Origin of the sequence: Nocardioides caldifontis (genome assembly GCF_008087345.1) — a bacterium.
In the GTDB taxonomy this organism is placed as follows: Bacteria; Actinomycetota; Actinomycetes; order Propionibacteriales; family Nocardioidaceae; genus Marmoricola_A; species Marmoricola_A caldifontis.
The window spans coordinates 1,135,645-1,247,039 of record NZ_VHIB01000001.1 but is presented as its reverse complement, the minus strand read 5'-3'; the positions used below and the strand labels follow the sequence as shown (position 1 = coordinate 1,247,039).

The following is a 111,395-nucleotide window of genomic DNA, read 5'->3' as shown; positions in this document are numbered from 1 at the left end:
GTACTGCGAGATGTAGCCCTTGTCGAAGCGCATCCCCTCGGTGAGCTCGAGGTCGAGCCCGAAGGTGTTGCTCTCCTCGACGGTGATGACGCCTTCCTTGCCGACCTTGTCCATGGCCTCGGCGATGATCTCGCCGACCTGGGTGTCAGCGGCGGAGATCGAGGCGGTCGAAGCGATCTGCTCCTTGGTCTCGACGTCCTTGGCCATGTTGAGCAGCTGCTCGGAGACGGCCTCGACGGCGCGCTCGATGCCGCGCTTGAGGGCCATCGGGTTCGCGCCGGCGGCGACGTTGCGCAACCCCTCGCGGACCATGGCCTGGGCCAGGACGGTCGCCGTCGTCGTGCCGTCACCGGCGACGTCGTCGGTCTTCTTCGCGACCTCCTTGACCAGCTCGGCGCCGATCTTCTCGTAGGGGTCCTCGAGCTCGATCTCCTTGGCGATGGAGACACCGTCGTTGGTGATCGTGGGGGCGCCCCACTTCTTCTCCAGGACGACGTTGCGCCCCTTGGGGCCGAGGGTCACCTTGACCGCGTCGGCGAGCGTGTTCATGCCACGCTCGAGGCCGCGACGGGCCTCTTCGTTGAAACTGATGAGCTTGGGCATAACTCTGGCGGTTCCTCACGCGTAGAGTTCGGTGGTGGCCCGGAGGGACGCCCGCGACGGACGATCCGGCTGCCCGGCGGACCCTTCCCGCCGGCGCTGAGGACCTCGTCTCCCCGGCCCGTGCTGTCACTCTCAGAGTGAGAGTGCTAACCCATGTTTAGCACTCGCCCCTGACGAGTGCAAGGCAGTCGGGAGGGCTCCGCCGCCGTCGCCCGACCCGGGCAGACCGCCGGATCGGACGATGCGCGAGGTGGCCCACTTTCGTCATTGACCCCTCGGGCGCACCCTCCCTACTGTGAGTGCACCTCGTGGGTGCGACGGGGTCTTGGCCGGAGGAGCGCGACGCGCTTCTCCGGCCAGCTATTTTTCGCCCTTTCCGCAAGGCCGCGAGGGGCCCGGGACCTCCGACCCGCGCCGGCCCCGCGCTCCGGCCCTCCGGAAGGGCCGTCCGCCTCATGTCCGGTCCGGATCCGCCGATCATCCTCGAAAGAACGGGACGAACGGGGACACACCATGGCAGAGAACTTCCGCCGCATCGAGGAGCACGACAACCACGCCGAGGCCCAGCACCGCACCGAGTGCGGTTGCGGCCAAGAGCTTGACCTCTGCAGCACCGGCTACTGCCCGCGCTGCGGCCACCGCGTCGACACCCAGCGGCTCGCCACCATCAGCTGAGCCACCATCAGCTGAGCCACCATCAGCTTCCCCGCCTTCAGCTGCTCTCGCGCACCACGAGCCGGGTCTCCAGCACCTCCGAGCGCGGCGGGGCGTCCGGGTCCGCGAGCCGCTCCAGCAGGAGCGCCACCATCGCCGCCCCCATGTGCTCGGGCGACTGGTGCACCGACGTCAGCGGCGGGTGGGTCGTGGTCGCCAGCGGCGAGTCGTCGAACCCCACGACCGCGACGTCCTCGGGCACCCGCCTGCCGGCGTCCCGCAGCTGTTGCAGCGCACCGGCGGCCATCGGGTCGTTGGCGCAGAACACCGCGTCCACGTCGGGCCGGCGCTCGAGGAGCTCGGCGACGGCGCGGGCCCCACTCACCTGGCTGAAGTCGCCCTCGACGACCAGCTCCTCGTCGACCTCCAGTCCTGCGCCCTCCAGCGCGGCGACGTAGCCGGCGTACCGGTCCCGGCCGGCGACCATGTCCCGCGGTCCGGTGACCGCGGCCACGGCCGAACAGCCCCGGTCCAGCAGGTGCTGGACGGCCAGCCGGGCGCCGTGCACGTTGTCGACGTCGACGTACGACGCCAGCTCGCCGTTGGCCGGGCGGCCGCCGAACACCATCGGCAGCGACCGCGAGCGGATCACCCGGGGCAGCGCGTCGTCGTCGTGGAGGGAGAGCAGGAGGACGCCGTCGACGTGCTGGCGGCTGAGGTACCCCTCGAGGTTGGCGCTGCGCTGGCCGGCCTGCGACAGCAGCAGCACCAGCTGCCGTCCGCGCCCCACCCGGCGTGAGAAACGTTCCCACAGACTGGGACGGCCGCCACACTGCCGTGTCAAGGGGGGATGGGAGCGTTCCCACAACCGGGCTGGACCTGCGGCCACCCCTCTCGTGGGCGGGCCGCGGACCAGGCTGGGTTCAGCTTGGGCTCAGCCCCCGGCGACCGCCGGGATGACCGAGATCTTGGTGCCGTCGGGGGTGGCGGTGCCGAGCCCCTCGAGGAACCGGACGTCGTCGTTGCCGACGTAGACGTTCACGAACCGGCGCAGCTCGCCGGTCTCGTCGACGATCCGCGCCTTGATCCCGGCGTACCTCGCCTCGAGGTCGTCGAGCACCGCGGCGAGGTCGGCGCCGTCGGCGCTGACCTCGGACTCACCGCCGGTGTAGGTGCGGAGGATGGTGGGGATCCGGACCTGCACGCTCATGGGGCTCCTCCCTCAGACCAGGCCGAGCTGGACGAACTGCGGGTACGACGGGTCGATCGTCGCCGTCGGGGCCACCCGTCCGGCCACCGCGTCGAGGGTCTTCAGCCCGTCGCCGGTGTTGAGCACGACCGTCTCCTTGTCGGGGTCGAGCCGCCCCTCGCGGACCAGCTTCGTCAGCACGCCGACGGTCACTCCCCCGGCGGTCTCGGCGAAGATCCCCTCGGTCCGGGCGAGCCGCAGGATCCCCTCGCGCACCTCGTCGTCCGTGACGTCCTCGACGCAGCCACCCGTCCGCCGGGTGACGTCGAGGACGTAGGGGCCGTCGGCCGGGTTGCCGATCGCCAGCGACTTGGCGATGGTGTCGGGCTTGACCGGGCGTACGACGTCGTGGCCGGCCTTGAAGGCGGCGCTGACCGGGGAGCACCCGGTGGCCTGCGCCCCGAAGACGGTGTAGGGGGTGTCCTCGACGAGCCCGAGCTTGATGAGCTCCTGGAACCCCTTGTCGATCTTGGTCAGCTGCGAGCCGCTCGCGACCGGGACCACGACCTGCTCGGGGAGCCGCCAGCCGAGCTGCTCGGCGATCTCGAAGGCCAGCGTTTTGGACCCCTCGGCGTAGTAGGGGCGGACGTTGACGTTGACGAACGCCCAGCCCTCCTCCTCGCCGGCGATCTCGGAGGCCAGCCGGTTCACGTCGTCGTAGGAGCCGCGGACGGCGACCAGCGAGCCGCCGTACACCGCGGTCATCTGCACCTTGGCGGGCTCGAGGTCGTGCGGGACGAAGACGACCGTGCGGATGCCGGCTCGGGCACCGGCCGCGGCGACCGCGTTCGCCAGGTTGCCGGTCGAGGGACAGGCGAAGACCTTGGAGCCGAGCTCGCGCGCGGCGGACAGGGCGATCGCGACGACGCGGTCCTTGAAGGAGTGCGTGGGGTTGCCGGAGTCGTCCTTGACGTGCAGCTTGCGGAGGCCGAGCTCGCGGGCGAGGTTGCCGGCCTCGACGAGCCGCGTGAAGCCCGGCTCCATGTTCGGGCTGCTCGTGATGTCGTCGGGCACCGGCAGCAGCGGCTGGTAGCGCCAGATGTTCTTGGGGCCGGCCTCGATCTGCTCCCGGGTGACCCGCGGGAACTCGTAGCCGATCTCGAGGGGGCCGAAGCACTCCGAACAGGCGTAGAAGGGGCCCAGCGGCTGGGTCGCACCGCACTCGCGACAGACGAGTCCGGTGGCGTTCCCGAAGGCGCCGGGTCGGCCGGCGACCTGGGTGGGGGCCGGGCTGAAGACTGGTGCGCTCAAGGAGTCCTCCTTCTCATCTTCCCCGGCCGAGACCTTCACGCCGGGACGGACTTAGCACCGTGACCGCAGCGCGTCGGAGGTGATCTGCTGTGGCGGGTTGCCGGGGCTTCAGCGGGCCGTGTCCCTCTGCCCCTCTCGATGAGCGAGGACAACACTAGGCGGGTGTCTCAAGATGTGCACATCGGTCCCGGGATCTGAGATCGGTGTCCACCGTCACGAGGACCGTCACGAGGAGGAGCGATGACCCGCTGGCCCCTGAGCCCCTGGCAGCCGCGCAGCGTGCTCAACGCGGTCAACCTGTCGACGCCGCTCGGCCTGCTGGTCGGGGTCGCCGGCCGGGTCAGGTTCCGCCGCGGGCCGCGCGGGCTGGTGCTCGGCACCGGCTACCGGCTCCCCGTCCCCGTGGCGTCTGCGTTCACCGTCGGCGACGTCGTGCTCACCAAGCACGGCCCCGAGCTCTTCGAGGAGCGGCCCCGGCTGCTCGCCCACGAGGAGCGTCACGCCTGGCAGTACGCCGCCTCGCTGGGGCTCCCGTTCCTGGTGCTGTACCTGCTGGCCGCCGGCTGGTCGTGGCTGCGCGGCGGTGACCCGGTGGTGCACAACCCGTTCGAGAGGCTGGCCGGGCTGGCCGACGGCGGTTACCCGGCCCTCAGCGCCCGGGAGCGTCGGCGTCGGGCGGCGGCAGGTCGGCCACGATCTGCTTGAGGAGCTGCATCACGCCGTCGGGGCCGTCGACCAGCAGGTCGGCCAGCTCGACGAGCGCCCGCTGCTCCTGGGAGCCCGAGCAGACCAGGAACCCGACCATCCCGCGGCGGCGTAGGTCGATGATCGCCTCGAACGCGTCGACGTCGCCGAGGTCGTCGCCGACGAACATCATCGCGTCGGCGTGCAGCTCCTTCTGGAGGGTGCGCACCGCGTTGCCCTTGTTCATCCCCGGGGCGCGGACCTCGACGACCATCCGCCCGGGCTCGAGGGCGAGGTCGTACCTGGCCGCCGCCTTGCGCAGCACCGGCGTGAGCCGCTCGAGCGCCCCGACCGGGTCGGCCATCCGCCGGGTGTGCACCGCGACCGCGAGGCTCTTCTGCTCCAGGTGGGCGTCCTCCAGCCCCTCCCGGCGGAGCAGGTCCGGGAGCTCGGCGACGAAGGAGGCCAGGCCGCGCGGCGGGCGGGGGCTGACCACCCGGCCCGAGCTCGCCGACCAGCGCTCGTTGCCGTACTGCCCCAGCACCTGCAGGTCCTGGCCGGCCTCGAGGATCCGGCGTCCGACCGCGTCGAGGTCGCCGAGGGTGACCGCCTGACGGCACGGCCGCCCGGTCACCACTGCCACGCCGCGGAACCGCGCGGCGAGGTCGACGAGGACGTCAGCCGCGTCGGGGTGGATGTGGGCCTGGCTGGGGTCGTCGACGATCGGCGCGAGCACCCCGTCGAAGTCGAGGCACACCACGCCCTGGGCGGCGTCGGCCACGAGCTCGTCGTACCGCTGCCGACCGGCGCGCGTCAGGAACTCCATGGCCCCCAGCCAACCAGACCGCGGCGGTGGGCGGGTCGACCGCTCAGGCGAAGTCGGCGGTGAGGATCAGCGTCAGCCGGTCCCTGTTCATCGGGTCGACGGCAGGGAGGACCCGCTCGATCCCGAGGTCGCGCGAGAGCAGCTGCGCGGCGGCCTTGAGCCGCTCGGGGTAGTAGATCGTGGTCGCGGGGATCGTGCCGTACCAGTTGTCGGAACCGACGACCTGCCACCCCGCGCTCTGGATGCGGGCGGCGGTGCTGCCGGCCAGCCCGGTGACGTTGGAGTTGTTGTAGACGTCGATGTAGACCGTGCTGCGCTTCACCGCCGGCTTGCGCTTGGTCGCCTCGATCGTGACCGTCGGCTCGACCGGCGCCGGGGCGGAGGCGAGCACCGCGGTGTCCGGCCCCTCGTCGGTGTCGGTGAGCAGGAACCCGACCCCGGCCAGCGCCACTGCCGCGGCGGCCATCAGCGCCACCGGCGAGGACATCGCGAACCCCTGGTCGGGGCGCGGCGGGCGCGCGGCCTCCACGCGGGCGCGGTAGGCGGCGCGCGCGGCGGCCACCTGGGTGGAGCGGCGGCGCGGGCGGGGCGCGGGAGCCATGGGGAACCCTCCGTCAGACGTCGAAGCCCAGGCGGCGCGCCGAGCGGGCACGCTGGCGGGCAGCACGCAGCCGGCGGAGCCGGCGGACCAGCAGCGGGTCGTGGGCCAGCGCCTCCGGCCGGTCGATCAGGGCGTTGAGCACCTGGTAGTAGCGCGTCGAGGACATGTCGAACTTCTCGCGGACCGCCTGCTCCTTGGCGCCGGCGTACTTCCACCACTGGCGCTCGAAGTCGAGGACGTCCTTGTCGCGCGCGGAGAGCTCGCCGACGACGGCCGGGGCGTTGTGCGGGGAGGCGTTCGCGGCATCCATGCGCCCGATCCTACGGGTGAACCACACCGGTGTCATTCAGCCCACGCCGCGATCGGGGTCCGGTCGGGACCACTCACCCGCCGGCCGGAGGCCCTCGGGCAGGTCCGTAAGGTAAAGCCGTGGGCGGAGACTCGGGCAGCGACGCGACGTTCGACCTGGTGGTCGTGGCCAACCGCCTGCCCGTGGACCGGGTGGTCAACGAGGACGGCAGCTGCACGTGGCGCCGCTCCCCCGGTGGTCTGGTCACCGCCGTGGAGCCGGTCATGCAGAGCTACGACGGCGCCTGGGTCGGGTGGGACGGCGGGCCGGACGGCCCCGAGGAGCCCTTCGACGAGAACGGCATGCGGCTGGTCCCGGTCTCGCTGAGCGCCCCCGAGATCGAGGAGTTCTACGAGGGGTTCTCCAACGGCACGCTGTGGCCGCTCTACCACGACGTGGTGGCCAAGCCGAGCTTCCACCGCGAGTGGTGGGAGAGCTACGTCCGGGTCAACCGGCGGTTCGCCGAGAAGGCGGCCGCGCTCGCCGCGGAGGACGGGCTGGTCTGGGTCCACGACTACCAGCTGCAGCTGGTGCCGGCGATGCTCCGCGACCTCCGTCCCGACCTGCGCATCGGCTTCTTCCTGCACATCCCGTTCCCGCCGCTCGAGCTCTTCGTCCAGCTGCCGTGGCGGCGCCAGATCCTCGAGGGGCTGCTCGGAGCGGACCTGGTCGGCTTCCAGCGCCCGGGCGGCGCGCAGAACTTCGTGCGGCTGGTCCGGCAGCGGGTCGGTCACAAGACGCACCGCGACCTCGTCTACCTCCCCGACGGCCGCACCGTGGAGGCCGCGGCGTTCCCGATCTCGATCGACTTCGCGGGGCTCGCCGAGCTCTCGCGCACCCCTGCCGTCGCCGAGCGGGCCCGGGAGATCCGCGACCAGCTCGGCAACCCCCGCCACGTGCTGCTCGGCGTCGACCGGCTCGACTACACCAAGGGGATCTACGACCGGCTGCGCGCCTTCGGCGAGCTCCTCGCCGACGAGACGCTGAGCGTCGAGGACGCGGTGTTCCTCCAGGTGGCCACCCCGTCCCGCGAGCGGGTCGACGAGTACCGCCGGCTCCGCGACGAGATCGACCGACTGGTGGGCCGCATCAACGGCGACTACGGCCGGATCGGCCGCCCGGCGATCAGCTACCTCCACTCGTCGTACCCCCGCGAGGAGATGGCGGCGATGTTCAAGGCCGCCGACATCATGGTGGTCACCCCGCTGCGCGACGGCATGAACCTGGTCGCCAAGGAGTACGTCGCCTGCCGCGAGGACGAGAGCGGCGCCCTGGTGCTCTCGGAGTTCGCCGGCGCGGCCGACGAGCTCAAGCAGGCGTTCCTGATCAACCCCTACGACATCAACGGCATGAAGGCCGCGATCATGGAGGCCCGCTCCGCCAAGCCTCGCGAGCTGGCCCGCCGGATGAAGGCGATGCGCAAGACCGTGCAGTCCCACGACGTGACCGCGTGGGCGCAGCAGTTCATGGGCCGGCTCGCCGAGGTCCGCCCCGAGCACCGCAAGCGGCTGCGGCCCTCCGAGGGCGACGGCTGAGCGGCCGCCCCCGGGCGGCCCCGAGAAGTACGCTGCGCGCATGGATCTGATCCCCAAGCCGGACCAGATAGTCGCCGCCTCCGCCAACGTCGCCCAGAAGGTGCTGTACGGCGGCGTCGCCGACCTCCGCCCGATGCCCCGGACCCTCGTCGAGGACGGACCGATGCGCGAGCTCTACCACTACCGGCCGGCGGGACGGGTCCGGGAGACCGGTGACCCGGTCCTGCTGGTGACGCCGCTCGCCGCACCGGCGCTCTGCTACGACCTCCGGCGCGGCTGCTCACTCGTCGAGCACCTCGTGACGCAGGGGCGTCCGACGTACCTCGTGGAGTACGGCCAGGTCGCCTTCAAGGACCGCGCCCTCGGGTTGGAGCACTGGGTCAGCGAGGTGCTCCCCGAGGCCGTCCGGCGGACCAGCGAGCACGCCGGCGGCCGGCCGGTGCACGTCGTCGGCTGGAGCATCGGCGGGATCATCTCGCTGCTGACCGCGGCCGCCTGGCCGGAGCTGCCGATCGCGACGGTGACGGTGGTCGGCTCGCCGGTCGACGTCACGCAGGTGCCGCTGATCGCGCCCGTCCGTCCCCTGCTCGGCGTCGCCGGCGGCAGCAAGGCGTCCCCGATCTCGCTGGCCTACCGGCTCATGGGCGGGATGCCCGAGCCGTTGGTGCGCAGCGCCTTCCAGCTGACGTCGTTCAACAAGCTGGTCACCAAGCCGTTCGTCACCCTGGCGAAGCTCGACGACACCGATTTCCTGGCGCAGCTCGAGGCCGTCGACCGGTTCACCGCGAACATGATCGCCTACCCCGGCCGCAGCTTCGGGCAGCTCTACCACCGGATGATCCGCCACAACGAGGTCGCCACCGGCACCGTCGAGCTCGACGGGCGGGAGCTGAGGTTCGCCGACGTCACGGTGCCCGTGCTCGCGTTCGGCGGCGCGGACGACGTGATCGCGCCGGTCAGCTGCGTGGAGCCCGTGGTCGGGCTGCTCACCGGCTCCCCCGAGGTGCGGTTCGAGGTCGTCCCCGGCGGCCACCTCGGGATGCTCACCGGCCGGCGGGCGCGCGGCACGACCTGGCGGCTGCTCGACGAGTGGCTGACCGCGCACGCCGAGCCGATGATCGGGTCCAACCCGCGGCGTCGCTTCTCCTCCGCCGGCTCGCGGAGCCTCTCGACCGCGGGCAAGGGCCGGGGGCGCAGTGCCGGCTGACCGCCCGCGGGGGCTCGGGCGTGCCGCCGTCGCGCTCGCCGCGCTGCTCGTCGTCACGGGGTGCGACGTGGCGTCGGGCTCCGGCTCCTCCGACGACCCTGGCTCCACGACGGCCCCGTCGGGGAGCCCGTCGGAGAGCCCGCCCCCCTTCGCGTCGTACGTCGCGCTGGGCGACTCCTTCACCGCCGCACCGCTGGTGCCGGACACCGACCTGGCCGAGGGGTGCTTCCGCTCCTCGGCGAACTATCCGGCGCTGGTCGCCGCCGAGCTCGGCCTCGAGCTCCGCGACGTGAGCTGCAGCGGCGCGGACACCGGCGACGTCACCGGCCCGCAGGTCGTCGCGGGTGGGCGGGGCGAGGTGCCGCCGCAGCTGCGCGCCGTCCGGCCGTCCACCGACCTGGTCACGGTGGGGATCGGCGGCAACGACCAGGACGTGTTCGCCTCGCTCGTCGGCGGCTGCGCCCGCACCTCCGGCGGCGAGCTCTCCTGCCGCGAGGCCCTCGAGGAGCGGTACGGCGACCCGCGTGCCGTCCTCGAGGAGACCGGGCGGCGGGTGGCCGACGTCGTCCGCCGGATCCGGGACAAGGCGCCCGGGGCGACCGTGGTGGTCGTCGGCTACCCGCGGCTGACCTCGACCGAGGAGGGGTGCGACCTCCTGCCGCTGACCGACTCCGACCGCGCCATGGTCGCCGAGCTGGAGGTCGAGCTCGACGACGCGCTGCGGGAGGCGGCCGAGGTCGCCGGGGCGGAGTTCCTCGACATGCGCGAGCGCTCCGAGGGTCACGAGATCTGCTCCGACGACCCGTGGGTCAACGGCATCGAGACCGACCAGACCCGGGCACTGGCCTTCCACCCCTTCGCCGAGGGGCAGGCGGCCGTGGCGGAGGCGCTGGTCGAGAAGCTGGAGGAGCTGGGATGACGACCGCACGCACCGGGTCCACGCTGGCCTCGCTGGTCGAGCGCGGGTTGATGGCCGCCGACTGGGCCGAGGGGCTGGCGCCCGTGGAGGCGACGATCGAGGCGATGGGGCGGTTCCTGCGCGCCGAGCTCGAGGCCGGGCACGGCTACCTCCCGCGCGGCGAGCACGTGCTGCGGGCGTTCCAGCGGCCGCTGGCCGACGTCCGCGTGCTGGTCGTGGGACAGGACCCCTACCCCACGCCGGGGCACCCCGTGGGGCTGAGCTTCTCGGTCGCGCCGGACGTGCGGCCCCTGCCGAAGAGCCTGGTCAACATCTTCAAGGAGCTGGTCGACGACCTCGGTGTGCCGCCGCCGACCAGCGGCGACCTGACCCCGTGGGCGGACGCCGGGGTGCTGCTGCTCAACCGCTGCCTCACGGTGCGCCCCGGCCAGTCCGCCGCGCACCGCGGACGCGGCTGGGAGGCGGTCACGGACCGGGCGATCGAGGTGCTCGCCGCGCGGCCCGGCCCGAAGGCGGCGATCCTGTGGGGGCGCGACGCCCAGCAGCTCAAGCCGCTGCTCGGCGGGATCCCCTGGGTCGAGTCGCCGCACCCGAGCCCGTTGTCGGCCTCGCGCGGCTTCTTCGGCTCGCGGCCCTTCAGCCGCGTCGACGACCTGCTGGTCCGCCAGGGCGGTCAGCCGGTGGACTGGCGGCTCCCTTGAGGGGACCCGTTCAGCACTGGGCCTTGAGGCCGGAGCTCTCGATGCGGTCGAGGATGTGCGCCATCAGCCGGTGGAGGTCGGCGACGTCCTCGTCGCTCAGCCCCTCGTAGACCAGCGAGCGGACGGTCTCGACGTGGCCGGGCGCCGCGGCGACGAGCGTCTTGTACCCCTCGTCGGTCATCCGGACCATCGTCACCCGTCGGCTGACCTCGGAGCGGGACCGGCAGACCCAGCCGCGCTTCTCCAGCTTGGTGATCACGTGGGACAGTCGCGACAAGGAGGCGTTCGTGCGTCCGGCGAGCGCGCTCATCGTCGTGGTCCAGTCGTCCTCCTCCGAGAGCATCGCCAGGCAGAGGTAGTCGAAGTGCGTCATGTCAGAGTCCCGCTGCAGCTGGCTGTCGAGCGCAGGGTTCAGCTTGAGCATGACGCCGGCAAGGGGGAACCAGGAGGCCAGCTCGTCCTCGGTGAGCCATCGCGTCATGCCTTCACCCTACCTCAGTCACTTGATACTTCAACTTTTCCGGCTTAGCCTGAGAGGGACCACACAGGGAGAGAACCATGACCGAACGCCCCTCCACCACGGACAGAATGCCCGCTCTCTACATCGGGCACGGCGCTCCGCCGCTTCTCGACGACCCGGTGTGGAGCGGCCAGCTCAAGGCGTGGGCCGCCGACCTCCCCCGCCCGAAGGCGATCCTCATCGTCTCGGCCCACTGGGAGTCGGCCCCGCTGATGCTGAGCGCCACCGCGCCGGGCACGCCGCTGATCTACGACTTCGGTGGCTTCGCACCGCGCTACTACGACGAGCGCTACGAGACGCCCGACGCCTCCGCCCTCGCCGCCCGGGTCGCGGCGATGATGCCGGACACCGAGCCGGTCCACCAGCACGCGACCCGCGGGCTCGACCACGGCGCATGGGTGCCGCTGAAGATCATGTACCCGGAGGGCGACATCCCGGTGCTGCAGATGTCGATGCCCACCCACGACCCGGGCCGGCTCCTCGAGATCGGTCGCCGGCTGCGGCCGCTCCGCGACGAGGGCGTGCTGGTGATCGGGTCGGGGTTCCTCACCCACGGGCTGCCGTTCCTGAAGGAGTTCCGCATCGAGGCCACGGCGCCGGGCTGGTCGAAGGACTTCGACGCGTGGGCGGGCGAGGCCCTGGCCCGCGGTGACGTCGACACGCTCGCGTCGTACCGCGACCTCGCTCCGGGGATGCCCTACGCGCACCCGACCGTCGAGCACTACACGCCGCTGTTCGTGACGCTCGGCGCCGCGACCGACCCGACGGTGCCCGGCGAGCAGCGGATCGAGGGCTACTGGATGGGGCTCTCCAAGCGGAGCCTCCAGGTCGCCTGACGAACCACCAGCGTGTCGAGCCGCCCCTCGTGGCGCGTTGAGCCGCCCCTCGTGGCGCGTGAGCCGCCCGGTTCGGTGCTGCGCGGCACCGCGTTACCGTCGACCTCATGAGCCCGTTGCTCGTCGCCTGGGGGGCTTCCCTGATCGTGACCCTGTGGGCACTGCCGGTGGGCATCGTGCGCATGCTCGCCTACCGCTCGGGCGAGACCGACCACACGCCGACGATGCGGACCGCAGCGCAGGTCGCCCTGGCCCTGGGGCTGCTCGGACTGGTGAGCCTGGCCGTCCTCAGCGTCCTGCTGCTCGCGTAGGCCGACGACTCACCGGAGCCGGAGCCGGCGCATCGCCCTGAGCGAGGCGACGGTCTGCTTGACCTGCTTCTCGAACGGCTCGACGCCCGGGGTGGTCAGCACCTGCTTCTTCAGCACGGCGACGTGCACGGGGTCGGTGTACCCGAGCATCCCGGCGTCGCCGTGCCGGGCACCCACCCCGGAGCTCTTCAGCCCGCCGGACGGCGTCGCCTTCGAGGCGTAGGAGCAGGCGAGCCCGTCGTTGACGTTGACGTTCGCCGCCTCGATCCGGCGGCCGACCCGCTCGGCCGCCGCCAGGTCGCGCCCCCAGACGCTGGCGTTGAGCCCGTAGTCGGTGTCGTTCGCCAGCGCGACCGCCTCGTCGACGTCGGCTAGGTGTGGATCGTGGTCACCGGTCCGAAGGTTTCCTCGACGCCGTGCTTCATCTCCTTGGTGACACCGCGGAGCACCGTCGGCTCGTAGAAGGTCGGCCCCAGGTCCGGCCGCGCCCGACCGCCGGCGAGCACCTCGGCGCCCTTCGCACGCGCGTCCTCGACGTGGTCGACCGCCCGCTCGAGCTGCTGCGGAGAGACGAGCCCGCCCATCTGCGGCCACCAGTCGTACGTCGCGCCGAGGCGCAGCTTCTCCGCCGCCACGCAGAACCGTTGCAGGGTGGCGGGCAGGCTCATGCGGGCGGCTCCTCGTAGGGGGCGCCCAAAATGTAACGCGTTCTAGTTGCTGCGTACAGGCGGTGGCACCCCGCTCAGTCGGGCGCGCCCACCGTCGGCAGCTGCACCGGCACCCCCGGCTCGACCGCCCTGGCGAGCTCGACCGCGAGGTCGAGCCGCTGGTAGAGGTGCGCGCGCGCCGGGCCGGCGACCTCCTCGGCGAACCGCAGCTCCAACGGCACCCCGAGCCGGGCCGCGCGGCGGGCAGCGTCGAGGACGGTGTCGAGCGAGCTGAGCGAGTGGTCCACGAATGCCGTCACCGGCGCGCCCGGGGTGACCTCGAGGTGGATCTCCGGGCACTCCTTGCGCAGCTGCTCCTCCAGCCACCGGGCCAGCTCGCGGTCGGTGGGGGCGTCGACGCCGCGGCAGATGTCGTGGATCAGCACGTAGGCGACCCGGGTCAGCTCGGTCTCGCGCTGGTCGGCCCACAGCTCGAGCACCGCGAGGGCGGTGTCGGCGTCGGTGCCGTAGCGGAACACGAGCGCACCCTTGGCCTGCTCCACGAGTGCGGTCGACGACATCGGCCGCGTCTCGTGGGCGATGGACCTGGCGGTCTGGACGGGGATCGGCGGGACGTCCGGGAGCGCCCGCTCGTTGGTGTCGGTCATCTTCACCCTTCCGGGACAAGCACCGCGCGCCCGAGTCTGGAGCGGCGTGTCGGACGTCACAGTACGCCGAATTCGTCCCGGCCGCCCCTCTGGTCCGCATGCCGCGACGGCCCCGGGGTACCCCGCGCCATGCACCGGCTGACGTTCGTGGGCACCGCGACCACCCTGCTCGAGCTCGGCGCGTTCACCGTCCTGACCGACCCCAACTTCATCCGCCGCGGCCAGCGTGCCTACCTCGGCAAGGGGCTGTGGTCGCGGCGGCTCACGGACCCCGCGCTCACCCCCGAGGAGCTCCCCCGGCTCGACGCGGTCGTCCTCTCGCACCTGCACGGCGACCACTTCGACCGCGTCGCCCGCCGCCGGCTCGCGCGGGAGCAGCCGGTCCTCACGACCCCCGCCGCCGCCCGCCGGCTCGGCTCCTGGGGGTTCGACGCCCACGGGCTCGACACCTGGGCCAGCGAGACGCTGACCCGCGACGAGGAGACGCTGCGCGTCGAGTCGCTCCCGGGGATCCACGGCCGCGGCGTCATGCGAGGGCTGCTGCCGCCTGTGATGGGCACGCTGCTCGAGCACCGGGCTGCCGACGGCCGCACCCGCCGCGTCTACCTCAGCGGCGACACCCTCACCGGCGACCACCTCGACGCGATCGCGGAGCGGTACCCGGAGCTCGACGCCGCCGTGGTCCACCTCGGTGGCACCCGGGTGCTGCTGCACACCGTCACCATGGACGCGGTCCAGGGCGTCGACTTCCTCCGGCGGATCCGCCCCCGCGTGACGGTCCCGGTCCACCACGACGACTACCGCGTCTTCCGCTCGCCGCTCTCCGACTTCGAGGCGCTGGCCGCGCGGGAGGGCGTCGCCGAGGGGCTCCGCACCGTGGCCCGTGGCGCGTCGGTGTCCCTCGACCCCGGTGACCCGGACCACGGGGAGGGTTGGCGGAGCGGTTCCGGGGCACCTTCCGGTCCGTGACCCCACCCCCACCCCCGAGCGCCGCCCACGACCAGTACGGCGACCACGTCCGGCGCACCGCCGAGGAGCTCTTCGGCCACTCCTCGCTCCTCCCCGGCCAGGAGGAGGCGATGTCCGCCCTGCTCGCCGGCCAGGACGTGCTGCTCGTGTCCCCGACCGGCTCGGGCAAGTCGCTGAGCTACCAGGTCGCCGGCGTGCTGATGGAAGGGTGCACGGTCGTCGTCTCCCCGCTCCTCGCGTTGCAGCGCGACCAGATCCTCGGCCTGGGCACCGAGCACCGCGAGCTGCGGGCCGACCGGATCAGCTCCGCCGAGAGCGAGGCGCACCGCGACGAGGTGCTGACCCGCGCCGCGGAAGGCAAGCTCGAGTTCTTGTTCATGTCACCAGAACAACTGGCGAACGAGGAGGTCAGCGACCGGCTGGCCGAGATCGCACCCACCCTGGTGGCGGTCGACGAGGCCCACTGCGTGTCCGCCTGGGGCCACGACTTCCGTCCCGACTACCTCCGCCTCGGCGAGCTGCTCGAGCGGATCGGGAGCCCACGCGTCATCGCCATGACGGCCACCGCCGCGCTGCCCGTGCGCGAGGACATCGTCGAACGGCTGAGGCTGCGCAACCACGAGCTGGTCGTCACCGGCTTCGAGCGGCCGAACATCTCGCTCGTCGTCGACCGGGTCGCCGACGAGAACCAGCAGGAGGACGCCGTACTCGACCTGGTCCGCGACACCGAGGGGGCCGGGATCGTCTACTGCCGCACCCGGCGGTCCGCCGAGGAGTACGCCGAGGCGGTGACCGGGCTCGGCCGGCGCGCGGCGGTCTACCACGCCGGGCTGTCCCAGAAGGCACGCCGCAAGGCGCACGAGGCGTTCCTCGACGGCGACCTCGACGTCATCGTCGCCACGTCGGCCTTCGGGATGGGCATCGACAAGCCCGACATCCGATGGGTGGTCCACGCCCAGGTGCCGGAGTCCCCCGACACCTACTACCAGGAGGTGGGGCGCGCCGGCCGGGACGGCGAGCCGGCCACGGCCACGCTCGTCTACCGCTCCGAGGACCTCTCCCTCGGCAAGTTCTTCTCCGGCGGGATCCCCGACATCGACGTCGTGGCCGCGGTGGCCAAGGCGGCCGCCGGCTGCGAGCGCGACCGCGACCGGGTCGCCCACGTCCGGGACCGCACCGGGTTGGGGCCGCGCAAGGTGGGCCGGATCCTCAACCTGCTCGACGAGGTCGCCGACACCGGCGGGCCGGTCGGCACCGGCAAGAAGGTCGTCGACGCCGTCGTCGAGCGCGCGGAGGCCTACCGCAAGCTCCAGCACTCCCGCGTCGAGATGATGCGCACCTACGCGGAGACGGACCGGTGCCGCGCCGACTTCCTCGTCGGCTACTTCGGCGAGGAGGCGACGGCGCTCTGCGGTGTCTGCGACAACTGCCGGGCCGGCCACGCGGACGCGCCGGTCACCGACCACGCGGTCTTCCCGCTCCAGAGCCACGTGCACCACGAGGAGTTCGGCCCCGGGATCGTCACCGACCTCGAGGAGGACCGGCTCACGGTGCTCTTCGAGGACGTCGGGTACCGCACGCTCTCGCTCCGGCTCGTCGAGGAGCAGCGGCTGCTGGCGCCGGCGCAGCCGGCTGCGGGCTGACCGGTCAGTCCCGGCCCACCTGGTCCGTGGCGTCGCGGAGCGTGGCGCTCATCCGGAGCACCTCGGTCAGCCCTGCGACCTCGATCAGCCGGCGCGCCTGGCGGGGCGGCCCCGCGTAGACGACCTGCCGGTTGCTCGCGGTGGCCGAGCGCTCGCAGACCAGGAGCGAGCGCAGGGAGGAGATCGACAGGAACTCCAGGTGCGACAGGTCGATCACCACCGAGCCCTCCGCCAGGCGGCGGGTGACCTCCGCCTCGAAACCGTCCTGGTTGTGCAGGTCGAGCTCGCCGGTGACCTCGAAGACCACGAAGGGCTGCTCGGGGGGCGCGGGATCCATCGTCGGCGACTGCATCACGGGTCCGTCCTGCTGGTGCGAACGTCGACCTGTGGCTCTCAACCCGACCTCTCCACCATAACCGCGGAATGCGGAAAGTCCATCCGTCCGCGGGAATGAGGGGTTTGCCGGCTCCGGGGCGGGGAACCGGAAGCGGCTCAGGCCGGCTCAGGGGTGGTGAGCTCGTCGGCCGGTGGCGTGAAGTCGTCCGGGTCCGCGACCGCGGCGTCGCTCTCCTCGAAGGCGGGATGGGCGCTGCTCACCTTGCGCGCCTCGGTCAGGTGGCCGCCCAGGAACCCGCCGAAGCCCGCCGCCAGGTGCGCGGTCGCGGCCAGCGCCGCGCCGCGTCGGTGGTTCCCGCGGCGACGGCTGACCCAGGAGGCGACGAAGAGGCCGAGCGCCACCTGGTTCGACACCGCGTGCAGCGAGGCGGTGCGGCGGTCACGCTGCCCCAGGTTCCCGAACTCCGCGAGCCCGGTCAGCGCAGTCGGCGCCGCGGCGATGATCCCGGTGCCGACCAGCCTCTGGGCCGCCGCCCGCGACTCCTCACCACCGGCCACGTCGAGCACGGTCGCCGAGGTCCAGGCCCCGAGCGGGACGATGCTCAGCAGCGGGTGCAGCGCGTGGCCCAGCCAGGTGCCGTGCAGGGCGTCGGCGCGGGTGCGGTCCGACAGCAGCTGCTCGGAGAGCGGCCGGAGGACCCCGGCCAGCCCGTCGAGCGCGGTGGTCTCCTCCAGCCGCCGGGTGAGGGTGACGATCGGGGACTGGGGCGGCGCGTCGCCGTACGACATGGCGGCTCCTGAGGTGGGTCAACCGGTCGTGGCCGACCTACCCGGGGTCGTCGTCGTGAAACCCGCCGTTCAGCCGCGGGCGGCGTACCAGCTGGTCGCCGCGCGCCCGCCGGCCTTGCTCAGCGAGATGTGCACGTGGTTCCGGTGACGCAGGGTGGCCGAGCACTTCGCAAGCTTCTTGCACGAGGAGCTGCGGTAGCGCTCACCCTCGAAGCGGTCGTACGACGCCCACATCCGGTCGTTCCAGATGACGTACATGATCCCCATGCGGCGGGCCTGGGCGTGCTCGTTGCCCTGCTTGTCGGAGGCGAACACCTTGCCCAGGAAGCGGGCGACCTCCTTGCGGTGCGCCTTCTTGCGTGCGTCCATCATCCAGTCGATCGCGCGGCCGTCCTTGTGCTCGGACGTACCGCCGGAGCGGCAGGAGCGGACCCCGATCACCGGCTTGCCGCCGCCGTACCGCTTGTCGATCCAGGTGGCCAGCGCCCGCGTCCCGGGCTGCACCGCTCGGCGGCACTTCTCCTGTGGCTCGTAGGAGGCGTACTCCTCGGGCGGTGCGTCGTACGGCGCCGCAGAGGCCACCAGCGGCGTCAGCCCCACGACGAGCAGGGCAAGGACGAGCGCGCGAAGTCTGGTCAAGAAGTCCCCCGTCGGGTCGGCTCAGGCCGACCGCATCAGCACCGGCTCGCTGTGGCCGTCAGGAGCCAGGAAGAAGCCGTCGTCGAAGAGGATCACGCCGTTGCAGAGCCGGCTCCAGCCCTGCTCCTGGTGATCGGCGACCACGTGCGCGGTCCAGGCCCACTGGTCGTCCGCGCTCGGACAGCTCGGCGTGTGTGCACACATCGTCGTGTACCTCCCAATGTCGTCGAGGCCCTCTCCCAGTGACCTCGTTGTTCACTATCGGCCGGAAGTCAGCCCGGCATGACGGAAACGTGTGAAAAACACGACGACGGACGGCGGGCGCCGTCCGTCGTCGGATGCATCGCGGGGCTCACCCCTCGCTGCCGGTCATCGCGGCGAGCCAGGAGTCGACGTCGACCTCCTCCTCGCCCCGCGCGACGACGGCCTGGCTGAGCCGGACGAACTCCCGGGTGTTCCACCACGGCAACCGGAGCACGGTCGTGGTCCCGGCGTCGTCGGTGCGCGAGATCTCGGTCAGCACCGACGTGGCCTGCACGCGGACCTGGCCCTCGCCCAGGGGCACCATCGACCGGAGTCCGTCCGCGAGGAGGTCGCGCGCGAACGTCCAGGTGGTGGTGCCGGTGTCGGCGTGCACACGGACGGTGACGGCGTACGGGTCGGTCGGTTCGTAGGTCAGCGAGACCTCGACCGCGTCGGCTCCTACGTGGGTGCGGATCCAGCCGGCGGTCTCGACGACGACTCGTTGCATGGCGGCGACCTCCTCGGGTTGCCAGGTCAACGACCAGACATCACGACAGTTACCCGTCCGAGGTGTGACGGAACCCAACCAGGCCGGAGGTTTGGACCCGTGGAGCCTCGAGGTTTGAGGATGGTGGAGGCCGCTCGCGAGGCGGCGTTTCGGATCGCCGCCGGGTGGCACATAACAGGGGAACGCGACGAGAGAGGTGAGCGATGACCACCGGCAGCCCCGAGGGCATGAACGAGATCGACGAGACGAGCATCGATCCTGAGGAGCAGGGCAGCCAGATGCAGCCCTACGACACCTTGGACGACCGGGGCGTCGAGGACGTGCTCGACGAGGGCATCGTCCCGAACCAGAAGTGGTCCCCCGGGCAGGGGTTCGGCAACACCGCGGCCGAGCAACGCGAGGGCGAGACCCTCGACATGCGGATCGCCCAGGAGGAGCCGGACGTCTTCGACGACGCGGGTGACGAGGAGAACCTCGAGGACTCCGAGGTCGGCGGCGAGCGTGCCGGCCGCCTGGTCGCCCCCGACGAGGGGGCCCACGAGGACGCCGAGTCCGACGCGGTCGCCATGGACGTGGGGATCGACGGTGCCGGTGCGACGGCCGAGGAGGCCGCGCTGCAGGTGGTCGTGGTGGTGGCCGGGGTGTAGCTCTCCGACCCCCGCCGGCCGGCCACCTGGGGTGGCCGGCCGTCGTGCGTCCTGGGTCGTTCCTGCGGCCGGCTCAGCCGCCGATGAGGCGGGCGATGCAGGTGGGCAGCTGGAGGAGCGAGACGCCCTGCGCGAGGCACTGGGTCCGAGCCTGGGCCTCCGTGAGCACCGTCTCCACGACGCCGCCGACCGAGCCACCGGTGCTGCCACCGTTGCTCCCACCGGTGTCGCCGCCGGAGCTGCTGCCACCGGTCCGGCTCCCGCCGAGAAGCCCGCCACCGCCCTCACCACCGAGGAGGCCGCCACCGCCGGAACCACCTCCGAGGAGCCCACCGCCGCCGGAGCCACCGCCGGAGTCGCCCGAACCACCGCCGCCGAGGAGACCACCGCCTCCGAGCAGGCCGCCACCGCCACCGTCTCCAGAGCCGCCCGAACCACCGGACCCACCGGTGCCCCCACCGGAACCGCCACCAGTGCCGCCGCCTGAGCCGCCGCCTGAGCCGCCGCCTCCGAGGAGCCCGCCACCACCGAGCAGCCCGCCACCCGAACCGCCGCCGTCGCCACCCGAACCGCCGCCGTCGCCGCCCGTCCCGCCATCGGAACCACCGGAACCACCCGTGCCACCAGAACCGCCCGAGCCGCCGCCCCCGAGGAGGCCGCCGCCACCACCGAGCAGCCCGCCACCGGAACCGCCACCACCCGTGCCACCACCAGTGCCACCACCAGTGCTGCCGCCCGTGCTGCCGCCGTCAGCGCTGCCGGAGCCGCCGGTGCTGCCGCCGGTGCTGCCGCTGCCGGACTGGCCACCCGTGCCGGTCTCGCCGTCGGCGCCGCCCACCGGGCTCGAGCCACCGCGGTCCCCGACGAGGCCGCCGAAACCACCGCCCATGCCGCCGCCGTCCCGGCCACCGCGCGGCCCGCCGTCACGCCGCCCGCCCGAGCCGCCGGCACGTGAGCCGCCGGTGCCGCCGGTGCTGCCCGCGACGAAGCCTCCGAACGACGAGCTGGACCCGGCCGAGCTCGACGTGCCGTTGGGGACGGCGTTGTAGTCGCCGTCGGCGTAGGCGGCCATGATGGAGAGGACGAGCCGGACGTAGTCGTCGCTGTGGTTGTAGCGGTAGACCGCGGCTTCCTGGCCGGGGCGGGTGGCGAGGTCCTCGTCGCCGGAGCAGAGGTAGACCGCGGTGGCCAGGGCGGCGTCGTCGATGTCCTGGGGGTTGCGTTGGCCGTCGCCGTCGCCGTCGACGCCGACCACGGCCCAGGTGGAGGGGATGAACTGCATGGGGCCGACGGCGCGGTCGTAGCTCTGGTCGTTGTCGTAGCGGCCGGCGTCGGTGTCGGTGATCTTCGCGGTGCCGTTGGTGCCGTCCAGGGCGATGCCGTAGATGCCGGGCTCGGTGAGGCCTTCGGCGGTCAGGGTGTTGCCGCCGTAGCGGCCGTGGTCGGACTCGACGCGGCCGATGGCCGCGATCAGGGGCCACTCGATGTTGCAGGAGGGGTCGGCGGAGTCGATGACCTGCGCGGCGCGCTGGTAGGCCGCCAGCGCCGCGGACGGGATGCCGTTCGTCGAGGCGTTCCGGATCACCTCCTCGGCGTCGCCCTCCGGCACTCCGGGGGCGATCTCGCCCGCAGGCAGGAGGTTGGCCGGCTCCTCCACGGCCTCGCTCGGCATGGCGGTGCCGTCGGGCAGGACGCCCGGCTCCGGGTCCGCCGCCGTCGCGCTGGTCACCGCCAGGCTGGCGGTCCAGGCCCCGGACAGGACGGCGACCGGCACGAGCGCCGTCGCCTTCTGCTGCATCGTCAAGCGTCGTGTCTTCACGCCCGCGCTCACTCCCACGTGAAACGGCCCGACGCCCCTGCTCCCACTCGGGTGCGTCGGCTCTCCCAAACCGTCGGCAGCCACCTACCCACGTGGCGGTGGCCTGCATCACAGGGGTGGCTGCGGCCTAGTCCGGCGGAGGGCCCGTGTCACCTCTCAGCCGGAGCAGCTGTCACCCATCAGCCGAAGCAGCGCAGGGCTCGGAGCCGGTGACAGGAGTCGAACCCGCGACATCCTCATTACAAGTGAGGCGCTCTACCAACTGAGCTACACCGGCATGTGTCCGTCGCATGGTAGACGGGCGACCGGGGGGCCTTGTGTGGTGGCTCTGACGCCGATGGCACGACACCGCCACCACACAGACAGCGGGTTCAGCGACGACGTACCCGGCGGGCGGCTCGCTCGGCGGCAGCGACCTCCTTGGGCGGCTCGGCCCCCTCGCCGGCCGCCGGCGGAGCGGGCACCGACGCGACCCACTCCTGCAGCCGGTCCTGCTCCTGGACGAGGTCGACGAGGTCCCCTTCGGCGTAGGCGTACTCCGGCGACCAGAAGAGCGCGTCGAAGGGGCAGACGTCGACGCAGATCGAGCAGTACATGCAGACGGAGTAGTCGAGCGCGAACCGGTCCAGCACGTTGCGCGACCGGTCGCGGCCGCCGGCGCCGGAGGCAGGCGTGACCTCCTTGTGGGAGTCGATGTGGATGCACCACACCGGGCACTCGCGGGCACACAGCATGCACACCGTGCAGTTGCTCTCGATCAACGCGATGACCCCGCGCGACCGGGCCGGGAGCTCCTCGGGCGACCTCACGACGGCTCCTTCTCCCCCGGCCACGGCGTCTCGACCCTGGCCTGCAGGGCGTAGTCCTTGCGCAGCGGGTGGTGCGGGAAGCCGGGCGGGAGCAGCAACGGGGCGAGGCGGAGCGGCTCGCCCGAGCCGTCCAGGAACGTCACACCGAACATCTCCGCGGTCTCCCGCTCGTGCCACGCGGCACCCTCGAACACCGACGCGACGGAGGCGACCGTGGCCGCGGTGTCGAGCACCGTCCGCAGCACGAGGTGCTCGAACGGGACGGGTCGAACCAGGTGGCAGACCACACGGATGCCGTCCGGCTCGTCGACGGCGCTGAGGAAGTCGAAGTACGTCGCCCCGAGCCCCTTCGCCGCGGCGACCGCACCGGCCCAGCCGTCGAGAGGGACGTCGAGGGTCGCCGGCGCGAAACCGTCGTCGACCGTCGCACCCTCCACCCGCGGCAGGAGCTCCTCGAGCAGGGTCACGACGCCGCCACCGTGTCGAGCTGCTCCAGCGCCGCGAGCAGCGCCTCGGGACGCGGCGGGCAGCCGGGGACGTAGAGGTCGACCGGCACGAGCGAGTCGACCCCCTTCACCACGCAGTAGGAGTCCCAGTAGGGCCCCCCGGAGTTGGCGCAGGACCCGAACGAGATGACGCGGCGCGGCTCGGGCATCCGCTCGTAGAGGCTGACCACGGCGGGGGCGAGCTTGTCGGTCACGGTGCCGGAGACGACCAGCACGTCCGCACGCTCGGGCGCTCCGGCGTACGGCTGCACCCCGCGATCGTCGAGGACCGGGTCGAGCGTCGCCGCGACGAACTCGACCGCGCAGCACGCGAGCCCGACGTCGAGCACCCACAGCCGGTAGCGCCCGGCCTCGAACTGTCGCCCCTCCACGTGCCCCACTGTAGGAGTGAGGACGAGCCGTCCGACTAGACGGGCGTCGACGGGGGTATGCCCGCACCGGAGACGGCGACGGTCGAGGAGGACCCCCATGCCCAGTGCACTCCTGCGCACCAAGTCGGTCGAGCAGTCGATCGCCGACACCGACGAGCCGGAGCACCGGCTGAAGAAGAACCTCGGCGCGCTCGACCTCATGGTCTTCGGCGTCGGCGTCACCATCGGCGGCGGGCTCTTCGTGCTGACCGGCAGCGCCGCCAAGGAGTACGCCGGCCCCGCGCTCGCGATCTCCTTCGTGATCGCCGCGATCGGCTGCGGGCTGGCCGCCCTCTGCTACGCCGAGTTCGCCTCCACCGTCCCGGTGGCCGGCAGCGCCTACACGTTCTCCTACGCGACCCTGGGCGAGCTGGTCGCCTGGATCATCGGCTGGGACCTGATCCTCGAGTTCGTCGTCGGGGCCGCGGCGGTCGCCGGCGGCTGGTCGGGCTACCTGCAGAACGTCCTCGAGGGCACGGCGCTGGAGATCCCGGCGTCTGTCGCGAACACCAGCGACGGGTTCATGAACCTGCCGGCGGGGCTGCTGGTGCTCGCCCTCACCGGCGTCCTCATCGCGGGGATCAAGCTGTCCAGCATCGTCAACCAGGTCGCGGTCGTGGTGAAGGTCGGCGTCGCGCTGCTCTTCGTCGTGGTCGGCCTCTTCTACGTCAAGGCGTCGAACCTGGCGCCGTTCGTCCCCGAGAGCGAGCCGTCCACGGGATCGTCGGGGTGGCACGCCCCGTTGATCGAGGTGCTGTTCGGTCTCGAGCCGCTGACCTACGGCTGGGGCGGCATCGTGACCGGTGCCGCGATCGTGTTCTTCGCGTTCATCGGGTTCGACGTCGTCGCCACCACCGCGGAGGAGACGAAGGACCCGTCGCGCGACGTGCCGATCGGCATCTTCGGGTCGCTGGCGATCTGCACCCTGCTCTACTGCGCGGTGACCGTGGTCCTCACCGGGATGCAGGACTTCCGCGACATCGACGCCGCCGACCCCGCACCGCTGGCCACCGCGTTCACGAACATCGGCCACGACACGATCGCGGACGTGATCGCGATCGGCGCGGCGGTCGGGATCATCGTCGTGGTCATGATCCTGCTGCTCGGGCAGGCCCGGGTGGCGTTCGCGATGGCCCGTGACGGGCTGCTCCCCAAGGTGTTCGCCAAGGTGCACCCGACCTACCGCACGCCGTACGTCGTGACCGCGACGGTGGGCGTCCTGGTGGCGCTGCTGGCCACCTTCACCTCGATCGACGTGCTCGCCGAGCTCGTGAACGTCGGCACGCTGTTCGCGTTCATCCTGGTCAGCCTCGGCGTGATCGTGCTGCGCCGCCGGCGCCCCGACCTGCAGCGCGCGTTCACCGTGCCGCTGGTGCCGGTGCTGCCGATCGCCGCGGCGCTGGTCTGCTTCTACCTGATGCTCAACCTGTCGGTGGAGACGTGGGTGCGGTTCCTGGTGTGGATGGCGCTCGGGCTCGTCATCTACTTCGTCTACGGCCGCCACCACAGCCGCGTCGGGATCGCGGAGGAAGCAGCTCGGAGGTGACCCGGCTCAGCCTGCGGTCACGCGGTCGACGAAGGCGGTGACCTCGCGCGCCACCAGGTCGGGCCGGGACAGCGCGACCCAGTGGCCGTAGGGCAGCTCGCGCCGCTCGAGATGCTCGACCCACCGGCCGCTCTCCTCGAGGTTGTCCGGGCGGATCGCCGGGTCGCGGGTCTGGACGAGGAGCAGCACCGGGACCGTCGTACGGCGTTCGCGGGGGCGCGAGCGCAGGTGGATGTTCGCGCGGTAGTACGCCAGGCCGTTGACCGCGTCGTCGGGCAGCGTCGGCGCGTGGTGGCGCTCCTCCGGCCGGACCCGCTCGATCCGCTCGAGCAGCCCCGCCCAACGCTCCCGGCTGCTGACCACCCGGCGCAGCGCCGGCGGGCCCAGGGGCGAGGCGAACAGCGGGACGTACGCCGACGCGACCCCCTGCCGCAGCACCCGCAGCAGGCCGCCCGGGGTCGGCGGCGCGACCGAGCGACGCACCCAGTGGCCCAGGTGGTCGACGTTCGGACCGCTCATCGAGGTGAACGAGGCGATCCGGTCGGCCGCCCACGGCTCGCAGACCGCCTCCCAGACCTGCACCGAGCCCCAGTCGTGGCCCACGACGTGCACGGGCCGGTCGGGGCTGACGGCGTCGGCGACGGCGCGGAGGTCGGCGGCGAGGTGCGGGAGGGCGAACCCCTCGTCGGAGCCTGGGTGGCCGGACTCGCCCATGCCGCGGGTGTCGTAGGCGACGACTCGGAAGCGGCGCGCGAGCAGCGCGGCCACGTCGGTCCAGAGGTGGTGGGTGTCGGGCCAGCCGTGCACCAGCACCACGACCGGTCCGTCGGGCACCCCGCCCTCGAAGACCGCGAGCTCGACGCCCCCGGAGCCGACCGTCGCCCGGGCCCACGTGAATTCCATCGCCCCATCATGCCGACGGGGTGGAGGGAGACGTGGGCGGGAGGGCCGGTCGACGGCCGGCACGGGCCCCGGTCAGCCGGCGGCGGCCGGCTCCGGGCTGTCGAGGGCGGGAACCGTCAGGGCGCCCTTGGTCGGCACCAGCCACACCTTCGCACCGGTCTCGAGCCCTCGCGCGTGGGTGCGCGTCATGGTCACGTGCACGTCGGGATCGGTGTCGGTCCGCACGTGCAGCCGCACCTCGAAGCCGATCCGCACCATCCGCGTGATGACGCCGGGCACCGAACCCGCGACCTTGTCGTCGTCGCTCAGGTCGATGTCGTGCGGCCGCACCAGCTGCCCGCCGAGCGTCGTCACCGGGCCGAGGAACGACATCACGAAGTCGTTGGCCGGCCTGTCGTAGAGCTCGTCGGGGGTGCCGATCTGCTCGACCCGTCCGTCGTTGATCACCACGATCTGGTCGGCGACCTCGAGGGCCTCCTCCTGGTCGTGGGTGACGAGGACCGTCGTCACGTGCACCTCGTCGTGGAGCCGGCGCAGCCAGTCGCGCAGCTCCTTGCGCACCTTGGCGTCGAGCGCGCCGAACGGCTCGTCGAGCAGCAGCACGTTGGGCTCCACCGCGAGCGCCCGGGCCAGCGCCATCCGCTGCCGCTGGCCGCCGGAGAGCTGCGAGGGCAGCCGGTGGGCGAACTGCGAGAGGTGGACCAGCTCGAGGAGCTCCTCCACGCGCTTCCTGACCTCGGCCTTGGGCCGCTTGCGGATCTCCAGCCCGAACGCGACGTTCTTCGCCACCGTCATGTGCTTGAACGCGGCGTAGTGCTGGAACACGAACCCGACGTTGCGCTTGCGGGCCGGGAGGTGGGTCGCCTCGACACCCTCGATGGTCACCGTCCCGGTGTCGGCGGTCTCCAGCCCGGCGATGATCCGGAGCAGCGTCGACTTCCCACCACCGCTGGGCCCCAGGAGCGCCGTCAGCCGGCCCGTGGGGATGTGGAGGTCGATGTCCTCGAGCGCCACGAAGTCGCCGAAGTTCTTGTTGACTCCCTTCACTTCGATGCTCATGGGATCAGGACCTTTCGTTCTTCGGACGGATGACGGAGACGATGACGATGCAGGCGACGGAGACCATCGCGAGGAGGAACGCGGTCGCGTAGGCGCCCTGCTGGTCGAAGTTGAGGTACTTCTCCTCGACGACGAGCGTGGCGGTGCGGGTCTGCCCCAGCACGTTGCCGGAGACGACCTTCACCGCGCCGAACTCGCCGAGCGAGCGGGCCAGGCTGAGCACGACGCCGTAGACGATCGCCCACTTGATCGCCGGGAGTGTGACGCGCCAGAAGGTCTGCCACCCGTTGGCGCCGAGCGTCTGCGCGGCCACCTCCTGGTCGGTGCCGATCTCCTCGAGCACCGGCACGACCTCCCGGATCACCAGCGGCAGCGCGACGAACGCGGTGGCCATGACGATCCCGGGGGTAGCGAAGACGACCTGCAGCCCTGCGCCTTCCAGAGTGGGGCCGAACCAGCCGTTGCGACCGCCGTACACCAGGACGAGGGCGAGACCGACCACGATCGGTGAGACCGACAGCGGCAGGTCGACGAGCGCACTGAGCGCCCGCTTGCCCGGGAACTCGCTGCGCACGAGCAGCAGCGAGATGCCGACCCCGAAGAGGGTGTTGACCACGACCGCGGAGATGGCCACCGTCACGGTGAGCTTCAGCGCCGTCACGGTGTCGGGGTCCTCGAGGATCCCCTGGATGCCGGAGAACCCGTCCTCGAAGGTCCGGATCGCGACGAGCGAGACCGGCCATGCCACGAGCAGGACGAGGTACGCCGTCACGAACAGCCGGAGCAGGTAGGCCACCGGCCCCTTCCGGGGGCGGCTGCGTCGACGCACGGGAGCGGCCTTCGGCGGCTGCTCCCGCGTCAGGAGGTCAGTCACGGACGGCCACCCTTCTCTGGAGCACGTCGAGGAGGACGATCACGAGCAGCGAGATCACGAGCAGCACGGTGGCCACCGCGGCCGCGCCGGCGAGGTTGTTGTTCTCGACGGAGCTGAGGATCCGCACGGAGGTGACCTCGGTCTTGAACGGCAGGTTGCCGGAGAGCAGGACGAGGGAGCCGTACTCGCTCACGCCCCGCGCGAAGGAGAGCGCCGCGCCCGCGGCGATCGCCGGGGTGAGGCTCGGCAGGATGATCCGGCGGAACGTCGTGAACCGGCTGGCCCCGAGCGACGCGGCGGCCTCCTCGACGTCGAGCTCGAGCTGCTCGAGCACGGGCTGGACCATCCGGACCACGAACGGCAACGTGACGAACAGGTACGCCAGGTAGACCGAGGACGGCATGTTCGCGACGTCGATGCCCAGCGGGGAGTCGTGGCCGTAGAGCGAGAGCAGCACGAGCCCCGCGACGATCGTCGGCAGCGCGAACGGGATGTCGATGAGGAGCTCGAGGGCGCCCTTGCCCCAGAACCGGTCGCGCACGAGCACCCAGGCGATCATCGGCCCGACCACGACGTTGACGACCGTGACGACCGCCGCGGCCGTCACCGTCAGCCGGATCGCTGCCGCGGTCTGCCCGTTGGTGATCGTCGTCCAGAACGTGTCCCACCCGCCCTCGGCGGCCGTGACCACCACGGCGCAGAGCGGGATCAGCACCAGCAGGCTGAACCACAGCATCGCCACGCCGAGGCCGAGGGCCGAGCCTCGGGTCAGGTTCGTGCGTCCACCCGGCCGGCGGTTTCCCGCCGACCGGGTGGACGCGACAGCAGCAGTCGTCACTGCGCCTTGCCCGACGCTTCGATCGCCTCGGTGACCAGGCCGTTCTCCTCGTCGAAGAACTTGTCCGAGACCTCGCTCCAGGAGCCGAAGTCCTTCTCGACCGTGAGCAGGTTCGGGACCTCGGGGAACGGGTTGGACGGGTCCGCAGCGCCCTCGACGGTGCCGCCGAAGTCGATGTCGTCGCGGATCGGGCGGAACCCCTTGAGGGCGAACTGCTTCTGGCCCTCGTCGCTGAGCACGAACTCGAGCCAGTCCTCGGCCACCGGGGTGGCGTCCTCCAGGATCGCGCCCGGGTTCTCGATCAGCAGCGTGGTCTCGGGGATGACGTACTCGAAGCCCTCACCGTTCTGGGCGGCGAGGATCGCCTCGTTCTCGTAGGCCATCAGCACGTCGCCGGTGCCACCGAGGAAGCTCGTGGTGGCGTCCCGGCCGCTGCCGGGGAGGGAGACGACGTTCGCGAAGAACTTGTCGATGTACTCCGCGGCGTCCTCCTCGCTGCCGCCGGACTGGATGACCTGGCCCCACGCGGCGAGCGCGTTCCACCGGGCGGCGCCCGAGGAGGCCGGGTTCGGGGTGACGATCTCGACGCCGGGCTCCACCAGGTCGTCCCAGGTCCGGATGTTCTTCGGGTTGCCCTCGCGGACGCCGAAGACCACGATCGAGTTGGACACGACGCCCTTGTTCTCGCCGGCGTCCCAGTCCTCGGCGACGAGGCCGGCGTCGACGAGCCGGGTGACGTCGCTGGCGACCGAGAAGTGCACGTAGTCGGCCTCGAGACCGCTCTCGACCGCCCGGCTCTGGTCGCCGGACGCGCCGTAGGAGGTCGAGAACTTCACCCCCTTGCCCGCGTCGGTCTTCACGAACTCGTCGGCGATCGCCTTGTTGGCCGCCTCCGGCACGGCGAAGCCGACGATCGAGATCGTCTCGGAGCCGCCGTCACCCTCGCTCCCGCTGCTGCTCCCGCCGCACGCGGAGAGGGCGAGGAGCCCGGCCACCACGCCCGCGAGGCCGGCCGTGATCTTTCGCTTCTGCATCGTCTCTGGTGTCCCCTCAGGATCCCTGCGGCCGACGATCTCGGCCCGCTTAGACAAGTAAGTTACTTGACTTTACTGATGCTGGCGACAAACGGCTCGGTCGGCGTGTCCACCGGGACTTTCGCCCCGGTGGAAGGACCTGCCCGTGATCCGGACCACGCCCGCTCGGCGAGGGGCGGCACGTAGACTCGACGGCTGGGAGCGAGGACGAGAGAAACGTGTTCCGGCCCGGTCGGTCCGCGTCCGGCCGGGGGCTCCACGAGAGAGAAGGGCGGTCGCGGTGGCCAAGCAGGTCAAGCAGCTGGACCGGGTGATCATCCGGTTCGCCGGCGACTCCGGTGACGGGATGCAGCTCACCGGTGATCGGTTCACGCAGGAGACCGCGTCGTTCGGCAACGACCTCTCGACCCTCCCCAACTTCCCGGCCGAGATCCGGGCGCCGCAGGGCACCCTGCCGGGCGTCTCGTCGTTCCAGGTGCACTTCGCCGACCACGACATCCTCACCCCCGGTGACCGCCCCGACGTGCTGGTGGCGATGAACCCGGCGGCGCTGAAGGCGAACATCGGCGACCTGCCCAAGGGCGCGACGGTGATCGTCGACACCCACGACTTCAACAAGCGCAACCTGGCCAAGGCCGGCTACGCGGAGGACCCGCTGGAGACCGACCAGCTCGACGAGTACCAGCTCCACGCGGTCGACCTGACCGGGATGACCGTCGAGGCGGTCAAGGAGTTCGGCCTGTCGCGGAAGAACGCCGCGCGCGCCAAGAACATGTTCGCGCTCGGCCTCGTCTCGTGGATGTACGGGCGGCCCACCGAGACCACCATCAGCTTCCTCGAGAAGCGGTTCGCGAAGGTCGCCGACATCCGTGACGCCAACATCGCGGCGTTCAAGGCGGGGTGGAACTTCGGCGAGACCACCGAGGCGTTCGTCGTCCAGTACGAGATCAAGCCGGCTCCGATGTCGAGCGGCACCTACCGCAACATCACCGGCAACCTGGCGCTGGCCTACGGGCTGGTCGCCGGCGCGGTCCAGGCCGACCTGCCGCTGTTCCTCGGCTCCTACCCGATCACGCCCGCCTCGGACATCCTCCACGAGCTGAGCAAGCACAAGCGGTTCGGCGTGATCACCTTCCAGGCCGAGGACGAGATCGCCGGCATCGGCGCCGCGCTCGGCGCCTCCTTCGGCGGCGCGCTGGGCGTGACCACCACCTCGGGCCCGGGGATCGCGCTGAAGTCGGAGACCATCGGGCTCGCGGTGATGACCGAGCTGCCGTTGGTCGTCGTCGACGTCCAGCGGGGCGGCCCGTCGACCGGCCTGCCGACCAAGACCGAGCAGGCCGACCTGCTGCAGGCGATGTTCGGCCGCAACGGCGAGTCGCCGCTGCCGATCGTCGCGCCGCAGTCGCCCGGCGACTGCTTCGACGCCGCGGTCGAGGCGATCCGGATCGCGGTCACCTACCGCACCCCGGTGATGCTGCTCTCCGACGGGATGCTCGCCAACGGCTCCGAGCCGTGGCGGATCCCCGAGCTCTCCGAGCTGCCCACGATCGACCCGGCGTTCGCCACCGAGCCCAACCACCAGACCGGTGAGGGCAAGGACGAGTTCTGGCCCTACGTGCGCGACGAGGCCACCCTCGCCCGCCCCTGGGCGGTGCCGGGCACCGCGGGGCTGGAGCACCGGATCGGCGGCCTGGAGAAGGGCGACGGCCACGGCAACATCTCCTACGACCCCGCCAACCACGACCTGATGGTCCGGACCCGCCAGGCCAAGGTCGACCGGATCGCCGACGCCCTCCCGCCGCTGCAGGTCGACGACCCGTCCGGCCGGGCCCGCGTGCTGGTCCTCGGCTGGGGCTCGACGTACGGCCCGATCGGCGCCGCCGTACGACGGGTCCGCAACGCCGGCATGGAGGTCGCCCAGGCCCACCTCCGCCACCTCAACCCGTTCCCCAAGGACCTCGGCGAGGTCCTCAAGCGGTACGACGCGGTGATGGTCCCGGAGATGAACCTCGGCCAGCTCAGCTTGTTGCTCCGTGCCAAGTTCTTGGTCGACGTCGTCGGCTACAACCAGGTCAACGGCATGCCCATCAAGGCCGCCGACCTCGCCGAGGCCGTCACCGGTCTCGTCGAGTCCACCGTCGGCACCGACCCCGGCGCAGCCTCCGGCACCGCCGACCGCACCCACCAGGAGGTGTCCTCGTGACCACCACCGAGCTCCCCTTCCCCGGACTGGCCGGGGTCCCGACCACCGACGCCCCGCAGAACCGCAAGGAGTACACCTCCGACCAGGAGGTCCGCTGGTGCCCCGGCTGCGGTGACTACGCCGTGCTCGCCGCCGTCCAGGGGTTCCTCCCCGAGCTCGGGCTGCGCCGGGAGAACATCGTGTTCGTCTCCGGCATCGGCTGCTCCTCGCGGTTCCCGTACTACCTCGACACCTACGGGATGCACTCGATCCACGGTCGCGCCCCGGCGATCGCGACCGGGCTCGCGACCGCCCGCGAGGACCTCTCGGTCTGGGTCGTCACCGGCGACGGCGACGCGCTCTCGATCGGGGGCAACCACCTGATCCACGCGCTGCGCCGCAACGTGAACCTCAAGATCCTGCTGTTCAACAACCGGATCTACGGGCTCACCAAGGGGCAGTACTCCCCCACCTCCGAGATCGGCAAGGTCACCAAGTCCACCCCGATGGGCTCGCTCGACCAGCCGTTCAACCCGGTCTCGCTCGCCCTCGGCGCCGAGGCGACCTTCGTGGCCCGCACCGTGGACTCCGACCGCAAGCACCTCACCGAGGTGCTGTCCGCGGCCGCCGCCCACCGTGGGACCGCGCTGGTGGAGATCTACCAGAACTGCCCGATCTTCAACGACGGCGCGTTCGACGCGATCAAGGGCACCCCTCGGGCCGGCAACGCCGACGGCGGCGCCGCCGACGCGCTGATCCCCCTCCGCCACGGCGAGCCGATCCGGTTCGGCGTGCCCGGCGAGGACGGTCAGGGCACCAAGGGGGTCGTGCGCGACACCGAGACCGGTGGCGTGCGGATCGTCGAGGTCACCGCGGACAACCAGGCCGAGCTGCTCGTCCACGACGCCCACGCCGACGACCCGACCACGGCGTTCGCGATCTCGCGGCTCACCGACGCCGGCTACCTCCACCGGGCGCCGGTCGGCATCTTCCGGCAGGTGCAGCGGCCGACGTACGACGACCTCGCGCGCGACCAGGTCGCCACCGCCTCCCAGGGCACCGACGACCGCAACGCGGCGCTGGCCAACCTCCTCGGCGGCGGCGACACCTGGACCGTCGTCTGAGCGGACAGCGTTCACGGCCCCCGATGGCCCGGGGTCGTCAGGGGTTCCTCGCCGGCATCGCGGCGTACGGCATGTGGGGCGCGTTCCCGCTCTACTGGCCGCTGCTCGAGCCCGCCGGCGCGGTGGAGCTGCTCGCCCACCGGATCGCGTGGACCGCGGTCGTCATGGTCGTCCTGGTGGTCGCGTTCCGGCTCCGTAGCGCCTTCGTGGCGCTGCTCCGCGAGCCGCGCACGCGGTGGCTGCTCGTGCTCGCCTCCGCTGTGATCTCGGTCAACTGGGGCACGTTCATCTGGGGCGTCAACAACGAGCACGTCGTCGAGACGAGCCTGGGGTACTTCATCAACCCGCTCGTCACCGTCCTCGCCGGCGTCGTGGTCCTCGGCGAGCGGCTGCGGCCGTTGCAATGGACCGCGATGGGGCTCGCGGCGCTCGCCGTCGCCGGGCTCACCTGGGACTACGGCCGACCTCCGTGGGTGGCGCTCACGCTGGCGTTCTCGTTCGCGGCCTACGGGCTGGTCCGCAAGAAGGCGGACGTCGGCGCGGTCGAAGGGCTCGCGGTCGAGACGGCGGTCGTCACCCCGGTCGCCGTCGGCTACCTGGTCTGGCTCCAGCTCGCCGGGCAGAGCCACGCCTTCGAGGACCCGCCGTGGCACTTCCTGCTGCTGGCGACCAGCGGCGCCGTGACCGCCCTCCCGCTGATCTGCTTCGGCGCTGCGGCCACCCGCGTCTCGCTCACCGCGCTGGGGCTGATGCAGTACCTCGCCCCGACCCTGCAGTTCGTGCTCGGCGTGGCCCTCCTCGGGGAACCCATGCCCACCGCCCGGCTGGTCGGGTTCACCATCATCTGGGCGTCGCTGATGCTCTTCACCGTCGACTCGATGCGCGAGCGGCAGCGGCTCCGTCTCCAGCGCCTCGCCCTCGGCTCCCCCACCCCCTGACCCCGTCGTCGAGCCGCCCCTCGTGGCGCGTTGAGCCGCCCCTCGTGGCGCGCCGCTCCGTCGTACGCCGCGTCCGCGACCTTGACAGGTGACCAAATGGTCACCTAACGTCGACGGATGGCGACCGAGGACGACCCGGTGTTCAAGGCCCTCGCCGACCCCACCCGGAGGCGGATCCTCGACGCGCTGCGCGACCACGACGGCAGGTCGCTCTCCGAGATCGAGGCGGTCGTCACCGAGGGGACCGACATGACGCGCTTCGGGGTGATGAAGCACGTCAAGGTCCTGGTGGCCGCGGGGCTGGTGACGACCCACCGGAGCGGGCGCCAGACGCTGCACCACCTCAACCCCGTCCCGATCCGGCTGATCCACGACCGCTGGATCTCGAGGTACACCGAGCCGAAGGTCGCCGCCCTCAGCGGCCTGAAGCAGCGATTGGAGTCGCCATGAGCACGCCCAACGACCGTCTCGTCTTCCAGATCTACATCCGGGCCACGGCCGAGCAGGTCTGGGAGGCGATCACCGAGACCGAGTTCCGCCGGCAGTACTTCTTCGGGTCGACGATCGAGACCACCTTCGAGACCGGCACTCCCCTGCGGTCCCACGGTCCGGAAGGCCAGCTCTGGGGCGACGACGTCGTCCTCGAGTGCGAGCCTCCGCACCTCCTCGTGCACAGCTGGCGCAGCCTGTGGGAACCCGCTGCCGCCGAGGAGCCGCCGAGCCGCGTCACCTGGCGCGTGGAGGAGCAGGACGGCGGCCTCACCAAGCTCACCGTCGTCCACGACCAGCTCGAGCACTCGCCGGCGACGGCCGAGGGCGTCAGCGGCGGCTGGGCGCTCGTCATCAGCGGTCTCAAGACCCTCCTCGAGACCGGCACCGCTCTGACCCCGTCTCGGGGCTGACAGGAAGGCACATCATGTCCTGGTACCTCTACCGCCTGCACGCCCACCGGCCCGACTTCGCCCAGACGATGACCGACGACGAGATGGCGGCCATGACGGCCCACGTCGAGTACTGGCGCGGCCCCTCGAACGAGGGCCGCGTCCTCATCTACTCGCCGGTGGCCGACCCGGAGCACAGCTGGGGGCTCGCGGTCGTCAGCGCCGACTCCGAGGAGGAGCTGGAGCAGCTGCGCGCCAACGACCCCGCTCACCTCGCCGGGGTCGGCACGATCGACTGGCTGCTGCTCCCCATGCCGGTGGTCACCCCGCAGCTCGCCGAGGCCTGAGCCGCGTCCACCGCCCTGAACCGCCGCCTGACGTTCACCCCGGCGTCACCCGACGGACGACCGGCCCGGGGAACGCGTCCCTAGGTTGCGGCCATGACGCGACGACCGAACCTTCTCCCGCTCCTGCCGGCGAGCTCCGGCCCCCACGGCTCCCGCAGCGCGATGACCTGCCACTACCGGTGCGGCGACGCCTGCTCGCAACCGGTGCCGAACACCTCCGCCAACCCGGAGTTCCACACGGTCGCCGAGCAGGCCCTCGGGCGCCGCGCCCTCCTCGGAGCGGGTGCCGCGGGGGCTGCGGCGCTGGCCGTCTCGGGCCTCGTCGCCGAGCCCGCTGCTGCGTCCCCGCGACGCCCGGCGGGAGGACGCCCCGTCGACCACCGGGTGAGCCGGGCGGCCTTCACCGCCGTACCTCCCAACACCGACGACCGCGTGACCGTCCCGCGCGGGTTCCGCAGCGACGTCGTCATCCGTTGGGGCGACCCGGTGGAGCCCGGCGCGCCCGCGTTCGACGTGCACGCGCAGACCGCAGCCGCACAACGGAAGCAGTTCGGCTACAACAACGACTACGTCGGGCTCCTGCCCCTCGGCCGCGGCGAGCAGCTGCTGGTGGTGAACCACGAGTACACCAACGAGAACCTGATGTTCCCGACCGGCACCGACCCCGAGCTGGTCAAGGAGGTCGCGATGGCCGCGCACGGGATGTCCGTGGTGCAGCTCCGTCGCGGCGGACGCCCCGGCTCGTGGACGCCGGTCCCGGTCCGCAAGGCGCGGCTCAACCGCCGCATCCACCTCGACACGCGGTTCGCCCTCACCGGCCCCGCTGCCGGTGACCCCAGGCTCCGTACGAGCGCCGACCCGAAGGGCCGCACCGTCCGCGGCACCCTCAACAACTGCGCCGGCGGGCTCACCCCCTGGGGCACGGTGCTCAGTGGCGAGGAGAACTTCAACCAGTACTTCGAGGGCGAGCCCGACCCGGCGTACGCCACCTCCTACGCGCGCTACGGCATCAACGGCGGGAGCACCCGCGGCTGGGCCACCGTCGACCCGCGGTTCGACCTCGCGCGGGAGCCGCACGAGCCCTTCCGCTTCGGCTGGGTGGTCGAGGTCGACCCGTACGACCCGCGGTCGACGCCGCGCAAGCACACGATGCTGGGCCGGTTCAAGCACGAGGGCGCGAACGTGACCGTCGCGCGGTCCGGCCACGTCGTGGCGTACATGGGCGACGACGAACGCGGCGACTACATCTACAAGTTCGTCTCCGCGAAGCGGATGGCCAAGGGACGCTCGCGAGCCGCGCGCCGCCACAACCTCACGCTGCTGACCGAGGGGACGCTGTACGTCGCCCGCTTCACCGGTGACGGGCTCGACGACGACACGTTCGACGGCACGGGCTCGTGGATCCCGCTCACGAGCGACAAGCGGTCGTACGTCGACGGGTTCTCGGTCGCCGACGTGCTCATCGACACCCGGCTCGCCGCGGACCAGGTCGGGCCGACGCGGATGGACCGGCCCGAGGACATCGAGCCCAACCCGGTCAACGGCCGCGTCTACTGCGCCCTGACCAACAACTCCAACCGGGGCACCACGCACCCGGCAGACGAGGCGAACCCGGTGACCAGCAGCATGGTCCGCGGTTCCCTCGACGCGCCGCTCACCCCGGCGTCGGGCAACCGCAACGGCTACGTGCTCGAGCTCGCCGAGCAGGGTGACGACCCGCGGGCGCTCCGGTTCCGGTGGAACCTGCTCCTGGTCTGCGGCGACCCCGAAGCACCGGAGACGTACTTCGGCGGCTTCCCCAAGGAGAAGGTCTCGCCGATCAGCTGCCCCGACAACGTCGCCTTCGACAGCCAGGGCAACCTCTGGGTCTCCACCGACGGCAACGTGCTGGGGTCGCACGACGGACTGTTCCGGGTGCCGGTGGCCGGCCGCTCGCGCGGCAAGGTCGAGCAGTTCCTGACGGTTCCGGTCGCGGCCGAGACCTGCGGGCCGTTCATCACCCGGGACGACCGGACGGTGTTCGTCGCCGTGCAGCACCCGGGCGAGGCCGACGGCGCGACCTTCGAGTCCCAGGCCAGCACGTGGCCGCACACGGACCCCTTCCCCCGCCCGTCTGTGGTCGCCGCCTACCGCGGCTGACGCCGGCGCCGAGCCGGCGCGTGCTGGTCCTGCCGAGTCGTCGCATCTTCACGCCAGAACACCGCCGAGTCGTCGCATCTTCACAGGCCCAGAGGGTCGAGCCGGCTTGCCGACGGGCCGCCGCCACCATGCGGGCGGCTCCCGCAGCGCCAGTGGAGGTCGGCAGGACCCGCCGGCTCGGCACCGAAAGCGGTGAAGATGCGACGGCTCGGCGCCAGTTCCGCGTGAAGATGCGACGGCTCGGCGCCAATTCCGCGTGAAGATGCGACGGGTCGGCGGGAGGGTCAGGAGGAGCGGGTGGCGATCAGGTCGGCGAAGGCGACGAGCGCGTCCTTCACCGGTCCGTCGCCGAGCACCGTCAGCACCTCGGTCGCCTCCCGGGCCAGCGTCAGCACGTAGGACCGGGCCTCGTCCATCGCCGGGTGCTTCCGGAGCAGCTCGAGGGCCTCGGCGTGCAGCGCGTCGTCCTCGAGCGGGGCGCCGAGCAGCTCCTGGAGCCGGCCGTCACCGGGGTCGGTGGAGCGCAGCGCGAACAGCACCGGCAGCGTCGGGACGCCCTCACGGAGGTCGGTGCCGGGCGTCTTGCCGGAGGCGTCGGAGTCGCTGCCGACGTCGAGGATGTCGTCGGAGAGCTGGAAGGCGATCCCCACCTTCTCGCCGTACGACGTGAGGGCGTCGACGACCTCCGCGGACGCACCGGAGAACATCGCGCCGTAGCGGGCCGACGTGGCGATCAGCGACCCCGTCTTGCCCTCGACGACCTTGAGGTAGTGGCCGAGCAGCTCGTCCTGGGTGGCCGGGACGGTCTCGAGGATCTGCCCCTCGACCAGCCGGGTGAACGTCTCGGCCTGGATCCGCACCGCGTCGGCGCCGAGCCGGGCGGTGAGCTCGGAGGACTTCGAGAAGAGCCAGTCGCCGGCGAGGATCGCGACGTGGTTGTCCCACCGGGCGTTCGCGGAGTCGGCTCCGCGCCGGAGGACCGCCTCGTCCATCACGTCGTCGTGGTAGAGCGACGCGAGGTGGGTCAGCTCGACGACGCACGCCGAGGTGAGCACGTCCTCCGAGGCGGCGTCGGGACCGGCCTCGGCGGCGAGCAGCACCAGCAGCGGGCGGAACCGCTTGCCCCCGGCGTGCAGCAGGTGGCGGCACGCCTCGGTGATGAACGGCGCCTCGGAGCGGATCTCCACCTCGAGCCGGGACTCGACCTCGGTGAGCCGCTCCCGGAGCCGTGCCTCCAGCCCGGCGTCGAGCACGGGCAGCGCCAAGGAGGCGGACTCGGTCACCGGGAGGGCTCCTTCGGTGGGGGACGACGGGGGCGGCGGGCGCCCCCGCGGGTCAGCGGATGAACGCCCCGGCGTCCGCCGCCAGGTCGAGCACCGGCCCGGGGAGGATGCCGAGGACCACGGTCGCGGCCAGGCCGATCGCGATCGTGACGGTGGTGAGGATACTCGGCACCGCCACGGCCGGAGCGTCGCCCACCGGGTCGGAGAAGTACATCAGCACGATCACGCGCAGGTAGAAGAACGCGGCCACGACGCTGAGCAGCACCGCGATCACCACCAGCGGCCAGGCACCGCCCTGGGCGGCGGAGCTGAACACGGCCCACTTGCCGGTGAACCCGCTGGTGAGCGGGATGCCCGCCATCGCCAGCAGGAAGAAGGCGAAGATGCCGGCGACCAGCGGGGACTCCTTGCCGAGCCCCGCCCAACGGGCGAGGTGGTTCGCCTCGCCGCCGGCGTCGCGCACCAGCGTCACGACGGCGAACGCCCCGACCGTCATGAAGCCGTAGGTGACCAGGTAGAAGAGCACCGACTGGAGCGAGGAGATCCCCTCGCCGCCCTCGTGGAGCCCGACGAAGCCGACCAGCAGGAAGCCGGCGTGGGCCACCGAGGAGTAGGCCAGCATCCGCTTGATGTCGGTCTGGCTGAGCGCGAAGACCGAGCCGACGGCCATGGTCAGGATCGCGACGATCCAGATCATCGGGGTCCAGTCGCGCTCCGCGGAGCCGAACGCGACGTAGAAGAGCCGGAGCAGCGCACCGAAGGCGGCGATCTTGGTGCAGGCCGCCATGAAGGCGGTCACCGCGGTCGGCGCGCCCTGGTAGACGTCCGGGGTCCAGGAGTGGAACGGCGCGGCGCCGACCTTGAACAGCATGCCGACCGCGATCAGCGCGATGCCGCCGAGGAGCAGCCCCTGGCCGCCGATCCGCCCGTTGACCGCCTCCGCGATCGCGGCGAGGTGCGTCGAGCCGGAGAAGCCGTAGACGAGCGCGACGCCGTACAGGAAGAAGCCGGAGCTGAAGGCGCCCAGCATGAAGTACTTCAGCGCGGCCTCCTGGCTCAGCAGCCGGCGACGACGGGCCAGCCCGCAGAGCAGGTACAGCGGCAGCGAGAGGATCTCCAGCGCCACGAACATCGTGAGCAGGTCGTTGGACGCCGGGAAGAGCATCATGCCGGCGACCGCGAACATCATCAGCGGGTAGACCTCGGTGTGCTCGAGGCCCCGGGTCGACGCCTGCCGCTCCGCCTCGGTGCCGGGCAGCGCCGCCGCCTGGCCGGCGAAGGCGGAGAGCCCGCCGTCGAGGTGGCGCTCGGCGAAGAGCAGCACGCTGATCAGCGAGAGCAGCAGCAGGGTGCCCCAGACGAACACCGACGGGCCGTCGACCGCGATCGCGCCCTCGGCGACGATCGAGCCGCGCGCGGCGCCGTCGCCGCGGACGGTGAGGTCGGTGGCCACCCAGATCGTCGCGGCCAGCGCGGCCACCAGACCGACGAGGGCCAGCACCGACTGGACCAGGTAGCGGAGCCGCCGGGGCACGAACGCCTCGACGAGCACCCCGACCAGCGCCACCCCGAAGACGATCAGCAGCGGCGAGAGGGTGGCGTACTCGATGTGCGGTGCTTCGAAGCTCATTCTGCGTGCGCCTCCTCGTCCGAGCCGCCGGCGTGCACGTCGGCCTCGGTCACATCAGGTGCGGGATCCTCCGCGCCGACGGTGGTCAGGGTGGTCTCGACCGACGGCTCGATCACGTCGAGCAGCGGCTTCGGGAAGAACCCGAGACCGATGATCAGCACCAGCAGCGGCGCCATCGCGGCGACCTCGCGGACCCCGAGGTCACGCACGCCCTCGACGCCCGGACGGACCGGGCCGGTCATCGTCCGCTGGTACATCAGCAGGATGTAGAGGGCCGCCAGCACGATCCCGAAGACCGCGAACACGGCGTACCACCAGTTGTGCACGAACGCCCCGGTCATCACCAGGAACTCCGAGACGAACGGCGAGAGCCCCGGCAGCGACAGCGACGACAGGCCGCCCACCAGGAAGATCCCGGCGAGCACCGGCGCGACCGTCTGCACGCCACCGAAGTCCGGGATCATCCGCGAGCCGCGCCGTGCGATGAGGAAGCCGGTCACGAGGAACAGCACGCCCGTCGAGAGCCCGTGGTTGAACATGTAGAGCGTCGCGCCCACGTGGCCCTGGCTGTTCATCACGAAGATGCCGAGCACGATGAAGCCGAAGTGGGACACCGAGGTGTAGGCGATGAGCCGCGGGATGCTCCGCTGGCCGATCGCCACGAGGCCGCCGTACAGGATGCTGATCACGGCGAGGACCAGCACCACCGGCGTCGCCCACTCCGAGGCCTCCGGGAAGAGCCCGAGGCAGAAGCGGATCATGCCGAAGGTGCCGATCTTGTCGAGCACGCTGACCAGCAGCACCGAGGTGCCGGGCGTCGCCTCGTCGGCGGCGTCCGGGAGCCAGGTGTGCACCGGGAACATCGGGGCCTTCATCGCGAAGGCGATGAAGAAGCCGACGAAGAGCCAGCGGGCGACGTCCGTGTCGGCGGCGGCCATGATCGGCGCCAGCTCCTCGAGGAGGTACGTCGGTCCGCCGTCGCTCCCTGCCGACTCGGCGTAGAGCCCGACCACCGAGGCGAGCATGACCAACCCGCCGAGCAGCGAGAAGATCAGGAACTTGATCGCGGCGTAGGAGCGTCTCGCCCCGCCGAACCCGCCGATCAGGAAGTAGATCGGGATCAGCGTCGCCTCGAACAGCACGTAGAAGAGGAAGACGTCGGTCGCGGCGAACGTGCCGATCGCGAGCCCCTCGAGAGCCAGCATCCAGGCGAAGAACGAGTTCACCGACCAGCGGCCGCGGTCGCCGTCGCGCCAGGACGCGAGGATCACGACCGGGGTCAGGATCACCGTCAGCAGCACCAGCACGAGGCCGAGCCCGTCGACGCCGAGCGCGTAGTGCGCGCCGAACGCCTCGATCCAGTTGTGGGTCTCCTCGAGCTGGAAGCCGCTGGCGTCGGTGTCGAACTGGAACGCCGTGACCACCGCGACCCCGAAGGTCAGCAGCGAGACGCCGAGCGCCACCTGCTGCGGCAGGTCGCTCTGCGTGGCCGCCCGCTCACCCTTGGTGCGCGGCAAGGCCATGACCGCCACCGCACCGAGGAGCGGCAGGACCACCAGGGTGGTCAGCCAGGGGAAGTCGTTCATCCGAGGTTCACCGCCAGGAGTGCGAGGACCACCAGCAGGGCGCCGGCGAAGACGGACAGGGCGTAGCTGCGGACGTAACCGGTCTGGATCCGGCGGAAGGTGCCGGACATGCCTATCGCGGCGCTGCCGGTGCCGTCCACGACGCCGTCGACGTAGTCGTCGTCGAAGGTGACCAGCCCCTCGACCAGGTTGTTGCCCGGTCGCATGAGGAGGGCCTCGTTCGCGGCGTCGCCGTACAGGTCGGCGCGGGCCGCCCGGGTGACGAAGCTGACCTTCTGCGGCGCCTCGCGCGGGATGTCGCGCTTGGCCACGAGGAGCCAGGCCACCGCGACGCCGACCGCCACGACCGCGACGACGATCAGCGTGTAGGCGATCACCGGCAGCGGCAGCTCGTGGTGCTCGGCGTGGCCGACCACCGGCGTGAGCCAGTCGACGATCCAGTCGCCGAGCAGCAGCACGCCGCCGAGGACGGAGAGCGCGGCGAGGACGATCAGCGGGATCGTCATCACCTTCGGGGACTCGTGCGGGTGCACGCCGGGCTCCCACCGCTTCCGGCCGAGGAAGGTCATGATCATCAGCCGGGTCATGTAGAACGCGGTGATGCCGGCGCCCGCGAGCGCCGCGAGCCCGATCCAGAGGCTCTCGCCGAAGGCGGTCTCGATGATCTTGTCCTTCGACCAGAAGCCGGAGAAGCCGGGGAACCCGATGATCGCGAGGTAGCCCATCGCGAAGGTCAGGAAGGTGACCGGCACGGCCTTCTGCAGCGCGCCGTAGTGGCGCATGTTCACGTCGTCGTCCATCGCGTGCATGACCGACCCGGCACCGAGGAACATGTTGGCCTTGAAGAAGCCGTGGGTCAGCAGGTGGAAGATCGCGAACGCGTAGCCGGCGACGCCGAGCCCGGCGGCGAGCATCATGTAGCCGATCTGGCTCATCGTCGAACCGGCCAGCGCCTTCTTGATGTCGTCCTTGGCGCAACCGATGATCGCACCGGCGAGCAGCGTGACGGCACCGACGATGACGACCGCGGTGCGGCCGACCTCGGTCAGCTCGTAGATGAAGTTCGACCGGACCACCAGGTAGACGCCGGCGGTCACCATCGTCGCCGCGTGGATCAGCGCCGACACCGGGGTCGGACCCTCCATGGCGTCGAGGAGCCAGGACTGCAGCGGCACCTGGGCCGACTTGCCGCAGGCGGCCAGCAGCAGGAGCAGCGCCAGGATGTTGAGGGTGGTCTGCGAGGCGCCGGACGCGAGCTCCGAGACGCCCTCGAAGGAGACCGTGCCGAACGTCGCGAACATCAGCGTGGTGGCGAGCACCATCCCCATGTCACCGACGCGGTTCACCACGAACGCCTTCTTGGCGGCGGTGGCGGCGGTCGGCTTGTGGTGCCAGAACCCGATCAGCAGGTACGACGCCAGGCCGACGCCCTCCCAACCGAGGAACACGCCGAGGTAGCCGTCGGAGAGGACGAGCACGAGCATCGCCGCGACGAAGAGGTTCAGGTAGCCGAAGAACCGGGCGCGGGCGGCGTCGTGGGCCATGTAACCCACGGAGTACAGGTGGATCAGCGAGCCGACACCGGTGATCAGCAGCACGAACAGCGACGACAGCGGGTCGTAGAGGATCCCGAGGTCGACGGTGAACGAGCCGGCCTCGAACCAGGTCCACAGGTGCTGGCCGACCGACCGGTCGGACTCGTCACGGCCGAGCAGCTGGAAGAACGCGACCAGCCCGATCAGGAACGACAGCGCGACCGTCGCGGTGCCCAGCCAGTGCGCCCACGGCGAGGTCCGCCGGTTGCCGAGCACCAGGATCACCAGCGCGCCGAGCGCCGGCAGCGCCGGGATCAGCCACAGCAGCGAGAGGACCCCGTCGCCGGAGGTGGGCGAGACCACCGGGGCAGCCTCGGACAAGGAGATGTTCATCGTCCGCCTCTCAGTACTTCAGCAGGCTCGCGTCGTCGACCGAGGCCGAACGACGGGTGCGGAAGATGGTCATGATGATCGCGAGCCCGACCACCACCTCGGCGGCGGCGACGACCATCACGAAGAAGGCCGCGACCTGACCGTCGAGGTTGCCGTGGACGCGCGCGAACGTCACCAACGCGAGGTTGCAGGCGTTGAGCATCAGCTCGACGCACATGAAGACCACGATCGCGTTGCGCCGGGTCAGCACGCCCACGCCGCCGATGGTGAACAGGATCGCGGACAGCACGATGAACGGCTCGGCCTCCATCAGCGCACCTCCTCACCGTCGGTGTCGTCGCTCGAGGCCGGGCTCGCGGCCCGGGTCGGGCGCGCTCCGGCGGTCGAGTGGTTGTCCCGCTCCACGAGCGCCACCACGTCGTCGGCGACCTCGGGGGCGGTCTTCACCGTCCCGCGGGCGGAGAGCACGCGGGAGACCGAGCTCTCGGCCGGGGTGCCGTCGGGGAGCAGCGCCGGGGTGTCGACGGCGTTGTGCCGTGCGTACACACCGGGGTTGGGCAGCGGGCCGGGGTGCCGGCCGTGCTCGGCGTAGTCGCGCATGCGCTTCTTCGCGAGGTCGGTCTGCGACGGCTTCGGGACGAGCCGCTCGCGGTGGGCGAGCACCATCGCGCCGACCGCCGCGGTGATCAACAGCGCGCTGGTCGCCTCGAAGGCGAAGACGTAGCTGGTGAAGAGCAGCTCGGCGAGCCCCTGCACGTTGCCGTCGGCGTTCGCGGTGTCCATGCCGGCGATCGCGCCGACCGAGACCTGCGCGATGCCGATGACCACGGTGACGCCGAAGAGGAGCCCGATGACGAGCGCGAGGGCACGCTGACCGCGGATCGTCTCGACGAGGGAGTCGGAGGCGTCGACGCCGACGAGCATCACCACGAAGAGGAACAGCATCAGGATCGCGCCGGTGTAGACGATGATCTGCACCGCGAAGAGGAACGGGGCGTCCTGCACGAGGTAGAGGATCGCCAGGCTCACCATCACCACGGCGAGCAGCAGGGCGGCGTGCACCGCCTTGCGCACGACGAGGATGCCGAGCGCGGCGAGCACCATGATCGGCGCGAGGATCCAGAAGGCGGTCATGCGGGGTCCCCTCGGAGGAGCGAGCGGAGCGAGGTCTTTCGTGGGGTGCTCACTGGGTGGCCTCCCCCGTCTCGTCGTCCTGCCGGCGGAACGTGCCGCGGTAGTAGTCGCCGTCGTCGTTGCCGAGCCGCATCGGGTGCGGCGGCTGCTCCATGCCGGGGAGCAGCGGGGCGAGCAGGTCCTGCTTCTCGTAGATCAGGTCCTCGCGGGTGGCGTCGGCGAGCTCGTACTCGTTGGTCATCGTGAGCGCCCGGGTCGGGCACGCCTCGATGCAGAGCCCGCACAGGATGCAGCGCAGGTAGTTGATCTGGTAGACGCGGCCGTAGCGCTCACCCGGCGAGAAGCGGGCGTCCTCGGTGTTCGAGGCACCCTCGACGTAGATCGCGTCGGCCGGGCACGCCCAGGCGCACAGCTCGCAGCCGATGCACTTCTCCAGCCCGTCGGGCCAGCGGTTGAGCTGGTGACGGCCGTGGAACCGCGGGGCGGTCGGCTTCTTCTCCTTCGGGTACTGCTCGGTGACGACCTTGCGGAACATCGTCCGGAAGGTCACGCCGAACCCGGCGACCGGGTCCCAGAACTGCTCCTTGAGCGTGGGCATCAGCTCTCCTGTCGGCTCTCCGGGGACGAACCCGGTGAGGTGGTCGACATCGTCGAGGTCGGGTGGCTCGCGGGGGCCTGGCCGGGCATCGGGGGCACCGGGTAACCGCCGGCGAACGCGTCGAAGGGCTCCGGCTCGGCCTCGGCCGGCTCCTCCTCCTTCTCGCCGCCCCCGATGAGGAACAGCCCGATCATCAGCACGGCCACGGCGGCGATCGCGTAGAGCATGTAGCGCCGGTCGATGCCGCCGTCGAGGGTCGCGGCGCGGACGGTGGCCACCGCCACGATCCAGGCCAGCGACGACGGGATGAGCACCTTCCAGCCGAACGCCATGAACTGGTCGTAGCGGAGCCGCGGCAGGGTGCCGCGCAGCCAGATGAAGAAGAAGATGAAGCAGAGGACCTTGCCGAAGAACCAGAGCACCGGCCAGTAACCCTCGTTGGCGCCGTCCCAGATGCTGATCGGCCACGGAGCGTGCCAGCCGCCCAGGAACAGCGTGGTGGCGAGCGCCGCGACGGTGCCCATGTTGACGTACTCGGCGAGGAAGAACAGCGCGAACTTCAGCGAGGAGTACTCGGTGTGGAAGCCACCGACCAGCTCGCCCTCGGCCTCGGGGAGGTCGAACGGCGCGCGGTTGGTCTCCCCCACCATCGCGATCACGTAGATCACGAACGAGGGCACGAGGATGAAGCCGTACCAGACGTCCTTCTGCGCCTCGACGATCTCCGAGGTCGACATCGAGCCGGCGTAGAGGAACACCGCGACGAGCGCGAGCCCCATCGCGACCTCGTAGGAGATCATCTGCGCGCTGCTGCGCAACCCGCCGAGCAGGGAGTACGTCGACCCGGAGGACCAGCCGCCGAGCACGATCCCGTAGATCCCGACCGACGCGACGGCGAGCACGAACAGCACCGCCACCGGCATGTCGGTCAGCTGCAGCGGCGTCACCGTGTCGGTGAACGGGATCCGCACCTCGGGGCCGAGCGGGATCACCGCCCACGCGACGAACGCGGGGATCACCGCGATCACCGGCGCGAGCACGAACACCACTTTGTCGGCGGCCTTCGGGGTGATGTCCTCCTTGAGCGCGAGCTTCACGCCGTCGGCCAGGCTCTGCAGCAACCCGAACGGGCCGTGCATGTTGGGCCCGATCCGGTGCTGCATCCGGGCCACGACCCGGCGCTCCCACCAGATGTTGAACAGCGTCAGCAGCACGAGGACGACGAAGATCAGCAGCGCCTTGAGGAGCACCACCCACACGGAGTCGCCACCGAAGGCGCTGAGGTCGTCCGCGGCGCGGACCATCGTGGTCGCCGACATGGTCACATCGCCTCCTGCACGGCCGGTGCCGCAGCCGGCACCAGGGAGAGCCGGACGGCGGAGCCCGCCCCGGCACCCAGGTCACGGCCGAGGTTCACCCCGCCGCTGCTCGTCGGTGCCCACACCACGTCGTCGGCGAGGTCGGCCACGCCGACCGCCAGGACCGCGGTGCCGGTGTCGGTCGACAGCTCGACCTGGTCACCGACGGCCGCGCCGAGGGACTCCAGCGTCGCGGCGCTCACCAGCACCGTCGGCGTGGGGCCGCTGGCGTGGTAGGCCGGGTCGCCGTCCTGCATCGGGCCGTCGCCGATCATCGTCTTCCAGGTCGCCAGCCGGTGGCTGCCGGCCGGCGCGGGAGCAGCCGGGCTCGCCGCGACCGTCGGGTCCGCGGCCCGCTCGCCGTCCCAGCTCGCGAACTCGTCGAGCTCGGCCGCGGCCGCCTCGATGGTCTGGAACCCCAGCGGCGTGCCGAGCTCGTCGGCGATGCCGGCGAGCACCCGCACGTCGGGTACGGCGTTGCTCCCCTCCAGGACCTTCTCGAAGGGACGGACCCGCCCCTCCCAGCTGACGAAGCTGCCGGGCTTCTCGGCGACCGGGGCCACCGGGAAGACCACGTCGGCGTGCTCGGTGACCGCGCTGGCGCGGAGCTCGAGGCTCACCACGAACCCTGCCGAAGCCACCGCGGCGCGGGCCGCCGTGGGGTCGGCGAGGTCGTCGAGGTCCACGCCGGCGACCACGAGGCCGCCCAGCTCACCGGCAGCGGCGGCCGCCAGGATCCCGTCGGTGTCGCGGCCGGGCACGGTCGGCACCGTGGAACCCCAGACGGCGCCGACGTCGACGCGCGCACCGGCGTCGGCCAGCGGACGGCCACCGGGAAGCACCGAGCCGAGGCAACCTGCGTCGAGGGCGCCGCGGTCACCGGCGCGGCGCGGCACCCAGGCGAGCCGGGCGCCGGTCTGCGAGGCCAGCACCGCCACGGCGCTGAGCGCACCGGGGACGGTCGCGAGCCGCTCGCCGACGAGGATCACGCCGCCGCCGTCGAGGGCCAGCTCGCCGTCGTGCGCGAGCTGCTCGATCGCCGGCACCTCCTCACCAGGGGCCGCCTTGACGACCGTCGCACCGAGCTTGCGCAGCCCGTTGCTGGTGAACGGCGCCACCGCGAAGATCCGCGTCCCGCCGGCCCGGTAGGCCTTGCGAAGCCGGAGGAACAGGGTGCCGGCCTCCTCCTCGGGCTCGAGGCCGAGGAGCACGACGGCGTTGGCCCGCTCGAGGTCGGTGTAGGTCACCCCGAGGCCGCGGCCGGCGACGCGCGAGGCCAGGAACTGCTCCTCCTCCGCCGACGCCGGACGGCTGCGGAAGTCGATGTCGTTGGTGCCCAGCGCGACCCGCGCGAACTTGGCGTAGCCGTAGGCGTCCTCGCGGGTGAGCCGCCCACCGGTCAGCACGCCGACGCGCCCGGCGGCCCGCAGCCCGCGGGCGGCGACCGCGAAGGCCTCCGGCCAGGAGGCCGGGCGGAGCTCGCCGGTCTCCCCGTCACGGACCTGCGGGTGGGTCAGCCGGTCGGGGCGGTTCGCGTAGTGGAAGGCGAACCGGTCCTTGTCGGTGATCCACTCCTCGTTGACCTCGGGGTCGTTCCACGCCAGCCGGCGCACGACCTTGCCGCGCCGGTGGTCGACGCGGATCGCCGCGCCACCCGAGTCGTGCTCGGCCACCGAAGGGGTGGAGACCAGGTCGAAGGGGCGGGCCCGGAACCGGTAGTCGGCGGAGGTGAGGGCGCCGACCGGGCAGATCTGGATGACGTTGCCGGAGAAGTTGGAGCGGTAAGGCTCCTTCTCGTAGATCCCGACCTGCTGCAGGGCCCCGCGCTCGACGAGCGCGATGAACGGGTCGCCGGCGACCTGCTCGGAGAACCGGGTGCACCGGGCGCAGAGGACGCACCGCTCACGGTCGAGCAGCACCTGCGCGGAGATGTTGATCGGCTTGGGGAAGGTCCGCTTCACCTCCTGGAACCGGCTCTCCCCGCGACCGTTGGTCATCGCCTGGTTCTGCAGCGGGCACTCGCCGCCCTTGTCGCAGACCGGGCAGTCGAGCGGGTGGTTGATCAGCAGCTGCTCCATGACGCCCTGCTGCGCCTTGTCGGCGATGGGCGAGGTCAGCTGGGTCTTGACCTGCATCCCCTCGGCGACCGGCAGCGTGCAGGAGGCCTGCGGCTTGACGCGCCCGGGCGGGCCCATCATCGTGCGCAGCTCGCCGTCGGGGCCGGGCATCGCCACCTCGACCAGGCACTGCCGGCAGGCGCCGACGGGGGCGAGGAGCGGGTGGTCGCAGAATCGCGGGATCTGCACGCCGATCTGCTCGGCGGCCCGGATCACCAGCGTGCCCTTGGGCACGCTGGTCTCGATGCCGTCGATCGTCAGCGTGACCAGGTCCTGCGGTGCAGGTGCGTTCGATCCCGCCTTGCTGGGGGTGACCGTCATGCCGTTGCTCCCACGGGGCTGAAGAGGGTGGAGGCCATCGGGTCGAAGGGGCAGCCACCCTGACGGAGGTGCTCGACGTACTCGTCGCGGAAGAACTTCAACGAGGAGTCGATCGGGCTGACCGCACCGTCGGCCAGCGCGCAGAACGAGCGGCCGAGGATGTTGTCGCACTGGTCGAGCAGCTGGTCGAGGTCCTCCTCGCTGCCCTGCCCCTTCTCGAGGCGGGCGAGGACCTGCACGAGCCACCAGGTGCCTTCACGGCAGGGGGTGCACTTGCCGCAGGACTCGTGCTTGTAGAACTCGGTCCACCGCAGCACGGCGCGGACCACGCAGGTGGTCTCGTCGAAGATCTGCAGCGCCTTGGTGCCGAGCATCGAGCCGGCCGCGCCGACCCCTTCGTAGTCGAGGGGGACGTCGAGGTGCTCGTCGGTCAGCAGTGGCGTGGACGAGCCGCCGGGGGTCCAGAACTTCAGCTTGTGGCCGTTGCGGACACCGCCGGCGAGGTCGAGCAGCTCGCGGAGGGTGATGCCGAGTGGGGCTTCGTACTGCCCCGGGCGGGTGACGTGGCCGGACAGCGAGTAGAGGGTCATCCCCTTGCTCTTCTCGGTGCCCATCGAGCCGAACCACTCGGCGCCGTTGCGGACGATGCTCGGGACGGTCGCGATCGACTCGACGTTGTTGATCACGGTCGGCGACGCGTAGAGCCCGGCCACCGCGGGGAACGGCGGGCGCAGCCGCGGCTGGCCCCTGCGCCCCTCGAGCGAGTCGAGCAGCGCCGTCTCCTCACCGCAGATGTAGGCGCCCGCGCCGGCGTGCACGATCACGTCGAGGTCGTAGCCGGTGCCGTGGATGTTCTTGCCGAGGTGACCGGCGGCGTAGGCCTCCTGCACCGCCGCGCGGAGCCGGCGGATCACGTGGAGGACCTCGCCGCGCACGTAGATGAAGGCGGTGTGGGCCCCGATCGCGTACGACGAGATCACCACTCCCTCCACCAGGGTGTGCGGGCTGGCCATCATCAGCGGGATGTCCTTGCAGGTGCCCGGCTCCGACTCGTCGGCGTTGACGACGAGGTACTTCGGGTTCGGGTTGTCCTTGGGGATGAACCCCCACTTCATGCCGGTCGCGAAGCCCGCACCGCCGCGGCCGCGGAGCCCGGACTCCTTGACCAGCGCGACGATCTCGTCGGGCTGCATCCGCAGCGCCGTGTCGAGCGCCTGGTAGCCGCCGGAACGCTCGTAGGACTCACGGGTCCAGGGGCGGTCGGCGTCCCAGTTGTCCGACAGGACGGGGGTGAGCACGTTGGTCACTGCTGTCCTCCCTCGGGGGCCTTCCAGCCGTTCTCGCGCGCGATCTCCAACCCCACCAGGGTCGCCGGACCGGCGGCGGGGCCCTCGTCGGCGAGGCCGTCGTCGAAGCCGGCGAGCACCCGCTCGGCCTCGCGCCAGGTGCAGATCCGCGGACCCCGGGTGGAGCGGACCTCGGACCCCGCCCGCAGGTCGTCGACCAGCCTCGTCGCCGACTCGGGCGTCTGGTTGTCCATGAACTCCCAGTTGACCATGACGACCGGGGCATAGTCGCAGGCGGCGTTGCACTCGACGTGCTCGAGGGTGATCTTGCCGTCCTCGGTGGTCTCGTCGTTGCCGACGCCGAGGTGCTCCTTGAGCCGCTCGAAGATCACGTCGCCGCCCATCACCGCGCAGAGCGTGTTGGTGCAGACGCCGACGTGGTAGTCGCCCATCGGGCGCCGCTTGTACATCGTGTAGAAGGTCGCGACGCCGGACACCTCCGCCGCGGTGATCCCGAGGATCTCGGCGCACGCCTCGATGCCCTCGGCGGTCACGCGCCCCTCGGCGCTCTGCACCAGGTGGAGCATCGGGAGCAGCCCCGAGCGGGGCTGGGGGTAGCGGGCCGCGATCTCGCGCAGCTCCGCCTTGGTCTCGTCGGTGATCATTCGGGGTCCCCGCGGAAGTGTGAGCGAAGCGAGCAGTTTCGTGGGGTGAGGATCATCGGTCGACGCCTCCCATGACCGGGTCGATCGAGGCGATCGCGACGATGACGTCGGCGACCATGCCGCCCTCCGACATCACCGAGGTCGCCTGCAGGTTGGTGAACGACGGGTCCCGGAAGTGCGCCCGGTAGGGGCGAGTGCCACCGTCGGAGACGACGTGCGCACCGAGCTCGCCACGTGGCGACTCGACCGGCACGTAGGCCTGGCCGGCCGGGACGCGGAACCCCTCGGTCACCAGCTTGAAGTGATGGATCAGGGCCTCCATCGACTCGCCCATGATGTGCTTGATGTGGTCGAGGCTGTTGCCCATGCCGTCGGCGCCCACCGCGAGCTGCGAGGGCCAGGCGATCTTCTTGTCGCCGACCATCACCGGCGCCCCGACGAGCCCCTCGAGCCGGTCGGCGCACTGCTCGACGATGCGCAGCGACTGCCACATCTCCTCGAGGCGGATCCGGAACCGGCCGTAGGAGTCGCAGGTGTCCCAGGTGACCACGTCGAACTCGTAGTCCTCGTAGCCGCTGTAGGGCTGGGTCTTGCGGAGGTCCCACGGATAGCCGGTCGACCGGAGCACCGGCCCGGTGATGCCGAGCGCCATGCAGCCGGCGAGGTCGAGGTAGCCGACCCCTTCGAGCCGCCCCTTGAAGATCGGGTTGGCGTTGCAGAGCGCGGCGTACTCGGGCAGCCGCTTCTTCATCAGCGCGATGAACTCGCGGATCTGGTCCAGCGCGCCGGGCGGCATCTGCTGGGCGACCCCGCCGGGGCGGATGAACGCGTGGTTCATGCGGAGCCCGGTGATCAGCTCGAACAGGTCGAGGACCAGCTCGCGCTCGCGGAACCCGATGGTCATCACGGTCAGCGCGCCGATCTCCATGCCACCGGTCGCGATCGCGACGAGGTGGGAGGAGATGCGGTTGAGCTCGGAGAGCAGGACCCGCATGACCTGCGCGGCCTCCGGGATGTCGTCCTCGATCCCGAGGAGCCGCTCGACGCCGAGGCAGTAGGTCAGCTCGTTGTGGAACGGCGCCAGGTAGTCCATCCGGGTGCAGAAGGTGACGCCCTGCACCCAGGAGCGGAACTCCATGTTCTTCTCGATGCCGGTGTGCAGGTAGCCGATGCCGGCGCGGGCCTCGGTCACCGTCTCGCCGTCGAGCTCGAGGATCAGCCGGAGCACGCCGTGGGTCGACGGGTGCTGCGGACCCATGTTGACCACGACGCGGTCGTCGGCCTCCTCGGCCACGCCCTGGACGACGGAGTCCCAGTCCTGGCCGGTGACGGTGAAGACACGGCCCTGCGTGGTCTCGGACTCCGCGGCGCCGTACGGGTCGTTCATGTCGTTGGTGCTTGTCGAAACCATCAGTTGTAGGCCCTCCGGGTGTCCGGCGGCGGGATCGTCGCGCCCTTGTACTCCACCGGGATGCCGCCCAGCGGGTAGTCCTTGCGTTGCGGGTGGCCCGGCCAGTCGTCCGGCATCTCGATGCGGGTCAGCGCGGGGTGGCCGTCGAAGACGATGCCGAAGAAGTCGTAGGTCTCCCGCTCGTGCCAGTCGTTGGTCGGGTAGACCGAGACGACCGACGGGATGTGCGGGTCGGCGTCGGGGCAGACGACTTCGAGCCGGATCCGCCGGTTGTGCGTCATCGACAGCAGGTGGTAGACCGCGTGGAGCTCGCGCCCCTGGTCGTTGGGGTAGTGCACGCCGCTGACGCCGAGGCACATCTCGAAGCGCAGCGTCTCGGCGTCGCGGAGCAGCCGGGCCGTCTCCAGCAGCCGCTCGCGGCGGACGAAGAACGTGATCTCCCCCCTGTGGACGACCACCTTCTCCACCGCGTCGGGGAGCCCGCGCTCGGCCAGCCCGTCAGCCAGCGCCCGGGCCACGTCGTCGAACCAACCGCCGTACGGCGGCTCGGAGCCGCCCGGCATGGCGACCGGGCTGACCAGCCCGCCGTAGCCGGAGGTGTCGCCGCTGCCCTGGACGCCGAACATCCCGCGGCGGGTGCCGACGACCTCGTGGAGGTGGTCGCCCGGGGTGACCGGCAGCCCGCCCGGAGGCGTGCCCTCGCTCGGCATCCCGGTGGTGCTGCCCTCGTTGCTGCCGCTGGTGGTCGCGTCGTGCGTGCGGCCGTCCCTGCCGGGGTCGTTCGTCATCGGAGCAACCCCTTCATCTCCGAGGTCGGCAGCGCGTTGAGCTGCTGGGTCTCCTGCTCGAGGACCTCGCGCTGGCGGTTCACGCCGAGCTTGGTGTGCTGCACCTGGTCGTGGAGCTTGAGGATCGCGTCGATGAGCATCTCCGGCCGGGGCGGGCAGCCGGGGAGGTACATGTCGACCGGGACGACGTGGTCGACGCCCTGCACGATCGCGTAGTTGTTGAACATCCCGCCCGACGACGCGCAGACGCCCATCGCCAGCACCCACTTGGGCTCGGCCATCTGGTCGTAGATCTGCCGCAGGACCGGTGCCATCTTCTGGCTCACCCGACCGGCGACGATCATCAGGTCGGCCTGGCGCGGCGATGCCCGGAAGACCTCCATGCCGTAGCGCGCGAGGTCGTAGCGCGGGCCGCCGCTGGTCATCATCTCGATCGCGCAGCAGGCGAGCCCGAACGTCGCGGGCCAGAACGACGCCTTGCGGAAGTAGCCGGCGACCCCCTCGACGGTGGTCAGCAGCACCCCGCTGGGGAGCTTCTCCTCGATGCCCATGAGTCGTCCTTCCTCAGTCCCACTCGAGCCCGCCGCGCCGCCACACGTAGACGTAGGCGATCGCGACCGTGGCGATGAAGAGCACCATCTCGACGAGCCCGAAGATGCCCATCGCGTCGAACGCGACGGCCCACGGGTACAGGAAGATGATCTCGATGTCGAAGACGATGAACAGCATCGCGGTGATGAAGTACTTCACCGGCACGCGACCGCCGCCGATCGGCTGCGGGGTGGGCTCGATGCCGCACTCGTAGGAGTCGAGCTTGGCGCGGTTGTAGCGCCGCGGCCCGGTGGCCACGCTCATGACAATGGAGAACACCGCGAAGCCGGCAGCGATCGCTGCCAGCGCGATGACGGGGGTGTAGAGCTCCACGAGCCCGGACCTCCCTTCCTGTTCTCTCTCGGTGCTGTGTGGTGGTCGATCTGGTGGTGCCTGGCGGTGCAGGTCAGGCCGTCGGCGCCAGCCGGCTGAGCCCGTTGATGACGCGGTCGCTCACGTCACCGTCGCGCGGGTCGGTCAGGTTCGCCATCAGCTTGAGCATGAAGCGCATCAGGGCGTGGCGCGGCAGCCCGTAGCGGGTCGCCTGCTTCATGAACGTGGGGTTGCCGATCATCTTCGCGAACACCCGCCCCAAGGTGAAGTAACCGCCGTAGGCCGAGTCGAGCGCCGCGGCGTACCCCTGCAGGACGCGCTCTCGGGCGGGGCCCTCCTCGCGGGCGAGCGCCTGGAGGACCGTCTCCGCCGCCAGGTGGCCGGACTCGAGGGCGTAGTCGATGCCCTCGCCGTTGAACGGGTTCACCATGCCGCCGGAGTCGCCGACCAGCAGCATCCCGCGGGTGTAGTGCGGCTTGCGGTTGAACCCCATCGGCAACGCGGCGGAGCGCACCTGGCCGACGAGGTTCTGCTCGCGGAACCCCCACTCCTCCGGGGTGTTGGCGAGCCAGCGCACCAGGAGGTCCTTGTAGTCGACGGTCTGGAACGCCGGCGAGGTGTTGAGGATGCCGAGCCCGACGTTGGCGGTGCCGTCCCCGACGCCGAAGATCCAGCCGTAGCCGGGCAGCAGGTTGCTCTGCCCCGGCGTGCCGTCCCACAGCTCCAGCCAGGACTCCATCCACGGGTCGTCGTGGCGCGGGGTCGTGTAGTAGGCGCGGACCGCGACCGCCATCGGACGGTTCTCGCGGCGCTCGAGCCCGAGGCTGGTGGCGAGCCGGGACGAGACGCCGTCGCAGGCGACCACGACCGGAGCCCGGTAGGTCACGTCGTCACCGGTGCGGCGGCCGCGGTCGTCGACCGGCTTGGCGGTCACGCCGACCACGCGGCCGGTGCGCTCGTCGATGACGGGGCCGGTGACCGCGGTGCGCTCGGTGAGCCGGGCGCCGGCCTTCTCCGCGTGGCGGGCGAGCAGCTCGTCGAGGTCCATCCGGGTCCGCACCGCGCCGTACGGCGGGAAGCTGGTGAGCTCGGGCCACGGGAGCTCCAGCCGGTGGCCGGCGCCGACGATCCGCAGCCCGCGGTTCTTCTGCCAGCCGGGCTCGTCGAGGTCGAACCCCATGGAGACCAACTGCTTGACCGCGCGCGGCGTCAGCCCGTCGCCGCAGATCTTGTCGCGGGGGAAGGCTGCCTTCTCCAGGAGCAGGACGTCCGCTCCGGCCTGGGCGAGGTGGTAGGCCGTGGCCGAGCCCGCCGGTCCGGCCCCGACGACGATGACATCGGCCTGCCGCTCGTCAGCGGTGGTCCGGGGCATCGTGGACGCCTTTCCAAACGGGGGTGGAGGTGGGCGGATCGTGACCTTGTGAAGACTTTCACGAGAGCCTCGGGGCACAGTCTAAGGGCCCGAAACGGGATCCGCGAACGCGGGCTCACCTGGGCTTTTTCGTCACGACACCCTTGCGTAAAGACGCCTCACCGGCGGGCCCGGTGGAGCGCCACGATGCCGCCCGAGAGGTTGGTCCACTCCGCACCCTGCCACCCCGCCGCCTCGATCCGCCGGGCGAGCCCGGGCTGGTCCGGCCAGGCCCGGATCGACTCGGCCAGGTAGACGTAGGCCTCGGGGTTGGAGGAGACCGCGCGGGCGATCGCGGGGAGCGCCTTCATGAGGTACTCGAGGTAGACGGTGCGGAACGGCGACCAGGTCGGGGAGCTGAACTCGCAGACCACCAGCCGCCCGCCGGGCCGGGTCACCCGGAGCATCTCCCGCAACCCGGCGTCGGGGTCGACGATGTTGCGCAGCCCGAACGAGATCGTCACCGCGTCGAACGACGCGTCGGCGAACGGCAGCCGCGTCGCGTCCCCGGCGACGAAGGGGAGCCACGGACGGGCGCCCTTGCCGACCTGCAGCATCCCCTGGCTGAAGTCGCACGGGACGACCAGCGCCCCGGCCTCCTCGAACGGCTCGCTCGAGGTGCCGGTGCCGGCGGCGAGGTCGAGCACCTTCTCCCCCGGCTGCGGCGCCACCGCCCGGACCACGGCTCCACGCCACCGGCGGTCCTGGCCCAGCGACAGCACGTCGTTGGTCACGTCGTAGCGCTTCGCGACGCCGTCGAACATCGCCGCGACGTCGGCGGGCTTCTTGTCCAGGTCGGCTCGCGTCACCCGGCCACTCTATGGAGCCGCGAGGTCAGAGGTGGACCTGGGCCATGCTGGCGTCGTCGTACCGCTGCCCCTGGACGGATCCGACCGGGGCCGCCTCGTCGAGCGCCCGCAGCTGCTCGGCGGTCAGCTCCAGGTCCGCGGCCGCGACGTTCTCCTCGAGGTACGTGCGGCGCTTGGTGCCCGGGATCGCGACCACCCCGTCCTGGGCGAGCACCCAGGCGAGCGCGACCTGGCCGGAAGTGGCCCCGACGCCGTCGGCGACCTGCCGGACCTTCTCGACGATGTGGAGGTTGTGGGCGAGCGCCTCCTCCTGGAACCGCGGGTTCCGGCGGCGGAAGTCGTCCTCGGGGAGGTCCTCCGGCCGCGTGATCCGACCGGTGAGGGCGCCACGGCCCAGCGGCGAGTACGCGACGAACGCGATGCCGAGCTCGCGGGTCGTCTCGAGGACGCCGTCGGTCTCGGGCTCGCGCTGGAAGAGGGAGTACTCCGTCTGCACCGCGGTGAGCGGGTGGGTCGCGTGCGCCCGGCGGATCGTCTCCGGCGCGGCCTCGGAGATCCCGAGGTAGCGGACCTTGCCCTCGGTGACGAACTCCCCCATCGCGCCGATCGTCTCCTCGATCGGGGTGGCCGGGTCGACCCGGTGCAGGTAGTAGAGGTCGATCACGTCGGTGCCGAGGTTGCGCAGGCTCCGCTCGAGGGCCCGGCGCGCGTAGGCGGGGCTGCCGTCCGGCGGACCGATCGTGCCGTCGTCCTCGACGCGCTTGGCGAACTTCGTGGCGATCGCGAACTCGTCGCGGCGGTGGCCGACGGCACGGCCGATGAGCTGCTCGTTGGTGAACGGTCCGTAGAGCTCGGCGGTGTCGATGAGCGTGACGCCGAGGTCGAGCGCCCGGTTGAGCGTGGCCGCGGACTCCTCGTCGTCGCGGCCGCCGTAGAACGCGCTCATCCCCATCGCGCCCAGCCCCTCGACGCTCGCGGTCAGCCCCTGGCTCCCCCAGCTGGTCGTCCTCATGCTCACCCTCCGGCTCGTGTGATCGTGCGCACAGGTCAGCATCCCCCCGTGCTCAACCCTGCACGGGACGTTGGTCGCGGGACCGTAGGCTGTTCCCTCGTGACGACCAGCCCGGCGCAGCACGACGCCATCTCGCTCGTCGTCCGCACCGTCCCCGTCGAGGATCCCGGGGACCTCCTGGCGCTGCTGCCCGAGGACGAGCTGGTCGCCTGGGTCCGCCGGGGCGACGGCGTCGTCGGGTGGGGCGTCGCCGCCCAGGTCCGCACCTCCGGGGCCACCCGGTTCGCCGACGCCCACGACTGGTGGGACGGGCTCCGCCGGCGGGCCGTGGTCCGCGACGAGGTCTCCGCGCCAGGGTCGGGGCTCCTCGCCTTCGGATCGTTCGCCTTCGCCGACGAGCCCGGCGACAGCACCCTCGTCGTACCGGAGGTGGTCGTGGGGCGCCGCGACGGCCACTGCTGGGTCACCCACATCGCCGCGGCGTCGATCACCGCCCCGACCGACCTGCACGTCGCGTCCCCGCCCCCGGCGCCGGAGGACGTCACGTTCTCCGACGGGTCGCTCGACGGGGCGCAGTGGCAGGCCGTGGTCGCGGACGCCGTACGCCGGATCGCCGCGGGTGAGCTCGAGAAAGTCGTCCTCGCGCGGGACCTGCTGGCCCACGCCTCCGCGCCGGTCGACGTGCGGTGGCCGCTGCAGCGGCTGTCGGAGGAGTACCCCTCCTGCTGGACCTTCCACGTCGACTCGCTCTTCGGTGCGACCCCGGAGATGCTGGTGCGCCGCGAGCGCGGCCTCGTCACCTCGCGGGTGCTCGCCGGCACCATCCGCCGCACCGGCGACGACGCCCGCGACCTCCAGCTCGCCGCGTCGCTGGCCAGGTCCTCGAAGGACCTCGAGGAGCACGAGTACGCCGTCCGCTCGGTGGCCGACGCCCTCGCCCCGCACTGCACGTCGATGAACGTCCCCGAGGCGCCGTTCGTCCTCCACCTGCCCAACGTCATGCACCTCGCCACCGACGTGGCCGGGGTGATCGAGGACGGCGCCTCCTCCCTCGAGCTCGCCGCCGCCCTGCACCCGTCCGCAGCCGTGGGCGGCACCCCGACCGCGTCGGCCACCCGGCTGATCGCGGAGATCGAGGGGATGGACCGGGGCCGCTACGCGGGACCGGTCGGCTGGATGGACGGCTCCGGCGACGGCGAGTGGGGCATCGCGCTCCGGTCCGGCCACCTGTCCGGTTCGACCGTCCGGCTCTTCGCGGGGTGCGGCATCGTCGCCGACTCCGACCCCGCCGCCGAGCTCGCGGAGGCCCGGGCCAAGTTCGTCCCCGTGGTCAACGCCCTCACCACCTAGCCCGCCGACCCGTCGCATCTTCACGCCGGATCGACGCCGAGTCGTCGCATCTTCACCCGGTAGCGGCGTCGAGTCGTCGCATCTTCACCAGTCGCGCGCACGTCTCGGGCAAGGGCGTGCCGGATCGGTGGGAATCTGGTGCACCACGGGGGGGCCGACTCCCACCGCTCCCGCGGCCGGACCAGGAAGATGCGACGACTCGGCGCTCCCCGACCGTGAAGATGCGACGACTCGGCGGTCAGAGGTCGGAGCCGGGCTCCAGGCGGTGCCAGGTCGAGCCGACGGGCTCGAGGAACTGCCCCATCGTGCGGTCGACGACGCCGAGCCCGAGGTCGCTGTAGACCTTGTCGTGGATGGCCAGCGAGCGTGGCGCGGCCACGTCGCGGGCCAGGTCGACGAGCTCGGACATCTTGGCCCAGGGGGCACAGGCCGGGGCGCAGAAGACGTCGACCTGCTGGCCGGGGCGGGTGAACGAGTCGCCCGGGTGGAACAAGGTCGAGTCACCGTCCGACACCAAGTAGCCGGAGTTGTCGAAGTGGGTGAGCTCCGGGTGGATGACGGCGTGCTTCTCACCGATGACGCGGACCGAGAAGCCGGCGACGTCGAGCTCCTCCCCCGGCCGTACGACGGTCAGGCGCTCGGCCACCACCGGGTCGGCGTCCCGGATCCGGTCGGCGACGGCGGCGATCGTGAAGACCGGAGCGTCCGTCGCACGGAGCTGGTCGACCGTCCAGTGGTCGGGGTGCTCGTGGGTGACCAGCACGGCGGCGACGCCGTCGAGGGCCTCGCGCTCCGACCAGCCGCCCGGGTCGATGACGACGTCGGAGGTCGCGGAGAGGCGGACGCAGGAGTGGCCGAACTTCGTGATCCTCATCCGCCCCATGCAACCAGAGGCGCCGGGTCAGCCCAACCGGTCGTCCACGAAGCACCACCGCCAGCTCTCGCCCACCTCGGCGGAGCGCACCACCGGGTGGCCGCTCTCGTGGAAGTGCGCGGTCGCGTGGCGCCGCGGCGAGGAGTCGCAGCAGCCGACGTGGCCGCAGGCGAGGCACTGGCGCAGGTGCACCCAGGTGCTTCCCTCCCGCACACAGTCCTCGCACCGCCGGTCCTCGGGTTCGGGCCGGTCCTCGGTCGACTCCAGGTGCTCACACCGTTCGGGCACCGCGCTCACCACCTCTCCTGTCACGGTCGCGTCGACCACGGAGGCCCGACGCGCCACCCGGTAGGCGAGCATCGACTCCTCCACGTCCAGCGTGGCCAGGACGTCCTCGACGACCTCGTGAGGCACCCGGCCCATGCTGCGGATCTCCAGCACCCTTGCACGTTCGGCGTCGAGCATGTCGAGCCTGAGCCGTGCGTACCTCTCGCTCGGCGTCTCCCCCTCCGCCACGTGCGGCCCGAGCCGCTCCCACGCGGCGAAGTCGCGCTGCTCGAGCTTCGAGCGGAGCAGCTCGCGCACCTGCACGTCCTGCTCGTCCTCCTCGGCCTCGATCTCCTCGAGCCGGGCCCGGCCCGCCTGGGACGCCGCGGTGAGCACGTCCGCACGGGCGAGCGCGTCCTCCCGAGGGTCGGGGCCACGGACGTGGAGCCGGCGGACCAGCCAGGGCAGGGAGAGCCCGTTCACCGACAGCGTCGCCGCGGTCACGAAGAGCGCGACCAGCAGCAGCACCTCGCGGTGCGGGGCGTCGGCCGGGATCGCGAAAGCCGCGGCCAGCGTGACCACCCCGCGCATCCCGGCCCACCCGATCAGGAGCGTGTCGCTGAGCGGGACGCGGTCGACCCGCTCGGGCAGGTAGCGGAACAGCACGACCCGCTGCGGCAGCAGCCAGACCATCCGGAGCACGATGACCGCGACGAACACCGCGAGGCAGGTGCCGACGACGGTCGCGACCGACAGGGTGCTGCGGGCGACGCCCTCGAGGATCCAGTGGGTCTGCAGCCCGATCAGCAGGAAGACGGCGTTCTCCAGCAGGAACGAGACCGTGCGCCAGTTCAGCCCCTCGGCGATGCGCGACGACGCCGTCTGGAGCACGGGGGCGCGGTGGCCGAGCAGCAGCCCGGCGATCACCACGGCGAGCACCCCGGAGGCGTGCAGCTCCTCGGCCAGCACGTAGGCGACGAACGGCGTCACGACCGACACCGACGTGTCGACGACGGGATCGGTCACGTGGCGGCGCACCCACGCGACCACGACGTACACCAGCAGGCCGCAGAGCACGCCGAGGGCAGCGGTGCGCAGGAAGTCCAGCCCGATCTCCCACAGGCTCACCGCGCTCGCCCCGGCGGCGACCGCCGTCCGCAGCGCCACCAGCGCGGTCGCGTCGTTGAGCAGCGACTCGCCTTCGAGGACGGTCACGACCGGACGCGGCATCCCGATGCGGCGGGCGACCGCGGTCGCGGCCACGGCGTCGGGCGGGGCGACGACGGCGCCGATCGCGAACGCCGCCCACCAGTCGATCGACGGCACGACGGTGTGCACGACCAGCGCGACGCCGACGGTCGTGAACGCGACCAGCCCGACCGACAGCGACAGGATCCGCACCCGGTGCGCCGAGAAGTCGACGAGGCTCGTCTGGAGCGCCGCGTTGTAGAGCAGCGGCGGCAGCAGCCCGACGAGGACGATGTCGGCGGTGAGCCGGACCTCCGGCACGAAGGGGAGGTACGACGCCAGCACCCCGAGCGCCACCAGGAGGACCGGCGCCGGGAGGTTCACCCGCCGCGCGACCACCGACCCGGTGACGATGGTGGCCACCAGGCAGACCATCCAGATCGCGACGTGCACGGGACCATCCTCAGGGTCGGGCCAACTCCCGCACCGCCTCGTCGAGCCGCCGCCGGTCGTCACGGCGTACGACGGCCTCGACCACCTCGATCGCGGACGGCGGCGTCGCCAGCACCTGGTCGAGGGCGTCGCGGTCGGTGACGCGGGTGTGCGGGGTGCCGGTGGCGGCGCAGAGCGCGGCGAGGTCCACGCCGTGCGGGGTGCCGAACAGCCGGTCGAAGGAGGCCGCGTGCGCGTCGGCGCCCTGCTCGAGCACCGCGAAGATGCTCCCGCCGTCGTCGTTGACCACCACGAGCGTGAGCGGCGGCCGCTGCTCCTCGGGCCCGAGGACGAGCCCGGTCGTGTCGTGGACGAACGTGACGTCGCCGAGCAGCGCGAGGGAGCGGGTGGAGTACGGCCGGCCGAGCGCGGCACCGACCGCGGAGGAGACGGTGCCGTCGATCCCGGCGAGCCCCCGGTTGGCGACGACCATCCGCCGGTCGCCGACGTCGTAGCGCGGCACCATCAGGTCGAGGTCGCGCACCGGGTTCGACGCGCCGACGTGCAGCAGCCCGCCGGCCGGCAGGGCCCGGGCCACGGCACCGGCCACGTGGTGCGGCGTCAGCGGCGCCCAACCGTCGAGCAGCGCGTCGAGCCGACCGCCGACCTCGGCGTCGCGCTCCCGCCACTCCTCGAACCAGGGGGTGACCCGTCGTTCGGCCGGCTCCGACGGCGGCGCCAGCTCCACGACCCGGCTCACCGCGTGACCCGGGTCCGTCCAGCCGCGGCTCGCTGCTCCGGGCGCGACCGCGGCCACCACCTCGACGTCGGCGCGCGAGAGCAGCCGGGTGACCGGACGGCTCAACGTGGGGTGGCCGCAGACGACGACGCGGTCGACGCGGTCGGCCAGGTCGGTGCCGAGCAGCAGCCGGTAGGTGCGGATCGCGTGGGTGCCGGTCCGGGACCCACTGGTGGGCTCCGCCAGCAACGGCCACCCGCCGACCTCGGCGAGCACCCGGGCCGGCGGGCCGGCGTCGTCCCCGGCCACCACCACGGTCCGGCTGTCGTCGACCAGCCCCTCCCACCCGTCGGCGGCCGCCGCCTCCGGGGTGGCCGTCCAGGGGCGGTCATCGGGCCGTCCGGCGACCGGCGTCGACCAGCCGTCCGTGACGTCCGGGACGAGCGGGCCGTCGAACTGGAGGTTCAGGTGCACCGGTCCCCGCGAGCCCACCGCGGTCGCGGCGGCCAGCGCGCGGGCGACCAGCCCTCGCCACCCCCGGAGCTGGGGCTCCTCGCGGACCCCGGGAGCCCCGGCCGGCACGTCCGCGAACGCCCGGACCGCCCCTCCGAAGAGCTTCACCTGGTCGGTCGTCTGGTTGGCGCCGGTGCCGCGCAGGGACGCTGGCCTGTCGGCGGTGACGAGCACGATCGGCACGCCGGCGTGGGAGGCCTCGAGCACCGCGGGGTGCAGGTTCGCGACCGCCGTACCGCTCGTCGTGACGACCGCGACCGGACGCCGCGAGGTCCGAGCGATGCCGAGCGCGAGGAAGCCGGCGGTGCGCTCGTCGATCCGGGTGTGCAACGTCAGTCGACCTGCGGCCGCGGCGTCGTGGACCGCGAAGGCGAGTGCGGCCGACCGCGACCCCGGGCTGAGCACGACGTGCGCGACCCCGCCACGGACCAGCTCGTCGACCACGGTGGTGGCGAGCGCCGTCGCGGCGTTGGCGGGCACGGCGCTCCCGGGGTCGGTCACAGCCCCCGATCCTGCCTGATCGCGGCCAGCCGCGCCGCCCAGTGCGCCTGCCGCTCCGGTGCCGCGGCGACCGCACGGAGACGTCCGGCGTCCACGTCAGGGCGTACGACGGGCAGGTGCCCGTCGACCGGCAGCAGCGGCTCGGCCACCACGTCGGCGGTCAGCAGCCGGACCGTGGCCAGCCCGCACGCGTGGTCGAGCGACGGGAGGGCCGCCGCGAGGGCCACTCCCGCGGCGATCCCCACGCTGGTCTCCAGCGCGCTGGAGACGACCACAGGGAGCCCGATGTCCTCCGCGATCCGCAGGCAGGAACGCACCCCGCCGAGCGGCTGCACCTTGAGCACCGCGACGTCGGCCGCCTCGAGGTCGCGCACCCGGTAGGGATCCTCCGCCCGGCGGATCGACTCGTCCGCGGCGATCGGCACGTCGACACGGCGGCGGACCGACGCGAGCTCCTCGACGGTGGCGCACGGCTGCTCGGCGTACTCCAGGCCGCCGGCGGCGCGGTCCAGCAGCCGCAGGGCCGTGACCGCCTCCCCGACCGTCCAGGCACCGTTGGCGTCGACGCGCACCTTGCCGGCCGGCCCCAGCGCGTCGCGGACCGCCTCCAGCCGGGCCTCGTCCTCGGCCGTGGACTGGCCGGGCTCGGCGACCTTCACCTTCGCGGTGGCGCAGCCCGAGCCCGCGACGATCCGGTGGGCGTCCTCCGGGCCGACGGCGGGGACGGTCACGTTGACCGGCACCCGGTCGCGCAGCGGCGCGGGCCACCCCTCGTCGGCGGCCTCGAGGGCGGCGGCGAGCCAGGGGGCGGCGACGCGGGCGTCGTACTCGAGGAAGGGGCTGAACTCGCCCCACCCGACGTTGCCGCGCAGCAGCATCCCCTCGCGGACCGTGATGCCGCGGAACCGGGTGCGCATCGGGATCGACCAGACGTGCTCAGCCACGCGCCGCGACCTCCTCCACCCGCAGCCGGTCCACCTTCCCGTTGGGCAGCAGCGGCAGGGCGTCGACGCGGACCAGGCCGCGGGGGGCCCAGGCTCGCGGCGTGACGAGGTCGCGCAGCTCGTCGAGCGAGGGCACCGGGTCGGCGACCACGACCGCGACCACGCGGCTCCCCCACTCCGGGTCGGGCACGCCGACGACGTGCGCGTCCTCGACGGCCGGGTGCGCGCGGAGCATGCGGGCGACCGCCGGCGTCGGCACGTTGACGCCGCCGCTGATCACCACGTCGTCGACCCGGCCGAGCACCTCGAGCCGGCCGTCGTCGGTGATCCGGCCCAGGTCGGCGGTCCGGAGCCAGCCGTCGACGAGCACCTCGGCGGTGCGGTCGGGCTCACCGTCGTACCCGTCGAAGAGCACGGCCCCGCCGACCAGCACCTGGCCGTCGTCGTCGATCCGGAGCCGGACGCCGTCGAGCGGGCGGCCGTCGTACACGCAGCCGCCGCAGGTCTCCGACATCCCGTAGCTCTGCACGACGCGGACCCCGCGCTCCTCCGCCGCCCGCCGGACCTGCGGGTCGAGCGGCCCGCCGCCGACGAGCACGGTGTCGAACCGGGTGAGCGCATCGGTGACCTGCTCGTCGCGGAGCGCCCGCACCAGCTGGGTGGGGACCATCGAGAGGTAGCACCGCTCCGCCGTCACGGCCTCGGCTGCGGCGACGGGGCCGCCCGCGACGACCGGGTCCAACCCGGCGACCACCGACCGGAAGAGCACCTGGACGCCGGCGACGTGGTGCGCGGGCAGGTCGAGGACCCACTGGCCCGGACCACCGAGCCGTTCGTGGGTCGCCGCGACCGAGGCCAGCATCGCGGCGCGGGAGAGCACGACCCGCTTGGGGCGTCCCGTGGAGCCGGAGGTCTCGATGACGAGCGGGGCCGGGTCGTCGGCGTCGCGCCAGCCGCGGAGCAGGTCGAGCAGCTCCTCCGCGGTCCCCCGGACGGGACGCAGGCCGGCTTCGCTCACCGGTCCACCGTATGCGGCGAGCGCTCCGGGCGAGCGGGCCGGTCGGACGTGCAGCTCTACCTCCGTCCAGGCTCTCCGGGGCCCTTCGCCGGGGAGCTGCCCGTCCGGGTGGCCCCACCGTCTGGAGCCCGGCGCCGGGTGGCAGGATCGTGCCCCGTGGCAACCGCAGCGCAGTGGGTCGAGGGCGCCCGTCCGAGGACCCTTCCGGCGGCGGTCGCGCCGGTGCTCGCCGGCACGGGCGTCGCGGCCCACCTGGACCAGGCGGTCTGGTGGAAGGCGGTGCTCGCCGGCGTCGTCGCGCTGGCGCTGCAGGTCGGCGTGAACTACGCCAACGACTACTCCGACGGCATCCGTGGCACCGACGCCGACCGGGTCGGCCCGCTCCGTCTCGTCGGCTCCGGGGTCGCCGCCCCGGGCGCGGTCAAGCGGGCGGCGTTCGCGGCGTTCGGCGTCGCTGCCGTCGCGGGGCTGGTGCTCGCCGCGACGACGGCGTGGTGGCTGGTGGCCGTCGGGGCGGTGTGCGTCGTGGCGGCGTGGTTCTACACCGGCGGGTCGAAGCCCTACGGGTACCTCGGGCTCGGCGAGGTGATGGTCTTCGTGTTCTTCGGGCTGGTCGCGGTCGTCGGCACGACGTACGTCCAGACCGAGTCGTGGCCGCCCGCGGCCGTCTACGCCGCTGTCGGGATCGGCGCCATCGCGTGCGCGCTCCTGGTGGCGAACAACCTGCGCGACATCCCCACGGACGAGGTGGCCGGCAAGCGGACCCTCGCGGTGCTGCTGGGCGACGGCCGGACCCGCGCGCTGTTCGTGGTGCTGCTGGGGGCGGCCGTCGTGGCGCTCGTCGGTGTCGCACTCGAGACGACCTGGTGGGCACTGCTCGCGCTGGCCGCCGCGCTGCCCGGGAGCCGGGCCGCCCGGATCGTCGCCCGGGGGACGAAGGGGCGCGGGCTGGTGCCGGTCCTGCAGCTCACCGGGACCGCCGAGCTGTTCTACGGCGTGGGGATGTTCGTCGGGCTGCTGGTCGGGCGCTGACCCGGGATCACTCGGGAGGCTGCTGCTGCGCGGTCGACATCCGGTCGGCGCGGGAGACGACCTTGTCCGCGAACCGCTCGCGCAGCCCCCGGAGCATGAACGTCGACAGCACCGTCGACAGCACCGCCGCGACCAGCAGCGGCCAGAGCACGGGGAGCCCGCCGTCGGTCACCAACGAGGCCACGCCGAGCACCACGACGTAGCAGGTGGCGAACAGCCCGAACCGCGCCGCGGTGTACGTCCAGAACTCCTTCACCCCACCACCATAGGCAGCCCGACCGACCGCACCGCAGACACCCTGGTCCGGGCGACCTACAGTGGAGGCGTGCTCAAGTTCCTGCTCGTGGTCCTGCTCATCGCAGTGATCATCTACGCGCTCACCAACCGGGTGATGGGCGCTCAGGAGCGCAAGCGGTCCGGTCACCCCTCGCAGGGTCCCCGGCTCAGGCGCCCCCGCAGCGGCCCTCCGCCCCGTCAGGTGGCCCCCGACGACGACGAGGACTTCCTCCGCTGGCTCGAGCGGAAGCGCCGCAAGGACCTCCCCGACCAGTGATCCGTCGTTGAGCCGCCCTTCGTGGCGCGCTCGACCGCGCCACGAAGGGCGGCTCAACCGCGTTCCGCGCGCCACGAGGGGCGGCTCAACACCCGGGTCCGCTCAGGCGTACGAGCGGGTCCGCTCAGGCGTACGAGCGGGTCCGCTCAGGCGTACGAGCGGGTCCGCTCAGGCGTACGAGCGGGTCCGCTCAGGCGTAGCTGTGCTGGGAAGAGGCGCCGAAGAAGAAGTTGATCCCGACGAAGTTGAACAGCAGCGTCGCGAAGCCGATCAGCGCGATGATCGCGGCCGCCTTGCCCTTCCAGCCGGCGGTGGCCCGGGCGTGGAGGTACGCCGCGTAGATCACCCAGGTGATGAACGCCCAGACCTCCTTGGGGTCCCAGTTCCAGTAGGAGCCCCAGGCGTACTCGGCCCAGATCGGGCCGGCGATGAGGGCCGCGAAGGTCCACAGCGGGAACCCGACGGCGTGCAGCCGGTAGGAGAGCCGGTCGAGGGCGTCGGAGCTCGGGAACATCTCGAGCAGCCCGTGCAGCCGCGTGCTGCCTCGCCTCTCGACGCCGGCCTTGAGCAGGAACACCCCGGCGGTGAGGGCTCCGACCGCGAAGGCGCCGGTCGCGAGGATGGCGGCACCGACGTGGATGACGAGCCAGTAGGAGTGCAGGGCGGGGACCAGCGGCCCGGCCTCCTGCTCCAGTGTGAGGTTCGCCAGCATCAGCACCACGACGAGGAACGTGGTGACGAAGAGCCCCATCCACCGCAGCCGCATCCTCGGCAGCAGCGCGAGGTAGATCGCGGCGACGCCGAGGGCGCCGGTCAAGGTGAACTCGTACATGTTCCCCCACGGCACCCGCCACGGGTCGCTGGCGAACGACCGCGCGACGACCCCGGCGGCGAGCAGCAGCGTGCCGACGACGGTCAGCGCGACGCCGATCCGCCCGGCGGTCTCGATGCGCACCGAGCGCTGGTCGTCCTCGGGGGACGCCGTCGAGGACGCAGCGGCCGGCGCGCCCGCGCCAACGGGCACGGCGGTCTCCACCGCGGACCGCACCGCAGCCGGGCGGGCCAGCGTGGCCGCCCACTCGACCACGTGGCCGAGCGTCGCGAGCACGTAGACGATGCCCGCGAACATCACGGCGTTGTCGCTGAACGAGGCGAATTGCTCGGTGGTCACCGGTCGGCCTTCCTGTCGTCCTCGGGTGCCGGGTCCTCCGGCAGCGTAGCCGTGGCGCTCCGGCCGGAGATCGCGGCGGCCAGCTCGCGGACCTCGTCGTCGAGCCCCTCGCCGGCGGTGGTGCGGTCGAGGCCGGCCACCTCGACGTACGTGCGGCCGTCGCGCTCGACCACGCGCACCCAGGCGCGGCGGCGACGGACGAAGAGCGACCCCATCAGCCCGACCAGCGCCAGCACGACGCCGGTCAGCGCGATCCCCTTGCCCGGGGTGTGGCTGACCTGGAGCTTGACCCACCGCTTCCAGCCGTCGAGCCGGATCGCGCCGAGGTCGTCGGGGAGGGTCACCTTCTTGCCGGGGGCCATGTCGGCGCGGAACATGCCGCCGTCGTCCTTCTCGAACCGCTCCATGGCGTCGGTGTCGAGGTCGTAGACCGACTGCGGCTCGCCCGCGTCGATCCCGAGGTCGCCGTGGTAGGCGAGCAGGGAGACCGCGGGGTTGAGCGCGTCGGGGAAGACCGAGAACGGGCCGCGCTCCATCGTGAAGGAGTACGTCGGATAGAACATCCCGTCGAAGCCGAGCTGCTCGGGCTGGGCTCCGGTGACCTTCACGACGCCGAACGACGCGAAGCTGGAGTCCTGCGGCAGGAACGGGACCGCGCCGCGGTAGGCGACGTCGCCGGTGCCGTCCCAGACGGTGAACTCGGGCGCGTAGCCGTGGCCGACGAGGAAGACGCTCATCCCGTCGAGCAGCAGCGGCTGGTTGACCTCGAGGTGGTAGTCCTGCGGCTCGTCGCCCGGGGTCTCGACGTAGGTGAGGTCGGCGCCGAAGTCGACGGGCTGGCCCTGTTGCGGCCCCTCGGTGAGGAACTCCGCCTCGAAGTCGTCGACGGTGAACGACACCGGCGGCAGGTCGTCGGGGTCGAAGAAGGTCCCGGGGGCGAACTCGTCGTACTGCGTGAGCGAGTTGGAGAACCCGTTGCCCACCAGGACGATCGCCCCGCCCTTGTAGCCGAACAGCTGGCCGTAGGCGAACCCGACGAGCACCACGATCACCGAGACGTGGAAGAGCAGGTTGCCGGCCTCGCGCAGGTAGCCGCGCTCGCCGGAGAGCGAGCCGTCGCCGGTCGACACCCGGTAGCGCCGCCCGCGCAGCGCGGTCCGCGCACGCTCGAGGACCACGTCGGGTGCGTCGCCGCTCTCCACCGAGGTGTACGCCGGGAGGCGGCCGAGGTTCCTCGGGGCCGGCGGAGGGGCGGTCCTCAGGGCACGGAGGTAGACCGCGGTGCGCGGGAGGATGCAGCCGACCAGCGACACCATCAGCAGCAGGTAGATCGCGCTGAACCACGGGGAGTCGTAGACCGAGAAGAGGTCGAGCTTCTCGTAGACCGTCGCGAGGTCGGGGTGGTCCTGCTTCCACCGGGCGACGTCGACCGGCGCGACGTCGCTCTGCGGGACGACCGAGCCGGGGATGGAGGCGAGCGCGAGCAGCAGGAGGAGCAGCAGCGCCGTCCGCATCGAGGTCAGCTGTCGCCAGGCCCAGCGGAGCAGCTCGCGCGGCGAGAGCGCGGGGGGCTGCGGCGGGCCCGCGGCGGCCGGCGCCTTCTCGGTGACGGCCATCAGACGGGCGCCTCGAAGCCGACGATCCAGCCGCGGAGCTCGGCGACCCAGAGCTCCCACCAGCCGGTGAGCAGCAGCAGCCCGACGGCGACCAGCATCGCGCCGCCGAACCGGGTCACCCAGACCTGGTGGCGGCGCACCCAGCGGACCGCGCCGAGCATCCGGCGGTAGGCGAGGCCGAGGAGGATGAACGGGATCCCCAGCCCGAGCGAGTAGGCCACGCTGAGCACGGCCCCGCGCCCCGCGGTGGCCTCGGTGTAGGCGAGCCCCTGCACCGCGGTCAGCGTCGGGCCGAGGCAGGGGGTCCAGCCGATCGCGAACAGCATGCCGAGAAGCGGCGCGGCGGCCAGTCCGACCGCCGGGAGCCGGTGCACCCGCACGTCGCGCTGGAGGAACGGGATCCAGCCGAGCGCCCCCATGAAGACCAGCCCGACGACCACGGTGACGCCGCCGAGGACGACCGAGATCTCGCGCTTGTACTCCCACAGCCACTCCCCCAGCGCGCCGGAGAGGGTGCCGAGCACGACGAACCAGACCGTGAACCCCAGGACGAACAGGAAGGTGCCGGCGAGCATCCGGCCGCGGCGGGCGGTCTCGAGGTCGGCGCCGGAGAGCCCGGTGGCGTAGGAGACGTAGCCGGGGAGCAGCGGGACGACGCACGGCGAGAAGAACGAGACCAGCCCGGCGGCCGCGGCCACCGGGAGCGCGAGCAGCATGGTTCCCGAGGTGACCTGCTCGACGAACCAGTCGGAGAGGTTCACGACTTCTCCCGGTCCGACGACACCTCGTGGCCGAGCACGTCCTCCACCACGCCGTACAACGTGGAGCGGCCGATCTTGTCGAGCGCGCGGCCGGCGACCCGGCCCTCGGCGTCGATGAAGACGAAGCTCGGCACGGTCTGGGGCGGGAGCGTGCCGTGGAAGGCGAGCAGCGTGCGCCCGTCGGGGTCGTGGATGCTGTCGTAGGGGATGCCGAAGTCGTCGACGAACTGCTGCGCCTCGGTGACGTTGGGGTCGCGGGAGTTGATCCCGAGGAAGACGACGCCGTCGTCCTCGAGGTCCTTCGCCGCCTCCGCGAGCAGCGGTGCCTCGGCGCGGCAAGGGGCGCACCAGGAGCCCCAGACCGGCATCACGACGACCTTGCCGAGGTGGTCGGAGAGGGCGACCTCCTCGCCGTCGAGGCTCTCGCCCGCCACCTCGGTCTTCGGGGCCTTCCGGTCGGCCTCGTCGAGCACGGTGACCTTGCCGTCACCGCTGACGAACCCCTGGTCGCCCGCGCTCAGCCCGGAGCCGCTCGAGCAGCCCGAAGCCAGGACGGCCAGGGCGGCGACGAGCACGGCGGCGCGGAACCGCGGGCGGAGCTGCACGGGGATCACTCTCGGGTGGCGGCGGACGCGTCCTGCTCCGGGGCGCCGCCGGCGGAGAACGGGGCGTTGCGGGCCTTGACGGGGATCAGGTCGGCCGCCGGCTCCGAGTAGGACAGCGACACCAGCCGCTCCCCCTCGAAGGTGAAGGAGGTGAGCGAGCACAGCGTGCAGCGGCGGCGGCGCGGGTCGTGGACGAACGAGCGACGCTCGGCGTGGGACCGGGTGATCCAGATCGGGAGCTGGTGCGAGACGACGACGGCCTCGTGGCCCTCGGCGGCCCGCCGCGCGTCGTTGACCGCCGACATCATCCGGGCGACCACCTGCTTGTAGGGCTCCCCCCAGGAGGGACGCCACGGGTTCCACAGGTAGCGCCAGGACGACGGCTTGCGGAGCACGCTGCCGCCGACGGTGAACCGCTTGCCCTCGAACTTGCTGCTCGACTCGATCACCCGCGCGTCGGTCACGATCTCCAGCCCGAGCTTCTCGGCGAGCGGCTGTGCGGTCTGCTGGGCGCGCTCGAGCGGCGAGGACCAGACCTGGACGATGTCGCGGTCGGCGATGGTGTCGGCGACCCGGCGCGCCATCGCGTGACCCAGGTCGGAGAGGAGGAACCCGGGCATCCGGCCGTAGAGGATGCCGGTCGGGTTGTGCACCTCGCCGTGGCGGAGCAGGTGGACGGTCGTGGTGGTCACTCGGCGCCTCCCGCGGCGGCTGCGGCCCGCGCGGCGGCGGGCAGGGCGGACAGCACGCGGTCCACCGCCCGGTCGTCGTGCGCGGCCGAGACGAACCACGCCTCGAAGGTGCTCGGCGGCAGGTGGACGCCGTGGTCGAGCATCGCGTGGAAGAACGCGCCGTAGCGGTCGGTGCGCTGGCGCGAGGCGTCGGCGAAGTCGCGGACCCGGGTCGGGCCGTCGTCCTCGGTGAAGAAGACGCTGAACATCGTGCCGTCGTGCTGCACGACGTGGGGCACGCCGGCCTCGGCCAGCGCCGCGGACGCCGCCTCGCGGATCGCGAGGGAGACCTTGTCGAGGTGCGCGTAGACGTCGTCGGTGGCGAGCCGCAGCGTGGTCAGCCCGGCGGTCGCGGCGACCGGGTTCCCCGACAACGTGCCGGCCTGGTAGACCGCGCCCTGCGGGGCGAGGTGGGCCATCACGTCGGCCCGGCCGCCGAAGGCCGCCGCCGGGAAGCCGCCGCCCATCACCTTGCCGAAGGTCATGAGGTCGGGGCGCCACCCCTCCACGGCGCCGTCGAGCCCCCAGCGGCCGGTGCGGGTGACCCGGAAGCCGGTCATCACCTCGTCGCTGACGAACAGCGCACCGTGGCGGGCGCAGGTCTCGGCGAGGAACCGGTTGAAGCCGTCCTCGGGCGGGACCAACCCCATGTTGCCGGGGGCAGCCTCGGTGATCAGGCAGGCGATGCGGTCGCCGTGCTCGGCGAAGGTCGCCTCGACCGCCGTACGGTCGTTGTAGGGCAGCACGAGGGTGTGCGCGGTGAAGTCCTCGGGCACGCCGGGGGTGCCCGGCACCGAGAACGTCGCGAGCCCCGACCCGGCCGCGGCGAGCAGCGAGTCGACGTGGCCGTGGTAGCAGCCGGCGAACTTCACGACGAGGTCGCGCCCGGTGAAGCCGCGGGCGAGCCGGATCGCCGACATCGTCGCCTCGGTGCCCGACGACACCAGCCGCACCGAGTCGACCGGCGTGCGGCCGACGATCTCCTCGGCGAGCTCCACCTCCGCCTGCGTCGGGGTGCCGTACGACGTGCCGCGCGCGGCGGCCTCGGTGACGGCGGCGACCACCTCGGGATGGGCGTGCCCGAGGAGCATCGGCCCCCAGGAGCAGATGAGGTCCACGTACTCGTTGCCGTCGACGTCGGTCAGCCAGGCGCCCCGTGCGGATGCGATGAAGCGAGGGGTGCCGCCCACGGCGTTGAAGGCGCGGACCGGGGAGTTCACCCCGCCGGGGGTCACCGCGTGGGCCCGGGCGAAGAGCTCGGCGGACGCCACGGTCGGGAGCGGGGCTGCGGCGTTCACGACGGCGTCACCGGGGTCATCACCGGGCCATTCTCGCCGACTCGGGCAAGGCGGGCCCACCCGGCCTTGCGCTCGTGACATATGTGGTGAACCGTGTCACATCGATAGGTCGGTGCCCGGGCCCGCACGGTGGGTCGGACCGAAGGCGTAACCAACGTTTACGCGGGTAGTTGTACCCGGGTACGAGGGAGGACGCCCGACTGCCGGGGAGGCAGCGGCCGGGCCGATGAGGGAGAGAACCACAGGGATGACCACCACGCGCCTGACCACGTGGCAGAAGGCGACCGCGCTCGTGCCGCTCGCCGTGCTCTCCGGGGCCTGGACCGCCAGCCTGGCGGTGACCAGCGCGACCGCCGACGACTCCCGCGGGGGCGGCCAGCTCCCCGACGGCACCACCGTCCCCAGCGAGGCGATCGAGGACCCGGCGAGCGTCGCCGCCCCGGGCGAGATCGCCCCGGGCATCCCGAACGGCCAGGCCGACAAGGTCGTGAAGAACGCCTCGACGAACGGCATCCCGTCCGCGGCGCTGGCGGCCTACCAGCGCGCCGCGCAGGTCATCGACTCCGCCGACCCCTCCTGCAACATCGAGTGGCCCCTGATCGCCGCCATCGGCCGCGTCGAGTCCGACCACGGCCGCTACGGCGGCAACACCCTGACCGCCGAAGGCGTCACCGAGCCCGGCATCTACGGCATCGCCCTGGACGGCACCAACGGCACCGCGAAGATCACCGACACCGACGCCGGCCGCTACGACAACGACCAGAGCTACGACCGCGCCGTCGGCCCCATGCAGTTCATCCCCTCCACCTGGGCCGTGGTCGGCGTCGACGGCGACGGCGACGGCCAACGCAACCCCCAGGACATCGACGACGCCGCCCTGGCCACCGCGGTCTACCTCTGCTCCGGCGACGAGGACCTCGCCACCCGCCCCGGCCAGGAAGCCGCGGTCTACCGCTACAACCACAGCGACGACTACGTCCGGCTCGTCCTCTCCATCATGGCCGCCTACGCCGACGGCGACTACAACGCCGTCCCGAACAGCACCTCGGGGTCGACGACCTTCACGCCGTCGTACGGCGACTCGGTGGTCGGCGGCGGCACCAGCGGCTACGAGCCGCCGCGCTCGGGCAAGGACCGCGGCGGCAAGGGCCTCGGCGGCGGCGGTGGCCTCGGTGGCGACCTCGGCGGCAGCACCGGCGGCTCCGGTGGCAGCACCGGCGGCTCCGGTGGCGACACCGGCGGGTCCACCGGTGGGGACACCGGCGGCCTGCCCGGCGGCGGTTCGGGCGGCTCCGGCGGCGACGGCGGCACGGGCGGGGGGACCGACGCCGGCAAGCAGCTCGGCGAGACCGTCAAGAAGGTCACCAAGCCGGTCGAGGACACCGTCAAGGACGTCGGCGAGACCGTCGAGCAGACGCTCGTCACCCTCGCGCAGGCCGAGGCGATGTGCCGCTCGGCGCTGCAGAACCAGTACGGCGCCGCTCCCGGTGCCGCGGTCTCCCAGTGCGCCAACGCGCTGGTCGGCAAGACGGTCGAGGCGGCCGAGGGCGCCGTCGGCGGCGTGGTCGCCGGGCTGAGCGGACTGGTCAAGGGGCTGCTCGGTGGGCTGCTCGGCGGCGGCAAGGGCTGACCCTCCGCCTCCTGGACAGCGCTCGGCCCGGTCACCCACGGTGACCGGGCCGAGCTGCGTCAGGAGCCGCCCGGCGGCCCTCAGCGGTCGAGCAGCGTGGCCGCCTCGGCCGCCCAGTAGGTCAGCACGATGTCCGCGCCGGCGCGCCGGATGCTGGTGAGCGTCTCGAGGATCGCGGCCTCGCGGTCGATCCAGCCGTTCGCCGCGGCGGCCTCGACCATGGAGTACTCCCCCGAGATGTTGTACGCCGCGACGGGGACCCGGACCGCGTCCCGGACCTCCCGGAGCACGTCGAGGTAGGCCAGCGCCGGCTTCACCATCACCATGTCGGCGCCCTCCTCGACGTCGAGGAGGGCCTCCCGCACCCCCTCGAGGCGGTTCCGGGAGTCCTGCTGGTAGGTGCGCCGGTCGCCCTGGAGCGAGGAGTCGACGGCCTCCCGGAAGGGGCCGTAGAACGCGGAGGCGTACTTGGCGGAGTAGGCGAGCACGGCCACGTCGGTGTGCCCGGCGGTGTCGAGCGCGTCGCGGATCGCCGCGACCTGGCCGTCCATCATCCCGCTGGGCCCGAGCACGTCGGCCCCGGCCTCGGCCTGGGCGACGGCCATCCGGCGGTAGACCGCCAGCGTCGCGTCGTTGTCCACCGAGCCGTCCTCGGCGAGGACGCCGCAGTGGCCGTGGTCGGTGAACTCGTCGAGGCAGAGGTCGGCCATCACCGGCAGCGCGTCGCCGACCTCGGCGGCCACGTCGGCGATCGCGACGTTGAGCACGCCCTGCGGGTCGCACCCGGCGGAGCCGGTGGCGTCCTTGGTCTCCGGCACCCCGAAGAGCATGATCCCGCCGATCCCGAGCTGCGCCGCCTCCGCCGCGGCCTTCCGCAGCGAGTCACGGGTGTGCTGGACGACCCCCGGCATGCTGCCGATCGGCACCGGCTCGGTCGCGCCCTCGCGGACGAAGACCGGCAGCACCAGCTGGCGCGGCTCGAGCGTCGTCTCGGCGACGAGGTCGCGCAGCGCCTTGGTGCGCCGCAGCCGGCGGGGACGGACGACGGGGCCGTCCACCGTCACTTCGCCCTGCGGCGGGCGGCGGGGCGACGCTCCGACGGCTTGGTCACCGGCTGGCCGGCCTCGATCATCGCGGCCCGCTGGGCAGCGCCGTGGTCGGCGAGCGCGTCGGCGAGCACCTCGACCGACGGGCTCGGCGCGAGCACGTCGACCCGGAGCCCGTGCTCCTCGGCGGTCTTCGCGGTGGCCGGGCCGATGACGGCGATCACCGTCGAGGCGTGCGGCTTGCCGGCGATCCCGACGAGGTTGCGCACCGTCGAGGACGAGGTGAAGACGACCGCGTCGAACTTGCCGGTCTTGATCGCCTCGCGGACCGGCGCCGGCGGCGGGGCGGCCCGGACGGTGCGGTACGCCGTCACGTCGTCGACCTCCCAGCCGAGCTCGAGGAGCCCGGCGACGAGGGTCTCGGTGGCGATGTCGGCGCGCGGGAGGAAGACCCGGTTGATCGGGTCGAGCACCTCGTCGTACTCGGGCCAGTCCTCGAGCAGGCCGCGCGCGGACTGCTCGCCGGAGGGCACCAGGTCGGCACGGAGCCCCCACTCGGCGAGGCAGGCGGCGGTCTTCTCGCCGACCGCGGCGATCTTGAGCCCGGAGAACGCGCGGGCGTCGAGGCCGTACTCCTCGAACTTCTCCTTGACCGCCTTCACCGCGTTGACCGAGGTGAACGCGATCCATTCGTAACGCCCCTCGACCAGGCCGCGGACCGCCTTGTCCATCTGCTGCGGGTTCCGGGGCGGCTCGACGGAGATCGTGGGGACCTCCTCCGGCACCGCGCCGTACGACCGCAGCCGCGCCGACAGCGAGCCGGCCTGCTCCTTGGTGCGCGGCACCAGGACCCGCCAGCCGAAGAGCGGCTTGGTCTCGAACCAGGAGAGCGTCTCGCGCATCCCCACCACGTCGCCGATGACGGTGACGGCCGGGGCGGCCATGCCGGCGCGCTTGGCGTCGTCGGCGATGTCGGTGAGCGTGGAGACCACGGTGAACTGCTCGGTGGTCGCCCCCATCCGGGTCATCGCGACCGGGGTGTCGGTCGCCCGGCCCGCGTCGACCAGCGCCGCGGCCACGTCGGCGATGCAGTCGGCGGCGCCGAGGAGCACGAGGGTCTTGCCGCCGGCGTACTGCCGCCAGTCGACCTTGAGGTCCGCGCACGACACGACGGCGACCTCACGGTCGCTCTTCGCGGTCAGCGGGATGCCGGCGTAGGCCGGCACCGAGGTGGCCGACGAGACGCCCGGCACGATCTCGAACGCGAGCCCCGCCTTGACGCACGCCTGGGCCTCCTGCGGCCCGGAGGCGAACAGGAACGGGTCGTCGGCCATCAACCGCACCACCCGCCGACCGGTCTTCGCCTGCTTGACGACGACCTTGGCGCGGGCGGCGTGGGTCAGCGGCTGGCCGTCGGTCCCGAAGCCGCCGTCGACGAGCTCGGCCTCGGGCAGCCCGGCGCGGACCTGGCGCGCCAGGTCCGCATGTGCCGGCACCTCGGTGACCACCACCTCGGCGGCGCGGATCAGCTCGACCGCGCGCACCGTCAGCAGGTCCGGGTCCCCCGGACCGGTGCCGACGAACGCGACCTGTCCCGCCGGCCTGGCCGAGCCGGGGGTCGTCGCGTCGGTCGTGGTCGCCTTGCTCTGGGAGGTCTTGCTCACGTCTGCCTTCTTGCTGATTGCGGATGGCTCGGGCTGTGCGGGCGGCGGGTGCGGCCACCGAGGGTGCGGGGCTCGGTCAGGTCACGGGCGGCGCCCCCAGGAGGGAGGCGGCGCCGAGCTCGAGCATCTCGGCGGCGAGGGCGTGGCCCACCGCGTCGGCGTCGCCGGGCGGACCGCTGGCGGAGCGCCGGACGGTGAGGGCGCCGTCGAGCGAGAGCGCGAGCGCGCGCACCCACAGCTCCTCACCATCGTCGCCCTCGACGATCTCCGCAAGCGCGCCCACCGGCGCGCTGCAGCCGGCCTCGAGCTCCGCCAGCACGCGCCGCTCGGCGGTCACCGCGGCGCGGGTGGCCGGGTCGTCGAGCGCGGCGGCGACCTGCGCCACCAGCTCGGTGTCGCCGGCCCGGCACTCGACGGCGAGCGCTCCCTGGCCCGGGGCGGGCAGCATCTGCAGCGGGTCGAGGACCTCGGTGACCTCGTCGAGCCGCCCGATGCGGGACAGCCCGGCGCGGGCGAGCACGACGGCGTCGAGCTCGCCGGAGCGCACCTTGCCGATGCGGGTGTCCACGTTGCCGCGGACCCCCACGACGTCGAGGCCGAGGCCGAGCGCGTGCAGCTGGGAGGCACGGCGCGGCGAGCCGGTGCCGACCCGGGAGCCCGGGGGCAGCTCGCCCAGCGTCAGCCCGTCCCGGGCCACGACGACGTCGCGCGGGTCCTCGCGGAGCGGCACCGCGGCGAGCGTGATGTCGTCGGGCTGGGTGACCGGCAGGTCCTTCAGCGAGTGCACCGCGACGTCCACCTCCCCGCGGAGCAGCGCGTCGCGCAGCGCTCCGACGAAGACCCCCGCGCCGCCCATCGAGGCGAGCGGGGCTCGGGTGACGTCACCCTCGGTGGTGACGTCCACCAGGGTCGTACGACGGTCCAGGGCCGCGGCCAGCGCGTCGGCGACGTGGCCGGACTGGGTGCGGGCGAGCACCGAGGCGCGGGTGCCCACCCGCAGCGTGGCGGCGTCGGCGGTGACGGTCACCGTTCCACCCCCTCGGCGCGGGTCACGGCGTCGACGGCCTGCTGGTCGAGGGCGAAGAGCTCGGCGAGCGCCGCGGCGTAGGACACCGCTCCGGTGGTGTTCGCCAGCTCCTTCACACGCACCGTCGGCTGGTGCATCAGCTTGTCGGCGACCCGGCGCACGGTCAGCTCGAGCTCGGCGCGCACCTCGGGGTCGAGCTGCGGGAGCCGGCTGGCGAGCCGCTCGAGCTCGGCGTCGACGACACCGGTCGCCATCGTGCGCAGCGCGACCACCGTGGGGGTCACGCTGGCGAGGCGGCGCGCGTCGAGGAAGGCCTGGATCTCCTCGCGGACGATCCGGCGCACGCCCGCGACGTCGGAGACCTGCTGCTCGTCGTCGCCGGCCAGCTCCTCGGCGAGGCGGCGCAACCCGATCAGCAGCACGCCGGGGAGCTCCTCGACCGACGGCTCGACGTCGTGCGGCAGCGCGAGGTCGACCAGAGCCAGCGGGGTCGCCACCCCGTCGCGGGCCTCCCGGACCAGGTCGGCGGTGACCACGAGCCCGACCGCGCCGGTGCACGAGACCACGAGGTCGGCCTGGGCCACCTCGGTCGCCAGCGAACCCAGCGGCGCGGTCCTGCCGCCCTGGGCGACGGCGAGGCGGGCGGCCTTCTCGGGGGTGCGGTTGAGCACGACGAGGTCGCCCACGCCGGCGCGGCGGAGGGAGGCGGCGGCGAGCGAGGCCATCGAGCCGGCCCCGACGACGACCGCCCGCTTGCCGCGCAGCGGCCCGACGTGGCCCTCCGCTCGGCTGAGCGACACCGAGACCAGCGAGGGCGCCGCGCGGTCGATGTCGGTCTCGGCGTGGGTGCGCTTGGCGACGCGCAACGACTGCTGGAACGCCGCGTTGAGCGCCGGGCCGACGGTGCCGAGCTCCTGGCCGAGGCGCAGCGCCTCGCGGGTCTGGCCGAGGATCTGCCCCTCGCCGACGACCATCGAGTCGAGCCCGGCCGCCACGTGGAAGAGGTGCGAGACCGCGCCGTCGTCGTAGTGGACGTAGAGGTGCGGGATCACCGACTCGCTCGGCTGCTCGGCGAGCTCGCAGAGGTGCTGGGTGATCGCCTCGACGCTGCCGTGGAACCGGTCCACCTCGGTGTAGATCTCGATCCGGTTGCACGTGGCGAGGACCGCCGCCTCCTGCACGTGGTCGGTGAGGTGGACGGCGTGCAGCAGCTTCTCGACGCGCGGCGGGTCGAGCGCCAGCTTCTCGAGCAGCTCGACGGGCGCGGTGCGGTGGGAGACGCCGACGACCAGGACGCTCATGCGGTCACCCCGCCCTCGATCGGCTGGACCAGCGCCTTGCGCTGCTCGTGGTAGGCGAGGATCTGCAGCTCGATCGACAGGTCGACCTTCCGCACGTCCACGCCGGGCGGCACCGACAGCACGGCCGGTGCGAAGTTCAGGATGCTGGTCACCCCGGCGGCGACCAACCGGTCGCAGACCGCCTGGGCAGCGGCGGCCGGGGTGGCGATGATGCCGATCGCGACGTTCTCCTCGCGGACGATCCGCTCGAGGTCGTCGTGGCCGCGGATGGCGAGGCCGCCGACCTCCTCGTCGACCCGGTCGGGGTCGCTGTCGAGGAGCGCGACGATGCGGAACCCGCGGGTGGTGAACCCGGAGTAGTTCGCCAGCGCGTGGCCGAGGTTGCCGATCCCGACGATGACGACGGGGAGGTCCTCGGTCACGCCGATCTCACGGGCGATCTGGTAGCGGAGGTACTCCACGTCGTACCCGACCCCGCGGGTGCCGTAGGAGCCGAGGTAGGAGAGGTCCTTGCGGAGCTTGGAGCTGTTCACGCCGGCGGCCGCCGCGAGCTCCTCGCTGGAGCAGGTGGCGATGCCGCGCTCGGCGAGCGCCACGAGCGCGCGGAGGTAGACCGGGAGCCGGGCCACGGTGGCCTCGGGGATCCCTCGCGGAGCCGCACCGTCGACCCCACGAGCCGGCGTCGTCGTGGGGAGGCCGGGGGCGTTCCCGTTCGCCGTGCGTGCTGGACTCACGATGCTCCTGCCTGGCTTCGCTCAGCCCCGCCGGCGGGCCGCAGCGCCGGGGCCGACAACCCACAATAGGAGCTTGTGAACGTGAGAACAAAATCGTCCGGAAGGCAAGCCAGAGGCGGTGACACCGGTCACAGGTGAGCCGTGACGAGAGTCCCGATCCGGGCTCAACCGGGGCCGGACGAACGGCGTCCCAGCCGCCACCGGCCGGTCCGCCGCTCACCCGCGCTGCTCTCCGGAGGGCGGAGCGCGGCCGTGAGCCGGGCGGCGTCGACGCGCCAGAAGTCGTGCTGCCGGCCGTCGACGAAGGTCACCGGCACCTCCTCGCCGAACCGGCTCTCCAGCGCCGGGTCGGTGGTGATGTCGACCTCGACCCAGCGCTCGCCGAGCCCGTCGCACACCGCGGTCACGACCTCGCGGGCGTCGTCGCACAGGTGGCACCCCGGGCGGCCGTAGAGGACCACCCGAGGCTCGTCGGTCGGCTGCCCGGTGGACTGGCCGGTCGGGTGCCCCGTCACTCCAGCAGCTCCGTCCACCCGCGGCGCAGCGCGGTCCGCAGCCGGCCCTTGGCGATCTTGCCGGTGGCGGTGTGCGGGAGCGCGTCGACGACCTCGATCCGGGCCGGGTGCTTGAACCGGGCGAGCCGTCGGGCGCACGCGTCGGCCACCCGGGACCGCAGGTCGGCCTGCTCCTCCGCGCCGGAGACGTCGGTCCGCAGGTACGCGACGACGGCCTCGCCGGTCTCCTCGTCGGGGACGCCGACGACCGCCGCCTCGAGCACCCCGTCGACGTCGAGGAGCACCTCCTCGACCTCGCTCGGGTAGACGTTGAACCCCGACACCACGACGATCTCGCGGAGCCGGTCGACGAGGAACAGGTCGCCGTCCGCGTCGAGGTACCCGACGTCGCCGGTGGCGTGCCAGCCGTCCACCGGGGCGCCGGCGCCGTCCGGCCAGTAGCCGTCGAAGAGGTTGTCGCCCTTCACCCAGATCTCGCCGGCGTCCTCGCCTGCCGGCGGTCGGCCGTTCTCGTCCACCAGCGTGAGGGAGACGCCGGGCACCGCCCGTCCGACCGAGCCGCGCTTCGGGGTGCCCGGGCCGGCGACGAGCGTCGAGGTGACGACCGGCGCAGCCTCGGTGAGCCCGTATCCCTGGTGGACGGTGATCCCCCACCGCTCCTGCAGCTCGTCGACCACCTCCGGGGCGAGCGGCGCGGAGCCGGAGAGCAGCGTGCGCACGCCGGAGAGCCGCTCACCGAGGCCCTCGACCCGGCGCCAGTGGGCGAGGACGGCGGGCGCCACGGGCAGCACCGTGACGCCGTGCTCCTGCACCTCCCGCAGCGACCGCTCGGGGTCGAAGCCGTCGACCAGCACGAGCGTGGCCCGGCGGTGGACGACCGGCCCGAGGACCGCGTTGAGCCCGAAGACGTGGAACAGCGGGAGCACGCCGTACACCACGTCGTCGGGGCCGACCACGGGCGGCTCGATCGCGCCGACCTGCTCGATGTTCGCGATCAGGGCGCGGTGGCTGAGCATCGCGGCGCGCGGCCTCGCGGAGGCGCCGGAGGTGTAGAGCAGGACGGCGAGCGACTCGGGGTCGTGGGCCGGCGGCAGCGGCGGCTCGTCCGGGGCGGGTGCGAGCAGCTCCTCGAAGCCGCACTCCCCCGGCTCCGGGATCGCGTCGACGGTGACCAGCCGCGGCACGACGGTGCGGCCGCGGACCTCCTCGTCGGCGTGGTCGCGGGCGTCGGCGATGCCGGCGAGGACCGACCGCGCCGCCTCGACCGTGGCGCCGTCCGCGACCACGAGCCGGGCGCCGGAGTCGGTGACGGCGGTGAGCAGCTCGCCGGTCGCCGCCCGGGGGTTGACCGGCACGGCGACGAGGTTCGCGCGCAGTGCGCCGAAGTACGCGACCACGAGCTCGGGGCGGTTGCCGGTCACCAGGACCACGCGGTTGCCGGCGACGAGGCCGAGCCTGCCGAACCCCTGCGCCGCACGGTCGACAGCCGCGTCGAGCTCGCTCCAGGTGTACGACGCCCCGGTCGCCGGGACCACCAGTGCACGGCCGTCGGGTGCCTCCTCGGCGGCGCGACCGAGGAGCTCGGCGAGGTTCGCGGTCACGCTCGTGAGTCTGGCACAGCAGGGTGGACCCCCCACTAGGCTGGCGGCGTGACTTCGGGACACGCGGGGGCCGCCCGACGGCGCCGTGAGGAGCGGCGGGACCTGCGGCGCAGGTCGACGCTCGCCGGGGAGGCGGCGTTCGCCGTCCGCGAGGTCGAGAGCTCGCTCGAGCCGCCCGCCGACCCCACCGCCGCGGCGTTCTTCGACGTCGACAACACGATCATCCAGGGCGCCTCGATCTTCCACCTCGCCCGCGGGCTCCACCGCCGGCACTTCTTCACCACCCGCGACATCCTCGGCGCGGCGTGGAAGCAGGCGTACTTCCGCGTGGTCGGTGTCGAGGACCCCGAGCACGTCGCCGAGGCGCGGGCCTCCGCGCTGGCGTTCATCGCGGGCCACCGGGTCGAGGAGCTGCAGGAGATCGGCGAGGAGATCTTCGACGAGACGATGGCCGAGCGGATCTGGCCGGGCACCCGGGCGCTGGCCCAGATGCACCTCGACCAGGGGCAGCGGGTCTGGCTGGTGACCGCGGCCCCGATCGAGATCGCCACCACGATCGCCCGCCGGCTCGGCCTCACCGGGGCGCTCGGGACCGTCGCCGAGCACGTCGACGGCGTCTACACCGGGCGGCTCGTCGGCGACCTGCTGCACGGCCCGGCGAAGGCCGTCGCGGTCAAGGCGCTGGCCGAGGAGGAGGGGCTCGACCTGAGCCGGTGCGCGGCCTACTCCGACTCCTACAACGACCTCCCGATGCTCAACCTCGTCGGCGACCCGTGCGTGATCAACCCCGACTCCCGGCTGCGCGACCACGCCAGGCAGCAAGGGTGGCGGATCCGCGACTACCGCACCGGCCGCAAGGCCGCCCGGGTCGGGATGGCGTCGGCGGCGGTCGCCGGCGCGGTGACCGGCAGCGTGGCGGCGGGGGTCGCGCTCCGGCGGCGCGCCCGGTAGTCCCTTCGGGCGGTGGGACGAACGGGACGAAGCAGCGGATTCCCCCGTTTCCCGGTCTGGTCATCGAGGGTTCTTCCACAGAGCACTAGGTCCCGAGCCGGACCTCGGTTTACAGTCGTGGTTACTCGGTGGTTGGGCTAGGGCCACCGGCTGCCTGGGAGGCCCGGAGGGATCCGGGAGGGAGTGCTGCCATGTTCGCCAACGACGACCCGTTCGGTCGTGGGCTCCTCGCGCTCCGCCATGCCCTCGCAGGGGCGCTCGCCGAGATGGCCGGCCCGTCGCCGGCGCCGGCCGCTGCAGGCGCCGCTCCGCACGCCGACCCTCCCGCCGTACGCCGGGAGCCGTGGCTGCTCGCCGAGGCCGTCGTCAAGACGCGGTCCGGCGGCTCCGAGCCCGAGCCGGCGTCGGACCGCGACCTCGCCGTCTCCTCGGCGACCGACCAGGCCGAGGGCGACCGGCTGATCGCCCTCGTCGAGCTGGCCCGGGCGGGAGACGCGGACGCGTTCGGGATGCTCTACGACCACTACCAGGGGTCGGTCTACCGGTTCCTGTACTACCGGGTCGGCTCGGTCGCGCTGGCCGAGGACCTCACTTCGGAGACGTTCTTCCGGGCGCTGCGGAGCATGAGCTCGTTCCGCTGGCAGGGCAAGGACTTCGGCGCGTGGCTGATGACGATCGCCCGGAACCTCACCACCGACCACTTCAAGGCCAGCCGGACGCGGCTCGAGTCCACCACCGAGGACATGAGCCCGCACGACTCCGCCACCGACGGTCCCGAGGTCGCCGTGCTGGCCACCCTCACCAACGAGGCGCTCCTCGCGGCGCTCAAGAAGCTGCCGCCGGAGCAGCAGGAGTGCCTGATCATGCGGTTCCTCCAGGGGTTCTCGATCGCCGAGACCGCCCAGGTCCTCGGGCGGAGCGACGGGGCGATCAAGCAGCTCCAGCTCCGGGCGGTCCGCAACCTCGCCAAGCTGCTCCCGGAGGACTTCCGGTGAACGGCCGTGCACCGAGGATGAAGGTTCAAATGTCCGGCTCCGACCGCGTAACCACGCGCGTGTCCGGCTCGTTGACCTGGATGACGGACCCGACAGCGGGGCTTGCTCTCGAGACAGGAACACTGCGATGACCTCCCTCCTGGGTGCGCGGAAGCGCGCGGAGGAGTTCGCGGCCGCGATCGACTCCCCCGGCACGCAGCCGAACCCTGCCTCTCCCGAGCTGAGGGAGCTGGTCGACCTCGTCGGCACCCTGCGCTCCGCGCCGGAGCTGCCGCGGCCACGGCCCGAGTTCACCGCGGCGCTGCGCGAGCAGCTGGTGGCGGAGGCCCAGCGGAGCCTCGCGGAGGACGCGACGCTCACCCTCCACCCGCGCAGGCGGGGTGCGCGGGAGCGCCGGCTCGCGCTGCTCGCGTCGTCGTTCGTGCTGGTCGGCGGCTCCGCCGGCATGGCCGTCGCGTCGCAGGACGCGCTGCCGGGCGACGCGCTCTACCCGATCAAGCGGGGGATCGAGAAGGCCCAGGCCGACCTCTCCCGCGACGACGCCGCCAAGGGCCACGACCTGCTGGCGCAGGCCGACCGGCGGCTCACCGAGGTCCAGGGCCTGGTCGGCACCTCCGCCGAGAGCCGGGTGCCGGGCACCGTCGACGACTTCACCTCCCAGGCGCAGGCGGGTTCGGCGCTGCTGCTCACCGCGTTCGACGAGTCGCAGGACGGCGACGTCGTCGTCGAGCTCCGCTCGTTCGCCCGGGACTCGCTCGCCACCCTGCAGGAGGTCGCTGCCTCCGCCGAGGGCGAGCACCAGGACGACCTCGCGGACGCCGCCGCCGCACTGCTCCGCATCGACGGGCAGGCGACCGCGGCCTGCCCGACCTGCGCCGAGGGCGAGCCGGCCCTCGAGATGCCGCCACTCTTCCTCGCCGCCGAGGAGGCGAACCGGGCCCTCGACGCCACCCGGCGGGCCCAGCTCGGCAACGACCACCCGCCGCTGCCGGACGCCGGCACGAAGGGTGGCCAGGGCGTCCCGCCGCAGGGGCAGGAGCAGCCCGGCCAGGAGCCCCCGCAGGGCACCGACGCCACCGACCCCGGCAAGGGCGGTGGCCAGCCGCAGGACGACGGCGGGCTGCTGCCCGACGACGGTGGGCTGCTGCCGGACCTCGGCGGCACCGACAAGGGCGACCAGGGCGGCGGCCAGGGCGACCAGGGCGACCAGGGCGACCAGGGCGACACCGGCGGCAAGCAGCGTGACCGCGGTCTGCTCGGCGACGTCAACGACGGCGCCAAGCAGCTGCTCCCCGGGCTCGACCCGCTCCTCGACTCGCTGCTCCCCTGACCCGCCCGCGCTGGTCGGTGTTGAACCGCCCTTGGTGGCGCACCAGAAAGGGCGGCTGAACACGCACGGGTTGGTGTTGAACCGCCCGTAGTGGCGCACCAGGAAGGGCGGCTCAACGCACGTCCGCGCGCCACGAGGGGCGACTCAACACGGACTCGGACGGGTCAGTGGAAGACGGACTTCCGCCGCATGAGGAGCGTGTAGAGCGTCTGCTGGATCGTCTCGCGCACCTGGTCGGTGACGTTGAAGACCAGCATCGGGTCCTCGGCGGCGCCGGGGTCGAACGAGTCGGTGCGGATCGGCTCGCCGAACTCGATGATCCACTTCGACGGCAGCGGCACCAGGCCGAGCGGACCGAGCAAGGGGAAGAACGGCGTGATCGGGATGTACGGCAGCCCGAGGAGCCGGGCGAGCGCGGGCACGTTGCCGACGAGCGGGTAGATCTCCTCGGCGCCGACGATCGAGCACGGCACGATCGGTACGCCGGTCCGGATCGCCGCCGAGACGAAGCCGCCCCGGCCGAACCGCTGGAGCTTGTACCGCTCCGAGTACGGCTTGCCGATCCCCTTGAACCCCTCGGGCCAGACCGCGGCGAGCTCGCCGTGGGACAGCATCCGGACCGCATCCTCGTTGCAGGCCAGCGTCGCGCCACCCTTGCGGGCGAGCTCTCCGACGAAGGGGAGCCGGAACACCAGGTCGGCGCCGAGCGGGCGGAGGTTGCGGCCGGTGGTCTCCTTGACCGAGAACATCGTGATCACGCCGTCGAGCGGGATCGTGCCGGAGTGGTTGGCGACCACGAGCGCGCCGCCGTCGGTGGGGATGTTCTCCGCGCCGCGGACCTCCACGCGGAACCACTTGGTCGCCAGCGGGCGGACCATCTCCATGAGGAACCGCTCGGTGATCTCCGGGTCGAGGCCGTACTCGTCGATCTCGTAGTCACCGGTCACCCGGCGGCGCGCGAACGCCAGCAGCTCGGCGAGCTTGCGCTCGGCGTCGTCGCCGAAGACCAGGTGAGCCGCCGACCGGGCTGCGGTGAGCAGCTCGGTGAGCGGGAGCCCGCGGCGGCGCTCGCCGGCGGTGGCCGGCTCGCTGCCGCCGACGACGGTCGAGGACGGCTCAGGCGCCTCCTCGTCGGCGGCGGCCTCCGGCTCGGGCACCGGCAGCCGGGTCACCTCGGCGTCCGGAGCGTCGACCGCCGGGGCCGACTCGTCGGCCACCTGCTCCGCGACGTCGGCCGGGTCGTCCGCGCGACCCTGCTCGGGCACCGTGGGGTCGGCGGAGACCACGACCTGGTCGACCGGAGCCGCGGCGTCCACGACCTCGTCGGGCGCCCGGTCGGAGGGGGCGGGAGCGGAGCGCTGGCCGCCGGGCGCGAGCGAGCGCGACGACGAGGAGGGCTTGTCACGGCCGGTGCCGCGGCCGGGCCGGCCGCGGGTGCCGAGCGGGATGATCTCGGCGTCAGCCATGAGGACTCCCGAGGGCTCCGCTGAGGAGCTGGTCGGCGGCCAGCACCGGGTGCGTGGCCAGCGGGCGGGGCAGGGAGGTGGCGAACTCGGTGAGCGCCTGCTCGGTGGTGTACCTCGGCTCGAAGCCGAGCACGGCACGCATCCGCGTGGTGTCGAGGCCGCGGCCGTAGGTCAGCAGCTGGAGCTGCTCGGAGGAGAACCCGGAGAGCCCGAGCCGCGCCTGGCGCACGAGCGTGCCCGCCGTGGCCATCGCGAGGGCGGGCACCGGCACCATCCCGCGACCGAGCTTCCGGATCGCCTGGGACATCGCCAGCACGCCGTCCCCGGCGACGTTGAACGTGCCGTGCACCCCGGCGAGCGCGGCGTGGTGCAGGACGGCCACGAGGTCGTCGTAGTGGAGCAGCTGCACGCGTGCGTCGTACCCGAGGACCTTGGGGACCGGGCTGAGCCGGAAGTAGTCCGCGAGCGGCGAGCGGGTGTACGACGACAGCGTCGTCGCGTTGCGCAGCAGCGTGACGGTCATGTCGGGGCGGCGGCGCGAGAACCCGCGGACGTAGCCCTCGACCTCGAGCACGTCCTTGCCGTAGCCGCCGCGCGGCTGCCGTCGGGCCGACATCTCCTCGGTGAACATCGCCGGGTCGCGGTTGGAGGCTCCGTAGACCTCCGCCGACGACTTCACGACGAGCCGCTCGAGCCCCGGTGCGCGCTGGCAGGCGGCGAGGAGCTGCATCGTCCCGATGACGTTGTGCTCCTTCATCGAGGTGCGCCCGCCGAGCTGGCCGGCGCTGGCGACCACCGAGGTGTGGACCACGGTGTCGACGTCCTCCCCGGCGATCACCTTGGCGATCACGGGGTTGCGGATGTCGGCGCGCACGAAGCGCACGGCACCGAGGTCGCGACGTGGAGGTACGACGTCGACGCCGATCACCCGGTCGACCTCAGGGTCGGAGGCGATGCGACGGGCGAACCGGCCCCCGAGGTCGTTGGACACCCCCGTGACCAGGATGATCCGACCCATCTGTTCCCCGAGCTCCCTCCCTGCTGGCCCCGATCCAGCAGCATGGACGCCGAACTGAGCTACCCAGCGGTGCAGCCGACCCTCTGGGCGCGGGCCGGCCTGGTCCCCCGCCGCAGCGGGAAACCATCAGTCACTTGCCGAGACGACGACGCTGGACGCGCGTCTTCTTGAGCAGCTTGCGGTGCTTCTTCTTCGCCATGCGCTTGCGACGCTTCTTGATGACAGAACCCACGTGGAACCTTTCGCCTTGGAGGTCCGCCCGGCGACGTGCAGCCACCCGGCCGAGACCATGAGGGACCAAGCGTAACCGCGCGGGAAACCCTCGCGAACCACGGCGGTCGGTGGCGGACCTCACGCCTGCCCGGGCCGCGGCAGCCGGTTCCGGGCCGCCCGTACGGTGGCGGGGTCCGTACGACGGGACAGGAGCGCCCCCATGACCACCCTCCCGGACCCCCGACGCGGCCTCGCCCTGCTGGTGGCCGCCCTGGCGACCCTCGCCGTGACCGTCGGGATCCCGCCCTCACCGCTCGCCGCACCCGCCGAGGCCGCCCAGGCCGCCGCGGCCCCTGCGGCCGACCGCTACGAGAAGCAGCTGCAGAAGGCCGTGAACAAGCGCCGCGCCGCCCACGGGCTCCGCCCGGTGCGGTTCGACCGGTGCACCGACCGGGTCGCCGAGCGGTGGGGCCGCCACCTGGCGCGGACCGGCTCCTTCGAGCACCAGAGCCTCCGGCCGCTGATCAACCGGTGCGGAGCACGCTGGGCAGGCGAGACGCTCGCCTACGGACGGGTCGAGCCGGCCCGGATGGTGCGCATGTGGATGCGCTCTGACGGCCACCGGGCGATCCTGCTCAGCCGGCAGGCCACCCACGTGGGCATCGGAGCCGCCCGCGACTCGCGCGGGTGGGTCGTCGCCGCGGACTTCACCCGGCTCTGACCCCGGGCGGGGGCGCGGCGGAAGCCGGCACGGGAGCCCCGTGCCGGCACCGTCCGACCTTGATCAGCCGGTCTGGAAGAAGCTCCGCTGGAGGTACTCGTTCACCGCGTCCTCGGGCACCCGGAACGAACGGCCGACCCGCACCGCGGGCAGCTCGCCGGAGTGCACGAGGCGGTAGACGGTCATCTTGGAGACGCGCATCACCGTCGCGACCTCGGCGACCGTGAGGAACTTGACCCCGGAGATGTCTCCTGAGGTGGACTCGCCCATGTGCAGCACCGCTCTCTCTTCAAGCGACACGCCTCCGGCTTCCCCACCGGAGGAACGACGATGCGCTTTCAACGGCAGAGCCTAGTGTGACCAGTGAGACTACGGACACAACTTGCGCAAAAAGTTAACTCCGAGTGGCGTGTCGTCTGGACATTCCGCGACGAAACCCTACGGGAATGGATCCATCCCGTGGAGGGGGAAGGCTGCCGTCCGGGCCGCGTGGACCGCCCGGTCCAGCCAGGTGTCCGGGTCGTACCCCTTCCGCCAGTCGCGGTAGACCGGGGAGCGGCCGTCGGTCATCCGCAGCGGCGCCGCCCGCCCGAGCCGGGTCAGGACGTGCTCGCGCCACCCCTCCGGGACCGGCGTCGAGGGGTCGATCGGCGCCCCGGCGACGATCCCGAGCAGGTGGCTCCAGGCGCGCGGGACGACGTCGACGACCGCGTACCCGCCGCCCCCGGTCGCGACCCACCGCCCCTCGCAGACCTCGTGCGCCAGGTCGTGCAGCGCCTCGTACGACGCCCGCTGGCCGTCGACGGTGAGCATCAGGTGCGCCAGCGGGTCCTCGACGTGCGAGTCACAGCCGTGCTGGGTGACCAGCACGTCGGGCTCGAAGGCGCGGACCAGCGGCGGGACGACCGCGTGGAAGGCCCGGAGCCACCCCGCGTCGGAGGTGCCCGGCGGGAGCGCCACGTTGACCGCCGACCCCTCGGCACCCGGGCCGCCGACCTCGTCGGGGAAGCCGGTGCCGGGGAACAGCATCTGGCCGGTCTCGTGGAGGCTGATCGTGAGCACCCGCGGGTCGTCCCAGAACACCGCCTGGACGCCGTCCCCGTGGTGCACGTCCACGTCGACGTACGCCACCTTCTCCGCGCCGTTGTCGAGCAGCCACCGGATCGCGACGGCGACGTCGTTGTAGATGCAGAAGCCGCTGGCCCGGTCGGGCATCGCATGGTGGAGCCCGCCGCTGACGTTCGCGGCGTGCAGCACCTCGCCGGTCCAGACCCGACGGGCCGCCTCGACGGAGGCGCCGACGACGTGCGCGGAGGCCTCGTGCATCCCCTCGAACGTCGGGTTGTCCTCGGTGCCCAGCCCGTGGGCCAGGTCGGGGCGCGACGGGTCGGCGCCCACACGCTTCACCGCCTCGACCATCGACTCGTCGTGGACGGTGAGGACCAGCTCGTCGGAGGCGACCGGTGCGGGGACGGTCGGAAGCACCCCGCCGCCCGAGCCACCCGCGCTGACCAGGCCGAGCTCGTCGGCCAGCCGGATGGTCAGGTCGACGCGCACCGGGTCCATCGGGTGCTCGCCCCCGAAGTCGTAGTCGACGAGCGACGGGTCGAACACCACGCATGCGGGACCGGTCACCGGCCGCACCCGCGGTCGGGATGCCCGGCCGGGCGCGTCACCCGGCCTCCTCCGCGAGCCGCCGGGAGCGGTCCCGCGCGGCCTCCATCGCGGTCAGGAACGCGGCGCGCACCTTGTGGTCCTCGAGCTCGCGGACCGCGGCGGCGGTGGTGCCGCCCGGCGAGGTGACCTGCTCGCGGAGCACCGTCGGGTGCTCGCCGGTCTCGCGGAGCAGCTTCGCCGAGCCGACCACGGTCTGGACGACGAGGTCGGTGGCGGTGGTGCGCGGCAGCCCGAGGTGCACGCCTGCCTCGATCATCGCCTCGACCACGAAGAAGAGGTACGCCGGCCCGGAACCGCTGATCGCGGTGACCGCGTCCTGCTGCTTCTCGGGGACGCGGAGGACGCGGCCGGTCGACGCCATCAGCGACTCGGCCTCGACGAGGTGCTGCTCGTCGCAGTGCGAGCCGCGGGAGATCGCGGCCATCCCCTCGTCGACGAGAGCGGGGGTGTTCGGCATGACCCGGACGACGGCCACGCCGTCGGGGATCCGCGCCTCGACGAACGAGGTGGTGATGCCGGCGGCCAGCGAGACCAGCAGCTGCCCCTGCCGCAGCTCGGGGGCGATCTCGTCGAGCAACGCGGCCATGTCCTGCGGCTTCACGACCACGGCGACGGTGTCGGCGCGGCGGGTCGCGGTGCGGTTGTCGACGACCTCGACGCCGTAGCGCTCGGTCAGCTCGGCGGCCCGCTCCGGCCGCTTCTCCCCGACGAGCAGCGTGTCCGCCGGGCGGCCGGCCCGCACCAGCCCCGAGAGGAGGGTCTCCCCCATGACGCCCGCACCGATGATGGCGACCTGTGCACCCATGCGCGCGACACTACTGCGTCGAATTGGCTCGGGGCCTTGCAAGCCGCTGGAGTCCCCCGCTCCGCTCCGGGCACCGCGGCCCGCGTACCCCGAGCCCTAGGAGCGGGAGACCAGCGAGCGGAGGAAGAAGGTCAGGTTGGCGGGGCGCTCGGCCAGCCGGCGCATCAGGTAGCCGTACCACTCCGCGCCGTACGGCACGTAGACGCGCACCGTGTGGCCCTCGGCGCGGAGCCGCCGCTGCTCCTCGGGCCGGACGCCGTAGAGCATCTGGTACTCCCACGACCCGGGCTCCCGGCCGGCCCGCGCGGCGAGCTCCGCCGCGATCGCCACCAGCCGGGGGTCGTGGGTCGCGACCATCGGGTAGCCGTCGCCTTCCATCAGCACCTTCAGGCACCGCACGTAGGACCGGTCCACCTCGAGCCGGTTCTGGAAGGCGACCGAGGCAGGCTCGCGGTAGGCGCCCTTGCAGAGCCGGACGCGTGAGCCCTCGACCGCCAGATCGCGGCAGTCGGCCTCGGTCCGTCGGAGGTAGGCCTGCAGGACCGCGCCGGTCTCCGGGAAGTCCTGCCGCAGCTCGCGCAGGACGCGGAGCGTCGAGTCGGTGGTGCGGTGGTCCTCCATGTCGAGGGTCACGGTGGTGCCCGCGTTGCGGGCGGCGCGGCAGACGGCGCGGGCGTGCTCGAGCGCCACCCGCTCCCCGGAGCGCGGGCCGCTGCCGGGCAGCGCCTGACCGACCGCGGAGAGCTTCAGCGACACCTCGGCGGCGGGGGTCAGCCCCTGCTCGGCGAGCAGCCCGAGCACATTGACGTACGCCGCGGCGGCGGCCCCGGCCTGCTCCCGGTCGGTGGTGTCCTCGCCGAGGTGGTCGAGGCTCACCTGCAGGCCGTCGTCGACGAGGCGGCGCGTGGCGTCGATGGCGTCGTCGGTGGTCTCCCCCGGGACGTAGCGCGCGACGACCGCCGCCGAGACCGGGGTGGCGGTGACGAGGTCGCGCACGCGCTCGCTGCGGGACACCGCGAGAAGGGCCTGCCGCAGCACCTGCACCTCCGCACCGTCGGGACGTGTTCCGGGCCCAGGCTACGGCGGCCGCCGGCTCAGGGCGTGCGCCGGCGCAGCGTGGCGGCCCCGAGGGCGAGCAGCAGGGCGACGAAGCCGAGGACCACCCCGAGCTCCCCCGCCACCTCGCCGGCGCCGTCGGCACCGGCGACGACGGCGTCCATGGCGTCGACCGCGTAGGACAGCGGAAGCACGTCGCTCACCGCGGACAGCACGTCCGGCAGCCGGTCCCGGTCGAGGAACAGCCCGCAGAGCAGCAGCTGGGGGAAGACCACTGCAGGCATGAACTGCACTGCCTGGAACTCCGTCCGCGCGAACGCCGAGACGAACAGCCCGAACGCCGTCCCGCAGACCGCGTCGACGACCGCCACCACGACCAGCAGCGCCACCGAGCCGTCGACGCGCATGCCGAGAGGCCACACGCAGAGCGCCACCGCGAGCGCGGACTGCACGGCGGCGACGAGCCCGAAGGCCAGGGCGTAGCCGAGCAGCAGGTCGAGCTTGCCGGTGGGCATCGCGAGCAGCCGTTCCAGCGTCCCCGACGAGCGCTCGCGCAGCGTGGTGACGCTGGTGACGAGGAACATCACGATGAACGGGATCAGGGCGAGCAGGGCCGGCGCGAGCGTGTCGAAGACGGCCTGCTGCTCGTCGTACATCCAGCGCAGCAGCCCCAGGACGAGGCAGGGCAGGACCAGCAGCAGCGCCAGCGTCCGGTGGTCGTGGCGGAGCTGGGTCAGCACCCGACGGGTCACGGCCAGGGTGATGCGGAGGCTCATCGCGCACCTCCCGCCGGGGCGCCGACGAGGGTGAGGAACGCCGACTCGACGTCGGCGCTGCCGGTGCTGCCGAGCAGCCCGCCCGGGGTGTCGTCGGCGATCAGCTTCCCCTCGCGCATCAGCAGGAGCCGGTCGCACCGCTCGGCCTCGTCCATCACGTGGCTGGAGACCAGCACCGCGGCGCCGTCCGCGGCGAGCCGGTGGAAGAGCCCCCACAGCTCCTGCCGGAGCACGGGGTCGAGCCCCACCGTCGGCTCGTCGAGCACCAGCAGCGACGGGGAGCCGAGGAGCGCGACGGCGAGGCTCACGCGCGAGCGCTGTCCGCCGGAGAGCTCAGCGACGCGCGAGCCGCCGCGCTCGGTGAGGTCCACGGCCTGGCGGACCTCGTCGACCTGGCCGTCGCCGACGCCGAGCACCTGGGCGAAGAACCGCAGGTTCTCGTCGACGGTCAGGTCCTCGTACACGCTCGGCGCCTGGGTGACGTAACCGATCCGGTCCCGCAGCTCGCGGTGGCCGGCGGGGAGGCCCTGCACCGTGACCGAGCCGGAGGCGACCACCTGGACGCCGACGAGGGCGCGCATCAGCGAGGTCTTCCCGCAGCCGCTGGGGCCCAGCAGCCCCGTCACCTCCCCGGCGCGGGCGACGAACGAGACGTGGTCGACGGCGCGCGTCCGGCCCCGGTCGACCACGAGCTCCTCGACGACGACGGCGGCCTCGGTGGCGTAATTCATCATGTGTTGAATATGCGACCGCGACCGGGCACCCGTCAAGGGGGACGGGTGGCTCAGCCCCGCTGGTCCAGAGGGCCGTCGAGGTAGCGCTGGAGGTTCGGGGCGACGAGCTCGACCACCGCGCTGCGCGGCAGCGACGCCAGCGGCTCCAGCACCAGCACGTAGCGGGCCAGCAGCAGCCCCAGCATCTGCGTCGCCACCAGCTGCGCACGCAGCCGCGGGTCGGGTCCCGGCAGCACCCCCGCCAGCCCCTGCTCGACCAGCCGCAGGAAGCCGTCCTGCAGCAGCGAGCTGCCGGCGTCCCCGAGGCTGGCGCGCAGCACCGAGACCAGCTGGAGCCTCCCCTCGGGCTGGTCCCACACGCCCAGCACCGCGGTCAGCAGTCGGGCGGCGGCCCCGTCGGTGCCCTGCTCGAAGACGGTGGGGAGCACGGCCCGCGGGTCGACCGGCACGCGGAGCGCCGCCAGGAACAGGTCGTCCTTCGTGCCGAAATAGTGGTGCACGAGCGCGGCGTCGACACCCGCGGCCGCGGCGACCCCGCGGATGGTCGTGGCCCGGAAGCCGCGCTCGGCGAAGGACTCCCGCGCGACCTCGAGGATCCGCCCGCGGGTGTCGGGCGCCCCGGGCCGGCGACCGCGCTGCCGCTCGCCCGCGCCGCCGTCGGCGGTGCTCGAGGTGGTGCGGCTCATCCGGGCAGCTCCCGTCGCCGGTCGCCACTCCGGTCCGGGGCGTACGGCGCCGCGAAGTGCAGCCGGGCGAACGCGAGCCCCTCGATGAGGTCGGTCTCGCGGCCGCTGCGCCCCCCGGAGCGGCGGGTGTTGACCTCGAGCACCAGGTGGCCCGAGAACCCGGTGGTGGCGAGGTGCTCGAGCAACCCGGCCACCGGCTGGTTGCCGCGGCCGGGGATGAGGTGTTCGTCCTTCGCGGTGCCGGTGCCGTCGGTGAGGTGCACGTGGTGCAGCGACGGGCCCATCCGCCGGGCGAGGTCGAGGCAGTCCTCGCGGGCGGTCGCGGCGTGTGACACGTCGAGGGTGGTGTGGGCGTACTCGAGCCCGATCGGGTCCCAGTGCGGCGCGTAGACCTCCATCTCCCGGCGCGACGCGCGCCAGGGGTACATGTTCTCGACCGCGAAGACGATCCCGGTGCGCTCCTCCAGGGACGCGATCCCCTCGACGAACCCGCGGGCGTAGTCGCGCTGCCAGCGGAACGGCGGGTGCACGACGACGGTGCCGGCTCCGACCTCGTGCGCCATCTCGGCGCTCCGCTCGAGCTTGCCCCAGGGCTCGGTGCCCCAGACCCGCTGCGTCAGCAGCAGCGTGGGGGCGTGGATCGCGCAGACCGGGAGCGCGTGGTACTCGGAGAGGTGGCGGACCTGCGCCGGCTCGGTGCTGGTCTCGTCGGTCCCGACCATCACCTCGACGGCGTCGTAGCCGAGCCGCGTGGCGAGCTCGAACGCGGTCGCGGTGCTCTCGGGGTAGACCGACGCCGTCGACAACGCGACGCGACCGGGTGGCTCCGCAGCGGAGCCGGAGCCCCTGCTCATCCCGCGACCCGCAGTGCGTCGAGCCGCTCGAGGATGATCCCCTCCCGCAGCGCCCAGGGGCAGATCTCGAGCTCGGTCAGGCCGAAGATGTCCATCACCGCGTCCGCCACGAGGGCGCCCGCGAGGATCTGGTGCGAGCGGTCCGGGGAGACACCGGGGAGCGCCCGACGGCCCGCGTCGTCGAGCCCGGTCAGCGACGGGAGCCGCTCGCGGAGCACCTCTGCAGGCAGCGCCCGCTTCACCAGCGGCCCCTCGCCCGACGGCGCGGCGCCGCAGATCCGGGCGAGCGACCGGAACGTCTTCGAGGTCGCCACGGTGTGGTCCGGGGTCCCGACCCGAAGCACCGCACCGGCGTTCCGGGCGATGTCGGCGCGGATCCGACGGCGCAGCTCCCGCACCACCGCGGGGTCGGGCGGGTCGCTGCGCAGGTGGTCGCGGGTGAGCCGCCCCGCCCCGAGCGGCAGCGACTGGGCCACGTCCGGCGCCTCGTCGCTGCCGACCGCGATCTCGAGCGATCCCCCGCCGATGTCGAAGACCGCCAGCCGTCCCGAGGACCAGCCGAACCACCGGCGTACGGCGAGGAAGGTGAGCCGCGCCTCGTCCTCGCCGGGCAGGACCTCGAGCGCCACGCCGGCCTCGAGCTTGACCCGGCTCAGCACCGCCTCGGAGTTGCCCGCGTCGCGCACCGCCGAGGTCGCGAAGCCGAGCATCTCCTCGCACCCCTTGTCCTCGGCGACCACCAGGGCACCCCGGACGAACTCGACCAGCGCGGTGATCCCGGACTCGCGCAGCCGGTTGTCGTCGTCGAGGTGCTCGGCGAGCCGCAGGGGTCGCTTGAAGGAGAACGCCGGCAACGGCGCCGCACCGAGGTGGGCGTCGACCACCAGCAGGTGTCCGGTGTTGGAGCCGATGTCGAGGACGCCCAGTCGCACGGGGCCAACGTACCCGTCCGGGGCAGGTTGTCCGCGGGGCTAGGCTCCCCGCTGTGCCGGAGGTCGATCTCGTGTTTCCCCGCGCCTGGGTCGAATTCCGCGACCCGGCCGACGCGGACCAGGTGTTCCGCTGCGACCTCACGTGGCTGACGTCGCGCTGGACCTGCATCTTCGGCAGCGGCTGCCAGGGGATCTACGCCGACCGTCCCGACGACGGCTGCTGCACGCTGGGCGCCCACTTCGCCGACGAGGACGACGAGAAGCGGGTCGCCGAGCACGTCGCCCGGCTTACCCCCGCGGAGTGGCAGAACCACCGCGCCGGGCGGCGCGGCTGGGTCGAGGTCGACGAGGACGGTGAGCGCAAGACCCGTGTCCACAAAGGCGGTTGCATCTTCCTCAACCGCCCGGGCTTCTCCGGCGGCGCCGGCTGCGCGCTGCACGGCTACGCGCTCAACCGCGGGCTGCACTTCGTGCAGACGAAGCCCGACGTCTGCTGGCAGCTGCCGATCCGGCGCACCTACCGCGACGTCGAGCTGCCCGACGGCGAGAGCTACCTCGAGATCACGATCGCCGAGTACGACCGCCGCGGCTGGGGTCCGGGCGGCCACGACCTCGACTGGTACTGCTCGGGCAACACCGAGGCCCACGTCGGCACCGCCCCGGTGTTCGAGTCGAACGAGGCCGAGCTCGTCGAGCTGATGGGGCGACCGGCGTACGACGAGCTGGCCCGGCACTGCCACGAGCACCTGCGCTCCCGCAGCGCGCTGGCGCTGCACCCCGCCGACCCGCGCTGACGAAGGGATGCGGTTTCCCATGGCGCCATGGGAAACCGGTGCTCCCCACAGGTTGCAGCCGATGGGGAGCACCAGATTCTCGAGGGAAGTACGACGCGATCGCGGGCGTGACCGCGAGCTGGGCCGGTGACAGATCGCACCAGGGGCCGGTGACATCTCTTCCTACCGGTGCCCGCGTGCCGCTTCCTAGCGTCGACGGGTCCGGCCAGGGCGGCCGGACCTTCGACACCGGAGGAGGAGAACCGTGGCTGCAGAAGGACGACGCGTCGCTGCCGTGTTCTGGGGATCGCTGCTGGCAGGGGCGGGGCTGCTGCTGACCGCACCGGCCGCCCACGCCGGCTCCAGCGAGGCGATCTCGACGTCCCGCGGCACCGTCGCGTGGGCGCACAGCGGGGACAAGATCTCCGTGTCCGACAACAAGAAGGACGGGATCTCGATCGAGGCGAACTACCGGCGGGACACGTTGAGCGCACCGCTCGGCATCCTGCACGTCGCCGGCGTCGGAAAGTCCCGCTCGCGGGTGTGGGACCTGTTCGAGGGCACCGACATCAAGATCCGGATGTGCTACCGCGACGGCATCGTCGTGATCAAGTGCAGCGACTGGCAGAAGGCGGAAGCGTGACGTGCCCGCTCAGATCCAGCCGAGCTGCCGCGCCTTCGCGACCGCCTCGTGCCGGTTGCCGACCCCGAGCTTGGCCGACGCGCTCGACAGGTAGTTGCGCACCGTGCCGGGCGACAGGTGCACCCGGGCCGCGATGGCCTCGACCGGAGCACCCCCGGCCGCCGCCTCGAGCACGTCCGACTCGCGCGGCGTCAACGGGGAGTCGCCGGCGGCGATCGCTCCCGCGGCGAGGTCGGGGTCGACGTGACGCCCGCCGGCGTGCACGGTCCGGACCACCTCGGCGAGCGTCTCGGCCGAGGTGGTCTTCGGCAGGAACCCCGAGACCCCTTCGCCCAGCGCGCGCTTGAGGTGTCCCGGACGCCCGTGGCTGGTGAGGATCACCGACGCGCAGTCCGGCAGCCGCTCGCCGATCTCGCGGGCGACGTCGATGCCGTCGCGGTCCGGCAGCTGGAGGTCCAGCACCGCCACGTCGGGCACGGCGTCGAGCGCCGCCGCCACGGCCCGGGCCCCGTCCGGCGCCTCCGCCACCACCTCGAGGTCCGGCTCGAGGTCGAGCAGCTGGGCGAGCGCGGTGCGGACGACGTTCTCGTCGTCGGCGAGCAGGAGCCGGATCACGAGCCGCCGCCTGACCCGGCGTCGATCCGCACCCGGGCGACGAACTGGTCGCCGGACCGCTCGGTGCGCACGTGCGCGCCGAGCGGGGCGAGCTGCTCCTCCAAGGAGCGCAGCCCCGTGCCGCCGCCGTCACCGGCGCGCTGGCGGGGGACGTCGGCGACACCGTCGTTGCGGAGCACGACCTCGCCGTCCGCGTACCGCATGGTCACGCACGTGGCCCTCGAGTGGCGCAGCACGTTGGTCACGCACTCCCGGACGACCCGGGCCACCGGCTCGTGCCACCGCTCCGGCAGCCGGTCGAGGTCCGCCCGCGCGTCGATGCCGGCCGACCGCAGCAGGGAGACCGCGCCGTCGACCTCGTGCGCCAGGTCCAGCGGCCGGTACCCCTGGGCCAGCTCGCGGGCCTCCCGCAACGCCTCGTGGGCGGTCTCCCTCACCTGTAGGGCCTGCTCGGGCGCGCGGGCGTCGTCGCGCTCGGCGAGCGACGCCGCGAGCTCGGCCTGCAACGCGATCGTGGACAACCTGCGGCCGAGCACGTCGTGCACGTCGCGGGAGAAGCGCAACCGCTCCTCGGCCACCGCCAGCGCGGCCTGGGTGCGCCGGGCCTCGTCCAGCTCGGCGACGACGCCGAGGAGCCAGAACGAACTGCGGACGGTGAAGATCAGGAACACCGCGGTGAAGAGTGCGTACCCCGCCATCCCGAGGTCGCCGGTCGGCAGCAGGACCGCCGGCAGCGCGAGAGCGAGCAGCGCCCACGTGACCCGCCGGTCGCGGAAACCGCCGGCCCCGAAGGCGAGCGACCCGACGACGAGCATCGCGCCGTGGAACCTCGCCTGCACCGGCAGCGCGAGGACCACGAGCTCGGTCACGACGGCTGCCCCGGCAAGGAGCGCGAGCGGCCCGGCCGGCAGGGGACCCTCGTCGGGGTGCAGCCGCAGCGCCGCGTGCATCCCCACGGCGCCGGCCACGCCCAGCACGAGCGCGGTCCCCATCACCGCCACGCCACCCGGTGCGCCCCCGGCCGCGGCGGTGGCCCGCCAGGCGGTGACGCCGAGCAGGCACCAGAAGCCGGCGTACAACGAGGCGAGCGTGTAGAGGCGGATCCGTTCCGCCTGCGTGCGTCCGGCCCACCCGGGCGCCCAGCTGCTCGCCACGTTCCGTGCCATCCGTCCGATCGTGGCACGACCCGGCGGTCCGGTGCAGGCCTGATACGTGTCACGGCCCGTCGGTGAGGAATGTCGGTGGCCCTGCGGGGCGCCGGTTCCTATCGTCGTACGACGGCCACGGACCGCCCAGCCCGAAGGGAGCAACCATGCGTGACGCGACCACCGGACCCCTCGTGACCGACGAGCAGTGGCTCCTCGACGCCGTCCGACGGGCGACGCTGAACGTGGCGGAGGGAGGCGGTCCGTTCGGTGCCGTGGTCGTCCGGGACGGCGAGCTGCTCGGGGCGGGGCAGAACCGCGTGACCCGCGACCTCGACCCCACCGCCCACGCGGAGATCGCCGCGATCCGGGACGCCTGCGCGCGGGCCCGCGCGTTCGCGCTGCACGGCGCGACGTTGTACTCCTCGTGCGAGCCCTGCCCGATGTGCCTCGCGGCCTGCCTGTGGGCGCGGGTGGGGCGGGTCGTCTACGCCGCGGACCGGGCGGACGCGGCGCGCGGCGGGTTCGACGACAGCGAGTTCTACGAGCTGATGGGCCAGGACCGCTCGCTGTGGCCGGTGCCGGTCGAGGCGCGGACGGTTCCCGGGCTGGCCGAGCCGTTCGACGCGTGGCTGGCCGCGGCCGACCGGGTGTCGTACTGAACCTCGCTAGGACTTCTCACGCAGCCGGGCCGCGACGTTCTCCGGCATGGGCTCGTAGCGCTTGAACGTGCGGGTGAAGGTCGCGGCCCCGTGGGAGGACGACCTCAGGTCCACGGCGTACCGCGAGATCTCGATCTGGGGCACCTCGGCGCGCACCACCGTGCGCCCCTCCCCCGCGGGCTCGGAGCCGAGGACGTGGCCACGGCGCGACGAGAGGTCGCCCATCACGGTGCCCACCAGGTCGTCGGGGACGGTCACCGCGAGCTCGTCGACGGGCTCGAGCAGGCAGGTGCTGGCGCCGGCCGCCGCCTCCCGCAGCGCCAGCGCGCCCGCGGTCTGGAAGGCCATGTCGGAGGAGTCGACGCTGTGCGCCTTGCCGTCGACGAGGGTCACCCGGATGTCGACGACCGGGTACCCCGCGACCAGCCCCTTCTCCATCTGCTGGCGGACCCCCTTCTCGACCGAGGGGATGAACTGCCGCGGCACCGCCCCGCCGACGACCTTGTCGACGAACTCGAACCCGGCGCCCTGCGGCAACGGCTCGACCTCGATGTCGCAGACGGCGTACTGCCCGTGGCCGCCGGACTGCTTCACGTGGCGGCCGTGCCCCTTGCCGGGGCTGCTGAAGGTCTCCCGCAGCGCCACCTTCAGCTCGACGGTGTCGACGGCGGCGCCGTAGCGGTTCGCGAGCCGGTCGATCGCGACGTCGGCGTGCGCCTCGCCCATGCACCACAGCACGACCTGGTGGGTCTCGGCGTTGTGCTCCACACGCAAGGTCGGGTCCTCGGCCGCGAGCCGCTGCAGCCCCTGCGACAACCGGTCCTCGTCGGCCTTCGCGCGGGCCTGGATCGCCAACGGGAGAAGGGGTTCCGGCATGTCCCACGGGCGCAGGACCAGCGGGTTGTCCTTGTCCGAAAGGGTGTCACCGGTCTCGGCACGGCTCAGCTTCGCCACCGCGCACAGGTCACCGGCGATCACCACGTCCACCGGCCGCAGGTTCTTGCCGAGCGGCACCGACAGTGCGCCGATGCGCTCGTCCTCGTCGTGGTCGGGGTGGCCGGCGGAGTCGCCGAAGAACGAGGAGAAGTGGCCGGAGACGTGGACGACGGCGTCGGGGCGGATCGTGCCGGAGAAGACCCGCACCAGCGACACCCGGCCGACGTAGGGGTCGGTGGTCGTCTTCACGACCTCGGCGACGAGCGGCCCCTCCGCGTCGCAGGTGATCGTCGGGCCGGCCTTGCCGGCGGGGGTGAACACCGGCGGCATCGGGTGCTCGAGCGGAGACGGGAACCCCGTGACCACGAGGTCGAGGAGCTCCTTCGCCCCGACCCCTGTCGCGGAGTCGACGGGGATGACCGGGTGGAACGAGCCACGCGCCACCGCACGCTCGAGGTCCTCGACGAGCAGCGCACGGTCGATGTCCTCGCCGCCGAGGTAGCGGTCCATCAGCGTCTCGTCCTCGGACTCCTCGATCACCGCCTCGATCAGCCGGCCCCGCTGCTCGTCGTGCTCGTGGTCGTCGGAGAGCAGCCCGACCAGCCGGTCGCCCTCGCGGAGGTAGACCGGCACCACCTTGTCGCCGAACGCCTCGCGGCACTGGAGGACCACGCCGTCGCAGTCCGCCCGGGCGTGGTCGAGCTTGGTGACGACCACCGCGCGCGGCATCCCGACCGCGGCGCACTCGCGCCACAGCTCGCGGGTCGCCTCGTCGACGCCGTCGTTGGCGGCCACCACGAACATCGCGCAGTCGGCCGCGCGCAGCCCCGCACGCACCTCGCCGACGAAGTCGGCGTAGCCGGGGGTGTCGAGCAGGTTGACCTTGACGCCCTCGTGCTCGAGCGGCGCGAGCGCCAGCCCTACGGAGCGTTGCTGGCGCTGCTCGGCCTCCTCGAAGTCGCTGACCGTGGTGCCCTCCACGATCGATCCCGGCCTGGAAAGCACACCGGCCGAGACCAGGAGCGTCTCGACCAGCGTCGTCTTCCCCGACCCCGCAGGGCCGACCAGGGCCACGTTCCGGACCGCATCACAGCGGCGCGCCGCCGGCGCCCGCTCTCCCTTCAGGCCTTGTGCCGCTGCCGTCTTCGTCGCCACGTCACGCCTCCTCCGGCTCCGTTGCCGCTGCCCACTCAACTCCTCGGCCGCTCCGGGCACAAGACCACGAGGGGGTCCCGACGGAGCTCCCGGGGACCTCCTCACTTCCTGGTCGCACCCCGCTGTCCCCTGCCCGCGTGGGCCGGGCCACAATGTCGCAATGCGCCTCGACCACCTCTCGTACGCAGCCGGACCGGACGGGCTCGCCGGCACCGCTCGTCGCCTCGGCGAGCTGCTCGGAGAGCCCTTCGTGGACGGCGGGATCCACCCGCGGTTCGGCACCCGCAACATGGTCCTCCCGCTCGGCGAGGGCACCTACGTCGAGGTCGTGGAGGTGCTCGACCACCCCGCCTCCGACAAGGCGCCGTTCGGCCAGGCCGTCCGCGCCCGCTCCGCGCTCGGCGGCGGGTGGCTCGGCTGGGTCATCGCCGTCGACGACATCACGGTCGTCGAGAAGCGGCTCGGCCGCGAGTCGGTGCAGGGCAACCGGTTCCGCCCCGACGGCCACGAGCTGCGCTGGAAGCAGATCGGTGTCCTCGGGCTCCAGGCCGACCCGCAGCTGCCCTACTACGTGCAGTGGGAGGGCGACCCGGCCGACCACCCGAGCAACGGCGCCTCCCACGAGATCCGGCTCGAGGCGCTCGAGATCGCCGGCGACCCGCACCGGGTCAGCGAATGGCTGGGCCGCCCCGTCGAGGGGCCGCTCGAGGACGTCAAGGTCGAGTGGGTCGGCGTCAACGGGGTGCCCGGGGTCGTGGCCGCCCAGTTCAGCACCCCGACCGGGCTCGTGCGCATCTGAGACGGTCCGCCTTGCCGGCCGGTCCCCGACTGCCGGGGGTGATCCCGTCCCCGAACATCTGGCACCACCCCGGGCTGTACGAGCTCGAGAACCGCAGCGTCGACCCGGAGGGGCGCATCGAGGCCGCGATGCGCGAGCTCGCCGACTGGGCCGGCCGTGACGTCCTCGACGTGGGGTGCGGAAGCGGCTACCACCTGCCGCTCTTCGCCGCGACCGCACGCACCGTCGTCGGCGTCGAGCCGCACCCGCCCCTGGTCACGCTCGCGCGGCGTCGTACGGCAGGGCTGAGGGGGGTCACCGTCCTGCCCGGCACCGCCCAGCGGCTGCCCGTCCCGGACGTCTCCGTCGACGTCGCGCACGCCCGGTGGGCGTACTTCTTCGGTCCCGGGAGCGAACCGGGCCTGGCCGAGCTCCACCGCGTCGTACGCCGGGGCGGGACGGCGTTCGTCATCGACAACGACGGCACCCGGTCGACCTTCGGCCGCTGGTTCCGGCTGGGTTACCCGCAGGTCGACCCCGACGCCGTCGAGCGGTTCTGGTCGGCGCACGGCTGGAGCCGGGTCCCGCTCGACGTCGAGTGGAGGTTCTCGACCCGCGAGGAGCTCGAGCAGGTGGTCCGCATCGAGCTCGACCCCCGCACCGCCGACACCGTCCTCGCCGAGCACGAGGGCACGACCGTCGACTACGCCGTCAACCTCTGGTGGCGCCGCTTCTGACCGCGCGCGAGGTGTCGAACCGCCCCTCGTGGCGCGCGTGAAGCGTGTCGAACCGCCCTTCGTGGCTGGCGTCAGGACGTGCCGCGGACCCGCAGCTCGGGGGTGAGGATCGCGTGCGGGTGCTCGATGTTGCGCATCGCGAGCCGGTCCTCGAGGAGCCGCACCACCTGCACCGCCACCTCCTCGAGGGGCTGGCGCACGGAGGTCAGCCCGGGCAGGACGACCTGGGCGGCGGGCGAGTCGTCGAACCCGACCACGGCGAGGTCGTCGGGGCCGGGACGGCGGCCCCGCTCGGCGATCGCCTGGAGCACCCCCATGGCAACGGTGTCGCTCACGCACACGAAGGCGGTGGGCTGCTCACCGTCCTGGTCGAGGAGGGCGTGCGCCGCGCGGCGTCCGTACTCGATCGTGTCCTCGCCCCGGGCGCTGAGCCGGCTCGTCGAGAGCCCCCGCTCGTGCATCCGGTCGACCCAGCCGCTGCGCCGGTCCTCGCCGATCGTCGAGCTCTTCTGCCAGCCGACCCAGGCGATGCGCTGGTGGCCCCGGTCGACGAGGTGGTCGACGGCGAGCATCACGCCGGCCCGGCCGTCGACGTCGACCCACGGGTGGGTGGCGTCGGGCTCGGTCCAGGGGCGGCCGAACGCGACGAACGGAACCTGCCGCTCCGCCAGCCAGGCCGCCTGCGGGTTGCCGCGGTAGGTGTCGGTCACCACGAACGCATCCACCGACGCCGACCTGAGCAGCTCGTCGTAGCCGTCCAGCGGGTCGTTGACGTCCTCGGCGGTGAACAGCAGGACGTGGAGCCCGGCGCCCCTGCACGACTCCGCGAGCGAGTGGAGGAACCGGTCCATCAGCCCGCTGACGGTGCCCTCGGTCGTGGGGTCGAGCCGCAGGCCGACGAGCTGCGAGCTGCGCGTGCGGAGGTTCCGAGCGGCCCGGTTGGGGGTGTAGCCGAGCCGCTCGATCGCCTGCTGGACCCGCTCCAGGGTGTCCGGGCGCAGGAGCTCGGGGCTGTTGAGCGCGTTGGACACGGTCTGCCGGGAGACGCCGGCAGCGGCCGCGACGGTGGCCAGCGTGGCCACCGGTCGGTGTCGTGCCGGCATCTGTGTCCTTCGTCGCGCTCCTTGCTCCCGGACCGGGGCGCTCTGGATCGTTCCAACTCCGGGGGTGTCATGGTCGCTCCCGCGACCAGGCCCCGTCAACCGAGCCGCTCCGGCCCGTCCGCACGGTTTCGTCGGTGGGGTGCCCTACGGTCCGGTCCATGAGTCGAACGACGTCGAAGAGCCGCTCGGGCTACGTCTGCGGGGAGTGCGGCTGGCAGACCGCGAAGTGGGTCGGCCGGTGCGGGGAGTGCCAGGCCTGGGGCAGCCTCGCCGAGGCGAAGGTCGCGCCCGCGCGGGTCGGCCGGGCCGCGGCGTCACCGGTGACCGCGCCGGCGCTCCCGATCGGCCAGGTCCCCATCGAGGAGTCCCGCTCGGTCACCTCCGGCGTCGACGAGCTCGACCGCGTGCTCGGCGGCGGCCTGGTGCCCGGTGCCGTCGTGCTGCTGGCCGGGGAGCCGGGCGTCGGCAAGTCCACGCTGCTGCTCGAGGTCGCCGCCCAGACCGCCCGCACCGGCCGCCGCGCCCTCTACGTCTCCGGGGAGGAGTCCGCCGCCCAGGTCCGGCTCCGTGCCGACCGGTGCCGCGGCGTCCACCACGAGCTCTACCTCGCCGCCGAGACCGACCTCGGGGCCCTGCTGACCCACGTCCAGGAGCTCTCCCCCGACCTGCTCGTCGTCGACTCCGTGCAGACCATCGGCGCCGAGGGGATCGACGGGGCGCCGGGCGGCGTCACGCAGGTCAAGGAGGTCACGGCCGCGCTCGTCCGGCAGGCGAAGACCCGCGGGATGGCCACCGTGGTGGTGGGCCACGTGACCAAGGAGGGCAGCATCGCCGGCCCCCGGGTGCTCGAGCACCTCGTCGACGTCGTCCTCCACTTCGAGGGCGAGCGGGCGACGCGGCTGCGGATGGTCCGCGCGATCAAGAACCGGTTCGGCCCGGTCGACGAGGTCGGCTGCTTCGACCTGTCCAGCGACGGGATCACCGCCGTGACCGACCCCTCGGGGCTCTTCGTCTCCCGTCACCACGAGGCGGTGCCGGGAACGGCGGTCACGGTCACCCTCCAGGGGCGCCGGCCGATGCTCGCCGAGATCCAGGCGCTGGTCACCGCCTCGGCGCTCGAGCGGCCGCGGCGCACCACCTCCGGGCTCGACCCGTCGCGGACCGCGATGATCATGGCGGTGCTCGAGGCGCGCGCCCGGGTCAAGATGCACACCTCCGACGTGTTCGTCTCCACGGTGGGCGGCGCACGGGTGCAGGAGCCCGCCGGCGACCTGGCGACCGCCCTCGCCATCGCGTCGGCCGCCCAGGGGATGGTGGTCCCCTCGGAGGTCGTCGCCGTCGGCGAGGTGGGGCTGGCCGGCGAGCTGCGCCGGGTGCCCGAGCTGAAACGACGGCTCGCCGAGGCCCGCCGCATCGGGTTCACCTTCGCGATCGTGCCGGCCGAGAGCGGTGGCGGGGGTTCGACGCGGGTCGACGGCATGGAGGTCTTCGCCGCACCCGACCTGCGCACCGCGCTGCGGGTCCTCGACCTGTCGTTCACCAGGCGCACCCGCTGACCGCCGGGGGCTGCACCGCCTAGACTTCGAGCAGCCCACGACCACCAGCGACCCAGGAGACGCGTGGCCGCCAACGACCGCACCGCTGAGGCCATCCGGCTGCGGAACACGCTCGCCGGCGTCGCCCCCGGCACCGCCCTGCGCGACGGGCTCGAGCGGATCCTGCGTGGCCGCACGGGTGCGCTCATCGTGCTCGGCACCGACAAGACCGTCGAGGCGATCTCCTCCGGCGGGTTCACCCTCGACATCCCGTTCTCCGCGACCGGGCTCCGCGAGCTGGCGAAGATGGACGGCGCGATCATCCTCGACCGCGACGCCCAGCGGATCCTCCGGGCGGCCGTGCACCTCATGCCCGACCAGTCGATCCACTCCGAGGAGACCGGCACCCGCCACCGCACCGCCGACCGCGTCGCGCGGATGACCGACTTCCCCGTGATCTCGGTGTCGCAGTCGATGCAGATCATCGCGCTGTACGTCGGGGGCACCCGCTACGTCCTCGAGGACACCGGGTCCATCCTGTCCCGCGCCAACCAGGCCCTCGCCACGCTCGAGCGCTACAAGATGCGGCTCGACGAGGTGTCGAGCACCCTGTCCGCGCTCGAGATCGAGGACCTCGTCACCAACCGCGACGTCGCGGTCGTCGCCCAGCGGCTCGAGATGGTCACTCGGATCGCCCGCGAGATCGAGGACTACGTGCTCGAGCTCGGCACCGACGGGCGGCTGCTCTCGCTTCAGCTCGAGGAGCTCGTCACCGGGGTCGACCTCGACCGCGAGCTGGTGGTCCGCGACTACCTTCCCGTCGGCAAGCGGGCCCGCACCTCCCAGGAGGTGCTCGGCGCGCTGGAGGGGCTCAACGCCGGCGAGCTGGTCGACGTCAACGCGGTCGCCCGCGCCCTCGGGCTGGGGACCAACGAGCACCTCGACAATCCCGCGGCGCCCCGTGGCTACCGGCTCCTCGCCCGGGTCCCCCGCCTCCCCGCGACCGTGGTGGAGCGGCTCGTCGACCACTTCGGCGGGCTGCAGAAGCTGCTCGCGGCGAGCATCGACGACCTCCAGGCCGTCGACGGCGTCGGCGAGCTCCGGGCCCGCAGCGTCCGCGAGGGGCTCTCGCGGCTGGCCGAGTCGAGCATCCTCGAGCGCTACGTCTGAGGGTTCCGCCCGCTCAGCGGTCGCGGCCCCGCTGGTCCTGCGTGCGCGGCCCCTCCGACTCGCCCTCGGACTCGCTTTCGAGGTCGTCCTCAGGGTCCGGCTTCTCCTCGACGACCTTGCGGGTCATCTCGAACTCCACCTCGACCGGGGTCACCGCCCCCCGGGCGACCGCCGTGGCGACGTACTGACCGGGCCACACCCAGTCCGTCGCCTCCGAGCAGTCGCGGTCGGACTGCTTGCCGTTCCACGCGATCTCGACCTCGGCGGCCAGCTCACGCCGGACCACCACCTCCTCGGTGGGGATCGCGGACGGGCAGTCCTGGCTCGACCAGAGCGGGCCCTTCTCGTCGCTGATCACCAGGAACACCGAGTCGGGGGTGACGTCCCAGGTGCAGGCCTCGGACTCCACGGTGGTCAGCTGCAGCACCACCTCCGGGCGTCCGACGTACGGCTCGACGACGTCGGGGGTGACCACCACGTCGCTGTCCAGGCAAGGGCCCGACGGCTTGGCGAGGGCGTCCTTCTTCTCCCGACGCTCCTTGCGCCGCTCCTCGCGGCGCTCGCGGCGCGCCTCCCGGTCGTCACCGTCCGGGGTCGGCGTCGCCTCCGGGCTCTCCGGAGCCTCGCGCTCGGCCGCCACCTGGCTGGCCGCGCCACGCGTGGTGCCGCCCTCGTCCCCGCCGCCGACGAGCCGGGCCACGCCCCAGACGAGCGCGAGCAGGACGAGCAGCACCAGCAGCACGAAGAGCCGCCGCACCCAGTAGACCCGAGGAGGCAGTGGCCCACGAGGACGGGTCACGGCGCTCATGCCCGAACCGTAACCGTCGCCGCGCGCCCGTTCGGGGTGCCACACCGCGCCTCGGGTGTGACGCGCGCGGGCTAGGGTGAGCGGGCCCATGACGACCACCTGCGACACCGCGACCAACCCCGGCGGGGTCCTGCACGAGCCCGTGCTGGAGTGGTACGCCGAGCACGCGCGCGACCTGCCCTGGCGCGCGCCCGACGCGACACCGTGGGGCGTCATGGTCTCGGAGTTCATGCTCCAGCAGACCCCGGTCAGCCGGGTGCTCCCGGTGTGGGAGCGGTGGATGGAGGAGTGGCCGACCCCTGCCGCCCTCGCCGCCGAGGAGCCCGGTGAGGCGGTCCGCGCCTGGGGCCGGCTCGGCTACCCCCGACGGGCGCTGCGGCTGCACGCGGCGGCCCGGTCGATCGTGGAGCACCACGGGGGCGAGGTCCCCTCCGAGCGCGACGAGCTCGCGGCGCTGCCCGGGGTCGGCGAGTACACCGCCGCCGCGATCGCGACCTTCGCCCACGGCCGCCGCCACGCGGTCCTCGACACGAACGTGCGCCGGGTCCTCGCCCGCATCGAGGGCGGCACCGCCGCACCCGGCGCCTCGCTGACCGTCGCCGAGCGCCGGCGCGCCGAGCAGCTGCTCCCCCAGGAGCCCGCCGTCGCCGCGGTCTGGTCGGTCGCGGTCATGGAGCTCGGCGCGCTCGTGTGCCGCGCGGTCACCCCGCTGTGCGAGCGGTGCCCGGTCGCGGAGCGGTGCCGCTGGCGCGCCGCCGGCCACCCGGCGTACGACGGACCGGCCCGCCGGGTCCAGACGTACGCCGGCACCGACCGCCAGTGCCGGGGGCGGCTCCTCGAGGTGCTCCGCACGTCAGAGGGGCCGGTCCACCGCAGCAACCTCGAGCGGGTCTGGGACGCTGTGGAGCAGCGCGAGCGGTGTCTCACCTCGCTGGTCGACGACGGGTTGGCCGTCCAGGTGGGCCCCTCGACCTACCGGCTGCCGTGAGCGGGCAGCACCAGCACGACGAGGCGGCGGGCCGCCGGGAGGGAGGACCGATGGCGCTGGTGTGGCTGCTGCTGGTCGCCGCGATCGTGGTCGAGGTCTTCGCGACCGCGACGCTCCCGCGCACGGACGGGTTCAGCCATCCCGGGTGGACGGCCGTCGTGCTCGCCGGCTACGCGCTCTCGATCTGGCTGCTGTCGCTGGTGGTGCGGGAGATCCCGGTGTCGATCACCTACGCGATCTGGTCCGGGCTCGGCACCGCCGGCATCGCGGTCATCGGCGTGCTGGTCCTCGACGAGCCGCTCAACGCGCTGAAGGCTGCGGCGCTGCTGATGGTGATCGCCGGGGTCGTGATCCTCAACCTGCAGGGCAGCCACTAGCCGGAAAAGCGAGCACCCCCGCCCGCGCACTGCGCGGACGGGGGTGGTTGCTCGCTGGTGTCACTCGCCGTCAGCGGGACCCACCTCGGCGGGCTCGACCTCGTCGATGGTCTCCATCGGAGGCATGTCGGCGATGTCGGTGATCGACGAGCGCGGCCGACCGGTGAAGGTGAAGGTCGCGGACGGACCCTCGCCCTCGACGTCGACGTGGACGACCTGACCGGCGCTCACCTCGCCGTACAGCATCTTCTCGGCGAGCGCGTCCTCGATCTCCCGCTGCACCGTCCGGCGCAGCGGCCGGGCGCCGAGGACGGGGTCGAAGCCCCGGACCGCCAGCAGGTCCTTCGCGGCCTGGGACAGCTCGATCGACATGTCACGGTCACGCAGCCGCTTGTCGACGCCGGCGACCATCATGTCGACCATCGCCACGATCTGCTCCTTGCTCAGCGGCGGGAACACGACGATCTCGTCAACACGGTTGAGGAACTCGGGCCGGAAGTGCTGCTTGAGCTCCTCCGAGACCTTCGCCTTCATCCGCTCGTAGCTGCCCTGGGTGTCCCCCGTCTGCTGGAAGCCGAGGTTGACGCCCTTCGAGATGTCCCGGGTGCCGAGGTTGGTCGTCATGATGATGACGGTGTTCTTGAAGTCGACGACCCGGCCCTGGGAATCGGTCAACCGGCCTTCCTCCAGGATCTGGAGGAGCGAGTTGAAGATGTCCGGGTGGGCCTTCTCGACCTCGTCGAACAGGACGACCGAGAACGGCTTGCGGCGCACCTTCTCCGTGAGCTGGCCGCCCTCCTCGTACCCGACGTAGCCGGGGGGCGAGCCGAACAGCCGCGACACGGTGTGCTTCTCGGAGAACTCCGACATGTCGAGCTGGATCAGCGCGTCCTCGTCGCCGAAGAGGAACTCCGCGAGCGTCTTGGAGAGCCACGTCTTACCGACACCGGACGGGCCGGCGAAGATGAACGAGCCACCGGGACGCTTCGGGTCCTTCAGCCCCGCCCGGGTGCGGCGGATCGCCCGGCTGAGCGCCTTGACGGCCTCCTCCTGGCCGATGACCCGCTTGTGGAGCTCGTCCTCCATCTTGAGCAGCCGGGTCGACTCCTCCTCGGAGAGCTTCACGATCGGGATGCCGGTGGCGACCGCGAGGACCTCGGCGATGAGCTCCTCGTCGACCTCCGCCACGACGTCCATGTCGCCGGCGCGCCACTGCTTCTCGCGCTCGCTCTTGGCCAGGATCAGCTTCTTCTCCTCGTCGCGCAGGGACGCGGCGAGCTCGAAGTCCTGGCTGTCGATCGCGCTCTCCTTGCGGCGGCGCACGTCGGCGATCTTGTCGTCGAACTCGCGCAGGTCCGGCGGCGCGGTCATCCGGCGGATCCGGAGCCGCGAGCCGGCCTCGTCGATGAGGTCGATCGCCTTGTCGGGCAGGAACCGGTCGGAGACGTAGCGGTCGGCCAACGTCGCGGCCGAGACCAGCGCCTCGTCGGTGATCGTCACCCGGTGGTGCGCCTCGTAGCGGTCGCGCAGCCCCTTGAGGATCTCGATCGTGTGCGCGATCGAGGGCTCCTGCACCTGGATCGGCTGGAACCGCCGCTCGAGGGCGGCGTCCTTCTCGAGGTGCTTGCGGTACTCGT

The 111,395-nt window shown here is 72.6% G+C and carries 116 protein-coding genes, 1 tRNA gene, 1 pseudogene and 1 riboswitch (2 of these 119 only partly in view); of the genes and pseudogenes, 36 read left to right on the top strand and 82 right to left on the bottom strand.

Going from position 1 to position 111,395, the window contains the following annotated elements; all coding sequences use genetic code 11:
- Nucleotides 1–603 carry the start of a chaperonin GroEL gene (gene groL / locus FIP57_RS14165; protein ID WP_148574067.1) on the bottom strand. 1,026 nt of this gene lie to the left of the window's left edge, so 603 of the gene's 1,629 nt are visible here — the first part of the coding sequence; the start codon lies at nt 601–603; its stop codon lies off the left edge, out of view.
- Nucleotides 604–1,116: 513 nt separating this feature from the next.
- Here groL and FIP57_RS23280 point away from each other — a divergent pair.
- A complete protein-coding gene (locus FIP57_RS23280) occupies nt 1,117–1,278 on the top strand; it encodes a hypothetical protein (RefSeq protein ID WP_162529814.1) in 162 nt (53 codons plus the stop codon).
- A gap of 37 nt (nt 1,279–1,315) precedes the next feature.
- Here the strand turns inward: FIP57_RS23280 and FIP57_RS14160 are convergent, their stop codons facing one another.
- The 3 genes from FIP57_RS14160 to thrC form a co-directional block, all read right to left on the bottom strand.
- Complete coding sequence (locus FIP57_RS14160; protein ID WP_238993458.1) at nt 1,316–2,047, bottom strand: LacI family DNA-binding transcriptional regulator; 732 nt, start codon at nt 2,045–2,047, stop codon at nt 1,316–1,318.
- A gap of 144 nt (nt 2,048–2,191) precedes the next feature.
- On the bottom strand, nt 2,192–2,467 hold the full coding sequence (locus tag FIP57_RS14155; protein WP_148574065.1) for a MoaD/ThiS family protein: 276 nt from the start codon (nt 2,465–2,467) through the stop codon (nt 2,192–2,194).
- 12 nt (nt 2,468–2,479) lie between these two features.
- The gene (gene thrC, locus FIP57_RS14150; RefSeq protein WP_148574064.1) at nt 2,480–3,757 is read right to left on the bottom strand and encodes a threonine synthase; all 1,278 of its coding nucleotides are present in this window, start codon (nt 3,755–3,757) and stop codon (nt 2,480–2,482) included.
- Nucleotides 3,758–3,767: 10 nt separating this feature from the next.
- A riboswitch (SAM riboswitch) is annotated at nt 3,768–3,902 on the bottom strand.
- A gap of 95 nt (nt 3,903–3,997) precedes the next feature.
- Here thrC and FIP57_RS14145 point away from each other — a divergent pair.
- Nucleotides 3,998–4,462 carry a hypothetical protein gene (locus FIP57_RS14145; protein WP_203231221.1) on the top strand — a complete coding sequence of 155 codons (465 nt, stop codon included), beginning with the start codon at nt 3,998–4,000 and terminating at the stop codon, nt 4,460–4,462.
- Here FIP57_RS14145 and otsB read toward each other — a convergent pair.
- Genes otsB through FIP57_RS14130 form a run of 3 tightly spaced genes read right to left on the bottom strand, consistent with a single transcriptional unit; the run spans nt 4,407 to nt 6,178 of the window.
- The gene (otsB, locus tag FIP57_RS14140; RefSeq protein ID WP_148574063.1) at nt 4,407–5,267 is read right to left on the bottom strand and encodes a trehalose-phosphatase; all 861 of its coding nucleotides are present in this window, start codon (nt 5,265–5,267) and stop codon (nt 4,407–4,409) included. The genes FIP57_RS14145 and otsB overlap by 56 nt on opposite strands.
- A gap of 43 nt (nt 5,268–5,310) precedes the next feature.
- Entirely contained in the window at nt 5,311–5,868 is a 558-nt protein-coding gene (locus FIP57_RS14135; RefSeq protein ID WP_238993457.1) for a LytR C-terminal domain-containing protein, read from the bottom strand.
- Between the two features lie 13 nt (nt 5,869–5,881).
- Nucleotides 5,882–6,178, bottom strand: a complete 297-nt coding sequence (locus tag FIP57_RS14130) for a DUF3263 domain-containing protein (protein WP_148574062.1) — start codon at nt 6,176–6,178, stop codon at nt 5,882–5,884.
- 119 nt (nt 6,179–6,297) lie between these two features.
- Here FIP57_RS14130 and FIP57_RS14125 point away from each other — a divergent pair, with 119 nt between their 5' ends.
- From FIP57_RS14125 to FIP57_RS14110, 4 genes are read left to right on the top strand one after another with little or no spacing between them, the layout of a single operon-like run.
- The gene (locus FIP57_RS14125; protein WP_203231220.1) at nt 6,298–7,752 is read left to right on the top strand and encodes an alpha,alpha-trehalose-phosphate synthase (UDP-forming); all 1,455 of its coding nucleotides are present in this window, start codon (nt 6,298–6,300) and stop codon (nt 7,750–7,752) included.
- A gap of 40 nt (nt 7,753–7,792) precedes the next feature.
- A complete protein-coding gene (locus tag FIP57_RS14120; protein WP_203231219.1) occupies nt 7,793–8,959 on the top strand; it encodes an alpha/beta fold hydrolase in 1,167 nt (388 codons plus the stop codon).
- On the top strand, nt 8,949–9,878 hold the full coding sequence (locus tag FIP57_RS14115) for an SGNH/GDSL hydrolase family protein (protein WP_148574061.1): 930 nt from the start codon (nt 8,949–8,951) through the stop codon (nt 9,876–9,878). Before FIP57_RS14120 ends, FIP57_RS14115 begins: the two co-directional genes overlap by 11 nt.
- Nucleotides 9,875–10,579: a uracil-DNA glycosylase gene (locus FIP57_RS14110; RefSeq protein WP_238993456.1), complete on the top strand. Its 705-nt coding sequence runs from the start codon at nt 9,875–9,877 to the stop codon at nt 10,577–10,579. Before FIP57_RS14115 ends, FIP57_RS14110 begins: the two co-directional genes overlap by 4 nt.
- 10 nt (nt 10,580–10,589) lie before the next feature.
- On the opposite strand, the gene FIP57_RS14105 is transcribed toward FIP57_RS14110, so the two are convergent.
- Nucleotides 10,590–11,060, bottom strand: coding sequence for a MarR family winged helix-turn-helix transcriptional regulator (locus tag FIP57_RS14105; protein ID WP_148574060.1), 471 nt, complete (start codon nt 11,058–11,060; stop codon nt 10,590–10,592).
- Nucleotides 11,061–11,167: 107 nt separating this feature from the next.
- Here FIP57_RS14105 and FIP57_RS14100 point away from each other — a divergent pair, with 107 nt between their 5' ends.
- Nucleotides 11,168–11,935, top strand: coding sequence for a dioxygenase family protein (locus tag FIP57_RS14100; protein WP_148574225.1), 768 nt, complete (start codon nt 11,168–11,170; stop codon nt 11,933–11,935).
- 107 nt (nt 11,936–12,042) lie between these two features.
- A complete protein-coding gene (locus FIP57_RS14095) occupies nt 12,043–12,246 on the top strand; it encodes a hypothetical protein (RefSeq protein ID WP_148574059.1) in 204 nt (67 codons plus the stop codon).
- 9 nt (nt 12,247–12,255) lie between these two features.
- On the opposite strand, the gene FIP57_RS23700 is transcribed toward FIP57_RS14095, so the two are convergent.
- The 4 genes and pseudogenes from FIP57_RS23700 to FIP57_RS14085 all read right to left on the bottom strand — a co-directional run bounded on the left by FIP57_RS23700 (nt 12,256) and on the right by FIP57_RS14085 (nt 13,561).
- Nucleotides 12,256–12,423, bottom strand: a complete 168-nt coding sequence (locus tag FIP57_RS23700) for a hypothetical protein (RefSeq protein WP_203231272.1) — start codon at nt 12,421–12,423, stop codon at nt 12,256–12,258.
- Between the two features lie 9 nt (nt 12,424–12,432).
- Nucleotides 12,433–12,594 (bottom strand): annotated as a pseudogene (locus FIP57_RS24335) (aldehyde dehydrogenase family protein); the annotation flags it as partial.
- A 23-nt stretch (nt 12,595–12,617) separates the two neighbouring features.
- Nucleotides 12,618–12,914: an aldehyde dehydrogenase family protein gene (locus FIP57_RS24330; RefSeq protein ID WP_203231218.1), complete on the bottom strand. Its 297-nt coding sequence runs from the start codon at nt 12,912–12,914 to the stop codon at nt 12,618–12,620.
- A gap of 74 nt (nt 12,915–12,988) precedes the next feature.
- Nucleotides 12,989–13,561 (bottom strand): ANTAR domain-containing protein, encoded by a 573-nt coding sequence (locus FIP57_RS14085; protein WP_148574058.1) that lies wholly within the window; start codon nt 13,559–13,561, stop codon nt 12,989–12,991.
- Nucleotides 13,562–13,690: 129 nt separating this feature from the next.
- Between FIP57_RS14085 and FIP57_RS14080 the strand changes: the two genes are divergently transcribed.
- The gene (locus FIP57_RS14080; protein WP_148574057.1) at nt 13,691–14,530 is read left to right on the top strand and encodes an MBL fold metallo-hydrolase; all 840 of its coding nucleotides are present in this window, start codon (nt 13,691–13,693) and stop codon (nt 14,528–14,530) included.
- The gene (locus FIP57_RS14075; protein ID WP_203231217.1) at nt 14,527–16,173 is read left to right on the top strand and encodes a RecQ family ATP-dependent DNA helicase; all 1,647 of its coding nucleotides are present in this window, start codon (nt 14,527–14,529) and stop codon (nt 16,171–16,173) included. The genes FIP57_RS14080 and FIP57_RS14075 overlap by 4 nt, the downstream gene beginning before the upstream one ends.
- 4 nt (nt 16,174–16,177) lie before the next feature.
- On the opposite strand, the gene FIP57_RS14070 is transcribed toward FIP57_RS14075, so the two are convergent.
- The 5 genes from FIP57_RS14070 to FIP57_RS14050 all read right to left on the bottom strand — a co-directional run bounded on the left by FIP57_RS14070 (nt 16,178) and on the right by FIP57_RS14050 (nt 18,688).
- Entirely contained in the window at nt 16,178–16,525 is a 348-nt protein-coding gene (locus FIP57_RS14070) for an STAS domain-containing protein (protein WP_238993488.1), read from the bottom strand.
- Between the two features lie 140 nt (nt 16,526–16,665).
- Nucleotides 16,666–17,298 carry a DUF2231 domain-containing protein gene (locus tag FIP57_RS14065; RefSeq protein WP_148574055.1) on the bottom strand — a complete coding sequence of 211 codons (633 nt, stop codon included), beginning with the start codon at nt 17,296–17,298 and terminating at the stop codon, nt 16,666–16,668.
- Between the two features lie 69 nt (nt 17,299–17,367).
- A complete protein-coding gene (locus FIP57_RS14060) occupies nt 17,368–17,937 on the bottom strand; it encodes a VldE C-terminal domain-containing protein (protein WP_148574054.1) in 570 nt (189 codons plus the stop codon).
- Between the two features lie 21 nt (nt 17,938–17,958).
- Entirely contained in the window at nt 17,959–18,141 is a 183-nt protein-coding gene (locus tag FIP57_RS14055; protein ID WP_148574053.1) for a DUF5999 family protein, read from the bottom strand.
- 148 nt (nt 18,142–18,289) lie between these two features.
- Complete coding sequence (locus FIP57_RS14050; RefSeq protein WP_148574052.1) at nt 18,290–18,688, bottom strand: SsgA family sporulation/cell division regulator; 399 nt, start codon at nt 18,686–18,688, stop codon at nt 18,290–18,292.
- Nucleotides 18,689–18,891: 203 nt separating this feature from the next.
- On the opposite strand from FIP57_RS14050, the gene FIP57_RS14045 reads away from it, so the two are divergent.
- Entirely contained in the window at nt 18,892–19,335 is a 444-nt protein-coding gene (locus FIP57_RS14045; protein WP_148574051.1) for a DUF5709 domain-containing protein, read from the top strand.
- 73 nt (nt 19,336–19,408) lie between these two features.
- Here FIP57_RS14045 and FIP57_RS23690 read toward each other — a convergent pair whose 3' ends face one another.
- The 5 genes from FIP57_RS23690 to FIP57_RS14015 all read right to left on the bottom strand — a co-directional run bounded on the left by FIP57_RS23690 (nt 19,409) and on the right by FIP57_RS14015 (nt 22,840).
- Nucleotides 19,409–21,154, bottom strand: coding sequence for a lytic murein transglycosylase (locus FIP57_RS23690; protein ID WP_238993455.1), 1,746 nt, complete (start codon nt 21,152–21,154; stop codon nt 19,409–19,411).
- A 204-nt stretch (nt 21,155–21,358) separates the two neighbouring features.
- Nucleotides 21,359–21,431 (bottom strand) — tRNA-Thr (locus tag FIP57_RS14030).
- Between the two features lie 94 nt (nt 21,432–21,525).
- Nucleotides 21,526–21,963, bottom strand: a complete 438-nt coding sequence (locus FIP57_RS14025) for a 4Fe-4S binding protein (RefSeq protein WP_238993454.1) — start codon at nt 21,961–21,963, stop codon at nt 21,526–21,528.
- Nucleotides 21,960–22,430, bottom strand: a complete 471-nt coding sequence (locus FIP57_RS23275) for an NADH-quinone oxidoreductase subunit C (protein ID WP_162529813.1) — start codon at nt 22,428–22,430, stop codon at nt 21,960–21,962. The genes FIP57_RS14025 and FIP57_RS23275 overlap by 4 nt, the downstream gene beginning before the upstream one ends.
- A complete protein-coding gene (locus tag FIP57_RS14015) occupies nt 22,427–22,840 on the bottom strand; it encodes an NADH-quinone oxidoreductase subunit B (protein WP_238993453.1) in 414 nt (137 codons plus the stop codon). The genes FIP57_RS23275 and FIP57_RS14015 overlap by 4 nt, the downstream gene beginning before the upstream one ends.
- 97 nt (nt 22,841–22,937) lie before the next feature.
- Between FIP57_RS14015 and FIP57_RS14010 the strand changes: the two genes are divergently transcribed.
- Nucleotides 22,938–24,425, top strand: coding sequence for an amino acid permease (locus tag FIP57_RS14010; RefSeq protein WP_148574048.1), 1,488 nt, complete (start codon nt 22,938–22,940; stop codon nt 24,423–24,425).
- Between the two features lie 6 nt (nt 24,426–24,431).
- Here FIP57_RS14010 and FIP57_RS14005 read toward each other — a convergent pair whose 3' ends face one another.
- The 5 genes from FIP57_RS14005 to FIP57_RS13985 all read right to left on the bottom strand — a co-directional run bounded on the left by FIP57_RS14005 (nt 24,432) and on the right by FIP57_RS13985 (nt 29,133).
- Nucleotides 24,432–25,328, bottom strand: coding sequence for an alpha/beta fold hydrolase (locus FIP57_RS14005; RefSeq protein ID WP_148574047.1), 897 nt, complete (start codon nt 25,326–25,328; stop codon nt 24,432–24,434).
- A 72-nt stretch (nt 25,329–25,400) separates the two neighbouring features.
- Entirely contained in the window at nt 25,401–26,387 is a 987-nt protein-coding gene (locus tag FIP57_RS14000; protein ID WP_148574046.1) for a sulfate/molybdate ABC transporter ATP-binding protein, read from the bottom strand.
- 4 nt (nt 26,388–26,391) lie between these two features.
- Nucleotides 26,392–27,261, bottom strand: a complete 870-nt coding sequence (locus FIP57_RS13995; RefSeq protein WP_238993452.1) for a sulfate ABC transporter permease — start codon at nt 27,259–27,261, stop codon at nt 26,392–26,394.
- Nucleotides 27,254–28,099 (bottom strand): sulfate ABC transporter permease subunit CysT, encoded by an 846-nt coding sequence (gene cysT / locus FIP57_RS13990; protein WP_148574045.1) that lies wholly within the window; start codon nt 28,097–28,099, stop codon nt 27,254–27,256. The genes FIP57_RS13995 and cysT overlap by 8 nt, the downstream gene beginning before the upstream one ends.
- Nucleotides 28,096–29,133 carry a sulfate ABC transporter substrate-binding protein gene (locus tag FIP57_RS13985; RefSeq protein WP_148574044.1) on the bottom strand — a complete coding sequence of 346 codons (1,038 nt, stop codon included), beginning with the start codon at nt 29,131–29,133 and terminating at the stop codon, nt 28,096–28,098. The genes cysT and FIP57_RS13985 overlap by 4 nt, the downstream gene beginning before the upstream one ends.
- Before the next feature lie 148 nt (nt 29,134–29,281).
- Here FIP57_RS13985 and FIP57_RS13980 point away from each other — a divergent pair, with 148 nt between their 5' ends.
- From FIP57_RS13980 to FIP57_RS13955, 7 genes are all read left to right on the top strand, one after another.
- Nucleotides 29,282–31,339 (top strand): 2-oxoacid:acceptor oxidoreductase subunit alpha, encoded by a 2,058-nt coding sequence (locus FIP57_RS13980; RefSeq protein WP_420846695.1) that lies wholly within the window; start codon nt 29,282–29,284, stop codon nt 31,337–31,339.
- The gene (locus FIP57_RS13975) at nt 31,336–32,442 is read left to right on the top strand and encodes a 2-oxoacid:ferredoxin oxidoreductase subunit beta (RefSeq protein WP_148574042.1); all 1,107 of its coding nucleotides are present in this window, start codon (nt 31,336–31,338) and stop codon (nt 32,440–32,442) included. Before FIP57_RS13980 ends, FIP57_RS13975 begins: the two co-directional genes overlap by 4 nt.
- 23 nt (nt 32,443–32,465) lie before the next feature.
- Nucleotides 32,466–33,380, top strand: coding sequence for an EamA family transporter RarD (gene rarD / locus FIP57_RS13970; protein ID WP_148574041.1), 915 nt, complete (start codon nt 32,466–32,468; stop codon nt 33,378–33,380).
- A gap of 117 nt (nt 33,381–33,497) precedes the next feature.
- Nucleotides 33,498–33,830: an ArsR/SmtB family transcription factor gene (locus FIP57_RS24070; RefSeq protein WP_162529812.1), complete on the top strand. Its 333-nt coding sequence runs from the start codon at nt 33,498–33,500 to the stop codon at nt 33,828–33,830.
- Nucleotides 33,827–34,282 (top strand): SRPBCC family protein, encoded by a 456-nt coding sequence (locus FIP57_RS24065; RefSeq protein ID WP_162529811.1) that lies wholly within the window; start codon nt 33,827–33,829, stop codon nt 34,280–34,282. The genes FIP57_RS24070 and FIP57_RS24065 overlap by 4 nt, the downstream gene beginning before the upstream one ends.
- Nucleotides 34,283–34,296: 14 nt before the next feature.
- Entirely contained in the window at nt 34,297–34,608 is a 312-nt protein-coding gene (locus FIP57_RS13960; protein ID WP_148574040.1) for a YciI family protein, read from the top strand.
- 93 nt (nt 34,609–34,701) lie between these two features.
- Nucleotides 34,702–36,747 (top strand): PhoX family protein, encoded by a 2,046-nt coding sequence (locus tag FIP57_RS13955; RefSeq protein WP_148574039.1) that lies wholly within the window; start codon nt 34,702–34,704, stop codon nt 36,745–36,747.
- Nucleotides 36,748–37,031: 284 nt separating this feature from the next.
- Here FIP57_RS13955 and FIP57_RS13950 read toward each other — a convergent pair whose 3' ends face one another.
- The 18 genes from FIP57_RS13950 to FIP57_RS13865 all read right to left on the bottom strand — a co-directional run bounded on the left by FIP57_RS13950 (nt 37,032) and on the right by FIP57_RS13865 (nt 57,008).
- The gene (locus FIP57_RS13950; RefSeq protein WP_148574038.1) at nt 37,032–38,030 is read right to left on the bottom strand and encodes a polyprenyl synthetase family protein; all 999 of its coding nucleotides are present in this window, start codon (nt 38,028–38,030) and stop codon (nt 37,032–37,034) included.
- A 52-nt stretch (nt 38,031–38,082) separates the two neighbouring features.
- A complete protein-coding gene (gene nuoN, locus FIP57_RS13945; protein WP_148574037.1) occupies nt 38,083–39,660 on the bottom strand; it encodes an NADH-quinone oxidoreductase subunit NuoN in 1,578 nt (525 codons plus the stop codon).
- Nucleotides 39,657–41,246 (bottom strand): NADH-quinone oxidoreductase subunit M, encoded by a 1,590-nt coding sequence (locus FIP57_RS13940; RefSeq protein WP_148574036.1) that lies wholly within the window; start codon nt 41,244–41,246, stop codon nt 39,657–39,659. The genes nuoN and FIP57_RS13940 overlap by 4 nt, the downstream gene beginning before the upstream one ends.
- Nucleotides 41,243–43,174: an NADH-quinone oxidoreductase subunit L gene (gene nuoL, locus FIP57_RS13935; RefSeq protein WP_148574035.1), complete on the bottom strand. Its 1,932-nt coding sequence runs from the start codon at nt 43,172–43,174 to the stop codon at nt 41,243–41,245. The genes FIP57_RS13940 and nuoL overlap by 4 nt, the downstream gene beginning before the upstream one ends.
- 10 nt (nt 43,175–43,184) lie before the next feature.
- Nucleotides 43,185–43,484, bottom strand: coding sequence for an NADH-quinone oxidoreductase subunit NuoK (gene nuoK / locus FIP57_RS13930; RefSeq protein WP_148574034.1), 300 nt, complete (start codon nt 43,482–43,484; stop codon nt 43,185–43,187).
- Complete coding sequence (locus tag FIP57_RS13925; protein ID WP_148574033.1) at nt 43,484–44,308, bottom strand: NADH-quinone oxidoreductase subunit J; 825 nt, start codon at nt 44,306–44,308, stop codon at nt 43,484–43,486. The genes nuoK and FIP57_RS13925 overlap by 1 nt, the downstream gene beginning before the upstream one ends.
- Nucleotides 44,309–44,357: 49 nt before the next feature.
- Nucleotides 44,358–44,906 carry an NADH-quinone oxidoreductase subunit NuoI gene (nuoI, locus tag FIP57_RS13920; protein WP_148574032.1) on the bottom strand — a complete coding sequence of 183 codons (549 nt, stop codon included), beginning with the start codon at nt 44,904–44,906 and terminating at the stop codon, nt 44,358–44,360.
- Entirely contained in the window at nt 44,906–46,225 is a 1,320-nt protein-coding gene (gene nuoH, locus FIP57_RS13915) for an NADH-quinone oxidoreductase subunit NuoH (protein ID WP_148574221.1), read from the bottom strand. The genes nuoI and nuoH overlap by 1 nt, the downstream gene beginning before the upstream one ends.
- 2 nt (nt 46,226–46,227) lie before the next feature.
- Nucleotides 46,228–48,702 (bottom strand): NADH-quinone oxidoreductase subunit G, encoded by a 2,475-nt coding sequence (locus FIP57_RS13910; RefSeq protein WP_148574031.1) that lies wholly within the window; start codon nt 48,700–48,702, stop codon nt 46,228–46,230.
- Entirely contained in the window at nt 48,699–50,009 is a 1,311-nt protein-coding gene (nuoF, locus tag FIP57_RS13905) for an NADH-quinone oxidoreductase subunit NuoF (protein WP_148574030.1), read from the bottom strand. The genes FIP57_RS13910 and nuoF overlap by 4 nt, the downstream gene beginning before the upstream one ends.
- Nucleotides 50,006–50,653: an NADH-quinone oxidoreductase subunit NuoE gene (gene nuoE, locus FIP57_RS13900; RefSeq protein ID WP_148574029.1), complete on the bottom strand. Its 648-nt coding sequence runs from the start codon at nt 50,651–50,653 to the stop codon at nt 50,006–50,008. Before nuoE ends, nuoF begins: the two co-directional genes overlap by 4 nt.
- 52 nt (nt 50,654–50,705) lie before the next feature.
- Complete coding sequence (locus FIP57_RS13895; protein ID WP_148574028.1) at nt 50,706–52,040, bottom strand: NADH-quinone oxidoreductase subunit D; 1,335 nt, start codon at nt 52,038–52,040, stop codon at nt 50,706–50,708.
- A 23-nt stretch (nt 52,041–52,063) separates the two neighbouring features.
- On the bottom strand, nt 52,064–52,774 hold the full coding sequence (locus FIP57_RS13890) for an NADH-quinone oxidoreductase subunit C (protein WP_203231268.1): 711 nt from the start codon (nt 52,772–52,774) through the stop codon (nt 52,064–52,066).
- A gap of 74 nt (nt 52,775–52,848) precedes the next feature.
- The gene (locus tag FIP57_RS13885; RefSeq protein WP_148574026.1) at nt 52,849–53,403 is read right to left on the bottom strand and encodes a NuoB/complex I 20 kDa subunit family protein; all 555 of its coding nucleotides are present in this window, start codon (nt 53,401–53,403) and stop codon (nt 52,849–52,851) included.
- Nucleotides 53,404–53,416: 13 nt separating this feature from the next.
- Nucleotides 53,417–53,776, bottom strand: coding sequence for an NADH-quinone oxidoreductase subunit A (locus tag FIP57_RS13880; RefSeq protein WP_148574025.1), 360 nt, complete (start codon nt 53,774–53,776; stop codon nt 53,417–53,419).
- Nucleotides 53,777–53,849: 73 nt separating this feature from the next.
- Nucleotides 53,850–55,148, bottom strand: coding sequence for a geranylgeranyl reductase family protein (locus tag FIP57_RS13875; RefSeq protein WP_148574024.1), 1,299 nt, complete (start codon nt 55,146–55,148; stop codon nt 53,850–53,852).
- Nucleotides 55,149–55,306: 158 nt separating this feature from the next.
- Nucleotides 55,307–55,996: a demethylmenaquinone methyltransferase gene (locus FIP57_RS13870; protein ID WP_148574023.1), complete on the bottom strand. Its 690-nt coding sequence runs from the start codon at nt 55,994–55,996 to the stop codon at nt 55,307–55,309.
- A gap of 25 nt (nt 55,997–56,021) precedes the next feature.
- Nucleotides 56,022–57,008, bottom strand: coding sequence for an aldo/keto reductase (locus tag FIP57_RS13865; RefSeq protein WP_148574022.1), 987 nt, complete (start codon nt 57,006–57,008; stop codon nt 56,022–56,024).
- Nucleotides 57,009–57,107: 99 nt separating this feature from the next.
- On the opposite strand from FIP57_RS13865, the gene FIP57_RS13860 reads away from it, so the two are divergent.
- A complete protein-coding gene (locus tag FIP57_RS13860; RefSeq protein WP_148574021.1) occupies nt 57,108–58,358 on the top strand; it encodes an isochorismate synthase in 1,251 nt (416 codons plus the stop codon).
- Nucleotides 58,359–58,596: 238 nt separating this feature from the next.
- Here the strand turns inward: FIP57_RS13860 and FIP57_RS13855 are convergent, their stop codons facing one another.
- The 5 genes from FIP57_RS13855 to FIP57_RS13835 are packed head-to-tail and all read right to left on the bottom strand — an operon-like array spanning nt 58,597 to nt 64,834.
- Nucleotides 58,597–59,232: an MBL fold metallo-hydrolase gene (locus FIP57_RS13855; protein ID WP_148574020.1), complete on the bottom strand. Its 636-nt coding sequence runs from the start codon at nt 59,230–59,232 to the stop codon at nt 58,597–58,599.
- 27 nt (nt 59,233–59,259) lie between these two features.
- Complete coding sequence (locus FIP57_RS13850) at nt 59,260–61,140, bottom strand: Na+/H+ antiporter (protein ID WP_148574019.1); 1,881 nt, start codon at nt 61,138–61,140, stop codon at nt 59,260–59,262.
- 10 nt (nt 61,141–61,150) lie between these two features.
- Nucleotides 61,151–62,872, bottom strand: a complete 1,722-nt coding sequence (gene menD, locus FIP57_RS13845) for a 2-succinyl-5-enolpyruvyl-6-hydroxy-3-cyclohexene-1-carboxylic-acid synthase (RefSeq protein WP_238993451.1) — start codon at nt 62,870–62,872, stop codon at nt 61,151–61,153.
- Complete coding sequence (locus FIP57_RS13840) at nt 62,869–63,816, bottom strand: o-succinylbenzoate synthase (protein ID WP_148574018.1); 948 nt, start codon at nt 63,814–63,816, stop codon at nt 62,869–62,871. The genes menD and FIP57_RS13840 overlap by 4 nt, the downstream gene beginning before the upstream one ends.
- Nucleotides 63,809–64,834 carry an AMP-binding protein gene (locus FIP57_RS13835; protein ID WP_148574017.1) on the bottom strand — a complete coding sequence of 342 codons (1,026 nt, stop codon included), beginning with the start codon at nt 64,832–64,834 and terminating at the stop codon, nt 63,809–63,811. Before FIP57_RS13835 ends, FIP57_RS13840 begins: the two co-directional genes overlap by 8 nt.
- A 156-nt stretch (nt 64,835–64,990) precedes the next feature.
- Between FIP57_RS13835 and FIP57_RS13830 the strand changes: the two genes are divergently transcribed.
- Complete coding sequence (locus tag FIP57_RS13830; protein WP_148574016.1) at nt 64,991–65,866, top strand: 1,4-dihydroxy-2-naphthoate polyprenyltransferase; 876 nt, start codon at nt 64,991–64,993, stop codon at nt 65,864–65,866.
- A gap of 7 nt (nt 65,867–65,873) precedes the next feature.
- On the opposite strand, the gene FIP57_RS23260 is transcribed toward FIP57_RS13830, so the two are convergent.
- The gene (locus FIP57_RS23260; protein ID WP_162529810.1) at nt 65,874–66,122 is read right to left on the bottom strand and encodes a DUF4229 domain-containing protein; all 249 of its coding nucleotides are present in this window, start codon (nt 66,120–66,122) and stop codon (nt 65,874–65,876) included.
- Between the two features lie 69 nt (nt 66,123–66,191).
- On the opposite strand from FIP57_RS23260, the gene FIP57_RS23255 reads away from it, so the two are divergent.
- On the top strand, nt 66,192–66,419 hold the full coding sequence (locus FIP57_RS23255) for a hypothetical protein (RefSeq protein WP_162529809.1): 228 nt from the start codon (nt 66,192–66,194) through the stop codon (nt 66,417–66,419).
- A gap of 190 nt (nt 66,420–66,609) precedes the next feature.
- Here FIP57_RS23255 and ccsB read toward each other — a convergent pair whose 3' ends face one another.
- The 6 genes from ccsB to hemL are packed head-to-tail and all read right to left on the bottom strand — an operon-like array spanning nt 66,610 to nt 72,601.
- Nucleotides 66,610–67,590, bottom strand: coding sequence for a c-type cytochrome biogenesis protein CcsB (gene ccsB / locus FIP57_RS13820; RefSeq protein ID WP_148574014.1), 981 nt, complete (start codon nt 67,588–67,590; stop codon nt 66,610–66,612).
- Nucleotides 67,587–69,206, bottom strand: coding sequence for a cytochrome c biogenesis protein ResB (gene resB / locus FIP57_RS13815; protein WP_148574013.1), 1,620 nt, complete (start codon nt 69,204–69,206; stop codon nt 67,587–67,589). The genes ccsB and resB overlap by 4 nt, the downstream gene beginning before the upstream one ends.
- The gene (locus FIP57_RS13810) at nt 69,206–69,922 is read right to left on the bottom strand and encodes a cytochrome c biogenesis CcdA family protein (RefSeq protein WP_148574219.1); all 717 of its coding nucleotides are present in this window, start codon (nt 69,920–69,922) and stop codon (nt 69,206–69,208) included. The genes resB and FIP57_RS13810 overlap by 1 nt, the downstream gene beginning before the upstream one ends.
- 41 nt (nt 69,923–69,963) lie before the next feature.
- Nucleotides 69,964–70,572: a TlpA disulfide reductase family protein gene (locus FIP57_RS13805; protein ID WP_162529808.1), complete on the bottom strand. Its 609-nt coding sequence runs from the start codon at nt 70,570–70,572 to the stop codon at nt 69,964–69,966.
- Between the two features lie 5 nt (nt 70,573–70,577).
- Complete coding sequence (locus FIP57_RS13800; RefSeq protein ID WP_148574011.1) at nt 70,578–71,264, bottom strand: histidine phosphatase family protein; 687 nt, start codon at nt 71,262–71,264, stop codon at nt 70,578–70,580.
- Nucleotides 71,261–72,601 (bottom strand): glutamate-1-semialdehyde 2,1-aminomutase, encoded by a 1,341-nt coding sequence (gene hemL / locus FIP57_RS13795; protein ID WP_238993450.1) that lies wholly within the window; start codon nt 72,599–72,601, stop codon nt 71,261–71,263. The genes FIP57_RS13800 and hemL overlap by 4 nt, the downstream gene beginning before the upstream one ends.
- 247 nt (nt 72,602–72,848) lie before the next feature.
- Between hemL and FIP57_RS13790 the strand changes: the two genes are divergently transcribed.
- Entirely contained in the window at nt 72,849–74,231 is a 1,383-nt protein-coding gene (locus FIP57_RS13790; RefSeq protein WP_148574009.1) for a lytic transglycosylase domain-containing protein, read from the top strand.
- Nucleotides 74,232–74,311: 80 nt separating this feature from the next.
- On the opposite strand, the gene hemB is transcribed toward FIP57_RS13790, so the two are convergent.
- From hemB to FIP57_RS13755, 7 genes are all read right to left on the bottom strand, one after another.
- Nucleotides 74,312–75,289 carry a porphobilinogen synthase gene (hemB, locus tag FIP57_RS24060; protein WP_148574008.1) on the bottom strand — a complete coding sequence of 326 codons (978 nt, stop codon included), beginning with the start codon at nt 75,287–75,289 and terminating at the stop codon, nt 74,312–74,314.
- A gap of 2 nt (nt 75,290–75,291) precedes the next feature.
- Nucleotides 75,292–76,941, bottom strand: coding sequence for a bifunctional uroporphyrinogen-III C-methyltransferase/uroporphyrinogen-III synthase (locus tag FIP57_RS24055; protein WP_148574007.1), 1,650 nt, complete (start codon nt 76,939–76,941; stop codon nt 75,292–75,294).
- A gap of 76 nt (nt 76,942–77,017) precedes the next feature.
- Nucleotides 77,018–77,968: a hydroxymethylbilane synthase gene (gene hemC / locus FIP57_RS13775; RefSeq protein ID WP_238993449.1), complete on the bottom strand. Its 951-nt coding sequence runs from the start codon at nt 77,966–77,968 to the stop codon at nt 77,018–77,020.
- Nucleotides 77,965–79,269, bottom strand: a complete 1,305-nt coding sequence (locus tag FIP57_RS13770; RefSeq protein WP_148574006.1) for a glutamyl-tRNA reductase — start codon at nt 79,267–79,269, stop codon at nt 77,965–77,967. Before FIP57_RS13770 ends, hemC begins: the two co-directional genes overlap by 4 nt.
- The gene (locus tag FIP57_RS13765) at nt 79,266–80,003 is read right to left on the bottom strand and encodes a redox-sensing transcriptional repressor Rex (RefSeq protein ID WP_148574005.1); all 738 of its coding nucleotides are present in this window, start codon (nt 80,001–80,003) and stop codon (nt 79,266–79,268) included. The genes FIP57_RS13770 and FIP57_RS13765 overlap by 4 nt, the downstream gene beginning before the upstream one ends.
- A 164-nt stretch (nt 80,004–80,167) precedes the next feature.
- A complete protein-coding gene (locus FIP57_RS24445) occupies nt 80,168–80,518 on the bottom strand; it encodes a glutaredoxin family protein (RefSeq protein ID WP_148574004.1) in 351 nt (116 codons plus the stop codon).
- Entirely contained in the window at nt 80,515–82,119 is a 1,605-nt protein-coding gene (locus FIP57_RS13755) for a class I adenylate-forming enzyme family protein (protein ID WP_203231214.1), read from the bottom strand. The genes FIP57_RS24445 and FIP57_RS13755 overlap by 4 nt, the downstream gene beginning before the upstream one ends.
- A 48-nt stretch (nt 82,120–82,167) precedes the next feature.
- On the opposite strand from FIP57_RS13755, the gene FIP57_RS13750 reads away from it, so the two are divergent.
- The 3 genes from FIP57_RS13750 (at nt 82,168) to FIP57_RS13740 (ending at nt 85,395) form a co-directional block, all read left to right on the top strand.
- A complete protein-coding gene (locus FIP57_RS13750) occupies nt 82,168–83,070 on the top strand; it encodes an HAD family hydrolase (RefSeq protein ID WP_148574002.1) in 903 nt (300 codons plus the stop codon).
- Nucleotides 83,071–83,261: 191 nt separating this feature from the next.
- Nucleotides 83,262–84,065: a sigma-70 family RNA polymerase sigma factor gene (locus tag FIP57_RS13745; RefSeq protein WP_238993448.1), complete on the top strand. Its 804-nt coding sequence runs from the start codon at nt 83,262–83,264 to the stop codon at nt 84,063–84,065.
- Nucleotides 84,066–84,192: 127 nt separating this feature from the next.
- Nucleotides 84,193–85,395 (top strand): DUF5667 domain-containing protein, encoded by a 1,203-nt coding sequence (locus FIP57_RS13740; protein ID WP_148574001.1) that lies wholly within the window; start codon nt 84,193–84,195, stop codon nt 85,393–85,395.
- Between the two features lie 164 nt (nt 85,396–85,559).
- Here the strand turns inward: FIP57_RS13740 and FIP57_RS13735 are convergent, their stop codons facing one another.
- From FIP57_RS13735 to FIP57_RS13725, 3 genes are all read right to left on the bottom strand, one after another.
- Nucleotides 85,560–86,861, bottom strand: coding sequence for a lysophospholipid acyltransferase family protein (locus FIP57_RS13735; RefSeq protein WP_148574000.1), 1,302 nt, complete (start codon nt 86,859–86,861; stop codon nt 85,560–85,562).
- Nucleotides 86,854–87,879: an NAD-dependent epimerase/dehydratase family protein gene (locus FIP57_RS13730; protein WP_148573999.1), complete on the bottom strand. Its 1,026-nt coding sequence runs from the start codon at nt 87,877–87,879 to the stop codon at nt 86,854–86,856. Before FIP57_RS13730 ends, FIP57_RS13735 begins: the two co-directional genes overlap by 8 nt.
- A gap of 130 nt (nt 87,880–88,009) precedes the next feature.
- A complete protein-coding gene (locus FIP57_RS13725) occupies nt 88,010–88,111 on the bottom strand; it encodes a 30S ribosomal protein bS22 (RefSeq protein WP_081683056.1) in 102 nt (33 codons plus the stop codon).
- A 201-nt stretch (nt 88,112–88,312) separates the two neighbouring features.
- On the opposite strand from FIP57_RS13725, the gene FIP57_RS13720 reads away from it, so the two are divergent.
- The gene (locus tag FIP57_RS13720) at nt 88,313–88,813 is read left to right on the top strand and encodes a CAP domain-containing protein (protein WP_148573998.1); all 501 of its coding nucleotides are present in this window, start codon (nt 88,313–88,315) and stop codon (nt 88,811–88,813) included.
- A 63-nt stretch (nt 88,814–88,876) separates the two neighbouring features.
- Here the strand turns inward: FIP57_RS13720 and FIP57_RS13715 are convergent, their stop codons facing one another.
- From FIP57_RS13715 to FIP57_RS13675, 9 genes are all read right to left on the bottom strand, one after another.
- Nucleotides 88,877–89,083 carry a helix-turn-helix domain-containing protein gene (locus tag FIP57_RS13715; protein WP_148573997.1) on the bottom strand — a complete coding sequence of 69 codons (207 nt, stop codon included), beginning with the start codon at nt 89,081–89,083 and terminating at the stop codon, nt 88,877–88,879.
- A 168-nt stretch (nt 89,084–89,251) separates the two neighbouring features.
- Nucleotides 89,252–90,448: an acetoin utilization protein AcuC gene (locus FIP57_RS13710; RefSeq protein WP_148573996.1), complete on the bottom strand. Its 1,197-nt coding sequence runs from the start codon at nt 90,446–90,448 to the stop codon at nt 89,252–89,254.
- Between the two features lie 37 nt (nt 90,449–90,485).
- Nucleotides 90,486–91,295, bottom strand: coding sequence for a pyrroline-5-carboxylate reductase (gene proC / locus FIP57_RS13705; protein ID WP_148573995.1), 810 nt, complete (start codon nt 91,293–91,295; stop codon nt 90,486–90,488).
- A gap of 96 nt (nt 91,296–91,391) precedes the next feature.
- Nucleotides 91,392–92,339, bottom strand: a complete 948-nt coding sequence (locus FIP57_RS13700; protein WP_476739175.1) for a proline dehydrogenase family protein — start codon at nt 92,337–92,339, stop codon at nt 91,392–91,394.
- A gap of 50 nt (nt 92,340–92,389) precedes the next feature.
- Nucleotides 92,390–93,127 (bottom strand): ABC transporter permease, encoded by a 738-nt coding sequence (locus tag FIP57_RS13695; protein WP_148573994.1) that lies wholly within the window; start codon nt 93,125–93,127, stop codon nt 92,390–92,392.
- Nucleotides 93,124–93,861 carry an ABC transporter ATP-binding protein gene (locus FIP57_RS13690; protein WP_203231213.1) on the bottom strand — a complete coding sequence of 246 codons (738 nt, stop codon included), beginning with the start codon at nt 93,859–93,861 and terminating at the stop codon, nt 93,124–93,126. Before FIP57_RS13690 ends, FIP57_RS13695 begins: the two co-directional genes overlap by 4 nt.
- Nucleotides 93,862–93,911: 50 nt before the next feature.
- Entirely contained in the window at nt 93,912–94,547 is a 636-nt protein-coding gene (locus tag FIP57_RS13685) for a TetR/AcrR family transcriptional regulator (protein ID WP_148573993.1), read from the bottom strand.
- Nucleotides 94,544–95,401, bottom strand: a complete 858-nt coding sequence (locus FIP57_RS13680) for a sugar phosphate isomerase/epimerase family protein (RefSeq protein WP_148573992.1) — start codon at nt 95,399–95,401, stop codon at nt 94,544–94,546. The genes FIP57_RS13685 and FIP57_RS13680 overlap by 4 nt, the downstream gene beginning before the upstream one ends.
- Nucleotides 95,398–96,333, bottom strand: a complete 936-nt coding sequence (locus FIP57_RS13675) for a Ppx/GppA family phosphatase (protein WP_148573991.1) — start codon at nt 96,331–96,333, stop codon at nt 95,398–95,400. The genes FIP57_RS13680 and FIP57_RS13675 overlap by 4 nt, the downstream gene beginning before the upstream one ends.
- 53 nt (nt 96,334–96,386) lie before the next feature.
- Here FIP57_RS13675 and FIP57_RS13670 point away from each other — a divergent pair, with 53 nt between their 5' ends.
- Together FIP57_RS13670 and FIP57_RS13665 are read left to right on the top strand one after the other, a co-directional pair.
- Nucleotides 96,387–97,127, top strand: coding sequence for a DUF3109 family protein (locus FIP57_RS13670; protein WP_148573990.1), 741 nt, complete (start codon nt 96,387–96,389; stop codon nt 97,125–97,127).
- Nucleotides 97,128–97,371: 244 nt separating this feature from the next.
- Nucleotides 97,372–97,749: a hypothetical protein gene (locus tag FIP57_RS13665; protein ID WP_148573989.1), complete on the top strand. Its 378-nt coding sequence runs from the start codon at nt 97,372–97,374 to the stop codon at nt 97,747–97,749.
- A 9-nt stretch (nt 97,750–97,758) separates the two neighbouring features.
- Here the strand turns inward: FIP57_RS13665 and FIP57_RS13660 are convergent, their stop codons facing one another.
- Complete coding sequence (locus FIP57_RS13660; protein ID WP_148573988.1) at nt 97,759–98,364, bottom strand: response regulator transcription factor; 606 nt, start codon at nt 98,362–98,364, stop codon at nt 97,759–97,761.
- Nucleotides 98,361–99,530, bottom strand: a complete 1,170-nt coding sequence (locus FIP57_RS13655; RefSeq protein WP_148573987.1) for a sensor histidine kinase — start codon at nt 99,528–99,530, stop codon at nt 98,361–98,363. Before FIP57_RS13655 ends, FIP57_RS13660 begins: the two co-directional genes overlap by 4 nt.
- A 146-nt stretch (nt 99,531–99,676) precedes the next feature.
- On the opposite strand from FIP57_RS13655, the gene FIP57_RS13650 reads away from it, so the two are divergent.
- Nucleotides 99,677–100,171 (top strand): nucleoside deaminase, encoded by a 495-nt coding sequence (locus FIP57_RS13650; protein ID WP_148573986.1) that lies wholly within the window; start codon nt 99,677–99,679, stop codon nt 100,169–100,171.
- 6 nt (nt 100,172–100,177) lie between these two features.
- On the opposite strand, the gene FIP57_RS13645 is transcribed toward FIP57_RS13650, so the two are convergent.
- Complete coding sequence (locus FIP57_RS13645; RefSeq protein ID WP_238993447.1) at nt 100,178–102,262, bottom strand: elongation factor G-like protein EF-G2; 2,085 nt, start codon at nt 102,260–102,262, stop codon at nt 100,178–100,180.
- A gap of 160 nt (nt 102,263–102,422) precedes the next feature.
- Between FIP57_RS13645 and FIP57_RS13640 the strand changes: the two genes are divergently transcribed.
- Nucleotides 102,423–103,061: a VOC family protein gene (locus FIP57_RS13640; protein WP_148573985.1), complete on the top strand. Its 639-nt coding sequence runs from the start codon at nt 102,423–102,425 to the stop codon at nt 103,059–103,061.
- A gap of 38 nt (nt 103,062–103,099) precedes the next feature.
- Nucleotides 103,100–103,777 carry a class I SAM-dependent methyltransferase gene (locus FIP57_RS13635; protein WP_203231271.1) on the top strand — a complete coding sequence of 226 codons (678 nt, stop codon included), beginning with the start codon at nt 103,100–103,102 and terminating at the stop codon, nt 103,775–103,777.
- A 71-nt stretch (nt 103,778–103,848) separates the two neighbouring features.
- Here the strand turns inward: FIP57_RS13635 and FIP57_RS13630 are convergent, their stop codons facing one another.
- A complete protein-coding gene (locus FIP57_RS13630) occupies nt 103,849–104,880 on the bottom strand; it encodes a LacI family DNA-binding transcriptional regulator (protein ID WP_148573983.1) in 1,032 nt (343 codons plus the stop codon).
- A 158-nt stretch (nt 104,881–105,038) separates the two neighbouring features.
- On the opposite strand from FIP57_RS13630, the gene radA reads away from it, so the two are divergent.
- Both radA and disA read left to right on the top strand, forming a co-directional pair.
- Entirely contained in the window at nt 105,039–106,436 is a 1,398-nt protein-coding gene (radA, locus tag FIP57_RS13625) for a DNA repair protein RadA (RefSeq protein ID WP_148573982.1), read from the top strand.
- Between the two features lie 63 nt (nt 106,437–106,499).
- Nucleotides 106,500–107,585, top strand: coding sequence for a DNA integrity scanning diadenylate cyclase DisA (gene disA, locus FIP57_RS13620; RefSeq protein WP_148573981.1), 1,086 nt, complete (start codon nt 106,500–106,502; stop codon nt 107,583–107,585).
- A gap of 13 nt (nt 107,586–107,598) precedes the next feature.
- Here disA and FIP57_RS13615 read toward each other — a convergent pair whose 3' ends face one another.
- Complete coding sequence (locus tag FIP57_RS13615) at nt 107,599–108,393, bottom strand: hypothetical protein (protein WP_148573980.1); 795 nt, start codon at nt 108,391–108,393, stop codon at nt 107,599–107,601.
- Between the two features lie 88 nt (nt 108,394–108,481).
- Between FIP57_RS13615 and FIP57_RS13610 the strand changes: the two genes are divergently transcribed.
- Both FIP57_RS13610 and FIP57_RS13605 read left to right on the top strand, forming a co-directional pair.
- Nucleotides 108,482–109,381 carry an HhH-GPD family protein gene (locus FIP57_RS13610; RefSeq protein WP_148573979.1) on the top strand — a complete coding sequence of 300 codons (900 nt, stop codon included), beginning with the start codon at nt 108,482–108,484 and terminating at the stop codon, nt 109,379–109,381.
- Nucleotides 109,378–109,758: a DMT family transporter gene (locus tag FIP57_RS13605; protein ID WP_238993446.1), complete on the top strand. Its 381-nt coding sequence runs from the start codon at nt 109,378–109,380 to the stop codon at nt 109,756–109,758. The genes FIP57_RS13610 and FIP57_RS13605 overlap by 4 nt, the downstream gene beginning before the upstream one ends.
- A gap of 60 nt (nt 109,759–109,818) precedes the next feature.
- Here FIP57_RS13605 and FIP57_RS13600 read toward each other — a convergent pair whose 3' ends face one another.
- A protein-coding gene (locus FIP57_RS13600) for an ATP-dependent Clp protease ATP-binding subunit (RefSeq protein WP_148573978.1) crosses the window boundary here: on the bottom strand, nt 109,819–111,395 show its 3' portion. It continues 964 nt past the right edge of the window; the window shows 1,577 of its 2,541 coding nt (coding positions 965–2,541); its start codon lies beyond the right edge, outside the window; its stop codon occupies nt 109,819–109,821.

Coding starts and splice junctions, on each gene's coding strand:
- FIP57_RS23280 (WP_162529814.1), top strand. CDS start 1,117: ATGGCAGAGAACTTCCGCCGCATCGAGGAGCACGACAACCACGCCGAG.
- FIP57_RS14155 (WP_148574065.1), bottom strand. CDS start 2,467: ATGAGCGTGCAGGTCCGGATCCCCACCATCCTCCGCACCTACACCGGC.
- FIP57_RS14145 (WP_203231221.1), top strand. CDS start 3,998: ATGACCCGCTGGCCCCTGAGCCCCTGGCAGCCGCGCAGCGTGCTCAAC.
- otsB (WP_148574063.1), bottom strand. CDS start 5,267: ATGGAGTTCCTGACGCGCGCCGGTCGGCAGCGGTACGACGAGCTCGTG.
- FIP57_RS14135 (WP_238993457.1), bottom strand. CDS start 5,868: ATGGCTCCCGCGCCCCGCCCGCGCCGCCGCTCCACCCAGGTGGCCGCC.
- FIP57_RS14130 (WP_148574062.1), bottom strand. CDS start 6,178: ATGGATGCCGCGAACGCCTCCCCGCACAACGCCCCGGCCGTCGTCGGC.
- FIP57_RS14120 (WP_203231219.1), top strand. CDS start 7,793: ATGGATCTGATCCCCAAGCCGGACCAGATAGTCGCCGCCTCCGCCAAC.
- FIP57_RS14110 (WP_238993456.1), top strand. CDS start 9,875: ATGACGACCGCACGCACCGGGTCCACGCTGGCCTCGCTGGTCGAGCGC.
- FIP57_RS14105 (WP_148574060.1), bottom strand. CDS start 11,060: ATGACGCGATGGCTCACCGAGGACGAGCTGGCCTCCTGGTTCCCCCTT.
- FIP57_RS14100 (WP_148574225.1), top strand. CDS start 11,168: ATGCCCGCTCTCTACATCGGGCACGGCGCTCCGCCGCTTCTCGACGAC.
- FIP57_RS14095 (WP_148574059.1), top strand. CDS start 12,043: ATGAGCCCGTTGCTCGTCGCCTGGGGGGCTTCCCTGATCGTGACCCTG.
- FIP57_RS24330 (WP_203231218.1), bottom strand. CDS start 12,914: ATGAGCCTGCCCGCCACCCTGCAACGGTTCTGCGTGGCGGCGGAGAAG.
- FIP57_RS14085 (WP_148574058.1), bottom strand. CDS start 13,561: ATGACCGACACCAACGAGCGGGCGCTCCCGGACGTCCCGCCGATCCCC.
- FIP57_RS14080 (WP_148574057.1), top strand. CDS start 13,691: ATGCACCGGCTGACGTTCGTGGGCACCGCGACCACCCTGCTCGAGCTC.
- FIP57_RS14070 (WP_238993488.1), bottom strand. CDS start 16,525: ATGCAGTCGCCGACGATGGATCCCGCGCCCCCCGAGCAGCCCTTCGTG.
- FIP57_RS14065 (WP_148574055.1), bottom strand. CDS start 17,298: ATGTCGTACGGCGACGCGCCGCCCCAGTCCCCGATCGTCACCCTCACC.
- FIP57_RS14055 (WP_148574053.1), bottom strand. CDS start 18,141: ATGTGTGCACACACGCCGAGCTGTCCGAGCGCGGACGACCAGTGGGCC.
- FIP57_RS14050 (WP_148574052.1), bottom strand. CDS start 18,688: ATGCAACGAGTCGTCGTCGAGACCGCCGGCTGGATCCGCACCCACGTA.
- FIP57_RS14045 (WP_148574051.1), top strand. CDS start 18,892: ATGACCACCGGCAGCCCCGAGGGCATGAACGAGATCGACGAGACGAGC.
- FIP57_RS14010 (WP_148574048.1), top strand. CDS start 22,938: ATGCCCAGTGCACTCCTGCGCACCAAGTCGGTCGAGCAGTCGATCGCC.
- FIP57_RS14005 (WP_148574047.1), bottom strand. CDS start 25,328: ATGGAATTCACGTGGGCCCGGGCGACGGTCGGCTCCGGGGGCGTCGAG.
- FIP57_RS14000 (WP_148574046.1), bottom strand. CDS start 26,387: ATGAGCATCGAAGTGAAGGGAGTCAACAAGAACTTCGGCGACTTCGTG.
- FIP57_RS13985 (WP_148574044.1), bottom strand. CDS start 29,133: ATGCAGAAGCGAAAGATCACGGCCGGCCTCGCGGGCGTGGTGGCCGGG.
- rarD (WP_148574041.1), top strand. CDS start 32,466: ATGGCCCGGGGTCGTCAGGGGTTCCTCGCCGGCATCGCGGCGTACGGC.
- FIP57_RS24070 (WP_162529812.1), top strand. CDS start 33,498: ATGGCGACCGAGGACGACCCGGTGTTCAAGGCCCTCGCCGACCCCACC.
- FIP57_RS24065 (WP_162529811.1), top strand. CDS start 33,827: ATGAGCACGCCCAACGACCGTCTCGTCTTCCAGATCTACATCCGGGCC.
- FIP57_RS13960 (WP_148574040.1), top strand. CDS start 34,297: ATGTCCTGGTACCTCTACCGCCTGCACGCCCACCGGCCCGACTTCGCC.
- FIP57_RS13955 (WP_148574039.1), top strand. CDS start 34,702: ATGACGCGACGACCGAACCTTCTCCCGCTCCTGCCGGCGAGCTCCGGC.
- nuoN (WP_148574037.1), bottom strand. CDS start 39,660: ATGAGCTTCGAAGCACCGCACATCGAGTACGCCACCCTCTCGCCGCTG.
- FIP57_RS13940 (WP_148574036.1), bottom strand. CDS start 41,246: ATGAACGACTTCCCCTGGCTGACCACCCTGGTGGTCCTGCCGCTCCTC.
- nuoL (WP_148574035.1), bottom strand. CDS start 43,174: ATGAACATCTCCTTGTCCGAGGCTGCCCCGGTGGTCTCGCCCACCTCC.
- nuoK (WP_148574034.1), bottom strand. CDS start 43,484: ATGGAGGCCGAGCCGTTCATCGTGCTGTCCGCGATCCTGTTCACCATC.
- FIP57_RS13925 (WP_148574033.1), bottom strand. CDS start 44,308: ATGACCGCCTTCTGGATCCTCGCGCCGATCATGGTGCTCGCCGCGCTC.
- nuoI (WP_148574032.1), bottom strand. CDS start 44,906: ATGCCCACGCTCAAGGAGCAGTTCTGGGACCCGGTCGCCGGGTTCGGC.
- nuoH (WP_148574221.1), bottom strand. CDS start 46,225: ATGTCGGCGACCACGATGGTCCGCGCCGCGGACGACCTCAGCGCCTTC.
- FIP57_RS13910 (WP_148574031.1), bottom strand. CDS start 48,702: ATGACGGTCACCCCCAGCAAGGCGGGATCGAACGCACCTGCACCGCAG.
- nuoE (WP_148574029.1), bottom strand. CDS start 50,653: ATGATCACCGACGAGACCAAGGCGGAGCTGCGCGAGATCGCGGCCCGC.
- FIP57_RS13895 (WP_148574028.1), bottom strand. CDS start 52,040: ATGAACGACCCGTACGGCGCCGCGGAGTCCGAGACCACGCAGGGCCGT.
- FIP57_RS13890 (WP_203231268.1), bottom strand. CDS start 52,774: ATGCCGAGCGAGGGCACGCCTCCGGGCGGGCTGCCGGTCACCCCGGGC.
- FIP57_RS13885 (WP_148574026.1), bottom strand. CDS start 53,403: ATGGGCATCGAGGAGAAGCTCCCCAGCGGGGTGCTGCTGACCACCGTC.
- FIP57_RS13875 (WP_148574024.1), bottom strand. CDS start 55,148: ATGCCCCGGACCACCGCTGACGAGCGGCAGGCCGATGTCATCGTCGTC.
- FIP57_RS13865 (WP_148574022.1), bottom strand. CDS start 57,008: ATGAGGACGACCAGCTGGGGGAGCCAGGGGCTGACCGCGAGCGTCGAG.
- FIP57_RS13855 (WP_148574020.1), bottom strand. CDS start 59,232: ATGAGGATCACGAAGTTCGGCCACTCCTGCGTCCGCCTCTCCGCGACC.
- resB (WP_148574013.1), bottom strand. CDS start 69,206: ATGGCCGTCACCGAGAAGGCGCCGGCCGCCGCGGGCCCGCCGCAGCCC.
- FIP57_RS13810 (WP_148574219.1), bottom strand. CDS start 69,922: ATGCTGCTCGCGCTCCCGGTGGCCGCGGCCGCCGGGCTGGTCTCGTTC.
- FIP57_RS13790 (WP_148574009.1), top strand. CDS start 72,849: ATGACCACCACGCGCCTGACCACGTGGCAGAAGGCGACCGCGCTCGTG.
- FIP57_RS13770 (WP_148574006.1), bottom strand. CDS start 79,269: ATGAGCGTCCTGGTCGTCGGCGTCTCCCACCGCACCGCGCCCGTCGAG.
- FIP57_RS13745 (WP_238993448.1), top strand. CDS start 83,262: ATGTTCGCCAACGACGACCCGTTCGGTCGTGGGCTCCTCGCGCTCCGC.
- FIP57_RS13740 (WP_148574001.1), top strand. CDS start 84,193: ATGACCTCCCTCCTGGGTGCGCGGAAGCGCGCGGAGGAGTTCGCGGCC.
- FIP57_RS13735 (WP_148574000.1), bottom strand. CDS start 86,861: ATGGCTGACGCCGAGATCATCCCGCTCGGCACCCGCGGCCGGCCCGGC.
- FIP57_RS13730 (WP_148573999.1), bottom strand. CDS start 87,879: ATGGGTCGGATCATCCTGGTCACGGGGGTGTCCAACGACCTCGGGGGC.
- FIP57_RS13720 (WP_148573998.1), top strand. CDS start 88,313: ATGACCACCCTCCCGGACCCCCGACGCGGCCTCGCCCTGCTGGTGGCC.
- FIP57_RS13715 (WP_148573997.1), bottom strand. CDS start 89,083: ATGGGCGAGTCCACCTCAGGAGACATCTCCGGGGTCAAGTTCCTCACG.
- proC (WP_148573995.1), bottom strand. CDS start 91,295: ATGGGTGCACAGGTCGCCATCATCGGTGCGGGCGTCATGGGGGAGACC.
- FIP57_RS13695 (WP_148573994.1), bottom strand. CDS start 93,127: ATGAGCCTCCGCATCACCCTGGCCGTGACCCGTCGGGTGCTGACCCAG.
- FIP57_RS13690 (WP_203231213.1), bottom strand. CDS start 93,861: ATGATGAATTACGCCACCGAGGCCGCCGTCGTCGTCGAGGAGCTCGTG.
- FIP57_RS13685 (WP_148573993.1), bottom strand. CDS start 94,547: ATGAGCCGCACCACCTCGAGCACCGCCGACGGCGGCGCGGGCGAGCGG.
- FIP57_RS13680 (WP_148573992.1), bottom strand. CDS start 95,401: ATGAGCAGGGGCTCCGGCTCCGCTGCGGAGCCACCCGGTCGCGTCGCG.
- FIP57_RS13655 (WP_148573987.1), bottom strand. CDS start 99,530: ATGGCACGGAACGTGGCGAGCAGCTGGGCGCCCGGGTGGGCCGGACGC.
- FIP57_RS13650 (WP_148573986.1), top strand. CDS start 99,677: ATGCGTGACGCGACCACCGGACCCCTCGTGACCGACGAGCAGTGGCTC.
- FIP57_RS13640 (WP_148573985.1), top strand. CDS start 102,423: ATGCGCCTCGACCACCTCTCGTACGCAGCCGGACCGGACGGGCTCGCC.
- FIP57_RS13630 (WP_148573983.1), bottom strand. CDS start 104,880: ATGCCGGCACGACACCGACCGGTGGCCACGCTGGCCACCGTCGCGGCC.
- radA (WP_148573982.1), top strand. CDS start 105,039: ATGAGTCGAACGACGTCGAAGAGCCGCTCGGGCTACGTCTGCGGGGAG.
- FIP57_RS13615 (WP_148573980.1), bottom strand. CDS start 108,393: ATGAGCGCCGTGACCCGTCCTCGTGGGCCACTGCCTCCTCGGGTCTAC.
- FIP57_RS13610 (WP_148573979.1), top strand. CDS start 108,482: ATGACGACCACCTGCGACACCGCGACCAACCCCGGCGGGGTCCTGCAC.